The organism is Noviherbaspirillum suwonense, from assembly GCF_900182955.1.
In the GTDB taxonomy this organism is placed as follows: domain Bacteria; phylum Pseudomonadota; class Gammaproteobacteria; order Burkholderiales; family Burkholderiaceae_D; genus Noviherbaspirillum_A; species Noviherbaspirillum_A suwonense.
On the sequence record NZ_FXUL01000016.1, the window covers coordinates 1 to 112,352 of the forward strand.

Sequence of the window (112,352 nt, forward strand, 5' to 3'; positions counted from 1 at the left end):
GCCGGGTCGATGTACTGGTTGTCATTGCCCACGGCCTGGCTTTGCGCGTCGGCCAGGGCTTCCTGGAGTTTCGTGGTGAGTTTGTCGAGTCGCATTCGGAATGCTCCTGAGAGTGTTTTGATTTAAGCGACAAATTGGGCTGGACCGGCGCATTTCAAGCAGGCGGCCCGGGCAGCGCGGCTGCCGGGAGCCGCTGCCGAAGCGCGCTGCGGAAACCCGGGGTTCAGGCTCACTGTATAAGCCGCAGCCGCCCGCCTCCCTTGATCCAGGTCAACCGCGCCCGCATGGCCGGCCGGCCATTTCCGGCGCCACCCGTCCGCTCGCGCCATTGCTCGGTAAAATGCTTGCCGGAATGTCGCGCCGCCGTTCGCCTGGAACGCGGCTGCGCCCGTCCGCTTTCACTCATCCCATAAAAAATCGAGACCATGCCCAAATTCCGTACGTGCGCCATCGCGCTAGCCATCGCCGTCCATTTCTCACCCGCCGCCGCGCAGCAGGCGTCCGCCCGCGACGAATTCTTCTGGCTGGGGGAAATCAACAAGGCGACCGCGGTCATCAACACCGACGAGGGACTGCTGGACCGGGCCATCGCGCCGCGCGCCGCCGCCGGCATCGCCAAGGTGCTGAAGGACGGCAGCCAGCCTGGCGGCAAGCGCCCTTCCACCGTCATCACCTTCGAGCCGCTGCTGATCGAAGCCGCCGGCCCGGAGGTCACGCTGCTGCATGCGGGCCGCTCCAGCCAGGACATGCATGCGACTTACCGCGCCGCCATCCTGCGCGACGACATGCTGAACCTGGCGGACCAGCTCAACAAGACCGCGACCACCCTGGTGAAGATGGCCGAGAAGCATGCCGGCACCGTCGTGCCGAACTACACCAACGGCGTCGCCGCCCAGCCCAACAGCTTCGGCCACTACCTGCTGGGCCATGCCGCCGGCCTCGACCGCGACGCCCAGCGCATCCGCGAAGCCTATGCCCGCATCGACCGCTCGCCGATGGGCACCACGGTGCTCAACGGCACCAGCTGGCCGCTCAACCGCGCCCGCATGGCCAGCTACCTGGGCTTTGCCGCCACCGTCGACAATGCCTATGACGCCGCGCAGATCTCATCGAACGACGAGCCGGTGGAAGCCGCGGCCATCGTGACCAGCATCGCGCTGCATGCCGGCAGCTTCATCGAGGACCTGATGGTGCAGTACTCGCAGTCGCGGCCCTGGATATTGCTGCAGGAAGGCGGCGGCAACACCTATGTGTCCAGCGCGATGCCGCAGAAGCGCAATCCCGGACTGCTGAACGCCACCCGGCGCGACGCGTCGACCGTGATCACGCTGGCGATGGGGCCGGTGATGCAGGCACATAACATCACGCCGGGCATGGGCGACGCCAAGGAAGTCAAGGCCAACAGCGCGATGGTCAACACAACCATCAAGATGCTCAGGGACTGGGACAGGATACTCAACGCGCTGGTCATCAGCCCGGAGCGCGCGCTGGAGGAACTCAACAGCGACTGGACCGCGTCGCAGGAGCTGGCCGACGTGCTGATGCGGAAATACAAGCTGCCGTTCCGCGTCGGCCATCACTTCGCGTCCGAGATCGTCGACTATGCGAAGGCCAAGGACATCAAGCCGCTGGACTTCCCGTATGCCGAGGCGCAGCGCATCTATGCCGACGCCGTCAAGGGCGTGGCCGACAGCAAGCTGCCGATGAGCGAAGCCGAATTCCGCGCGACGCTGAACCCCGTGTCCATCATCAACAACCGCGCATCGGCCGGCGGCCCGCAGCCGGCCGAGATGCAGCGCATGCTGAAGGCGGCCCAGCAGCGGCTGGCGCAGCAGAACGACTGGGTGGCGCAGAGCCGGGGACGGATCAGCAGCGCGCTGGCCGGGCTGGACCGGGACTTCGACAAGCTGCTGACGCCGGCGAAGTAAGACCGGCAACGCTTGCGGGACAAAACTCCGCAAGCGTTGCAACATGGCGCGCCTCGGCCTGCCCCGGTTTGCGCCGGGCCACAACCGCCTTACATCTGCCGCAGCGCCTTGCGCGCGGTCGACGTCACCGGCTCAATCAGGTACTGCAGCGTGGTCTGCGTGCTGCCTTCGATGAACAGTTCCGCCGGCATCCCGGCCTGCAACGCGATGTCGCCCGACGAATGCAGCGATGCCGCATCCACCGCAACGAGCGCGCCGTACCATGACTGGCCGTTGCGGGCGTCGGTCAGCCGGTCGCCCGACACATAGGTCACGGTGCCGTCCACCATCGCGTGGTTGCGGTACTTCAGCGCGGTGAACTTGATCCGCGCATGCTGGCCGAGCCGAACGTTGTTGATGTCTTCGGTCCGCACGCGCGCCTCCACCATCAGCGCGGCGCCGGAAGGCACGATGTCGGCGATCGGGTCGCCGGGCCGGATCACCGCGCCGGGCGACGTGAACTTCAGATCGATCACCTCGCCGTCGGCCGGGGCCACCACCACCTGGCGCGAGGCGGCGTCGGTTGTCTTGCGCACTTCCTGCTCGATCTCGGCCAGCTGCGCGCCGACCGACTTGAGCTGGTCGCTCGCGGTCTGCACGTAGGCATTGCGGCTGCCCTGCATCCGCAGGTCGACGTCGCCGAGGCGCTGCGCGGCGCGCGCCAGTTCGGACGCGCGCTGGTCCAGGCTGGCCGCGTAGTCCACCGTCTCGGCCTCGATCTGCATGATGCGGGTGGGCGAGATGAAACCGTCGTCGAGCAGGTTGCGGTTCAAATCCAGCGTCTTGCGCCGCAGCGCCAGCACCACGTCCATCTGCGCGATCTGCGAGCGCAGCGCCGCGCATTCCCGTTCGATATGCTCGCGCTGCGCCTGCATCAGGCCGACTTCCGAGAGCAGCGTGGCGCGGCGCGCGGCAAACAGGTCCTCCTCCTTTTTCAGCGCATCCCGTACCCGCGGGTCGGCCGCGCCGAGCGCCAGCAGGTCGTCGGCGAACCGCAGCGCCGGCGCGCGCCGCTGCTCGGCTTCCAGCCGGGCCACGCTGGCGCGCAGCACGCTGCTGCGGTAGTCCAGCCGCTCGCGGTCGGCCTGCACGCTGACGTCGCCCAGCACCAGCACCGGGTCGCCGCTCCGCACCCGCTGGCCGTCGCGCACCAGCACGCTCTTGACGATGCCGCCCTCGCGGTGCTGAACCGGGCGGCGGTTCAGGTCGACCTTCACGTAACCGGGCGCGACGACCGACGTGGTGATCGGCGCCAGGCCCAGCCACAGCCCGGCGGGCAGCAACGCGCCCAGCAGCACCCACCAGGCCGCGCGCACCAGCCGCCTGGCTTCCTGCTGGCCGGGCAGCGCCGGCAGGAAGCCAGGCGCGGCGTTGGGCATGGTGGGCATGGCGGGATTGAGCATGGTGTCTGTCTCCGGTCGGTTCAGGCTGCCCGGCTGTCCGCCACGGCCTGCGCCTGGCGCTGCATCGCCTTCATCACGTCGGCCGCGGCGCCGTACTGCGCCACGCGGCCGCTGTCGAGCACCAGGATCTTGTCGACGTGCGCAATCAGCGATGGCCGGTGGGTGACGATGACGGCGGTCACGCCTTCGGCGCGCAACCGCATGATCGCTTGCGCCAGCGCGACCTCGCCGGCGCCGTCGAGGTTGGAATTGGGTTCGTCCAGCACCACCAGCCGCGGATTGCCGTATAGCGCGCGCGCCAGCGCGATGCGTTGCCGCTGCCCAGGGGACAGCAGCATGCCGTGCTCGCCGACCTCGGTCTCGTAGCCTTTGGGCAAGGCCAGGACCAGCTCGTGCACGTTGGCCCGTTTCGCGGCGGCTACCACTCCCAGCGAGTCGGGCGCGGCAAGGCGCGCGATATTGTCCGCGACCGTGCCTTCGAACAGTTCCACGTCCTGCGGCACGTAGCCCATCCAGGCCCCGATTTCCTCGCGCGGCCAGGCAGACAGGTCGGCCCCGTCGAGCCGCAGCGTGCCGGCGACAGGCGCCCAGACCCCGGTCAGCAGCCGCGCCAGGGTCGACTTGCCGGCGCCCGACGGGCCGAGTATCGCAAGCGCCTGGCCGGGTTCCAGCGCAAAGCCGACGCTCAGCAGGACCGGCTGGTTGGTCGGCGAGCGGAAGGCCACGCCTTCGACCAGCAGCCCGCCCCGCGGACAGGGGAGCGCGACCGCGGCTGGCCGGCGGTCGAACTCGACCGACAGCGCGCGCAGGCGCAGGTAGGCGGCGCGGGCGTCGGCCAGCATGCGCCAGCTCGCCACGAGCTGCTCCACCGGCTGCAGCGCGCGACCGAGCAGGATGGTGGTGGCGATCATGATCCCGGCCGACGACTGCTGGGTCAGCACCAGCCATGCGCCCAGCGCCATCATGACGATCTGGATGGACTGGCGCGCGAAACGGGTGGCCGATGTAAAGAACACGGCGCTCTTCTGGCTGCCGGCCTGCAGCACGGCAAGCCGGTCCTGGCGGTCGCGCCAGCGCGCCAGCAGGTTGCCGGTCATGCCCAGCGCCTGCAGCACCTCGGCATTCGCCAGCGAGCTTTCGATGTAGTGGGACACGCGCCGGCCGTCCTGCTGCAAACGTTCCAGCGCGCGCCGCGTGCTGCGGTCGTTGAGCCATGCCAGCACCAGCATGACCATGCTGGATACGGCGGCGCCCATGCCCAGCAGCGGATGGAAGGACCAGATCAGGCAGACGAATATCGGCGCCCATGGCGCATCGAAGATGGCGTTGACGCCGCTGCTGGCGAACAGGTTGCGCAGGCTGGCGACGTCGCGCATGCTTTCCGTGCCGGCGCCCTGCCGCGCCTTTGCCGCCCGCGCGACCACGGCACTGACCACCGCCGGCTGCAGCCGGTCGGCCAGCATGGCGCCGACGACGGACTGCAGCCGGCTGCGCAGCATGTCCAGCGACAGCATCAGCAGCAGCGCAGTTCCCGTGCCGAGCAGCAGCATGACCAGGGTTTCCGGACTGTAGCTGCTGAGGACGCGGTCGAACACCTGCAGCGAGAACATCGCAGGCGCGAGGTAGAGCAGGTTGATCAGCAGCGAGAAGGCCGCAAGGTAGCGGACGTAGGGCCGCAGTTCGTCCCACAGTTCATCCCAGTATGGCTTCATGCGGCTCCTCTAACGTGGCGCTCCAGGCCTCGGCATGACGCGCCGGCCGCACGCCACGAAACGCGTGTGCCGGCACGACGCCTGTAGCTCAAGCAAAAACGAAGTCAAGACTGTTGAGCACTCCCATTGGCACGTCTTGAACGGTAAAACTGTCGGTGAAAGCGGTGCCAGTGACAGTAACCACCGTTGAAAGTCCGGACGCGTCCGCCGTCATGCTGAAGATGAGGCCTTGGCCATAGGCAGTGAGGTCGATCACGTCGAATTCCTGGTTCGCGTCCTCGTTCAGGTTTATCGAGTGGAAGTCCTGGATGACGTCGTTCGAACCGCCGCCTGGGCCAAACATAAATACATCGTTTCCCGCGCCGCCGACAAGGATGTCATTGCCTGCACCACCTTTGATGACATCGTTGCCGCCGTTTCCGTAAAGCCGATTCGGCTCGCTATTTCCAGTAATGATGTCGCCTGCCTCGCCGCCGAGGACGCCTTCAACACTGGTCAGATAATCGATGTATGGCACATCGAACGGATCGCTGGAATTCCTGTTGGTATTGTTCGCCTGTCCGAGAGCGAGGTCGATGTCATACGGAACGCTGCTTCCTGCGTACGAAATGATGTCGAACCCATCCCCACCGTCGAAGTTCGAAAGCTGACCGTGGCCTTTGAGGATATCGTCCCCGCTTCCCCCATTGATGTTGTCCGCGCCCCTCCCCAGCACGGCGTCCAGGTCGCCGACACCAGGGTCGCCGTCCAGAATGTCGTTGCCGTTGCTGCCGGTGATGGTGTTGGCGCGCCCATTGCCAGAACCCGTGAAGTTGCCCATACCGGTATAGTCAAGATTCTCGAGATTTGCAGCAAGCGTATAGCTGACCGGAAGCCCGCTCATGTCGATCGCATCCACAATGCGCACTGTATCGATATTGCCGGGGTCAAGAATATCGACGTTCACGACATCCTGAATCGATTCCGACAATCCGTTGGTATCAATGATGAACAAGTCATTGCCGGCGTTGCCAACGAGCGAGTCGACGCCCGCGCCGCCGACCAGGACATCGCTTCCAAAACCGCCGATCAGCAAGTCGTTGCCACTGCCGCCCATGAGCGTATTGCCAAGATTGCCAGCGCGCAGAGTGTCATCGAATTCGCTGCCTGTCACACGCTCGACGCTGCTTAGCGCGTCGCTGAAAGTGAAGGCCGCGTCGGGGGTCAGCAACTCCGCACTGCCAATCAGCGAGCCAGTGGAAAGAAGCACCGAAACGCCGCGGCCATAGTCGGCATAGCTGACAGCGTCAAAGCCATTGCCGCCGTTGAGCACATTGACGCCACTGCCGCCCACGAGCGTGTCATTGCCATCGCCGCCCAGCAAGGTGTCGTCGCCTGCGCCGCCACTGAGCACGTTGTCGCCTGCGCTGCCCGTAATCTGGTCGTTACCGGCGCCGGTGCTGACGTTTTCGATGCCGATCAGGGTGTCGATGTCGGCGCCGATATGGGCGAGCCCGGTGACCAGATCGACAGTCGCGTCGCTCGATACGGCAAATAGCGCGGTATCGTTGCCGGCGCCGCCGTCAAGGGTGTCGCTGCCCGCGGCGCCGTCGAGAATGTCATCACCGGCGAGCCCCTGCATCAGGTCGACCCCGGCGCCGCCCACCAGGTGATCGTTGCCCGCGGTACCGACAATCGTGGTGATCACATTACGAAAGACCATGTCGTCCCCCGTTATGCTGGCCGCGCTTTCTCCCTGCAGCAGGACGGTGTCGGGAAGCGCGACATGCGTAGTCGGGTCGACAAACCTGATCTGGACATCTGCGCCGATCTGCTGGATATCGAGGTTGGACGCTGCGTACAGGGGATTCAGAATCGACGAGAAGTCGAGCTTTTCGCTGCCGTCTTCAAAATCGGCAATAGTGATGGTGCCGAAATCCGCTTGCACGAACTGGAAACTATCCATTCCGGCGCCACCGGCGACCGTTTTGCTTCCGACCTCGATGACAAATGTATCGTTGCCGGCGCCGCCATCGATACTGTCATTGCCGCTGCCGCCGTTGATCAGGTCGGCGCCGCTGCCGCCGTAGATCGAGTCGACGCCGGCGCCGCCGTTGAGGGTATCGTTACCGTCGCCACCGTCAAGCTGGTTGTCCTGCGCATCGCCGGTGAACAAGTCATCGCCGGCGCTGCCGATCACCGATTCGATACCGGTCAGGATGTCGTCCTCGTTCAAGCCGAAGGCCGTGCCGGCGGCCAGGTTGACAGCGATGGCGCGTCCGTTGTCCAGATAGGCATAGGACACGGTGTCATTGCCGTTGCCGCCATCGATGACGTCGTTACCCTCGTTGCCGCTGAGTGCGTCATCGCCTGCGTCGCCTTTGACCACATCGTCGCCTGCGCCGCCATCGATCGTGTCGTTGCCCGCGCCGCCGTCGATGAGATTGGCGGATGCATTGCCGGAAACGCTATCGGCGAACTGGCTGCCCAGCACCCGCTCAAACCCAGTAAGTACGTCGTTTCCTTCCGCGGACAGCGCCGACCCGCTGGCAAGATCCACTGTCACCGCAGCGCCTGCGTCGCTGTACGACACGGTATCGGTGCCCGCGCCACCGTCAAGAACGTCGGCGCCGGCACCGCCGGCGATGACGTCGTCGCCATCGTTTCCACGCAGCGTATCGTTGCCGGCGCCGCCTGACAGCAGGTCGACGCCGGCGCCGCCTTCGATACTGTTGTCGAGCGCATTGCCGGTTCCGGTGAACGAGCCGGCGGGATAGGTGCCGGTATAGGCCAGGTTTTCGAGGTTCGCACTCAACGTATAGGAAGACAGCTTGGTCAGGACAGTGTCGGTGCCGGCGTTCGCGGCTTCGACTACCGCATCGCCCAGTAGCGAGGTGCCGGCGTCGAAGACCAGATAGCTGTCGTCGCCAAGGCCGCCAGCCAGCGTGTCGTCGCCGCCGCCACCTGCAAGGCTGTCGTTGCCATCGCCGCCTTCGATCCGGTTGTCCTGGGCTTCGCCGCTCAGGCTGTCCGCCCCGGCGCTGCCGATCACATTGCGTATGTTGAACAACGTGTCGATTTCGCCGATGCCCACGGTCGCCGTGTGCGCCGTGAGGTCGACGCTCAGCGGCCCGGCCGAGACCAGGTCGGCATAGGTCACGGTATTGTTGCCAAGCCCGCCGTCGATGAAATCGTCGCCACGTCCGCCGTTGAGCATATCGTCGCCATCGCCGCCCTGCAGCGTGTCATTGCCGTCGCCGCCGAACAGGCCGTCGTTGCCATCGCCACCATCGAGGACGTTCGCCTGCACGTCGCCGGCCAGGCTGTCCGCCGCGGCGCTTCCGGTGACGTTCTGTATGTTGGTCACGGTATCGATTTCGCTGGCGCCCACCGTGGCCGTATGGGACGCGAGGTCGACGCTCAGTGGGCCGGCGCCCACCAGATCAAGGTATGTCACGGTATTGGTGCCGGCGCCGCCGTCGACGGCGTCGTTGCCGGTGCCCGGGGCCAGAATGTCGTCGCCAGCGCCGCCCTGTAGCGTGTCATTGCCACTCCTGCCCAGCAGAATGTCGTTGCCGGCGCCGCCGTCGAGGATGTCATTGCCGGCCCCGGCATCGAGCGTGTTGGCCCCGGCGTTGCCGGTGAGGCGGTCGGCGCCGCCGCCGCTCAGTACATTTTCGATACTGGCAAGCGTGTCGGTCTCGGTGCCGGTCACGGCCGTGCCGGTCGCGAGATTAATGGTCACGGCCGCGGTGGTCAGGTCGTTGTAGTTCACCGTGTCGATGTCGGCGCCGCCGTCGATGCTGTCGTTGCCGGCGTCATGCAGGAACAGGTCGTTGCCGGCGCCGCCGATCAGGACATCGTTCCCGGCCGCACCGCTGATGATGTCGTTGCCGGCCCCGCCGTCGATGCGGTTAACCAGGCTGTCGCCAGTCAGCGCATCGCCGGCCTCCCCGCCGATCAGGTTCTCGATATTGAGCAGCGTGTCGTTGCCCGCGCCGCCGGTGGCCGTCCCGGCCGTGAGATTGACCGTGACCGCGCCCGGCGTGCCGGCATAGGAGGCCGTGTCGATGCCGAGGCCGCCGTCCAGCCGGTCGTTGCCCAGCCCGCCGACAAGCGTGTCGTCATTGCCGTCCCCGCCAAGGATGTCATTCCCATCGCCGCCATCGACCAGGTCCACGCCGGAACCGCCGGACATCGTGTCGACGCCGCCGCCGCCGAGCATCTGGTCGTTGCCGGAGCCGCCATCCATCGAGTCGTCGCCGTCGCCGCCCAGCATGCTGTCGTCACTGGAGCCGCCCGCCACGATGTCGTTGCCCGCGCCGGCGTCGATGACATCGTTCCCCGCCCCGCCATTGATGTTGTCGTTGCCATCACCGCCCGTGACCTTGTCCTCCCCAGCGCCAGCATCAATCGCATCATTCCCGGCGCCGCCGTCGATGGTGTCGTTGCCACCCAGGCCGTTAATGTTGTCCGCTGCACTAGTGCCGATGAGGATGTCATTGCCCAACGTGCCGCTGATCGTAGCCATGGTATTTATCCTTTAATGCTTCCGTTAGGCAGTTGCCCGCACACGTGCGGCGAAGCTTGTCCAGTCAACAACGTGCGCCGCCAACAGCGTTCGTTAATCGATCTTTTGAAACCGGCAGATACCAAAACATTAAACGTTTTAACCAAAAGTCAAAACGTTTGCAAGCACGTCAGGCGACTATATTTTTCTTCGGAAATTGAACTGGCACTGGGTCCAGGACACTGGAAGCAGCGCACGCAAGAAATTAATCGGACGACGAATCCAGCGCTGCATTGCGCATACCGGAACCCGCGCAGCGATAGCCTCCGTTATGCCTAACCCTGATTTAGAAGGCGTCATGAAAAGCCGTAGGGTGCACTAAGCAAAGCGCATTCCACCATTCGTTGCGAACAGGCGATGGTGCTTGAATGGGCAATGCTGCAATGTGCTGCGCTTATTACAGCCCACGAGCCATGTTGAGGAATCGGAACTATCGATCTCATCCGGCACGCCATGACTTCGGTCTGGTATTAGCCCCGCGCAGCGACTGTCGCCGTTGGCCCCGCGCAGCGACCGTTGCCGTTGACGTTGGCCCCGCGCAGCGACCGTTGCCGTTGACGTTAGCCCCGCGCAGCGACCGTTGCAGTTGCTTTTGAAGTGGCCGTTGCAGTGAATCCCCGTTAGATGGCGACGCGTCGCCAGCGCCTGAAACGGATAAAGAAGCGTCCGCTGTCTGAGCGAAGCGAGTTTCGGACGCTTCCCGTTTCAGGTGCTGGCGGCGCGTGCAGTCCGCGCAGCGGACCGCCATCGTAGGGGTCGCCTTTTTTGCCCCACTTTTTTGGCGAAGCAAAAAAGCGGGTCGGCCGCCGGGCCGAACACCCGGCTACTCCCCACGGCAGTGAAGCCTCAACGTTTCACCCGCCAGCAGACGCAGCAGGAGCGCTTTGCGCTGTAGCCCATTGCAAACGTGAAGACGAAAAGCCGGGCAAACGCCCCGCCAATCCTCATCCCCCCAACGCCCGCCAAGCAGCAAACCCCGCAATACAGCAAACAATTGACCCCACCAGATGCAGCCCAATATGCGCCATCGCCCACCCATACTGCCCCCGCTGCAGCAAAATCATCGCCTCGGCAGAAAACGTCGAAAACGTCGTCAGCCCGCCCAGAAACCCCGTCACCGCAAACAACCGCCAAACCTCCGGCACCCCCGGATACCGCTCGAAGAAAGCCACCGCCATCCCGATCATGAACCCACCCGCCAGGTTCGCCGCCAGCGTCCCATACGGCAACACCGCATGCATCGAATTAAGCGCGATCCCCAGCAACCAGCGCAGCCATGCGCCAATGGCCGCCCCGCACCCCACCGCCAGCCAGTTCATCCGGGCGCGCCCTCGCGCCAGCGTTTCAGCGCCGTCTCGTCGCTGCTGCGCGCATCGACCCAGCGCGCCCCCTCCGGCGTCTGTTCCTTCTTCCAGAACGGCGCTTCGCTCTTCAGGTAATCCATGATGAATTCGCAGGCGGCGAATGCCTCGCCACGGTGCGCCGACAGCGTGACCACCAGCACGATCTGCTCCTGCGGCCGCATCGGCCCGACACGATGCACCACCAGCGCGTCGGCCAGGTGGAAACGTGCGCAGGCCCTGGCGACAATGTCTTCCAGCGCCTTTTCGGTCATGCCCGGGTAATGCTCCAACTCCAGCTCGGCAACGCTGGCGCCCTCGTTCATGTCGCGCACCGTGCCGACGAAAGTGACCACGGCGCCGACCTCGGGCCGGCCGGCGCGGAGCAGCCGCACTTCCTCCGACAGGTCGAAATCGGCAGTCTGCACACGTACCGGCATTGCGTTCTCCTACGGGATCAGCCGCCGGTGACCGGCGGGAAAAAGGCGACTTCGCAGCCGTCGGTCAGCGGCGTCGCCTCGTCCGCCATCAGCTGGTTGCAGGCCATGCGCAGCGAGCGGCCAGGCGCCAGCGCCGCGGCCCAGGTCTCGCCGCGCTCGCGCAGCAAGCCGCGCAGCGCACCGACGGTCGTGATGCCCGGGGGCAGCGTGACCGTTTCCTGCGACGCGCCCAGCGCCTCGCGGATGCTGGCGAAAAAGCGGAGCTGTATGTTCATGACGGGTAGAGCAATTGGTTGAACGGGATGAAGCGCACCAGGTCGCCGGGCGCGATGGCCTGGCCGGGCGGATTGTCGATCAGGCCGTCGGCCCAGACGGTGGAAGTTAGCACGCCCGAACCCTGGTTGGGGAACAGGTCCAGCCCGCCGGCGGCATTGATGCGCGCGCGCAGGAATTCATTGCGCCGGTCCGCCTTCGGCCACGCGAAGTCGGCGCGCAGCATGAAGCCGGCCGGCGGCGCATCGGCCATGCCTGCGAGGCGGCGGATGAAGGGCCGCACGAACAGCAGGAAGGTGACGAAGCTCGACACCGGGTTGCCCGGCAGTCCGAGGAAAAACGCGGCGTCGTCGCCTTCCTTGCCGCCTTCCCTGCGAACTTCGCCAAATGCCAGCGGCTTGCCGGGCTTGACCGCGATCTGCCACATGTCGAGCCGGCCTTCGGCTTCCACCGCAGGCTTGATGTGGTCCTCCTCGCCGACCGAGACGCCGCCGGACGTGATGATCAGGTCATGCCCGGCGGCCGCCTTGCGCAAGGTGTCGCGGGTCGCCTGCAGGCTGTCGGGCACGATGCCGTAGTCGGTGATGTCGCAGCCCAGGTTCTGCAGCAGGCCGCGCAGCAGGTAGCGGTTGGAGTTGTAGATCGCGCCGGGCGCCAGCGGCTCGCCCGGCATCGCCAGCTCGTCGCCGGTGAAGAAGACCGCGACCCGCGGACGGCGCAGCACCGGCAGCGTCGCCAGCCCGACCGATGCCGCCAGGCCCAGCTCCTGCGCCCGCAGCAGGCTGCCGGCCGCCAGGATCACGCTGCCGGCGCGGATGTCCTCGCCGGCGCGGCGTATCCATGCGCCGGACGCCGGCGCATGGTTGACCTGCACCGTCTCGCCGTCGGCGGTCTTTTCGGCGACGCACATTTCCTGCATCACCACCGCGTCGGCGCCGGGCGGAATCAGCGCGCCGGTGAAGATGCGGGCCGCGGTGCCCGGCTGCAGCGGCTGGCCGACATGGCCGGCGGGTATGCGCTGCGACACCGGCAGCCGCGCCGCGCCGCTGGCGCAGTCGGCGGCGCGCACCGCGTAGCCGTCCATCTGGGTATTGTCCATCGACGGCACGTCGAGCTGGGAGCGCTGGTCGGCCGCCAGCACGCGGCCGTTGGCGTCCAGCGTGGGCACGGTCTCGGTCGAGGTCACCGGGCGCGCGGCGCCCAGCAGGAAGTCCAGCGCTTCGCGCACGGTCAGCATGGGCCTGGTCGTCATCGTGTCTGCCTTACAGTCCGGTGTGGACCCTGATGTACTGCTTGACCTCGGCGGCGTCGGCCGGCATCACCACGAAGCGCTGCGGCAGCGACTCGATGTTGCCGAAACCGGCCGGGCGCTCGGCTTCATGCCCGAGCGCTTCCTGTATGGTCTCGTTGAACTTGGCCGGCAGCGCGGTCTCCAGCACGATCATGGTCACGCCCGGCTTCACGTGCTCGCGCGCGACCTTGACGCCGTCGGCGGTATGGGTGTCGATGGTCACGCCATGCCGCGCATGCACGTCGCGTATCGTCGCCAGCCGGTCCTGGTGCAGCGACTTGCCCGACACGAAACCGTATTGCGCGACCTTGGCAAACTCGTCGCCGTCGCTGCCGGGGCCGCCGGACAGGTCGAAGCCGCCATGCGTGTCGACCTTGCGGAACAGCGACGCGACGCGCTCGGCATCCCTTCCCAGCAGGTCGAAAACGAAACGCTCGAAATTGGACGCCTTGCTGATGTCCATGCTGGGGCTGGTCGTGTGGTAGGTCTCGGAGGACTTGCGCACGCGGTAGATGCCGGTGCGGAAAAACTCGTCCAGCACATCGTTCTCATTGGTCGCCACCACCAGCTGGTCGATCGGCAGGCCCATCATGCGGGCGATGTGGCCCGCGCAGACATTGCCGAAATTCCCCGAGGGCACGGCGAACGACACCTTCTGCTCGTTGGACGTGGTGGCCAGCAGGTAGCCGCGGAAGTAGTAGACGACCTGGGCGACGACCCGCGCCCAGTTGATCGAGTTGACCGTGCCGATCTTTTGCGTGGCCTTGTACGACAGGTCGTTGGACACCGCCTTGACGATGTCCTGGCAGTCGTCGAACACGCCTTCGACTGCAATATTGAAAATGTTTTCGTCCTGCAGGCTGAACATCTGCGCGGTCTGGAAGCTGCTCATCTTGCGATGCGGCGACAGCATGAAGACGCGGATGCCCTTCTTGCCGCGCATCGCATATTCGGCCGCGCTGCCGGTGTCGCCGGAGGTCGCGCCGAGGATGTTGAGCTCCGCGTGCTGGCGCGACAGCGTGTACTCGAACAGGTTGCCCAGCAACTGCATCGCCATGTCCTTGAAGGCCAGCGTCGGGCCGTTGGACAGCGCCTGCAGCACCAGCTTGCCGCCATCCTTCTCTTCCAGCGTGCGCAGCGGCGTGATCTGTTCCGCCAGTTCGCCGGCGCGGACATTGCAGTAGACCTCGGGCGTGTAGGTCTTGCGGACCAGCATGCGCAGGTCCTCGGCCGGGATGTCCGTCGCAAAGCGCGACAGGATCTCGAACGCCAGGTCGGCATAGGACAGCGAGCGCCAGGCGTCGAGGTCGGCGCTGCTGACCTGCGGATAGGCGTCGGGCAGGTAGAGCCCGCCGTCGGGCGCCAGGCCGGCGAGCAGTATTTCGGAAAATTGCTGGGCGGCGACATGGCCGCGCGTGGAGATGTAATGCATCGGGTATCCGGGTGGCGTGGTGCGTGTTGCGTGGGCTGATGGCGGATTATAAAGCGTTGCCGGCAATCGGCGCGGCCGTGGCCGCGGCCGGCAACGCGGGAATCAGGCCAGCTGTTCGAGCCTGATCCGGGTGACCTTGCCCTGCACCGTCGGCAGCGCCTCGATGCGGGCAATCGCCGCATCCACGTTCTTTTCCTGGGTCTGGTGCGTCAGCAGGATGATGTCGGTGTGGTCCTTGCCCTCGTCCGGCTCCTTCTGCAGCATCGCGTCGATCGAGATGGTGGCGTCGGCCAGCACGCGGGTGATGTCGGCCAGCACGCCCAGCTGGTCGGCGACGCAGACGCGCAGGTAGTAGCTGGTGGTGACTTCGGACATCGGCAGCACCGGGATGTCCGACATCGCGTCCGGCTGGAAGGCCAGGTGCGGCACCCGGTGTTCCGGGTCGGCGGTGGCGAGCCGGGTGATGTCGACCAGGTCGGCAATGACGGCCGACGCGGTCGGCTCGGCGCCGGCGCCCTTGCCGTAGTACAGCGTCGCGCCCACCGCGTCGCCCTGCACCAGCACCGCGTTCATCGCGCCTTCCACGTTGGCGATCAGCCGCCGGGCCGGGATCAGCGTCGGATGCACCCGCAGCTCGATGCCGGCGGCAGTGCGGCGGGCGATGCCCAGCAGCTTGATCCGGTAGCCCAGCTGCTCGGCATAGCGGATGTCGGTGGCGCTGAGCTTGGTGATGCCCTCGACGTGGGCGCGGTCGAACTGGACCGGGATGCCGAAGGCGATGGCCGACATCAGCGTGGCCTTGTGCGCGGCGTCGACGCCCTCGATGTCGAAGGTCGGGTCGGCCTCGGCATAGCCCAGGCGCTGCGCTTCCTTCAGCACCGTGTCGAAGTCCAGGCCCTGGTCGCGCATCTCGGAGAGGATGAAGTTGGTCGTGCCGTTGATGATGCCGGCGACCCATTCGATGCGGTTGGCCGACAGGCCTTCGCGCAGCGCCTTGATGATCGGTATGCCGCCGGCGACCGCCGCCTCGAATGCGACCATCACGCCCTTCTCCTGCGCCGCGCGGAAGATCTCGGTGCCGTGCAGCGCCAGCAGCGCCTTGTTGGCGGTCACCACGTGCTTGCCGTTGGCGATGGCCTTCAGCACCAGCGTCTTGGCGATGCCGTAGCCGCCGATCAGTTCGACGACGATGTCGATGTCCGGGTTGTCGACGACCAGGTTGGCGTCATTCACCACCTCGCACTGGCCGCCGGTCAGTTCGGTTGCGCGGGCGGTGTCGAGGTCGGCCACCATCACGATCTCGATGCCGCGGCCGGCGCGGCGGCGGATTTCTTCCTGGTTGCGCTTGAGGACGTTGAATGTGCCGGCGCCGACGGTGCCGATGCCTAGCAGGCCTACTCTGATGGGTTTCATGGTGATTCCGGATGGATGGTGACGAATATTCTGGATGGAGGGACCCGAATGGGCGGACCGTGCTGCCGGCCCGCCCGCGGAACGCGGCTCAGGCCACGCCGTGCCGGCGCCGGTAGCCGTCGAGAAAACGCGCGATGCGGCCGACCGCCTCGGTCAGGTCGTCGGTGTTGGGCAGGAAAACGACGCGGAAATGGTCGGTGGCCGGGCAGTTGAAGCCGGTTCCCTGGACGATCAGCACCCGCTCCTCGGCCAGCAGGTCGTAGGCGAACTGCTGGTCGTCGTGGATCGGGTACATCTTCGGGTCCAGCCGCGGGAACATGTAGAGCGCCGACTTCGGCTTGACGCAGGTCACGCCGGGGATCTCGGTCAGCAGCTTGTGCGCGAGGTCGCGCTGGCGCAGCAGCCGGCCGCCGGGGCCGACCAGGTCGTCGATGCTCTGGTAGCCGCCGAGCGCGGTCTGGATCGCGAACTGGCCGGGCGCGTTGGCGCACAGCCGCATCGACGCCAGCATGTTGAGGCCCTCGATGTAATCCTTCGCATGCCGCTTCTCGCCCGACACCACCATCCAGCCGGCGCGGTAGCCGCAGGAACGGTAGTTCTTCGACAGGCCGTTAAGGGTGATGAACAGCACGTCGTCGGCCAGCGACGCCATCGAGGTATGCGTATTGCCGTCGTAGAGCACCTTGTCGTAGATCTCGTCGGCGAACACCACCAGCTGGTGCCGGCGCGCGAGTTCGACGATTTCCTTCAGCAGCTCGACGCTGTACAGCGCGCCGGTCGGGTTGTTCGGGTTGATGACGACGATGGCCCGGGTGTTCGGCGTGATCTTCTTCCTGATGTCCTCGATGTCGGGCATCCACTCGGACTGCTCGTCGCAGACGTAATGCACCGGCGTGCCGCCCGACAGGCTGACCGCGGCGGTCCACAGCGGATAGTCCGGCGCCGGCACCAGCACCTCGTCGCCGGTGTTGAGCAGCGCGTTCATGCTCATGACGATCAGTTCCGACGCGCCATTGCCGAGATAGATGTCGTCGATGGTGACGCCGGCGATATTTTTCTGCTGGGTGTAATGCATCACCGCCTTGCGCGGCGCGAACAGGCCCTTGGAGTCGGTGTAGCCTGACGCATTGCCCATGTTGCGTATCATGTCCTGCACGATCTCGTCCGGCGCGTCGAAGCCGAAGGCGGCCAGGTTGCCGATGTTGAGCTTGATGATCTTGTGGCCATCCTCCTCCATCTGGCGCGCCTTCTCCAGCACGGGGCCACGGATGTCATAACAGACGTCTGCCAGTTTCCTGGATTTCTGAATCGGTCGCACGGGACGCTTCCCTTGAAATGATGGGCGGGCAGGACGGAATGCTGCGCCGCGAGAAAAAGGTCCATTCTGCCGAATGCCACCCGTTTTATCAATCAATACCGGGAATCCGCCAGCCGAAAAACGCTACAATGCCGCTTCTTTTACCGGCTAATGCCCTCGTGCGGGAAAACGCGGGGCCCTCCTGTCATGAAGCTACATGCAACCTCCACGCAGCAGTACCAGACCGTCACCGCCTACGATGAGAACAGCGTCGAGATCAATGCGACGACTTACCGCCGAAGCCTGCTGGTGATGCCCGAAATGGCGCCGGCCGACTGGCCGGTCAGCTCCTTCGATGCGCTGCGCGTCGAAGACTTCGCGCAGATCGACGCGATCGACCCGGACGTGGTCATCCTCGGCACCGGCGCGCGCCAGCGTTTCATCCACCCGCGACTGATCGCTGCGCTGACCGCGCGCCGGGTCGGCGTCGAAACCATGGACAACCCGGCGGCATGCCGCACCTACAACATCCTGATGGCCGAGGGCCGCCGGGTCGCGCTGGCGCTGATCCTGGACGCGCCGGCCGAATGAACCAACTGCACCGTTCGCGGCCCCTGGTCATCTTCCTGCTCGTCGCGTTCTGCGCGGTCTGGTTCTACGCATTGAGCGCACGCACGCTGGTGCCGACCGACGAAGGCCGCTACGCCGAAATGGGTCGCGAAATGGTGGTGACCAACGACTGGATCACGCCGCGCCTGAACGGCATCAAGTATTTCGAGAAGCCGCCGCTGCAGACCTGGATGAACGCGGCGACCTTCAAGGCCTTCGGCTTCGGCGAATGGCAGGCGCGGCTCTGGACAGGGCTGTGCGGCCTGCTCGGCATTGCGCTGGTCGCGCTGGCCGGCCGCCGGCTGTATGGCGGCGCGGTTGCCTTCAGCGCCGCCACCGTTCTCGCCTCCAGCTTCCTGTGGGCCGCGCTCGGCCACGTCAACACGCTGGACATGGGACTGGCGGGCATGATGACCGTGTCGCTGTGCAGCCTGCTGATTGCCCAGCGCAATGACGCGGCCCCGGCCGAACGCCGCAACTGGATGCTGGCCTGCTGGGCCGGCATGGCGCTGGCGGTGCTGTCCAAGGGACTGATCGGCATCGTGCTGCCGGGCGCGGTGCTGGTGCTCTACACGGTGCTGGCGCGCGACTGGGCGATCTGGCGCCGGCTGCACCTGCTGGCCGGCCTGCTGCTGTTTTTCGCGATCACCGTGCCCTGGTTCGTGCTGGTCTCGCTGCGCAATCCGGAATTCGCCTGGTTCTTCTTCGTCCACGAGCACCTGCAGCGCTTCACCAGCAATGTGCATCACCGCGCCGGGCCGCTGTTCTACTTCGTTCCCATCCTGGCGCTGGGCCTGATGCCATGGCTGGGAACGCTGCCGCAGGCGATGTGGAATGCGCGCCGCGACAGCGCCGCCGGCTTCCAGCCGAAAATCCTGCTGGGCACCTGGGCCGTGTTCATCTTCGTGTTTTTCAGCGTATCCGGCTCCAAGCTGCCGTCCTACATCCTGCCCATCTTCCCGGCGCTGGCCCTGCTGATCGGCTGCCACCTGCAGCAGGCCGGCAGGCGCAGCGTGATGATCAGCGCCGGCATGCTCGCGCTGTTCGCCGCAGTTGGCCTGGCGCTGCTGCCCAAGGTCGCGGCGATGGCCAGCAATGCGTTCGAGGCGCCGCTGTACCGCGAATACGGCTGGTGGGTCGGCGTCACCGCCGCGCTGACGCTGGTGGGCAGCCTGGCCGCCATGTGGCAGGCGCGCCGCAGCGTCCAGGCCGGCATGCTGCTGCTGGCCATCACCGGTTTCATGTCCGGCCAGATGCTGATGCTGGGCCACGAGCCGATGGGCCGCTACGCCGCCGGCGTCGGCCACCTGCCGGCGCTGGAGGCGGAACTGACGCCGCAGACGCCGCTGTATATCGTCGGCCGCTACGAGCAGTCGCTGCCGTTCTACCTGGGCCGCACCATGACCATGGTGCAGCATGCGGACGAGCTCGAATTCGGCCTGCAGCAGCAGCCGGAACTGTGGCTGCCGACGCGCGAGGCATTCATGCAGGTCTGGCTGCGCAACCATGCCAGCGGCACCGCCACCGTGGCGATCCTGAGCCGCGACGCCTACGACCAGTTCGTCAGGGCCGGCCTGCCGATGCGGGTGATCGGCGACGACCCGCGCCGGGTCATCGTCAGCAGCCTGCTCAAGCCCCCTTCCCGCACATCCACCTGATCCGATGACACTTTCGACCTTTGGCTTCATCTTCACCGGCATCATGCTCAATGCGCTGGCCCAGCTGCTGCTGAAGGCCGGCACCAACGCGGTCGGCGCCATCCACCTCGACAGCGGCCACCTGCTGCCCACCGCCATCAAGCTGGCCACGCAATTGCCCATCCTGGGTGGGCTGGCCTGCTACGTGGTGTCGCTGGTGGTCTGGATCATCGGCCTGTCGCGGGTCGATGTGACCATTGCCTACCCGCTGCTGTCGCTCGGTTACATCGTCAACGCGTTTGGCGCCTGGTATTTCCTCGGCGAGACCATGTCGGCCCAGCGGATGCTGGCGGTCGGCGTGATCATCGTCGGCGTGGCGCTGCTGGCGCGCAGCTGAGGCGCGCCCGCCCGACGCCGGTCCCGGTTTCCCGCATCCACCCGCCCTGCTCCCCAACATCACAATCACCATGACCCAGCCCTTCCTGCCCTTTGCCAAGCCCGTCATCGACGAGGAAACCATCGCCGCGGTCGGCGACGTGCTGCGTTCCGGCTGGATCACGTCCGGCCCGAAAGTGCAGGCCTTCGAAGCCGCGCTGTCCGCTTACTTCGGCGGCCGGCTGGTGCGCACCTTCAACTCCGGCACCTGCACGATGGAAATCGCGCTGCGCATCGCCGGGATCGGCCCCGGCGATGAAGTCATCACCACGCCGATCTCGTGGGTAGCCACCGCCAACGTGATCCTGGAAGTCGGCGCGACGCCGGTGTTCGCCGACATCGACCCGGTCACCCGGAACATCGACCTCGACCGCGTGGAGGCCGCGATCACGCCGCGCACCCGGGCGATCATCCCGGTCTACCTGGCCGGTCTGCCGGTCGACATGGACCGGCTGTACGACATCGCGCAGCGGCACAAGCTGCGGGTAGTGGAGGATGCGGCACAGGCGATAGGCTCGAGCTGGCATGGCAGACGGATAGGCGCGTTCGGCGACCTGGTCTCGTTCAGCTTCCAGGCCAACAAGAACATCACCAGCTCCGAGGGCGGCTGCCTGGTGCTGAACACGCCCGAGGAAGCGCGGCTGGCGGAAAAATACCGGCTGCAGGGCGTGACCCGCAGCGGCCACGACGGCCTGGAAGTCGATGTCCTCGGCGGCAAATTCAACATGACGGACATCGCCGCGGCCATCGGCCTGGGCCAGTTCGCGCATCTCGAGGAAGTCACCGCCCACCGCCGCCTGCTGGCGCGCCGCTATTTCGCGCTGTTCGGCGAGCGTTTCGAGGCGGACTACGGCGCCCAGCTGCCGGTCGCGGATTTCGAGAACAGCAACTGGCACATGTTCCAGCTGGTGCTGCCGGAACGCATCACGCGCGCCGACTTCATGGAACGCATGGCGCAGCAGCAGATCGGCATCGGCTACCATTACCCGCCTATCCACCTGCTGGCGCTGTACCGGGCGCGCGGCTTCGGCGAGGGCATGTTCCCGGTGGCCGAGCGGGTCGGCCGCCGCATCGTTTCGCTGCCGCTGTTCGCCACCATGCAGGAAAGCGATGTCGATCGCGTGGTCGACGCGGTAAAATCCGCATTAACCTAATATTCCGCATCAAATGAAACCGGAAATCTCTGTCGTCATACCCGTCTACAACGAGGAAGCCGGCCTGGCGAAGCTGTTTGGCCGCCTCTATCCCGCCCTCGATGCGCTCGGACTGTCCTACGAAGTGCTGTTCGTCAACGACGGCAGCCGCGACCGCTCGGCCGCCATCCTGGCCGACCAGTTCCGGCTGCGGCCGGATGTCACCCGCGTCGTGCTGTTCAACGGGAATTACGGCCAGCACATGGCGATCCTTGCCGGCTTCGAGGCGACCCGCGGCGACATCGTCATCACGCTCGACGCCGACCTGCAGAACCCGCCGGAGGAAATCGGCAACCTGATCGCCAAGGTCCGCGAAGGCTACGACTACGTCGGCTCGATCCGCCGCGAGCGCCAAGATTCGGCCTGGCGCACCTATGCGTCGCGGCTGATGAACCGGCTGCGGGAGCGGATCACGAAAATCAAGATGACCGACCAGGGCAACATGCTGCGCGCCTACGGCCGCAACATCATCGACCTGATCAACCAGTGCAAGGAAGTCAACACCTTCATCCCGGCGCTGGCCTACACCTTCGCCCGCAACCCGACCGAGATCATCGTCGAACACGAGGAGCGGGCGGCCGGCGAGTCCAAGTATTCTTTCTACAGCCTGGTGCGGCTGAATTTCGACCTGATCACCGGGTTCTCGCTGGTGCCGCTGCAGTTTTTCTCGATGCTGGGCATCCTGCTGTCGCTGGCCTCGGCGCTGCTGTTCGCGCTGCTGCTGCTGCGCCGCTTCCTGCTAGGCGCCGAGGTCGAGGGACTGTTCACGCTGTTCGCGATCAATTTCTTCCTGCTCGGCGTGATCCTGTTCGGCATCGGACTGGTCGGCGAATATGTCGGCCGCATCTACCAGCAGGTGCGCGGCAGGCCGCGCTACGTGGTGCAGACCATCCTGCAGGACGAGCCGGCGCGCCGCACGGTGCGCGACATCGGCGCGCGCCAGCCATGAAGCGCGCGGTCGTATTTGCTTATCACAACGTCGGCGTGCGCTGCCTGAAGGTGCTGGCCGCGCGCGGCATCGACGTCGCGCTGGTCGTCACGCATCACGACAATCCGGCCGAGACCATCTGGTTCGAGTCGGTCGCGGCGCTGTGCGACGAGATGGGCATCCCGTGGATTGCGCCGGACGACCCGTCCACGCCGGAACTGCATGCGCAGGTGGCCGCGGCGCAGCCGGATTTCATCTTCAGCTTCTACTACCGGCACATGCTCCCGACCGCCGTGCTGGCGCTGGCGCCGCGCGGCGCCTACAACCTGCACGGTTCGCTGCTGCCCAGGTACCGCGGCCGCGTGCCGGTCAACTGGGCGGTGCTGCACGGCGAGACGGAAACCGGCGCGACCCTGCATGAAATGACGGCCAAGCCGGACGCCGGCGCCATCATCGGGCAGACCATGGTGCCCATCCTGCCCGACGACACAGCGTTCGAGGTATTCGGCAAGCTGACCGTCGCCTCGGAGCAGACGCTGTGGCTGGCCTTGCCCGGCCTGATCGCCGGCACCGCGCCCAGGCTGCCGAACGACCTGTCGCAGGGCAGCTATTTCGGCGGACGCAAGCCGGAAGACGGCCGCATCGACTGGACGCGCCCGGCGCGCGAGATCTACAACCTGCACCGCGCGGTCGCGCCGCCCTATCCCGGCGCCTGGACCGTGGTCGGCGGCCGCACGCTGGTGCTGGGCCGCGCCCGGATGGCCGCCGGCAGGTTCGACGGCCAGCCCGGCCTCGCGCTCCGCGACGGCCAGCTGCTCGGCATAGGCGGCGACGGCCAGGCGCTGCGCATCATCGAACTGCTGGAAAACGGCAGGCCGCTCGGCCCGGAACAAGTCCGGGGCCTGCCCGGCCTGGCAGGACGGGACGCCTGACGTGCCGCTGCTGACCCTGAAAATCGATGTCGACACCTACCGGGGCACGCGCGAGGGCGTGCCCGGCCTGGTGCGCATGCTGGCCCGGCACGGCGCCGGCGCGACCTTCCTGTTCTCGCTCGGGCCGGACCACACCGGCTGGGCGCTGCGGCGCGCGCTGCGGCCGGGTTTCTTCCAGAAAGTGTCCCGCACCTCGGTGCTCGAGCATTACGGCCTGAAAACCCTGATGTACGGCGTGCTGCTGCCCGCGCCCGACATCGGCCGCGACTGCGCGGCGGAAATGCGGGCGGTGCGCGACGCCGGCTTCGAATGCGGCATCCATACCTGGGACCACGTGGTCTGGCAGGACAATGTCCGGCATCGCGGCAGCGACTGGACCGCACGGCAGATGCAGCAGGCTTTCCAGCGCTTCAGCGAGATCTTCGGCGTCGCGCCGCGCACCCATGGCGCGGCCGGGTGGCAGATGAACGCGCATGCGTTCAGCCAGCTCGACGCGCTCGGCATCGGCTACGCGTCCGACGGCCGCGCCGCGCTCACCGACGACGGCGGCCTGGCCGAGCCGGGCATCGGCCCGCACCGGCTGAGCGTGAACGGCAAGGCGCTGTCCTGCATCCAGATGCCGACCACGCTGCCCACGCTCGACGAACTGCTCGGCCGGACGATCGCCGGGGTCGTCATCACGCCGGCGAATATCGCCGACTTCCTGCTCGGGCTGACCGCGGATGGGCGCGATCATGTCTATACGCTGCATGCCGAACTTGAAGGGCAGAAACTCGCCCCCATCTTCGACCAGTTGCTGGCCGGCTGGAAGGCCCAGGGCTACCGGCTGGGCTCGATGGCGGACTACAACGGCAGCCTGGACCGCGCCAGCCTTCCGGTGCGGCCGATGCAGTGGGGCGTCCTGCCGGGACGGTCCGGCGAACTGATCGTCAGCTGAAATCATCGATCGAGGCGCCGGTTGAACGTTCGGCCGGCCTTCCCGCTCTATGGTTGTGTAGCCAGCAACACCGATCGAACAAACAGGAGAACATTGTGGTAGAAAGCCCACCTGCGCTGCATGACATCGTGCCCGATTTTTCCGCCGCAATGACGAGCGAGCAGACGTTCCGGCTGCAGGACTATCGCGGCAGGAATATCGTGCTGTACTTCTATCCGAAGGACAATACGCCCGGCTGCACCACCGAGGGCATACGCTTTCGCGAGCTTTATCCCGAATTCCAGCAGGCCAATACCGAGATCGTCGGCGTCAGCCGCGACAGCCTGCGCTCGCACGAAAGTTTCCGGGCCAAGCTGGCGATGCCCTTCCAGCTGATCTCCGACCCGGACGAAAGCCTGTGCAATCTGTTCAACGTGATCAGAAGCAAGACCATGTACGGAAAGGCGGTCCGCGGTGTTGATCGCAGCACATTCATCATTGACGCTTCCGGGCGATTAGTGAAAGAATGGCGTGGAGTGAAAGTGCCCGGGCATGTAGACGAAGTGCTCGAATTCGTGAAGGCTATCCATTAATTCGCTCGACACGTTGAATCTTAAAAGAAACCTCAGCCTCAGGCCGTTTGAAGAAAAGGGAAGTTTCCTTTTCCAAACGGCTTTGTGCATTCTGCAGCACCGCTTTTCCATTGTTCCGCCCTGCATTATTCGCCAACCGTCCGCCCAGGCCGCGCGCCGCGGACATATTAGATTGAGGTCCTGATGCCCCTTCCAAAAATGCCGGCAAAACCGGCCACATTACTTGCACCTGGCGATTACCCGAAAGCGGAAAAAGGCAAGACCGTCAAGCCGTCCATCAAATTGCTCGAGCCGGCGCCCGCCCCCGCCGCTGCCCCGGTAGAGGCGGCCGCGCCGCAGCCGTCGCCGCAGGCACGCGGCAAGACCGCCGACACCGTCGCCGAGAAACCGCGCTCGAAAGTGCTCAAAGCGGTCGACACCCGCGTCAAGTCGAGCGCGAGCCGCGCCGCCGACAAGGCCGGCGGCTCCAAGCTGTTCGTCCTCGACACCAACGTGCTGATGCACGACCCGAGTTCGCTGTTCCGCTTCGAGGAACATGACGTCTACCTGCCCATGATGACGCTGGAGGAACTCGACAATCACAAGAAAGGCATGTCGGAAGTCGCGCGCAATGCGCGCCAGGTATCGCGCTCGCTCGATGCGCTGGTGGCTGACATCGATGACAGCGCGATCGACAACGGCATACCGCTGGCCAAGCTCGGCAACAAGGATGCGCGCGGCCGGCTGTTCTTCCAGACCAAACTGCAGAACATCACGCTGCCCGAGGGCCTGCCCATCGGCAAGGCGGACAACCAGATCCTGGGCGTCGTGCGCGCGCTGGAGGATCAGTACCCGGGCCGCGCCATCGTGCTGGTGTCCAAGGACATCAACATGCGCATCAAGGCGCGTGCGATGGGCCTGCCGGCCGAGGAATATTTCAACGACCATGTGCTGGAAGACACCGACCTGCTGTACTCGGGCATCCTGCAGCTCCCGGACGACTTCTGGAACAAGCATGGCAAGGGCATGGAGTCCTGGCAGGAAAGCAAGAACGGCACCGGCTACACCTATTACCGGCTGACCGGTCCGCTGGTACCGAGCATGCTGGTGAACCAGTTCGTCTTCATGGAGCCCAGCAGCGGCGAGTCCTCGTTCTATGGCACCGTCACGCAGATCAACGGCAAGACCGCCGTCATCCGCACGCTGCGCGACTACAGCCATACGAAGAACAGCGTCTGGGGCATCACCGCCCGCAACCGCGAGCAGAACTTCGCGCTGAACCTGCTGATGGACCCGGAATGCGACTTCGTTTCGCTGCTGGGCCAGGCCGGCACCGGCAAGACGCTGCTGGCGCTGGCGGCCGGCCTCACGCAGGTGCTGGAAACCAAGACGTATAACGAGATCATCGTCACCCGCGTGACCGTGCCGGTGGGCGAGGACATCGGCTTCCTGCCGGGCACCGAGGAAGAAAAGATGTCGCCATGGATGGGCGCGTTCGACGACAACCTCGAAGTGCTCAACAAGTCCGACACCGACGCCGGCGAATGGGGCCGCGCGGCGACGCAGGACCTGATCCGTTCGCGCATCAAGATCAAGTCGCTCAACTTCATGCGCGGCCGCACCTTCGTCAACAAGTACCTGATCATCGACGAGGCGCAGAACCTGACGCCCAAGCAGATGAAGACGCTGATGACCCGTGCCGGCCCCGGCACCAAGATCGTCTGCCTCGGCAATATCGCGCAGATCGACACGCCTTACCTGACCGAGGGATCGAGCGGCCTGACCTACGTGGTCGACCGGTTCAAGGGCTGGTCGCACGGCGGTCACGTGACGCTGGCGCGCGGCGAGCGTTCCCGGCTGGCCGACCATGCGAGCGAAGTGCTGTAGCAGGCACTTCAGGCGCACAAGCAAAAGCCCCGCACACGCGGGGCTTTTTTTATGGTGCACGTTTTGAGGACGGCCTCTTGTAATCTTGTAATCATCCCAAGCCATCGCGTACCGGATGAGATCGATGGTCCCGATTCGTCTGCGTGGCTCGTAGGGTGTAACGAGCGCAGCGCATTACAACGCTGGCCGCTCAAACACCATCGTCCGTGCGCAGCGTAGGGTGTAATGCGCTTGCGCTTATTACACCCTACGGATGTTCATCGCGCCCGGTGAACCTGGACGGGTATTACAGGATCTTGGTGCCTATCCACCAGGCGATGGCGGCCATGAAGGCTGAAGCCGGTATCGTGAACACCCAGGCCCAGACGATGTTGCCGGCCACGCCCCAGCGCACCGCCGACATCTTCTTCGACGCGCCGACGCCGACGATGGCGCCGGTGATCGTGTGCGTGGTCGACACCGGCACGCCCAGCGCGGTAGCCAGGAACAGCGTGATCGCGCCGCCGGTCTCGGCGCAGAAGCCGCCCACCGGCTTGAGCTTGGTGATCTTCTGGCCCATGGTCTTGACGATGCGCCAGCCGCCGAACAGCGTGCCCAGGCTGATCGCGGTATAGCAGCTGATCACGACCCACCACGGCAGGTGTTCCTCGCTGGTCGAGTAGCCGGCGGCGATCAGCAGCATCCAGATGATGCCCATGGTTTTCTGCGCGTCGTTGCCGCCATGGCCGAGGCTGTACATCGACGCCGACACCAGCTGCGCGCGGCGAAACCACTTGTCGACCCGGCGCGGCGTCGAGCGCACGAAGACCCAGGACACCAGCACCATCATGATGGAGCCGAAAATGAAGCCGAGCAGCGGCGACAGCACGATGAAGGCGATGGTTTTCAGCAGCCCACCGGCGATCAGCGAGCCGGTGCCTGCCTTCGCCACCGCGGCGCCGACCAGGCCGCCGATCAGCGCATGGGACGATGACGACGGGATGCCGTAATACCAGGTGATCAGGTTCCAGACGATGGCGCCGACCAGCGCGCCGAATACCACGTAATGGTCGACCACCGCCGGGTCTATCGTGCCCTTGCCGACCGTCGTCGCCACCTTCAGCTGGAACACCAGGATGGCCACGAAGTTGAAGGTAGCCGCCATCGCCACCGCGGTCTGCGGCTTGAGCACGCCGGTCGAGACCACGGTGGCGATCGCATTCGCGGCATCGTGGAAGCCGTTCATGAAATCGAATATCAGCGCCAGCGCAACCAGGAAGGCGAGTGCGTAAATGCTGATCTGTAATGTTTGCATGGTTGTTCTTGGAGTCGGTGTGGAAGCGCGGACGCGGCGATGCCGCCGCAGCCGCGATGGGACGGCGGCATTGCGCCGCCATCAGGCGTTGCTCAGGCGTTTTCGACGATGATGCCTTCGAGGATGTTGGCGACATCCTCGCAGCGGTCGGTGACGGTCTCGAGGATCTCGTAGATGGCCTTCAGCTTGATCAGGTTGCGCACGTCGGGCTCGTCACGGAACAGCTTGGACATCGCCGCGCGCATCACATGGTCGGCGTCCGACTCCAGCCGGTCGATTTCTTCGCAGATCGCCAGGATCTCGCGCGAATTGTCCATGTTATGCAGCAGCGACACGCCCGCCTTCACTTTCTCGGTGCAGGCCAGGCACAGTTCGGCCAGCCGCTTGGCTTCCGGCGTGATGGCCTTGATGTCATACAGCGAGATGGTCTGCGCCGCGTCCTCGAGCAGGTCGAGGATGTCGTCCATCCGGGTAATCAGCTGGTGGATGTCGTCGCGGTCCAGCGGCGTGATGAAGGTCTTGTGCAGCATCTCCAGCGTATTGTGCGTGACCTTGTCGGCCTGCTTCTCGATGCCCTCGATCGCATGCACCCGGTTTTCCAGGTCGTCGAAATTGGTCATCAGCGCGACCATCTCGCGCGCCCCCTTCACGCACAGGTCGGCATGCTGGTTGAAGAGTTCAAAAAACTTGCCCTCGGTGGGCATCAGGCGTCCAAACATGATCGGTCTTTCTGGAGTAAGGCGGATATCGAAATGGTCAGGGCGAACGATGGATTATTCGCTGCTGTACATCGGCGCATTGCCGGTGTAATTGTCAAATTTGGTGAACTGTCCGAGGAAGGTCAGGCGCACCGAGCCAATCGGGCCGTTACGCTGCTTGCCGATGATGATCTCGGCGGTGCCCTTGTCCTGCGAATCGGGGTTGTAGACTTCGTCGCGGTAGATGAACAGGATGACGTCGGCATCCTGCTCGATGGCGCCCGACTCGCGCAGGTCGGACATCACCGGCCGCTTGTTGGGACGCTGCTCCAGCGAACGGTTCAGCTGGGACAGCGCGATCACCGGGCAATTCAGTTCCTTGGCCAGGCCCTTCAGGTTACGGGAAATTTCCGAGATTTCGGTCGCGCGGTTTTCGCCCGATGAATTCGCCGACATCAGCTGCAGGTAGTCGACGATGATCAGGCCGAGCTTGCCGCACTGGCGCGACAGCCGGCGCGAACGGGCGCGCAGTTCGATCGAACTCAGCGCCGGCGTCTCGTCGATATACAGCTGCGCGTCATTCATCTTCTGGATCGCATGCGTGAGCCGCGGCCAGTCCTCGTCGGCCAGGCGGCCGGTGCGCAGCCGGTGCTGGTCCAGCCGTCCGACCGAACCCAGCATACGCATGGCCAGCTGCGTGCCGCCCATCTCCATCGAGAACACCGCGACCGGCAGCCCGCTGTCGATGGCGACGTTTTCGCCGATGTTGATCGAAAATGCGGTCTTGCCCATCGAAGGACGGCCTGCCACGATGACCAGGTCGCCCGGCTGCAGGCCCGAGGTCATGCGGTCGAGGTCGGTGAAGCCGGTCGGCACGCCCGTGATGTCGTTCTGGCTGTCGCGGTTGTACAGCTCGTCGATGCGCTCGACCACTTGCGTCAGCAGCGGCTGGATTTCCTGGAAACCCTGCGCGCCGCGCGAGCCTTCCTCGGCAATGGCGAAGATCTTGGATTCCGCCTCGTCCAGCATCTGCTTGACTTCCTTGCCCTGCGGATTGAACGCGTCGCCGGAAATCTCGTCGGCAACGGTAATGAGCTTGCGCAGCACGCCGCGGTCGCGCACGATCTCGGCATAGCGCCGGATGTTGGCAGCTGATGGCGTGTTCTGGGCCAGCGCATTCAGGTAGCTCAGTCCGCCGACTTCCTCGGCCTTGCCCAGCGAACTCAGCGCCTCGTACACGGTGATGACGTCGGCGGGACGGGAGTTGTTGATCAGCTTGACGATGTGCTGAAAGATGATGCGGTGATCGTAGCGGTAGAAATCTTCCTGGCTGACGAAGTCGGCAATCCGGTCCCAGGCAGCATTGTCAAGCAGCAAACCGCCTAGCACGGATTGTTCTGCTTCTATGGAATGCGGCGGGACGCGGAGGGATTCAAGTTGCGGATCGGGACGGCTATTCATGGCGCGCATTATACCTTTTCGAACCTGGCAACTGCCATCCAAGCATGAGTTCGACAATCGCACCAATACCACACCCGGGGATCGTGACTTGATAAATGCATTCTGGCTGGTACCATTGGCTGCTCCATCAGCCTACCGCCTTTTATGAGCGAACCATACCGCCTGGATAACTACACCCCGGATGAAAGCATAGGCTACCTGTTGAAGCGCGCCGGCGGGCAACTGAGCACCACGGTTGACCGGGCGCTCGCGGAATTCGACATGACCCATGCGCAGCTCGGGATTTTCCTGCGCCTGCTGCACGGGCACGCGGACACGGCCGCGGACCTGGCCCGCGAAATGTCCATCGACACCGGCGCAATGACGCGGGCGCTGGACCGGCTGGAGGAAAAAGCGTTCATTCAGCGGCTGCGCAGCCATGCCGACCGGCGGATGGTGCAGGTCAGCCTGACCGACAAGGGACGCGCCCTCGCCGACCAGATGACGCTGGTTGCGATCAATGCGCTGAATCATCACCTGCGGGATTTCACGCCCGAGGAAGTGGCGCAGTTCAAGATGTTCCTGCGGCGGATGATAGGCAATACCTGATAGCTCAAGCCTAGCCAGAGTTACCGGATATCAAAACCAGGCACGCATAAAAAAAGCCGGGGAATCCCCGGCTTTTCAACGACTGGCTGCGTCGATCAGGCGTGCTCGCCCTGGACCGAAACCGTCAGTTCAACCGTAACGTCCGTGTGCAGCGAAACGTTGATCGGATGCTCGCCGGTGGTCTTGATCGGACCGGCCGGCATGCGGACTTGCGACTTCTCGAGCTGGAAGCCCTGCTTGCTCAGCGCTTCTGCAACGTCTGCATTGGTGACCGAACCGAACAGGCGGCCATCGACGCCGGCTTTTTGCGAAATCTGGACGGTCAGGCCGTTCAGCTTCTCGCCTTGCGCCTGGGCAGCAGCCAGTTTCTCGGCAGCTGCTTTTTCCAGGTCGGCGCGCTTGACTTCGAATTCCGCCACGGCGGCCTGGGTTGCACGGCGTGCCATGCGGTTAGGGATCAGGAAGTTACGTGCGTAACCGTCCTTGACGCGAACCACGTCGCCGAGGTTGCCCAGATTGACGACTTTATCCAACAGAATGACTTGCATATTTTTCTCCTATTCCAGTCGTCTTACGCGTTGTGCAGATCGGTGTACGGCAGCAGCGCGAGATAGCGTGCGCGCTTGATCGCAGTATCGACCTGACGCTGGTAGTGGGCACGGGTGCCGGTCAGGCGCGCCGGCATGATCTTGCCGTTTTCCTGGACAAAATCCTTCAGGGTATCGACGTCCTTGTAGTCCACCTGCTCGACCTTGGCGGCGGTGAAACGGCAGAATTTCTTGCGCTTGAACAGCGGGTTCTGCTGTTTGCGCTTTTCCTTGAGCTTGCTCTTGTCGAATTTTTTACCGAATGCCATTTTTGGCTCCTGTATCTGTATCTGAGTGTTGTGTGGTTGTCTCGAAATCGGTCACATGAAATACGAGGCTTTTGCTGTTGCGACTCTTGCGCGACAGGAACCCGGAAAACCGGTAGGTCCCGCCGAGGTCGGCATCGTGGAGTCTTCCTGAAATCTCGCCAGCGGCAATCGCGGCGATTTCAAACTCCACCCTCCTGTCCAGTTTCGCCTCGACCTGCTGTGAAACATGCAGTAGTCGGGCGGAGACGATCGGTATGCCGGCCGGTGTGTAGCGCAGAACTTCGCGCTCGGCAATCGTTGCAACAAATTGAAACTGGTTCACGCTCCCTGAAGCCTGGCTGCCTTAGGCAGCGCTGGCTTCAGCGCGATGGGTCTTTGCAGCGTCTTCTTTCTGCACTGCCTTCATCATTGGCGACGGGCTGGTTTCAGCGCGCTTCATCTTGACGGTCAGGTGACGGAGGACGGCATCGTTGAACTTGAAGCCGGTTTCGATTTCAGCCAGGGTTTCGCTGTCGCACTCGATGTTGAGGCACACGTAATGCGCTTTGGCCAGTTTCTGGATCATGTAGGCCATCTGGCGACGACCCCAGTCTTCCACACGGTGGATGACGCCGCCACGGGTCGTAACGATACCCTTGTAGCGTTCGATCATCGCCGGAACCTGCTCACTTTGGTCCGGATGGACGATAAATACGATTTCATAATGACGCATGCAAACTCCTTTTGGACTGATTGAAGAATCGCCCACCCCGGCGTCAAGACGAGTGTGGGAAGAGGAAAACCCGCAATGATACGGTGAAAACACTTCCCGCTCAATGCCTTTCACCGTTTCCCGCCATTTTTCATAACAAAATCAGTGAATTGCAGGCGTACATGCTTGCTTTTACAACGCCACTGTATAAAAATACAGGCTGTTCTTAAGAACAGCGCGACACATTTCCGCTGCAACGCTTTCCACTACCAGGTGCTTCCATGCTCAAACTTACCGCCCGCCAGGAACAGATCCTCGGGCTGATCCGGGATGCCATTGAAAACACCGGCTTCCCTCCTACCCGCGCCGAAATTGCGCAGTCGCTCGGTTTCCGTTCCGCCAATGCGGCCGAAGAACATTTGCAGGCGCTCGCGCGAAAGGGCGTGATCGAAATTTCCCGCGGCACCTCGCGCGGTATCCGCCTGACAGACAGCGCGCATGACAAGGCCGGCGCACGTCCGGCGGCGCCGCTGGTCCCGGCAGGCATCCTGCAGCTGAACCTGCCGCTGCTCGGTATGGTCGCCGCCGGTTCGCCCATCCTCGCGCAGGAACACGTGACCGCCAATTACACGGTGGACCCGTCGCTGTTCCGCAGCCGCCCCGACTTCCTGCTGAAGGTGCGCGGCATGTCGATGCGCGACGCCGGCATCATGGACGGCGACCTGCTCGCCGTGAAAAAAGCCGATTCGGCCAAGAACGGGCAGATCGTGGTGGCGCGGCTGGGCGACGATGTGACGGTCAAGCGCTATCGCAAGGTCGGCTCGCTGATCGAGCTGCTGCCTGAAAATCCGGACTTCGAACCGATACAGGTACAGCCGGGCCGAGACGAATTCGCGCTGGAAGGCGTGGCCGTCGGCCTGCTGCGGACCTGGAACTAGAGTTGTTCCTGCAAGGCTGGCCGGCCTGACGCAGGCCGGCATGCATCAGGCGCCGCGCTCTCCGCGCGGCGTTTTGCCATCCGCGTCCGCCGTTCCGGCCACTTCGTCCACTTCTTCCGCTCCTGCCGCTTCCACTGTGTCCACTGCCGCGCCGGCCGTTGCCGGCACCTTCTCCAGGATCTGGCGCGCGATGCCACGCAATATATTGACTTCCTCGGTTTCCAGCCCGCTGCGCGCGAACATGCGCTTAATGCGCGGCATCAGTTTTTTCGGGTTGGCCGGGTCCAGGAATCCGAGCGCCACCAGCGCCTGCGCCAGGTGCGCATACATGCCGTCGACCTGTGCGACATCGGCGGAAATGCCGCGAAAGCCGATGCCTGCATCCGGCGGCATGTCGCCGGTCGCCGCCAGCCTGCACTCGTAGGCCAGCACCTGTACGGCCTGCGCCAGGTTGAGCGAGGAATAGGCCGGGTTTGCCGGAATATTGATCAGCACATTGCAGCGCTCGACTATCTCGTTCGGCAGGCCGAAGCGTTCATTGCCGAACACGATCGCCGCGTCCACGTCTTCATGCGCGGCGAGATGCGCGGCCAGCGCGCGCGGGGCCAGCACCGGCGGCGAATATTCGCGCAGGCGGGCGCTGACCGCGGCGGCAAAGTTGCAGCCCCGTAGCGCCTCCTCGATCGACTCGACGATCGCCGCGCCCGCCAGGATGTCCTGGGCGCCGCTGGCAAAGGCCACCGCTTCCTCGTCCGCCAGCGCATGCGCGTGACGCGGCCGCACCAGCACGAGCTCGGAAAAGCCCATGGTTTTCATTGCGCGCGCCGCGGCGCCGATATTGCCTGGACGGCTGGTCTCGACCAGCACAAAACGCACCCGGCGGAAAAGAGACATACTGGATTCCAACTGCATCATTTAAAATAGCGCCATTCCGCGGCACCACGCTGGCAGCCCTGCCGACCTGACCGCATCGCTCATTAATTAATTTCCCTGCGGGTCCATTGCCATTCAACGGATACGCCATTTTAACGGAACCTCTATGCATCCCATGATTAACACGGCGATCAAAGCCGCGCGGCGCGCTTCCGCGATCATCAACCGTGCCTCGTTCGACCTCGACCGCCTCCAGGTAACTGAAAAGAACCACAACGATTTCGTCACCGAGGTCGACCAGGCCGCGGAACAGGCCATCATCGAGGTTCTGCTGAACGCGTACCCGGGCCATGCGATTCTGGCTGAAGAATCCGGCGCATCGGCCAACCTGAATGACGACAACGAGAACGTCTGGATCATCGACCCGCTGGACGGCACCACCAATTTCATCCATGGCTTCCCGCAATATTGCGTATCGATCGCGCTGCAGCACCGCGGCCAGATCACCCAGGCGGTCGTCTACGACCCGAGCCGCAACGACCTGTTCACCGCGTCCAAGGGCGCCGGCGCCTACCTGAATGAAAAGCGCATCCGCGTGACCCGCCGCGACAAGCTCGCCGATGCGCTGGTCGGCACCGGATTCCCGTATTCCAATCTCGAAGCCATCGACGAGTACCTGAAGATGTTCAGGATCATGACCGAGAAGACCGCCGGCCTGCGCCGGCCCGGCGCGGCCGCGCTGGACCTGGCCTATGTCGCCTGCGGCAGGCTCGACGGCTTCTTCGAACGCGGGCTGAAGCCGTGGGACGCCGCTGCGGGCTCGCTGCTGATCACCGAGGCCGGCGGCATCGTGGGCACCTTCGCCGGCGAATCCGACTACCTGTACAAGGGCGACATCATCGCCGGCAACCCGAAAGTATTTGCCCAGATGGTGTCCCACCTGTCCCCGTTCTCCCGCAAATAGTCCTTCCGCTCGACACCCGGCGCGCGCTTGCCCGGCGCGCCTGCTATACTCCGCCCCGCGGCACACAGCCAGTATGCTGCCGCTGTCGATTCCGACCTCCTACTTCCCGATCCGTCTGCCGGCAACTGGCGCTCATGGCGGGCCGATCCATCCAATAGAGCTTTATGTCATTTAATGAACTCGGCTTGTCCGAAGCAATCGTACGCGCTATTACCGACCAGGGTTACACCACCCCGACTCCGATCCAGAAACAGGCAATACCCGCCGTCCTCGCCGGCGGCGACCTGCTGGCCGGTGCGCAGACAGGCACCGGCAAGACCGCGGGCTTCACGCTGCCCATCCTTCACCGTCTGTCGGCCGCCGGCGTGCAGCCGGCGTCGGCGTCGCGCTTTATCCGCACACTGATCCTGACGCCTACCCGCGAACTCGCGGCGCAGGTCGAGGAAAGCGTCCGCACCTATGGCAAATACCTGAAACTGACGTCCGCCGTGATTTTCGGCGGCGTCGGAATCCATCCGCAGATCAAGATCCTCAAGCAGGGCGTCGATATCCTGGTGGCGACGCCTGGACGCCTGCTCGACCACATGCAGCAGGGCACCATCAACCTGTCGCGCGTCGAGATCCTGGTGCTGGACGAAGCCGACCGCATGCTGGACATGGGCTTCATCCGCGACATCCGCAAGGTGCTGGCAGCCCTGCCGCCGAAGCGCCAGAACCTGCTGTTCTCGGCGACGTTCTCCGACGAGATCAAGGCGCTGGCCGATGGCCTGCTGAATTCTCCGGCGATGATCGAAGTGGCCCGCCGCAATTCGACCGTGGAAGTCATCTCGCAGAAAGTGCATCCGGTCGACCGCGATCGCAAGCACCCGCTGCTGGCCCACCTGATCAAGGCCCATGACTGGCGCCAGGTGCTGGTGTTTACCCGCACCAAGCACGGCGCCAACAAGCTCGTGGAGCAACTGGGCAAGGATGGCATCACCGGCATGGCGATCCATGGCAACAAGAGCCAGACCGCCCGCACCCGGGCGCTGGCCGAGTTCAAGGACGGCAGCCTGCAGGTGCTGGTCGCGACCGATATCGCCGCGCGCGGCATCGACATCGACCAGCTGCCGCATGTGGTCAACTATGACCTGCCCAACGTGCCCGAGGATTATGTGCACCGGATCGGCCGCACCGGCCGCGCCGGCGCCACCGGCGAAGCGGTGTCGCTGGTCTGCGTCGACGAGCACATCATGCTGCGCGACATCGAACGCCTGATCAAGCGCGACCTGCCGAAGGAAGTGGTTGCCGGATTCGAGCCGGACCTGAGCGCCAAGCCGCAGCCTATCCAGCTGCGCAGCGGCGGTGGCGGTGGCGGCGGTGGCCGCAACAATCCGCCGCGCGGCAATGCACAGCCGCGTGCCCGCGCCGCAGCCCCGGGACCGCGTCCCGCCGGCAATGGTTCGGGTGGCCGCGGCGCCGGTTCGACTTCCGGCAATGGCGGCAACGGCGCCACACGCAGCGAGCGCAGCCGCAAGTTCGGCTAAACGCCGAAAAGCCGTTGCGGCTTGTCTCGCGCAACGGCTGCCGGTGATCCGGCATCTTCCATTTCCTGCCTTATTCCCTGAGCTTCAGTGTCAGGCGCCTTCGCCGCGCCGCTTGCGCGTGCGCGCCGGCGCGATGGGGCTGTAGACCACGTTCTTGAGCGTCCGGCCTTCGCGCGGCTGCGGTATCGGCAGTCCCAGCATGGTCCGCACCTTGTTGATCGACATGCCGGTGACATCGTGGATGCGCACCAGCAGGCCGGCGGACACCCCTATCTTGTTATTGCGCAGCTTGCTGATGACCGGCGGCGGCACCATCAGCTTGCGCGACAGCGCGGCATCGGTCGTTACCTTCAAACTGATCATCAGCGCGTCGAGCATGGGGCCGTGGTTGCAATTGGCAGCGCCGGTTACAGCATTAAGGTCACTCATTACCTCTTCCTTTTGCTTGGATTCCTGTGTCATAGAACTTTCCTGGCGCATATCGCTTGCTGTATGGCATTGATTTAAAGGTGAAAACCGGGCGCAGAAACAATGCGAACTTAGCAATAAGCACTATCCTTTTTGGAAATCGAATAATAATCCAAAATAGTTGGAAACGCAATAATTTGACAGATTTGGTAAATTTAATCAAAATTGTCGGAATATGAACGGAGGCGATCTTGGCACAGGACGTTTGCACCACACAACAGGCAGCCAGTCTGCTGGGCATGTCTGTGACTTCGGTCCAGCATTTGGTCGAATCAGGCGAAATCGAGGCCTGGAAAACCCGGGGTGGCCACCGCCGCATCCCGATCGCCGCAGTCCATGCCTACATGACCGCGATCGCGAAGACGCCTGCGGGCGGAGGCGACGAAACGTTCACGGTATTGATCGTCGAGGACAATCCGATACAGCGCGGCATCTACGAAGCCCAGTTCGCGTCCTGGGAGCTGCCGGTGCGCGTGCGCATGTGCGAGAACGGCTACAAGGCGCTGATCGACATCGCCGCGATGCGGCCGGACGCGCTGCTGCTCGACATCATGATGCGCGGCATCGATGGCTATGAAGTCATGCAGACCGTGCTCGCCTATCCCGAGCTGGCCGACGTCAATATCGCCATCCTCACCAGCCTGGACCGCGACCAGCTGGAGCAGCGCGGCGGCCTGCCGGCCGGCGTCACCTATTTTTCCAAGCCGGTCGCGCATGACGAACTGCGCGGTTACATCCGGGCCTGCATCGCACAAAAGGCCAGGCGCACGCCCGGCAAATAGAACCCGGCGCGGCGGCCGTGCCCGAGCCGGCGGCGCTTCCCGGCGCCTGCCGCAAGGCATGGCCCGCGGCCGGCATCATCCCGTCGCCGGCATGCTGGCGCTCGCATACAATAGCGTCTTTGCCCTTCCTCACGGCATGTCTGTGGTCCTTCGCCGGCTTTCAAGGCGCTTCCGACGCAATGCCCCGATTCAGCGCAACCTGCATTGCAGCGCCATGACCAGCGCAGCCTGCGCGTGGACGGCGTTCGGACACGACGAACCGGATGGAAAGGGCTGAACGAATGTCCGGAGGTATTTTGGAAAGCAGCAAGTCATTGAAACAAGCGGAAACTGCGCATGCCGAGGCGGGTATCGACAAGCACACGCCGATGATGCAGCAATACCTGCGCCTGAAGGCGGACCATCCGGACACGCTGCTGTTCTACCGGATGGGCGATTTCTATGAACTGTTTTTCGAGGATGCCGAAAAGGTCGTGCGCCTGCTCGGCATCACGCTGACCCATCGCGGCAGCTCCAACGGCGTGCCGATCAAGATGGCCGGCGTGCCCTTCCATTCGCTCGACCAGTACCTGGCGCGGCTGGTGCGCGCAGGCGAGTCGGTGGCCATCTGCGAGCAGATCGGCGACCCGGCGACCAGCAAGGGGCCGGTCGAGCGCAAGGTGGTGCGCATCGTCACGCCCGGCACGCTGACCGATGCCGACCTGCTGCCGGCGAAGGCGGAGCGGCCGCTGCTGGCGCTGTGCCGGCATGCGCAGCGCAAGACGCTGACCGTGGGCCTGGCCTGGCTGTCCATGGCCAGCGGCGCGCTGCGGCTGCTGGAGTTTTCCGGCGAACCGGCGCTGGTGCAGTCGCGCCTGCAGCAGGAACTCGAGCGGATCGCGCCCGCTGAAATTTTGCTGGGCGACGACTGCGAAGCCGATGCCGACTGGCTGGTGCATGCGACCGGCGTGCCTGCCTGGCACTTCGATGTGCCGGCCGGCGAAAAGGCGCTGCTGGCGCAGCTCTCGGCTGCCACCCTGTCGGGCTACGGCGCCGACAGCCTGCATGCGGCCATCGGCGCGGCCGGCGCGCTGCTGCGTTATGCCCAGTCCACCCAGAGCCGCAGCCTGCAGCATGTGCGCGCGCTGACCGTCGAGAAGGAGGATGACTACATCGGCCTGGATGCGGCGACCCGCCGCAATCTCGAACTGTCCGAATCGCTGCGCAGCCAGGACCCCGGCCCTACCCTGTTATCGCTGCTGGACCATTGCCGCACCACGATGGGTTCGCGGATGCTGCGGCATTGGCTGCACCATCCGCTGCGCCGGCGCGAGACCGCGCAGCAGCGGCATGCGGCCATCAATGCGCTGCTGCGCGCCGATGCCTGCGCCGGCCTTTCCGACAGCCTGTGCGACGTGCCCGACATCGAGCGCATCACGACCCGCATCGCGCTGTTCTCGGCCCGGCCGCGCGACCTGGCCGGCATGCGGCGCGGCCTGGAGCAGCTCGGCGCCATCCGCTCCTGCATCGCGTCCTGCGCGCGCGACGCCGAGGCGCCGCTGCTGGCCAGCCTGGCGTCCCGGCTCGCCACGCCCGACGCCTGCCTTGACCTGGTGCAGCGCGCGATCCAGCCCGAGCCGGCGGCGATGGTGCGGGACGGCGGCGTGATCGCGGTCGGCTTCGATGCCGAGCTCGATGACCTGCGCGGCCTGTCGCAGAATGCCGGCCAGTTCCTGCTCGACCTGGAGACCCGCGAACGCGCGCGCACCGGCATCGCCAACCTGCGCGTCGAGTACAACAAGGTGCATGGCTTCTATATCGAAGTCACCAACGGCCAGACCGACAAGGTGCCCGACGACTACCGGCGCCGCCAGACGCTGAAGAACGCGGAGCGCTACATCACGCCGGAACTCAAGGCGTTCGAGGACAAGGCGCTGTCGGCGCAGGAACGGTCGCTGTCGCGCGAGAAGCAGCTGTATGAACAGCTGCTGCGCGATTTGGCGCCCCATATCGACACGCTGCAGGTGATTTCCCGGGCCGTGGCCGAGACCGACGTGCTGATGGCGCTTGCCAGCCATGCGAAGCGGCATGACTGGTGCGCGCCGCAGCTGGTGGAGGACCCGGTGCTGAAGATCGAGCAGGGCCGGCATCCGGTCGTCGAGAACACGATCGAGCGCTTCATCGCCAACGACTGCAGCCTCGACGCCGACCGCCGGCTGCTGCTGATCACCGGCCCCAACATGGGCGGCAAGTCGACCTATATGCGCCAGGTCGCGCTGATCACGCTGCTAGCCCATGTCGGCAGCTTCGTGCCGGCCGCCAGCGCGACGCTCGGACCGGTCGACCGGATCTTCACGCGCATTGGCGCGGCCGACGACCTGGCCGGCGGCCGCTCGACCTTCATGGTCGAGATGACGGAGTCGGCCGCGATCCTGAACGGCGCCACCGCGCAGTCGCTGGTGCTGATGGACGAAGTCGGACGCGGCACCTCGACCTTCGACGGCCTGGCGCTGGCCTGGGCCATCGCCCGCCACCTGATCGAGACCACGCGCAGCTTCACCCTGTTCGCCACCCATTACTTCGAGCTGACCCAGCTGCCGGATACGCATCCGGCCGCGGCCAACGTCCACCTGTCGGCGGTCGAGCACAAGGACAGCATTGTCTTCCTGCACGCGGTGCAGCCCGGCCCGGCCTCGCAGAGCTATGGCCTGCAGGTGGCGCAGCTGGCGGGCGTCCCGCCGTCCGTGCTGCGTGCGGCGCGGCGCCACCTGGCCGACCTGGAAGCGCACTCGGTGCAGTCGTCGGCGCAGTTCGACCTGTTCGCCATGCCGCCGCGCTTCGATGAAGGCGACGAAGGCGACACGCACGAGGCGCCGGCCGACTTGCCCGACACCGACGTGCTGGCGCAGGCGCTGGACGATATCGAGCCGGACACGATGACGCCGCGCGAAGCGCTGGACGCGCTCTACCGGCTCAAGGCGCTGGCCCGGCAGGGCGGCGAATGAAACGGTTGCTGGCCGGCCTGGCCGTGCTGATCGCCGTGCAGGCGCCCACGGCCCGGGCGCAGCCGGACACGCTGAGCTTCGGCGTGATCGGCCACACCTTCCGCAAGTCCGCCGACGACACCCTGCTGCGGCGCGCGCTTGCCGAAAGCGACGCGGACAATCTCGGCTTCGTCGTCGTCAACGGCGTGAAGTCGGCAAGCGAGCCGTGCAGCGACACGCTCTACGAGCAGCGGCTCGGGCTGCTGTCGAAGGCAAAGAACGGCGTCGTGCTGTCGCTGGCCGGCAGCGACTGGTCGGATTGCAAGCGCGAGAACGGCCGGCCTGCCGCGATGGAGCGGCTCACGCGCATGCGCGACGTGTACTTCCAGGACGAGATGAGTTTCGGCGACACCCGGCTGCTGCTGACGCGGCAGTCGACGACGACCAAGTTTCGCAGCTATGCGGAAAATGCCCGGTGGGACATGGGGAACATCGTCTTCGCCACGATCAACCTGCCTGCGCCCAACAACCATTACCTGACCGATGCCGGCCGCAACGGCGAATTCGAAGACAGGCTGATCGCCAACCGATACTGGCTGGAGCGGGTCTTTACGTTTGCCGCACGGGAAAAGCGCTCCGGCATCGTGCTGTTCTGCGACGGCAACCCGGCGCTGCATTCGGGACGGACATCGGTGCGGGGGCCTGACGGCTCGCGGGATGGGTTCTTCGAGATACGGCGCCAGATCATCAAGCATGCCGCGACGTTTCCCGGCAAGGTGCTGGTCGTCCATGGCGGCGGCGCCGGCCCGCGCAAGCCGGCAGCGATTGCCTGGAACGGGAACCTGGGCGACCTCGAAGTCGCCGACGGCTGGGTGAAGGTCAATGCCACGCCGGCATCGCCGACGCTGTTCGGAGTGGGGAATGGATTGAAAGCCGCAGCCCGCTGATCGGGCAGGCCGGGGCCGGTGGAACGGTGAAACGGCGGAACAGTAGAACAGTGAAACGAAAAAACGGCGGGCGGCGCCGCCGGAGCGCGCCGCCCGCTTGGGGCTGTTAATGCACCTGCACGGTCCTGAACGCGTCGCCGTCGCCGTCGTCATCGTCGTCGCCGTGATGGCCGTGGCCATGGGCGCCGTGCACATGGCCGTGGGCGATTTCCTCGTCGGACGCGGCCCGCACCTCGGTGACGTTCAGGTCGAAGCGCAGCGCCATGCCGGCCAGCGGATGGTTACCGTCCAGCACGACCTTGTCGTCGGCAATGTCGGTGACGGTAAAGATCATCGACTCGTCGTCGCTGCCCGAATCCGGCATGCCTTCGAACTGCATGCCGACCTGGGTGTCTTCCGGAAAACGATTGCGCGGCTCGACCTTCACCAGCTCGGCGTCGTACTCGCCGAACGCATCTTCCGGTTCGACCTGGATCTGGCCCTGGTATCCCTGTTCCTTGCCATCCAGCGCGGACTCGATTGCCGGCAGCGTGTTCTCATAATCGCCGTGCAGATAGACCATGGGTTCGTTGCTTTCTTCGATCAGATTGCCCTGGGCATCCGATAATTTGTAGTGAACCGTCACTACGGTATTTTTGGCAATCTTCATGACCCTTCCTTTCAGTTAATGTGACGCCGATTATACGCGGCGCCTGCAGGGCGAATGCGGCGACCCGCCGCTGCTTCTTTCCGGGATAATACCGCCATGAAAAAAATGACTTTACTGGGCGATATCACGCCGGCCGAATTCCTGCGCGACTATTGGCACAAGAAACCCCTTTTGATCCGGCAGGCGCTGCCGGGTTTCCGCGCATTCCTGCCGCCCGACCGATTGTTTGCGCTGGCCGCACAGGACGACGTCGAATCGCGGCTGATTACCCGCAGCGACGGCCAGTGGAAGCTGGATTCCGGCCCGCAGAAGGACCTGCCCCCGCGCACGCAGCCGGACTGGACGCTCCTGGTCCAGGGCGTGAACCTGCACAACGACGATGCCGACGCGCTGCTGCGCCAGTTCCGCTTCATTCCGGACGCGCGGCTGGACGATTTGATGATCAGCTACGCGACCGAAGGCGGCGGCGTCGGTCCGCATTTCGATTCCTACGACGTTTTCCTGCTGCAGGCGCACGGCAAGCGGCGCTGGCAGATCAGCGCGCAGCGGGACCTGACGCTGGTCGACGGCATGCCGCTCAAGATCCTCGCAAATTTCACGGCGGACCAGGAGTTCGTGCTGGAACCGGGCGACATGCTGTACCTGCCGCCGCAGTATGCGCATGACGGCATCGCCATCGGCGAATGCATGACCTGCTCGATCGGCTTCCGCGCGCCGGCCTACCAGGAACTCGGCGAAGCCTTCCTGCAGTTCATGGCAGACAGCATCGACCTGCCGGGACGCTATGCCGACCCCGACCTCGCGCCGGTCAAAAGTCCGGCCGAAATAGGCAAGACGATGCTGGAGCGCGTGGGCAATGAATTGGCCAAGGTGCAGTTCACGAAGGACGACATTGCGATCTTCCTCGGCGAATACCTGTCCGAACCCAAGCTCACGGTCTATTTCGATGCGCCCGAACCTGCGCTGTCCCCTGCCCGCTTTAGGCAGCGCGCCGCGAAAGCCGGCATCCGGCTGTCGCGCAAGACCGGGATGCTCTATACCGGGTCGCACCTGTTCATTAACGGCGAATCGTTTGCCATCGGCCGCGCGGACCGCAAGACGCTGGTCGCGCTGGCGAACGAGCGCATGCTGAGCGGGCCGGATACCGCCGCCGCGTCGGACGATGTGCAGGAGGCGCTTTATACCTGGTACCAGGACGGCTGGCTAAGTCTGAACTAGTTGGTATGGCCTGAATTAGCGATGACCGGTTTCAATTAACGCGCGGCAAAGTTTAGTTACATTAAAAATGTCGAAAAAGCATGCCCGGACCGGCTTGGCATGGGTCTCGCGTGGCCCAATGGCCGAGGAATCCGTTATAATCGCCGCCTTAGGAAACTTGGCTGGTGCGGTGCATCAATTAACCGATAGCATGCAAAGTACCCTATAGAGCGATAATTACCGGTAATTATTCATCGCACAATAAATAACCACTGAAGGAATTTCCATGAAAAATACATTGTTGATCGCTTCCCTGCTGGCCGCTGTTGCGCTGACCGCTTGCAGCAAGAAGGAAGAAGTCGTTGTGCCTGCAGCTACCCCTGCCGCAACCGCACCTGCAGCGCCTGTCGTTGAAGCGCCTGCCGCCGCTCCTGCTGCTGCTCCTGCAGCCGCTGCCGACGCAGCCGCCGCTCAGGCAGCATCCGCTGCATCCGACGCAGCCAGCGCCGCCGCTTCCGCTGCATCCGCAGCTTCTGACGCAGCCAGCGCTGCTGCAGCTGCCAAGTAATTCCCAAGCAGTGTTTGCAATGACCGGCCCATGGGCCGGTTTTTTTTTCGCCCAGCGAAAAGCAGAAGGCGACACCAATCCCGATCCCGATTCACAAGGCGCGATGAAACTCCATCGGGTGTAATAAGCGCAGGCGTATTACACCATTCGTTGCGAACAGGCGGTGGTGGTTGTTTGGCAAGTGGTGTAATGCGCTGCGCTTATTACACCCTACGAGGCACGGCGACGAATCGGCACCATCGATCTTGCCCGGTACGCCAGCACTTGGAATCGGTATGAGACGGGGGGAAGTGAATTCAGGCTGCCATGCCCGGCGTCAGGCGGCGATATCGATCCAGTCGAAGCCCTCGGCCTGGCAGGCAATCATGATTTCCGGACCGGCGCCGCCCAGTGCGCCTTCCAGCGCCTGCCGCGCCAGCGCCGGCGTATTGTTTTGCTGGCTCAGGTGCGCGCCGACGATGCGCTGCAGGCGGCTGCGGTCCAGCAGGGCGAGAATTTCGCCGGCCGTGTCATTGGACAGGTGGCCATAAGCGCCGCCGATACGCTGCTTCAGCGGGTAGGGATAGGACGATGACGCCAGCATCGCGCGGTCGTGATTGCATTCCAGGACCAGCGCGTCGCAGCCGCCGAGCGACTGGACCAGGTGCGGCGTCGACTGGCCAGCATCGGTCAGCACGCCCAGCCGCACCCGGCCGTCGCTGATCACATACTGTATGGGTTCGCGGGCGTCGTGCGGCACCGTGTAGGGCGACAGCTCGAGGTCGCCGATGGCAAGCCGGTCGCCGTCGCGGCACAGCGCGATGTCCACGCCGTGGCAGTCGCGCTGGACCGCCTGCCAGGTGCCGAAGCTTAGCCAGACCGGCACCCGGTGGCGGCGCGCGAACTTGAAGACGCCGCCGACATGGTCCGAGTGCTCGTGCGTGACCACGATGCCGTTCAGGTCGCCGGGCAGCATGCCGAGCCGCGCGAGGCGCCGCTCGGTTTCCTTGATGCCGAAGCCGCAGTCCAGCATGACGGTGGTGCGGGAAGCGCCGGCGCCGCTGGAAATCAACAGCGCATTGCCTTCGCTGCCACTGCCCAGACTGGCAAATCTCACGAGCCTGCCCTTTTTACGTTGCCGCGGTTGCTTACCTGAGCTGCTCGTTGAGCAGGCTCAGGATGCGGTCGGCGGTCTGCGAGGTTTCCGGCTGGCCGTCGCTGTTGAGCACGCTGACCTGGCTGCCCGCGGTCGCGCTCTTCACTGCGATCTGGTAGCGCTGCGCCTTTGCCTTGTCATCCTTGGAACTGGAGAACATCCGGCTGAAGAAGCCCTTCTCGACTGCCTTGCCGTTGGCGTCCTGGTTCTGGTCGACATAGCGCACGTAATAGACGCCCTTGGTCCGGTCGCGGTCCTCGACCGTGAAGCCGACGCGGTCCAGCGCGAGGCCGACCCGGCGCCATGCGCGTTCGAACGGCTCGTCGACTTCGACCACGCCGCCGGTGCTGACGCGGGCCAGCTTGGCGCGCGGCTGCTCGACCGGGGCCGCGCTCGCCACAGCCGCCTTGGCCTTGGTCTTCTCAACGCCCAGCCGCGTCAGCAGGCGGGAAAGGAATTCGGCTTCCAGCTCGGGATCGGCGGGACGCGGGGTCCAGACCGTTCTTTCCTTTTCCAGGCCGGTCAGCACTTCCTGGGCGCCGCGATGGCTGATATAGACTTCGGTCGTGCCGTCCGCGCCGCGCTCGAGCCGGGTGCGGAACTTGTCGCGCTCGCCGGTGGAGTAGAACGAATCGAGCGCCTTGCCCAGCGTATTGCGCAGGAAGCCTTCCGGTATCTTGGCGCGGTTTTCCGCCCAGTCGGTTTCCATCACGCCCGTTTCCTGGTTTTCCGTGGCGATCAGGAAACCCGAATCCTGCCAGAACTCCTTGACCTGCGGCCACAGCACCTCGGGCGCCATCTTCACCACCAGCCAGCGCTGGCTGCCATCGCGTTCGACCCGTGCTTCCCCGGTCGTATTGGCGGCGACCGGGACGGCCGTGCCGGCAGCCGCCGACGGCGACGCGGCCTGCGCGACATTGAAGCCGGATGCGGTGGCGACGCCGCGATTGGCGGGGTCGGGCAACGCGTAACGGCTGTCGCGCTGCAGCTGCGTCAGGTCCGGCGGCACTTCCAGCGACTTGCTCTTGCCCGTCGAGGACGATGCGCTCTTGTAATCGATGCGGCTCGGTTCGAGCAGTGTGCCGAAAGAGGAATTGATGGAGCCGCAGCCAGCGAGGCTGGCCAGGGCGAGCGCGCTGAGGATGCCGCGCTGCACGGTGCTGCGTTCTGCCATATGGGTGGTCTTCCGTAAGTTCATGATGATGCTGAATCAGGAAAGCGGGGCGCTGCTGCCGCCCCCGTCCAAAGCGAGCTATTGTAATACACCGGACTCGCGCAATGCCGCGCGCACCGTCTCGTGCCAATCGTCGCCCAGCGGCGCCAGCGGCAGCCGCAAGCCATGCGCCATCAGTCCCATCTCGGCCATCGCCCACTTCACCGGGACCGGGTTGGGTTCGACGAAAAGCTTGTTATGGAGCGGCAGCATGCGGTTGTTGATGCGCACCGCCTCGGCCACGTTGCCGGCCATGGCCGCCACGCACAGTTCGTGCATCGCGCGCGGCGCGACGTTGGCGGTGACGGAGATATTGCCCTTGCCGCCGCACAGCATCAGCGCGATCGCGGTGGCGTCGTCGCCCGAGTAGACCGCGAACGACGCCGGCGCCAGGCGCATCAGGTCGGTGGCGCGGGCGATATTGCCGGTGGCTTCCTTGACGCCGACGATGCCCGGCACCTGCGCCAGGCGCAGCATGGTCTCGTTGGACATGTCCGCCACGGTGCGGCCGGGGACGTTGTACAGGATGACAGGCAGGTCGATCGATTCGGCGATCTTGCGGAAATGCCGGTACATGCCTTCCTGCGTCGGCCGGTTGTAGTAAGGCACGACCTGCAGCGACGCGTCGGCGCCGGCTTCCTTCGCATAGCGGGTCAGTTCGATCGCCTCGACGGTCGAGTTGCCGCCGGTGCCGGCGATGATGGGAATGCGCCTTGCCGTATGGTCGACCGCGACCTTGATCAGTTCGCAATGCTCGTCCACGGTGACCGTCGGCGATTCGCCGGTGGTGCCGACGATGACGATGCCGTCGGTGCCTTCCGCGATGTGCCAGTCGATGAGCTTGCGCAGGCCAGGCAGGTCGAGACTGCCGTCGGCGTGCATGGGAGTGACGATTGCTACGATGCTGCCCTGGATCATGATGTTGTATGGCGGAAAATTGGTTAAGGGGACGATTGTAGCGGATACCCGGGCCGTTGGCGCTTCGCCGCGCTATCGGACCTGCAGCGGCCAGCCCTGCCCTTCCTGCTCGCCCGGCCCCGGGCGGGCGACGCAGATGCGCTGGACCATCGCCGGCCTGGGCTGGTCGACATAGCCGTCTTCGTAGGCCACGATGCGCATGCTGCTGCCATGCGCGCGGGCTTGCTCCAGCAGTTCGCCGGGGCGCAGCAGGAAGTCGGGACTGGACGGCTTGCCGAACCTGCCGTTGCCGGCCGCGAAGGTTTCGTAGACCAGCAGGCCGCCGGGCGCGAGCGCGTCGAACAAGGCCCTGAACAGCGGTCGATGCAGGTAATTGGTGACCACGATGCCGGCAAACTCGCGGCCGGGATACGGCCACGGCGCGCCGTTTTCAAGGTCATGGCATTCGGTCGACACGCCGGGCGCCGCGCAGGCAGCCAGCGCCTGCGGGTCGCGGTCGATCGCGAGCACCGGATGGCCGAGCGCGGCCAGCAGGCGCACATGCCGGCCGCTGCCGCAGGCCAGGTCGAGCGCTTCGCCGGCGGGCATCAGCGGCGCGAAGCGCAGCACCCACGGCGACGGCGCGGCGAGCGGCGCGTGCGCAGCCATCAGCGGTAGGACAGGCCCATGACCTCGCGCACGTCGCGCATGGTCTCGCTCGCCAGCGCCCGGGCCTTCTCGCAGCCGTCGGCGATGATGGCGCGCACCAGCGTCGGGTCGTCCAGGTATTGCTGGGCGCGTTCCCGCATCGGCTCCTGCTCCTTCAGCACGGCGTCGATCACCGGCTGCTTGCATTCGAGGCAGCCGATGCCGGCGCTGCGGCAGCCGGCAGCGGCCCATTCCCTGGTCGGCTCGTCGGAATACACCTTGTGCAGCTGCCATACCGGGCAGCGTTCCGGCTCGCCCGGGTCGGTGCGGCGCACGCGCGCCGGGTCGGTCGGCATGGTGCGCATTTTCTTCGTGACCGAGTCGCGGTCCTCGCGCAGGCCGATCGAATTGCCATAGCTCTTGGACATCTTCTGGCCGTCCAGGCCGGGCAGCCGGGACGACTCGGTCAGCAGCGCGCGCGGCTCGACCAGGATCATCTTGCGCTTGCCTTCGAGGTAGCCGAACAGGCGCTCGCGGTCGACCGTCGACAGGCTTTGCGATTCGTCGAGCATCGCCTTCGCCTGCGCCAGCGCGTCGGCGCTGCCATCCTGCTGGTAGGCGGTGCGCAGTTCGTCATAGGTGCGGGCGCGCTTGCCGCCCAGCTTCTTCACCGCCTCGCGCGCCTTTTCCTCGAAGTCCTTTTCCTTGCCGTAGATATGGTTGAAGCGGCGCGACAGCTCGCGCATCATTTCCACGTGCGGCACCTGGTCCTCGCCCACCGGCACCATGCTGGCGCGATAGATCAGCACGTCGGCCGCCTGCAGCAGCGGGTAGCCGAGGAAGCCGTAGGTGGCGAGGTCGCGGTCGGCCAGCTTTTCCTGCTGGTCCTTGTAGGTCGGCACCCGCTCCAGCCAGCCCAGCGGCGTCGTCATCGACAGCAGCAGGTGCAGCTCCGCATGCTCCGGCACCTTGGACTGGATGAACAGCGTGGCCTTGGCCGGGTCGATGCCGGCGGCCAGCCAGTCGATGACCATGTCCCAGGTGCTTTTTTCGATGATGCTCGGATCGTCGTAATGCGTGGTCAGCGCATGCCAGTCGGCGACGAAAAACAGGCATTCATGCTCGTTCTGCAACTTCACCCAGTTCTTCAGGGCGCCGTGGAAGTGGCCAAGGTGCATCACGCCGGTCGGGCGCATGCCGGAGACTACGCGGTCAGGGTACATGGTGTTTCAGCTCAATAGATAAGTCAGGGGGGAGATCAGCGCCATCAGCGCGGTGTTGGCGGCCATCATCACCGGCGCCATCCAGTATTTCAGGAAGCCCAGCATGGCCAGGCCCATCACGATGAAGAAGCCGTAGTTTTCCAGCTGCCCATACTTGTACGCGTAGCGCGCCGGCAGCAGGCTGGTCATGATGCGCCCGCCGTCGAGCGGCGGCACCGGGAACAGGTTGAAGGCGAAAATGACGAGGTTGGTCAGGATGCCGGCCTGCGCCATGCGCATGAAGAAGTCGTCCGGCTCCTGGAAACCGCTCATCAGGATCACGCCTATCATCCACATCAGCGCCATGACCAGGTTGGCGGCCGGCCCGGCCAGCGCGACCCAGGCCATGTCCCGCTTCGGATTGCGCAGGTTGCGGAACTCGACCGGCACCGGCTTTGCATAGCCGAACAGGAAGGGGCTGCCGACGAAGAACAGCACGATCGGTATCAGCAGCGTGCCGACCGGGTCGATATGCTTGATCGGGTTCAGGCTCATGCGGCCCAGCATGAATGCGGTGTTGTCGCCGAAGTGCCGCGCCGCATACGCATGCGCGGCCTCGTGCAGCGTGATCGCAAACAGGATGGGCAGCGCATAGACCGCGAAGGTCTGGATCATATTGTTCATCGCCGGGATTCTAACAGAGGGGAATCAGGGGAATCGGGCGTCGGGCAGGCTGCTGTCACAGCCCGAACGGCGCAGTGTCGCCCAGCCCCTGCCTTATCAGCTCGGGCTCGGGGCCGGTCAGGTCGATCACGGTGGTCGGCTCGAGCCGGCAGGCGCCGCCGTCGATCACCAGGTCGATCTGTTTCGCCAGGCCGTCGCGGATCTCTTCCGCGTCGGAAAGCGGGTGTTCCTCGCCGGGCAGGATGAGCGTCGTGCCCAGCAGCGGCTGGCCCAGTTCTTCCAGCAGCGCCTGCGCGATCGCGTTGTCCGGCACCCGCAGGCCGATGGTCTTGCGCGACGGGTGGCTGAGCCGCCGCGGCACTTCCTTGGTCGCCTCGAGGATGAAGGTATAGGCGCCCGGCGTGGCCGACTTCAGCAGCCGGTAGCGCGCATTGTCGACCCGCGAGTACAGCGCGATCTCGCTCAGGTCGCGGCACAGCAGCGTCAGGTGATGTTTCTCGTCGATGCCGCGGATGCGGCGCAGGCGCTCCACCGCCGCCTTGTCGTCGAGCCGGGCGACCAGCGCGTAACAGGCATCGGTCGGCAGCGCGACGATGCCGCCGGACTGGATGATCTGCGCGGCCTGCCTGACCAGCCGCAGCTGCGGATTTTCCGGATGGATCTGAAAGAATTGGGTCATCGAATAAAAAGGGCGGAAGCTTCACGCCGCCGCCCCCTGGCTCCTGATAGAAATTACCGCGATCAACGCATGTCGCGCAGCGCGGCAATGCGCTGCTCGATCGGCGGATGGGTCGAGAACAGGTCGAGGAAACCTGGCTTGTCGTGGATGCCCAGCGTCGCCACCGACTCCGGGAGATGGCTGGGCTCGACGCCGCCGAGGCGGGCCAGCGCCTTCACCATCGGCTGCGGGCTGCCCAGCAGCTGGGCCGAGCCGGCGTCCGCGCGGAACTCGCGATGGCGCGAGAACCAGGCCACGATCATCGAGGCGGCGATGCCGAACACCACCTGGCAGACCATCACGGTCACCATGTAGCCGATGCCGGGGCCGCTGTTGCTGTCGCGCGAGATCGCGCGGTCGACCACGTAGCCGACTATCCGCGACAGGAACACGACGAAGGTGTTGACCACGCCCTGCACCAGCGTCATGGTCACCATGTCGCCATTGGCGATGTGCGCGATCTCGTGGCCAAGCACCGCTTCGACCTCGTCGCGGGTCATGCCCTGCAGCAGGCCGGTCGAAACCGCGACCAGCGCGGAATTCTTGAACGCGCCGGTGGCGAACGCATTCGGCTCGCCTTCATAGACGGCGACCTCGGGCATGCGGATGCCGGCGCGGTCGGCCAGCTTCTGCACCGTGTCGATCAGCCACAGCTCGGTGGAGTTGGATGGCGCATCGATCACGTGCGCGCCGGTCGACCACTTGGCCATCGGCTTGCTGATCAGCAGCGAGACGATGGAACCGGTGAAACCAACGACCGCCGAGAACACCAGCAGCATCGGCAGATTGAGTCCGCTGCCCGTGAGAAAACGGTTGACGCCCAGCAGCGACAGCACGATGGACATGACGGCGAGCACGGCAATGTTCGTCGCCAAAAACAGCAAGATTCTTTTCATGGTTGTGGTTCTCCCGTTGGAACGTGCTGCATATGCGGCCTCACGCCGCGCTATTCAAGAGTTGCTGTCGAGTGTCGCGACGCTTCAGATTGCCCAGTCGTGCCAGACCGGCGTGACGCTCGCCGGCAGCGCCGGCAGCTCGCCGAGGTCGATGCGGGATTCGCCGGGGCCGTGGAAATCCGAGCCGCGCGAGGCGAGGAAGCCGTAGCGCTGCGCGACCTTCGCGTATTCGCCGTACTGGTCGGGCGTATGGCTGCCGGTCACGACTTCGATCGCGACGCCGCCCAGGCGCCTGAATTCCTCGAACAGCGCGTCGTAGGCCATCGCATCGAACTTGTAGCGGCCCGGGTGCGCAATGATGGCGACGCCGCCGGCGCCCGTGATCCAGCCGACCGCCTGCGCCAGCGTCGCCCAGCGATGGGGCACGTAGCCCGGCTTGCCTTCGATCAGGTAGTTGCGGAACACCGCCGGCACGTCATGGCAGACGCCGCGGTCGATGATGTAGCGGGCAAAATGGGTGCGCGAGATCAGGTCGGGATTGCCGGCGTAGCGCAGCGCGCCTTCGAAGGCGTCCGGGATGCCGGCGGCGGCCAGCTGTTCCGCCATTTCGCGCGCGCGCAGTTCGCGGCCGGAACGGGTGCTGGCCAGGCCGCGCAGCAGTTCCTCGTTGCGCTCGTCGATCCGCAGGCCGACGATATGCACGGTCTGCCCGGCCCAGGTGATGGAAATCTCGACGCCGGGAACGAAAGGCAGGTCCAGCGCGGCCGCGGCGGCGCGCGCCTCGGGGATGCCGCTGACTTCGTCATGGTCGGTCAGTGCCCAGACATCGACGCCGCGCGCCTTGGCGCGGGCCGCGACCGTGGCCGGCGCCAGCAGGCCGTCGGAAACGTTGGAATGACAGTGAAGATCAAAGTTGCGCATGCGGGGCCGGTAATTGTTTTAATCGTTCTTGGTCGTGCTTCAATCGGATGCATGATTGTACGCCGGCCCCTCCGCCGCGACCTAGCCCAGGAAGTCCTCGATCATCCTGGCCAGCACTTCCGGCTGGTCATGGTGCAGCATGTGGCCGGCATTTTCCACCATGCGCGTCGTCACGTTGGGTATGGTGGCGATGCGGCGGTCGATTTCAAGCCGGGCGCTGTCCTTTGCGCCCATCCAGCGCCCCATGTCGGTCTCGGTGGCCTCGATATAGAGCGTCGGCGCGGTGATCCGCGCCCAGCAGGCGAGCACCTCGTCGAGCCGGTACAGGTGCGGGCTGATGCCCTTGTGCGCCGGGTCGCCCAGGATTTCCCAGTTGCCGGGCGAGGTCTCGCCGGCCCAGTGCCCGGACAGGAAGGCCGCGCGCGCATCGGTCAGCCGCGGATTGGTTTTCTGCAGCCGCGCCGCCACCTCGGCCTGCGACGCATACGAACGCATGGTCGGCGGCGCGCGCAGTTCGTCCAGCCATTTCTCGATGCGCCGCGGCGCCTGCTCGGACCGGCTGGCCGCCATGCCCACGCCTTCCAGGTTGACCAGCCGCGCAATGCGGTCCGGCCGCACGCCGGCATAGCTGGTGCTGACGTTCGCGCCCATGCTGTGGCCCACCAGCCTGATGGCTTCCCCGGGCGCGTAATGGTCGAGGATGGCGTCGAGGTCGCCGATATAGTCGGCGAACCAGTAGGTGTCGGCATGGGCGCGCTCGGTCAGTCCGAAGCCGCGCCAGTCTGGCGCGATCACGTGCCAGTCCTTCTGCAGGCAGTCGACCACGAACTGGAAGGAAGCGGACACGTCCATCCAGCCATGCAGCATGAACAGTTTGGGCGCATCGGCGTCGCCCCAGTGGCGCACGTGGTAACGCAGGCCGCGGACGGCGAGAAATTCGGAACGGGATGCTTTCATGGAAGTCGCGGTGTGTTGTCGTGTTGTCTGGTAGGGAGGCGGACGCCAAGCGATAATGCAGGCTTTCAACGCATCCGGCCGATGCGCTGAAACGCCTTAAAACGAACGGTCGTTCGATAATTATAATGGAGACAGCATGATATCCACCAGCAATGCAGCCGGCGCGGCCGACGAGTACGACGCGCTCTACCGGGGTTTCCACTGGCATGTGCCGCCCGACTTCAATATCGCCCGGCTGTGCGCCGAACGCTGGGCCGGCGACGCCGGGCGCGTCGCCATCCTGTACGAGGACGATGCCGGCCACACCGCCACCCTCACCTATTCCGACCTGTGGCGCGATGCCCGGCAACTGGCGCAGGCGCTGCGCCGGCACGGCGTGGCGCGCGGCGACCGGGTCGCCATCGTGCTGCCGCAGCGGCCGGAAACCGCTATCGCCCATATCGCCTGCCACCTGCTCGGCGCGGTCGCGATGCCGCTGTCCATCCTGTTCGGGCCGGAAGCGCTGGCCTACCGGCTGCAGGACAGCGCGGCGGTGCTGGCCATCGTCGACCAGGCGGCCGCCGACGCGGTGGCCGCGGTGCGCGCCGACTGCCCGGCGCTGAAACGCGTGCTCGGCGCCGGCTGCGACGGCGAACTGGACTGGGATGCCGAACTGGCGCTGTCGGACGGGCGGCTGGACGATGTCGCCGTCGCCACCGGCGCGGGCGACCCGGCCATCCTGATCTATACCAGCGGCACCACCGGCGCGCCCAAGGGCGCGCTGCTGCCGCAGTCGGCGCTGCTGGGCAACCTGACCGGCTTCGTCGCGTCGCAGAACTGGTTCCCGCAGGATGGCGACGTGTTCTGGTCGCCGGCCGACTGGGCCTGGACCGGCGGGCTGATGGATGCGCTGCTGCCCGCGCTGTATTTCGGCATGCCCATCGTCGGCTACCGCGGCCGGTTCTCGGCGGAGACCGCATTCAGGCTGATGGAAAAGTACGGCGTCACCAATACCTTCCTGTTCCCGACCGCGCTGAAGATGATGATGAAGGCGGTGCCGGCGCCGCGCGAACAGTACCGGCTGAAGCTGCGCGCCATCATGAGCGCCGGCGAGGCGGTGGGCGATGCGGTGTTCGGCTGGGGCCAGGCGGCGCTGGGCGTGACGATCAACGAGATGTTCGGCCAGACCGAGATGAACTACATCGTCGGCAACAGCGCCGGGCGCTGGCCCGCGCGGCCGGGCAGCATGGGCCGCCCCTATCCCGGCCACCGGGTCGCGGTCATCGACGACGCAGGCAATCTGGCCGCGCCCGGCGAGATGGGAGAAGTCGCGCTGCACCGTACCGACATCCATGGGCACCCGGACCCGGTATTTTTCCTGGGCTACTGGAATAACGCCGCGGCGACCGAGGCCAAGTACAGCGGCGACTGGTGCCGCACCGGCGACCTGGCGGTGCAGGATGCCGACGGCTACCTGTGGTACCAGGGCCGGGCGGACGACATGTTCAAGGCCGCCGGCTATCGCATCGGCCCGTCGGAAATCGAGAACTGCCTGGTCAAGCACCCGGCGGTCGTGAATGCCGCCGTCATTCCGAAACCGGACCCGGAGCGCGGCAACGTGGTGAAGGCCTTCATCGTGCTGGCCAGCGGCGTGCGCGGCGACGGCGACGCCGGGCGGCAACTGGTCGCGGAACTGCAGGAGCATGTGCGGGGCAAGCTGGCGCCGTATGAATACCCGAAGGAAATCGAGTTTCTCGACGCGCTGCCGATGACGACCACCGGCAAGGTGCAGCGGCGAGTGCTGCGGGAGATGGAAGCTGGGCGAGGCGCATCGGCCGGCTAGTGCGGCAGGGCCGGTCCGGCGCGGCGATCCGGCCCGTCCGCCCGGAAGCCGCGGCATAGGCGGGCAGCGGGCGGCGCGGGACGCCGCCACTGCCCGCCCATGCCGACCTTACTGCTTCTCGCCGTTCTTGGTCTGCGCGTCCTTGGCCGCGTTCTGCATGCTCTCGCCGGCCTTTTCCATGCCCTTGCCCGCCTTCTCGGCCAGCTTGTTGATGCCCTCGGCCGCCTTCACCGCGGCCTGGTCCAGCTTCTGGCCAACCTGCTCCGCCGGGCCTTCGGTGCGCGCCGTATCGTTGCGCTGGCAGCCGGCAAGCGCCGCCAGCAGCATGCCCAGCGCGAAAGCGGATTTCACGGTCGTTCTCATGTCCTGCTCCTGAAAGCGTGTAATTGGAATGCACAAGTGTAGCGCCCGCTGCCAGACTGGCAACACCGTATCAGCAGCCCAGTTGCGCCAACTCCAATTCGGTAAATCCGGCGGCGCGGCGCGCTTCCAGGTTGAACGGGCCGCGCAATGGCGGCGCCTTGTAGCGCGCGGCCAGATCGGCGTATGCCGCGACCGGCTCCAGCCCGCGCTGGGCGCACAGCCAGCCGAACCAGCGGTTGCCGATCGCGACATGGCCGATCTCGTCGCGCAGGATGATGTCGAGGATGGCCGCCGCCGCCATGTCGCCGGCCTGCGCCAGCTTGGCGCGCACCGGCGGCGACGCATCCAGCCCACGCGCCTCCAGCGTGCGGGGCACCAGCGCCATGCGCGCCAGCACGTCGCCGGAAGTCTTTTCCACCATGTCCCACAGGCTGTTGTGGGCGCTGAAGTCGCCATACGCATAGCCCTGGCCCTGCAGGTGCGCGGCCAGCAGCGTGAAATGATGGGCTTCCTCGGCGGCGACCTTGAGCCAGTCGGCATAGTAGTCGTCGGGCATGCCGGAAAAGCGCCACAGCGCGTCCAGCGCCAGGTTGATCGCATTGAACTCGATGTGCGCGAGCGCATGCAGCAGCGCCGCCCTGCCCTCGACCGTGCGCATCGACCGCCGCTGGACCGACAGCGGGGCGACCAGCGCCGGCCGCTGCGGCCGGCCGGGAATGCCCGCGGGCGCGGCAAGCGCCGCACCGGATGCCAGCGCGACCGCATGCTGGCGCCAGGCCGCATGGAGCGACGTGACGCCGGCCGCCTTGGCCGCCGGGTCGCGTTCCAGCAGCCAGGACAGCGCGCTGCGGCGTAATTCCGTGGAAACTTTTTGGCCGGTCGTCGATGGAGTCATGGAGGCAGCGGTAGAATAAAGCCCGTCAAAAACCCACCATTCTACGAAAAAAACCATGGCCATCTACCAACTGGGCGATCTTGTTCCCGACATACACCCGAGCGCCTATGTCGCCGAAACCGCCACCGTGATAGGTCGCGTGAAGCTGGAAGCCAATACCAGCGTCTGGTCGAATGTCACGATACGCGGCGACAACGATCAGATCACCATCGGCGAAAACAGCAATATCCAGGAGTCGGCGGTGCTGCATACCGATCCCGGCTACCTGCTGACGCTGGGCCGGGGCGTGACGGTCGGCCACCAGGTGATGTTGCATGGCTGCACCATCGGCGACAACAGCCTGATCGGCATCCAGGCCGTGGTCTTGAATAATGCGAAGATCGGCCGCAATTCACTGGTTGGCGCCGGCGCGCTGGTCACGGAAGGCAAAGAATTTCCGGACAATGCGTTGATCATCGGCACGCCAGCCAAAGTGGCCCGCCTGCTGACCGACGACGAGGTGGCCAATCTCCAACGTGCTGCCGCTTCCTATGTGCAACGCGGCCAGGACTTCAAGACTTCCCTGAAACGAATCGACTGATGACAGATACCCTGCAGAAATTCATGTTTGACAACACGCCGGTGCGCGGCGAGCTGGTGGAGATTTCCGACACCTGGCGCGAGATCCTGTCGCACCGCGACTATCCGCGCGCGGTGCGTTCTCTGCTGGGTGAAATGCTGTCGGCGGCGGCGCTGCTGTCGGCCAACCTGAAGTTCAACGGCGCGCTGGTGATGCAGATCCACGGCGACGGGCCGCTGACCCTGCTGGTGGTCGAATGCGACGCCGAACTGAAGATGCGCGCCACCGCCAAGCTGGCGGATGACGCGGTGGTGCCCGACGATGCGACGCTGACCGAACTGGTCAACCGCAACGGCGGCGGCCGCTTCGCCATCACGCTCGATCCCAAGGACAAGATGCCCGGCCAGCAGGCCTACCAGGGCATCGTGCCGCTGGACGGCAGCTCGATCGCGGTGGTCATCGAGAACTACATGATGCGTTCCGAGCAGCTCGACACCCGGATGTGGCTGGCCGCGGACGACCAGGTGTCCCGCGGCCTGCTGCTGCAGAAGCTGCCCGGCGTCGGCGGCTTCCACGCACCGTCGGAAGACACGCTGGAAGCCTGGGAGCGCACCGTGATGCTGGCCTCCACGCTGCGGCAGGACGAGCTGCTCAGCACCGACATCCAGACCGTGATGCGCCGGCTGTTCTGGGAGGAAACGATACGGGTGTTCGACCCGCTGCATCCGCGCTTCCATTGCAGCTGCAACCGGGAGCGGGTCGGCAACATGCTGAAAATGCTGGGCCAGGAGGAAATCGATTCCGCCATCGCCGAGCTTGGGCACCTGGGCATCGACTGCGACTTCTGCGGCCAGCATTACGACTTCGACAAGGTCGATTGCGCGCAGCTGTTTGCCGTGGAGATCCCGGTGGATGCGTTGCAGACGCCGGGGCCGAGCCGGCACTGATCCGGCGCGAAGCCCGCGCCAGGCCCGCATCGAAACGGGCCTGACGGTCTTGCAGCAGTCCTCGCCAGCGCCATGCGCTGGTTTTTTTTATGGCAATACGGGCACATGAAAGGAAATCGGCCCGAAACTGACGGGCCTGAAACTACGGGGTCTTCTTCCGCTGCGGCGGCGCCTTCCCCTTGGGCGGCGGCTTGACCGGCGCCGCCACTTCCTGCAGCGGCGGGCTGGTGTTGGGGTCAAGGATCTGCACGAATATCTCGTTGTCCTTGATCATGCCGAGCTCGTAGCGCGCCCGCTCCTCGACCGCGCCGGTGCCCTCTTTCAGGTCCTGCACTTCCGAGGCGAGCTTGCTGTTGCGGGCGCGCAGTTCATCATTCTTCTTCTGCGCCGCGTAGACCTGCTGGTCCAGGTCCCAGACCTTGAGCCAGCCGCCCTTTCCCAGCCATAGCGGAAATTGAACCAGCAGGAGCAATGCCGTAAGACTAAGCAGGATCAGACGCATGGGATGCTTCGCAATGATGAGCCGGCGGCGAGCGCCGCCGGCGGCGGATTACTTCAGGTTGTAGAACGCGTCGCGGCCCGGGTAGCTGGCGATGTCGCCCAGGTCTTCCTCGATGCGCAGCAACTGGTTGTACTTGGCCATGCGGTCAGAACGCGACATCGAGCCGGTCTTGATCTGCAGCGCGTTCATGCCGACCGCGATGTCGGCGATGGTCGAGTCCTCGGTCTCGCCGGAACGGTGCGAGATGACCGCGGTGTAGCCGGCGCGCTTGGCCATTTCGATCGCGGCGAAGGTCTCGGTCAGCGTGCCGATCTGGTTGATCTTGATCAGGATGGAGTTGGCGATATTCTTCTGGATGCCTTCCTTCAGGATCTTCGTGTTGGTCACGAACAGGTCGTCGCCGACCAGCTGGATGCGCTTGCCCAGCGTCTGCGTCAGCGTGGCCCAGCCTTCCCAGTCGTTTTCCGCCATGCCGTCCTCGATCGAGATGATCGGGTACTTGTCGCACCAGGTCGCCAGCAGGTTGGTGAAGTCGCCCGACGACAGCGCCAGGCCCTCGCCGTCCAGCCGGTACTTGCCGTCCTTGTAGAACTCGGACGCGGCGCAGTCCAGGCCCAGCGCGATCTGCGTGCCCGGCTCGTAGCCGGCCTGCTCGATGGCCTGCAGGATCAGCTTGATCGCCGCTTCGTGGTTCGCCACCGACGGCGCGAAACCGCCTTCGTCGCCGACTGCGGTGGTCAGCTTGTTTTCGTGCAGGATCTTCTTGAGCGTATGGAACACCTCGGCGCCGTAGCGGATCGCCTCGCGGAAGCTGGGCGCGCCGATCGGGATGATCATGAACTCCTGCAGGTCGAGGTTGTTGTCGGCATGCGCGCCGCCGTTGATCACGTTCATCATCGGCACCGGCATCTGCATCGCGCCGGAGCCGCCGAAATAGCGGTACAGCGGCAGGCCGGCTTCCTCGGCGGCGGCCTTGGCGACGGCCATCGACACGGCCAGCGTGGCGTTGGCGCCCAGGCGCGCCTTGTTCTCGGTGCCGTCGAGGTCGATCAGGGTGCGGTCGAGGAAAGCCTGCTCATTGGCGTCCAGGCCCATGATGGCTTCGGAAATCTCGGTGTTGATGTTCTCGCAGGCGCGCAGCACGCCCTTGCCGAAATAACGGCTGCTGTCGCCGTCGCGCAGCTCGATGGCCTCGCGCGAACCGGTCGATGCGCCGGATGGCACCGCGGCGCGGCCCATCACGCCGGATTCCAGCAGCACGTCGCATTCGACGGTCGGGTTGCCGCGGGAATCAATTATTTCGCGGCCGATAATGTCAACAATAGCGCTCATTCAAGTCTCTCCAGAGTGGTCGTAAGGGTTGCGGGCCGCCTCTTCGGGCGCCCGTGGTCTGTCAGGCGATGCCGCCTCAGGCGAAGCCGTTTTCCAGGAAACCGGCGCGCTTGACGACCCGGTCCAGGTCCAGCAGCGTGGCCAGCAGTTCCTTCATCCGGTTCAGAGGCACCGCGTTCGGGCCGTCAGACATCGCTTCGGCCGGGTTCGGATGGGTTTCCATGAACAGGCCGGCGATGCCGACCGCGACCGCGGCCCGCGCCAGCACCGGCACGAATTCGCGCTGGCCGCCGGACGACGTGCCCTGCCCGCCGGGCAGCTGCACCGAATGGGTGGCGTCGAACACGACCGGGCAGCCGGTCTCGCGCATGATGGCCAGCGAACGCATGTCCGAGACCAGGTTGTTATAGCCGAAGGACACGCCGCGCTCGCAGGCCATGAAGTTATCTTCGGCGAGGCCGGCGTCGCGCGCCGCGGCGCGGGCCTTGTCGATCACGTTCTTCATGTCGTGTGGCGCGAGGAACTGGCCCTTCTTGATATTGACCGGCTTGCCGGAACGGCCGCAGGCCTGGATGAAGTCGGTCTGCCGGCACAGGAAGGCCGGCGTCTGCAGCACGTCGACCACCGAGGCGACATGCGGGATTTCCTCGATCGCATGGATGTCGGTCAGCACCGGCACGCCCAGCGTCTTCTTCACGTCGGCCAGGATGTCCAGGCCCTGCTCCATGCCCAGCCCCCGGAACGAGGTGCCGGACGACCGGTTCGCCTTGTCGAACGAGGACTTGTAGATGAACGGGATGCCCAGCGCGGAAGTGATTTCCTTCAGCTGGCCGGCGGTGTCATGCGCCATCTGGCGCGACTCGATCACGCAGGGGCCGGCAATCAGGAAAAAGGGCTGATCCAGCCCGACGTCGAAACCGCAGAGCTTCATGCCGCTTTCCTTTCAGACAAGGCCTGCTTGTGCGCCAGCGCCGCCTTGATGAAGGAGATGAACAGCGGGTGGCCGTCACGCGGCGTGGATTTGAATTCCGGATGGTATTGCACGCCCATGTACCACGGGTGCGCATTGTCGCCGCTGCGCGGCAGCTCCATGATCTCGCACAGCGACTCGGTCGGCGTGCGGGCCGCCACCACCAGCCCGGCGTCCTCGACGCGGCCCAGGTAATGGTTGTTGGCTTCGTAGCGATGCCGATGACGCTCGGTCACGACCGCGCCGTAGATCTCGGCCGCCAGCGTGCCCGGCTTGACCTCGCAGGTCTGCGCGCCCAGGCGCATGGTGCCGCCGAGGTCGGAATTGGCGTCCCGCTTCTCGACCTTGCCGTCATGGTTCTGCCATTCGTTGATCAGCGCCACCACCGGGTGTTCGGTGTTGTCGTCAAACTCGGTCGAATTCGCATGGACCAGGCCCGCCTTGTTGCGCGCGTATTCGATCAGCGCGACCTGCATGCCCAGGCAGATGCCGAGGTAGGGAATCTGGTTCTCGCGCGCATAGCGGGCCGCGGCGATCTTGCCCTCGACGCCGCGCTTGCCGAAGCCGCCCGGCACCAGGATCGCGTCGAACTTGTTCAGCGCGCCGGTGCCATGCAGCTCGATTTCCTCGGAGTCGACATACTCGATGTTGACCCGGCTCTCGGTGTGGATGCCGGCATGGCGAAGCGCCTCGGTCAGCGACTTGTACGACTCGGTCAGGTCGACATACTTGCCGACCATGCCGATAGTCACGTCCGCCTTCGGGTTTTCCAGCGCGTAGACCAGCTTGTTCCAGACGGTCAGGTCGGCCGGCCGCGGCGACAGCGCCAGGCAGTCGCAGACGATGGCGTCCAGGCCCTGGTCGTGCAGCATCTGCGGGATCTTGTAGATGGTGTCGGCGTCCCAGACCGAGATCACGCCCTCTTCGCGCACGTTGGAGAACAGCGAAATCTTCGCGCGCTCGTCGTCCGGGATGCGGCGGTCAGCGCGGCACAGCAGCGCGTCCGGCGAGATGCCGATCTCGCGCAGCTTCTGCACGCTGTGCTGGGTCGGCTTGGTCTTCAGCTCGCCGGCGGATGCCAGGTAAGGCACCAGCGTCAGGTGGACGAAGGCGGTGGAATTGCGGCCGGCGCGCAGCGCGAGCTGGCGCGCGGCTTCCAGGAATGGCAGCGACTCGATGTCGCCGACCGTGCCGCCGATCTCGACGATGGCCACTTCGTAGCCCTCGGCGCCGCGGTGGATGTAGTCCTGGATTTCATTGGTGATGTGCGGGATCACCTGCACCGTCTTGCCGAGGTATTCGCCGCGGCGCTCCTTGCGGATGACGGACTCGTAGATCTGGCCGGTGGTGAAATTGTTCACCTTCTTCATCTTGGGCGTGATGAAACGCTCATAGTGGCCAAGGTCGAGGTCGGTCTCGGCGCCGTCGTCGGTGACGAACACCTCGCCGTGCTGGAACGGGCTCATGGTGCCGGGATCGACGTTGATGTACGGATCCAGCTTCAGCATGGTGACTTTGAGGCCGCGGGATTCGAGGATCGCAGCCAGGGAGGCGGCGGCGATTCCCTTGCCCAGGGAAGACACGACGCCGCCAGTGACGAATACAAACTTGGTCATTACAGAAGGTGCCGAACGGCACGTGCGGGAAATGGAAATTATACCGCAAACCCTTTTTTCTTCCCGCCGAATCGGGCCGCCCGGTTGATTGCGCTAAAGCGCGCCGGCACGGCCAAAGCGGTTCAGGCGTGCAGCAGCGCCTGCGCCATCTGGTGCACCGCGGTGGCCGCCGCGGCCGGATGCTCCAGCGGGAACAGGTGGCTGCCGGGAATCTTGCGGAAATGGCGTCCGACCAGTCGCCGCGTCGCGCGCAGGCCGGCGCGGCGGCATTCGACCGAGTCGGCGCCGCCGATGAAGCCCACCGGCACCGGGAAATTGCCGCGCACCAGCGAACCGAGGTGATCGGGCAGGCTGCGGTAGACCGCGGTTTCCGCTTCCCGCGTGAAGCGCAGCGTCACGCCCTCGCCGTCCGGCACCGTGCCGTGCTCGACATAGTCGCGCAGCACCGCCGGCGGCCAGGCGGCGAATATCGGCTTGGCCGCGTAATGCGCATAGGCGGCGTCGCGGTCCGGCCAGACGTTGCGCCGTTTTTCGGAAAACCGCGCCGGCGACAGCCTGCGGTCTATGCCCACCGCCTTGGCCAGCCGCAACAGCAGCGCGCGCCAGCCGGCCACCACCGGCGCGTCCAGCAGCACCACGCCGCGCACCAGGTCCGGCCGGGCGCGCGCCGCCATCAGGCTCAGCATGCCGCCCATCGAATGCCCGACCAGGATCGCCGGCCGGCGCGCGTCCAGTGTGGCGAGCAGCTCCCCGACCAGCGCCTGCCAGCCGTTGCTGATCGGATAGGCCGGGTCGTGCGCATGCAGCGGCAGCGCGGCGATGTCGTAATGGGCGCGCAGGTGGTTGAGGAAAACGCGGTAGGTGTCTGCCGGATAACTGTTGGCATGGACAAACTGGATCAGCTGCTGGGTCATGGGTGTGCTGCGGGGTGCGGCAAGAAGTGGAACGGGCATTTTACGCCACGATGGAAATGACGGTGCCAGGCTGAACAAACGCGCCGCTGACCGCACAGTCGGGCAGCCTCATTTGCCGGGCTGCGCGGCGAATATGACCAGCGCCAGCCCGCCCAGCAGCGCTGCCGATGCATACACCAGTTGCGGCGTCACCGGCTCGGCCAGCAGCAGGACGCCGCCCAGCGTGGCCAGCACCGGCACGCTCAGCTGGACGCTGGCGGCGGTGGTCGCTGCCAGGCCCTGCAGCGCGCGGTACCAGATCACGTAGCCCAGCCCCGATGTCAGCGCGCCGGACGCCAGCGCGCAGGCGACGCCGCGCCAGCTGGACGCGGACCACGGCAGCAGCGCCAGCCCGGTCGCCGCCGCCATCGCCGCGACCCGCACGAAGTTGCCGGCGGTCGCGGCGGTCGGGTCGCCGGCGCCGCGGGCCCGCAGCGAATACACGCCCCAGGCGACGCCGGCGCTCGCCATCAGCAGACCGTGCAGCGGCGACGGCGCCACCAGGCCCGGCAGCAGCAGGACCAGCAAGCCGGCCCCGGCCAGCGCCAGGCCGAACAGCTGCGGGCGGTTGAACCGCTCGCCGCGCGACAGGCCGTAGCCGATCATCGTGGCCTGCACCGCGCCGAACAGCAGCAGCGCGCCGGTGGCGGCCGACAGGCCAAGGTAGGCGAAGGAAAACCCGGCCGCATAGACAAACAGCGCCGCGGCGGAGCGCCAGCTGCCGGCCGCCAGCGGGCTTGCGCCCCGCATCCCCATCAGCAGCGCCAGCACCGCCGCGCCGGAAACCAGGCGGATCGCGGTGAAGCTGGCCGCGTCGATCTGGCCGTCCTTCAGCGCCAGCCGGCACAGCAGCGAGTTGCCGGCGAATGCCAGCATGGCTACCAGGGTCAGGAAGGCGGTGCGCGGTTTCAAGCGATGGCGTCCTTGGCGGCGCATGTGCCGCGCGGTGTGGATCGGGCGATGCCAGGGATCTTAACCGGATATCCGCGCTTCGATCGATGCCGGTTCCGGCCTGATCCCGCTGCCGCGCCGGCGGAAATGGCCCGGCGGACTAGGGCGGGCTGGCCGAACGCCAGCTTCGCCGCCTTTTCACCTTCCATACCAGTAGCGGCGATGCGCGTCGCGGTAGCGTTCCACCTGCACCGCGCCGTCCGGCCCGCCGGCGAAATCCAGCCGCACCGCGCCATCCAGGTCCGAACGCAGCCTTCGTATGCCGCGCTCCGCGTAGCGCGCCTCGACCTGCGGCTTCGGATGGTGGTAGCGGTTCCGGTACCCGACCTGGAACACCGCGATCTGCGGCGCGACCGCATCGAGGAAATCCGGCGTCGACGAGGTGCCGCTGCCGTGGTGCGGCGCCAGCAGCACGGTGGCCATCAGCTTGTGTGGCATTGCATCGAGCAGCATCGCTTCCTGCGGCGCCTCGATGTCGCCGCCCAGCAGCATCGAGGCGCCGCCGGCGCTGACCCGCAGCGTGCAGCTGCGGGCATTCGGCTTCCACCGTTCGCCGGCATAGATCTGGGGCGTCGGATGCAGCATCTCGAACTGCACGCCGTCCCATTCCCAGCGCTGCCCGGCCAGGCAGCGCCGGTGCTGGCGGGCCGCGCCGACGATCTCGTGGTCGGCGTCGAGCGACGAGGTGAGCCAGCCGACATCGACCGCATCCATCACCGATAGCGCGCCGCCCGAATGATCGGCGTCGCTGTGCGACACCACCATCGCGTCCAGCATCGCGATGCCGCGGCCCTTCAGGTAGGGCACGATCACGCGGCTGCCGCCGTCGGACTCCGGCGTGTAGGCCGGCCCGGTGTCGTACAGCAGCCGGTGATGCGCGGTCTCCAGCAGCAGCGCATTGCCCTGGCCGATGTCGAAGGCGGTCACGCGGAAGCCCTGCTCGGGAAACCGCGGCGCATTGAGCAGCAGCGGCAGCCACAGCGCCAGCCCGAGGCGGCGCGCCGGCCAGCCGCGCGGCAGCAGCAGCCAAAGCGCGCCCAGCAGCGCCAGCACGAACATCCACCAGGACGGCAGCGGCGCGCTCCAGACTGCCAGCGGCAGGCTGCTGAGCCATGCCAGCAGCACGGCCAGCTGCTGCACCAGCCAGTGCGCGACCAGCAGCAGCCAGGCCGACAGCGGCGCCGGCGCCATGCTGCCGGCCAGCGCCAGCGGCGTCACCGCGAAGCTGACCAGCGGGATGGCGACCGCATTGGCCAGCGGGCTGACCAGCGAGACCTGGCCGAACAGCAGCAGGGTCAGCGGCACCAGGCCGACGGTCACCGCGTACTGGGTGCGGCAGGCCGCCGAGAACGCCTGCCGCCAGCGCGCGACGCGGCCGGCCGCGGCCCGTTCGGCGCGGCCGACGGACGCCAGCAGGATCACCGCGACCGCGCCGAACGACAGCCAGAAGCCGGGCCACAACACCGCCCACGGGTCCAGCAGCAGCACCACGCCGAGCGCGGCGCACAGCACATGCGACACGCTTGCGATGCGCCCGCTCCAGAGCGCCGCGCCGACCACCGCGATCATGTACAGCGTGCGCTGCGCCGGCACGCCGAATCCGGCCAGCAGCACATAGGCCAGCGCCACCGCAACCCCGGCCAGCGAGGCGACCTTCTGCGCGGGCAGCAGCAGCGGCAACTGCCGCCCGGTGAACAGCGAATGCCGCCACAGCAGCCGGGCCAGGCCGGCAGCCAGGCCGGCCACCATCGTGATGTGCAGCCCGGAGATCGACACCAGGTGGCCGATGCCGGTGCGCGTGAAGATCTTCCAGTCGCCCTGGTCGATGTCGCGCTGGTCGCCGATCACCAGTGCGATGATGACGCCCGCATACGGCTGGCCGCGCAGCGCCCGCTCGATGCGCTCCCGCAGCCAGCCGCGGCAGCGCTCGACGACGGCGGTGAAGCCGGGCACGAAGGCCGACAGCCGCCGGTTCGCGCTGCCCGGCGCGGCGTCGCCGCGCACGCTGCCGGTGGCCCGCAGCCTCTGCTCCAGCAGCCAGGCCTCGTAGTCGAAGCCGTCCCAGTTCGCGTTGCCATGCGGCTTCTTGAGGCGCAGCGCGAATTGCCAGCGCTCTCCCGGCTGCAGCGCCGGCGGCTGCGGCCCGCGCGGCTCGGCATACCAGGACAGCGCCAGCCGCGGCGGCAGTCGCACCGGCGAGCCGTCCGGCAGCGCGGCCGATTCGAGCGCCAGGTTGAAGCGCAGGCCACGCTCGAAGCGGTAAGGCAGGCTGTCGATGACGCCGGTGGCGACCAGGTCCTGCCCTTCCAGTCCGGCCGGCAGTTCGTCGGCCAGGTAATGCTGCGCGACCAGCGCCGCCCACAGGAATCCGGCGACGGCGCCGCAGGCCAGCCTGGCCGATGCGCGCGCCCACGCGGCCGGCAGCCGGCGGCACGGCAGCGCAATGCATGCCGCCGCCAGCAGCAGCAGGCCGGCCATCCATGGCGACGGCAGCGACGCGCGGGTCTGCAGCAAGCCGACGCCGGACGCGAATCCGAGCAGCAGGCAGCGCACCGCGCGGGTTCAGGCGGGGAGTTGCAGCCGCGGCAGCGCAGCCTGCGCATTCGCGGTCGTGAGCCGGGCGATCTCGTCGACCGGCATGCATCGCAGCTCGGCCATGGCCGCGCCTATGCGCGGCAGTTGTTCGGGACTATTGCGCGCCGGGTGCAGCCAGACCGGGGAAATGTCGGGCGCATCGGTTTCCAGCACCAGCGCGGACGCCGGCACGGTGGCGGCGAGGCGGCGTATCTGCAGCGCCCGCGGGAAGGTCATCGCGCCGCCGAAGCCGAGCCGGAAGCCCAGGCCGATGAAGGTCTCGGCCTGCTGGAAGCTGCCGTTGAACGCGTGCGCGATGCCGCCGGGCAGGCTGATGCGGCGCAGGTGCTTCAGGATGATGTCCTGCGAGCGGCGCACGTGCAGCAGCACCGGCAGCCCGAAGTCGCGCGCGATCTTCAGCTGCGCCTGGTAGAAATGTTCCTGCCTGGCGCGCATCTCCGGCGTGCAGAGATGGGGCAGGAAGTAGTCGAGGCCGATCTCGCCGATCGCCACCAGGTTCGGATCGTCCATTGCCGACGCGACGGTTTCGCGCAGCAGCGCCAGGTCGTCGTCGGACGCGCCCGGCACGCAGATCGGGTGGATGCCCAGCGCGTAGCGGCAGTTGGGCTGGCGCCGCGCCAGGTCGCGCACGGTGGCGAAATTGTGGCGGTCGACCGCCGGGATCACGATGCCGCTCACACCCTGCCCGCCGGCCTGCGCGGCGATGGCGTCGGACGCGCCGCCGAATTCGCCGGCGTCCAGGTGGCAGTGGGTGTCGGTCCACATCGGCGCTAGTCCACGTAGGGTTCCAGGCCGTTGTCGGACAGGCGCAGCACGCGGTCGCAATGGCGCGCCAGTTCGATGTCATGGGTGACGATGACGAAGGAGGTGCCGAAGGTGCGCGACAGTTCCAGCATCAGGTCGAAGGTCTTGTGCGCGGTATGCCGGTCCAGGTTGCCGGTGGGCTCGTCGGCCAGCACGCAGGCCGGCTGCGTGACCAGCGCCCGCGCCAGCGCCACCCGCTGGCGTTCGCCGCCGGACAGCTCGCCCGGCACGTGGGTCACGCGCTGCGACAGGCCGACCCGCGCCAGGATGGCCGCGGCGATCTCGTGCGCCTGCGCGCGCGGCATCCGCCGTATCAGCAGCGGCATCGCGACATTGTCGAGCGCCGAGAATTCGGGCAGCAGGTGATGGAACTGGTAGACGAAGCCCAGCGATTCATTGCGCAGCCGGCCGCGGGTCTTTTCGTCGAGCGACGCGAAGTCGCGGCCCAGCAGCGTCACGCTGCCGGCGCTCGGCGTATCGAGCCCGCCCAGCAGGTGCAGCAGCGTCGACTTGCCCGAGCCGGACGCGCCGACGATGGCGACACGCTCGCCGCGCTGCACGTCGACGGCGATGCCGGAAAGAACGTCGACCGAGTATTTTCCCTGCGTGTAGGTCTTGCCCAGGTTGCGGCAGGACAGCACCGCTTCCCTGGTCTCCGGCTGGTGCATGACAGGCTGCTCTGTGATTGCGCTATTCATCGTGCTCATTCGTATCGCAGCGCTTCGGCCGGGCGCACCCGCGCCGCGCGCCAGCTGGGATAAAGGGTGGCCAGGAAGGCCAGGATCACCGCCACCATGCCGATGGTGCCGACGTCGGGCCAGCGCAGGTCGGACGGCAGCGCGCTGATCAGGTAGATGTCGCGCGGCAGGAATTGCACGCCGAGCAGGCGCTCGATGAAGGGCACGATCACGTCGACGTTCAGCGCCACCAGCACGCCGCCGGCCACGCCGATGGCGGTGCCGATCAGGCCGACCAGCGCGCCCTGGATCATGAAGATCTTCATGATGGAGCCGGGCGACGAGCCCAGCGTGCGCAAAATCGCGATGTCGGCCTGCTTGTCGGTCACGGTCATCACCAGCGTCGACACCAGGTTGAAGGCGGCAACCGCGATGATCAGCGTCAGGATGATGAACATCATCCGCTTCTCGGTCTGCACCGCGGCAAACCAGGTGCGGTTCTGCTGCGACCAGTCGGTGATCAGCACGTCGCCGGTCAGTATCCGCGACAGGTCCTGCGCCACCTGCGGCGCTTCCTGCATGTTGGCGATGCGCAGGCGCAGGCCGGACGGCGCCGACAGCCGGAACATCTTTTCCGCGTCGTCGAGATGCATGAAGGCCAGCGACGAGTCGAACTCGAAATGCCCGGCCTCGAAGATGGCGACCACGGTGAACTGCTTGAGCCGCGGGATCACGCCGGCCGGCGTGACCTGGCCCTGCGGCGCGATCAGCGTGACCTTGTCCCCTACCCGCGCCCGCATGCTGCGCGCCAGCTCCAGGCCCAGCACGATATTGAATTCGCCTGCGCGCAGGTCGTTGAAATTGCCCTGCTTGATCTGGCCGGCCACGTCCGACACCTTGGGCTCTTCTTCAGGCAGCACGCCGCGCACCACCACGCCGCGCACGGTGTCGTCGCGCGTCATCATCGCCTGCCCGGCGACGTAGGGCGCGGCGCCCTTCACATCCTTGTCGAGGAAGGCTTCCTTCGCCGTCTGCTGCCAGTCGGGCAGCGCGCCGTTGGCGTCGGACACCTCGATATGCGCGAGCACGGAAAGCATGCGGTCGCGCACTTCCTTCTGGAAACCGTTCATCACCGACAGCACGACGATCAGCGCGGCCACGCCCAGCGCGATGCCGGCCATCGAAATGAGGGAAATAAAGGAGATGAAACTGTTGCGCGCGCTGCGCTTGCCGGCGCGGGTATAGCGCAGGCCCACCAGCCACTCGAATGGCAAGTTCTTGAATAGACTCAAATGAAATACTCCTGGACTGGGCGGCCGGACATAAGCGCCACGCCGGCGACGTGAGATCGACCACCCGGAATGCGCCCGCAGTTTGCCATAGTCTGGACTTCATTTCAGGACATTGCGCAAAAGAATGACAGGATGACAAGACCGTGGCCCGGCCCATCCGGGTTCGCCACGACCGTCGCCCCTTTGCCCTACAATCCCGCCATGCGTCATCTCGATCTCCTGCTTCCCTTCAGCCTTCCCTCCCCGGACCTTGCCGCCGACCTGCTCCGCGCGCTGCGGCTGCCGTCCTTCGCCCTGCTGGCCGCCCGCGCCAAGGCGGGTCCGCTGCAGGTGAGCGACGGCTTCGCCCGCGCGCTGCCGCATGAAGCCTGGCTCGCGGAGCGCTTTGCGCTGCAGCCGGGCATGGCCCAGGGCGGCAGCCCGCCGGTGGCGCCGGCGGCAATGGCGGCGCATGGGCTGGAAGCGGGCCAGGGCCGCTGGTTCATGCTGCAGCCGGCGCATCTGCACGTGGCCCGCGACCACCTGGTGCTGACCGACCAGCGCCAGCTCGCGCTGGACGAGCCCGAGTCGCGCGCGCTGTTCGACAGCGCCCAGGCGCTGCTGGCCGATGCCGGCATGCCGCTGCTCTACGGCGACGCCCGCACCTGGTTCATGCGCGCCGGCGACTGGCGCGGCCTGCAGACTTCCACCATGGACGCCGCCTGCGGCCACAACATCGACATCTGGATGCCCAAGGGTCCGGACGAGCGCGCGTGGCGCAAGCTGCAGAACGAGATCCAGATGGAATGGCATGCGCACCCGGTCAACGAAGCCCGCGCCGAACGCAACATGAAGCCGGTCAATTCGGTCTGGCTCTGGGGCGGCGGGGAATCCGGCAGCGACAGGCCGGCGTCCGGCTACAGCCATGCCTGGGGCCTGACCGGATGGACCGGCGCGCTCGCCGCCACCGTGCCGGCATCGGGCGGGATCGACGCGGCCGGCGTCATTGCCGCTGCGCCCGCGCGCGGCCTGCTGATGGCGGACACGTTCGCCGCGCCCGCGCTTGCCGGCGACTGGGCGCTCTGGATCGACGCCTGGCATGCGATCGAAACCGACTGGCTGGCGCCCTTGCTGGCGGCGCTGCAGGCTGGCAAACTCGACTCGCTCGCCCTGGTGCTCGGCGACGGCACGCGGCTGCGGGAACTGACCGCCAGCCGCTCCTCGCTGCGCAAGTTCTGGGTGCAGCCTTCCCTCTCCAGGCTCGTCCCATGACCCGCATCGCCACCCGCCCCTATTCGTTCCGCCACGCGGAGATGCTGCGCCAGAGCGGCGTGCACCCGGTGCTGGCGCGGCTGTTCGCCGCCCGCGGCCTGGTCGACGCCAGCGAACTGTCGTCCGAGTTTTCATCGCTGATCGCGCCGTCCGGCCTGCTGCACGTGGACGCGGCGGCGGTGTTCCTCGCCGACGCGATCGACGCGCAAAAGAAGATGACCATCGTCGCCGACTATGACTGCGACGGCGCGACCGCCTGCGCGGTGGCGCTGCGCGGCCTGAAGGCGATGGGCGCGAAGATCGACTACATCGTGCCCAACCGCTTCGAATACGGCTATGGCCTGACGCCGGAGATCGTCGCGCTGGCGGTCCGGGAAAAGGCGCCGGACATCATCGTCACCGTCGACAACGGCATTGCCAGCATCGACGGCGTGGCCGAGGCCAACCGGCTCGGCATCGAGGTCGTGGTGACCGACCACCACCTGCCGGCCGACAAGCTGCCGGCCGCGCGCGTGATCGTCAATCCCAACCAGCCCGCCTGCGGCTTCCCCAGCAAGAACCTGGCCGGCGTCGGCGTGATGTTCTATGTGCTGCTGGCGCTGCGCGCCGAACTGCGGCGGCGCGGCGTCTTCACCGCCGAGAACCAGCCGCGGCTCGATGCGCTGCTGGACCTGGTCGCGCTGGGCACGGTGGCCGACGTCGTCAAGCTCGACGCCAACAACCGCGTGCTGGTCGCGCAGGGCCTGAAGCGCATGCGCGCCGGCCGCATGCATGCCGGCATCGCGGCGCTGTTCCGGGTCGCCGGCCGCGAGGCGCGCAAGGCCAGCCCGTTCGACCTCGGCTTCGCGGTCGGCCCGCGGCTCAATGCCGCCGGCCGCCTGGCCGACATGTCGCTCGGCATCGAATGCCTGACGACGGACGACGCCGGCCGCGCCTGGGACATCGCGCAGCAGCTCGACGGCATCAACCGCGAACGGCGCGTGATCGAGGCGCAGATGCAGGACAGCGCGCTGGCCTCGCTCGACCATATCGACCCGCGCGACAACACCACGCTGACCATCTTCGACGAAAGCTGGCACCAGGGCGTGATCGGCATCGTGGCCTCGCGGCTGAAGGACAAGTTCTACCGCCCGACGATCACCTTCGCGCCCGCCGGCGACGGGCTGATCAAGGGCTCGGGCCGCTCGATCGCCGGCTTCCACCTGCGCGACGGGCTGGACCTGGTGTCCAAGCATGCGCCGACGCTGATCGAGAAATTCGGCGGCCACTCGATGGCTGCCGGCCTGACCATACGCGCCGACAACCTCGAAGGCTTCACCGAGGCATTCGAAGCGGTCGGGAAAGCCTCGCTGACCAAGTCGCAGCTGGAGCGCGTGCTGGAAACCGACGGCCCGCTGGAAGACGCCTACTTCTCGACCGCCTTCATCGAGCTGGTGGACGGCCACGTCTGGGGCCAGGGCTTCGCGCCGCCGGTGTTCTGCGACACCTTCCGCGTCATCAGCCAGCGCGTGCTGAAAGACCGCCACCTGAAGCTGCAGCTGGAAAAGAATGGCCAGCGCTACGACGCGATCTGGTTCGGCCACACCGACGCGCTGCCGGACCGGGCGAACGTGGCGTTCCGTCTGGACGCCAACGAGTTCAACGGCCGCACCAGCGTGCAGCTGCTGGTCGAGCATGCGGAGCCGGCCTGAGCTTTAAGCAGCGGGCAGCGCGGGCGCAAGAGTCGCTGCGTTCCGCCTAATGCGTCATCCTGCCGCCGCCATCATGGCGGCGCACCCGGGCGATGTCATAGGCAAGCTGGATGTACAGCAAGTGCTCGAGCCTGGGGCCGAATATCTTTTCGATGCGCAGCGCCATTTCCGGCGACAGGCCGGCTTCCTCGTTGAGGAGTTCGCATAGCGCGGCGCGGCGCACGCCCAGCATGGCCGCGGCCTGCGTGACCGACAGGCCCAGCGCCTCGATGATCTGTGTGCGGATCAGGTCCCCTGGATGCGGCGGTTGTTTGATTCGCATGCTGTTCCTTTCAAGGGTTGTCTACCGGATTGCGCAGGATTTGCCATATTGCTGAACATCCATGCCTTTCTGCCCGTCATTTCCCGCAAAACCAGGGTGCGGCTTTGCCGGAAGCCGCCTTGGTAACGGCAATCCCGATTGCATCCCATCCATGCCGCCACCCTGCCGCTGCACCCGCTTCCCGCCCTGCCCCATCAGTTATAATCGTCGGTTTCACCGCACAAGAATTCATCATGGAAGCAGAACGCCTCAATGCCCTGTCGGCATCGCTCGCCGACCTCACCACCCGGGAAGCCGAACTGCGGAGGTATCTTTGACTTCGATAACAAGTCAGAGAAACTAGAGCAGGTCAACCAGGAACTCGAAGACCCCACCGTCTGGAACGACCAGAAGCGCGCGCTGGCGCTGGGCCAGGAAAAGAAGGCGCTGGAAGGCGTGGTCAACACGCTGACCGAGATCGACGCCGGCCTGCGCGACGCGCGCGACCTGTTCGACATGGCGCGCGAGGAACAGGACGACGACACGCTGGAAGCGGTCGAAGCCGACGCCGCGGAACTGGGCAAGAAAGTGGAGGCGATGGAATTTCGCCGCATGTTCTCCAACCCGATGGACCCCAACAATTGCTTCATCGATATCCAGGCCGGCGCCGGCGGCACCGAGGCGCAGGACTGGGCGTCGATGCTGCTGCGCCAGTACCTGCGCTATTGCGAGCGCAAGGGCTTCAAGGTCGAGATCCTCGAGCAGTCCGACGGCGAGGTCGCCGGCATCAAGACCGCGACGCTGAAGGTCGAGGGCGACCACGCGTACGGCTTCCTGCGCACCGAGACCGGCGTGCACCGGCTGGTGCGCAAGTCGCCGTTCGACTCCGCCAACGGCCGCCATACCTCGTTCTGCAGCCTGTTCGTCTACCCGGAAGTGGACGAGTCGATCGACATCGACATCAATCCGGCCGACGTCCGGGTCGACACCTACCGCGCATCCGGCGCCGGCGGCCAGCACATCAACAAGACCGACTCCGCGGTGCGCCTGACCCATGGCCCATCCGGCATCGTCGTCCAGTGCCAGAACGACCGCAGCCAGCACCGCAACCGCGCCGAGGCGTGGGAGATGCTGAAGTCGCGGCTGTATGAGCTGGAACTGCGCAAGCGCATGAGCGAGCAGCAGAAGCTGGAAGACTCCAAGACCGACGTCGGCTGGGGCCACCAGATCCGTTCCTACGTGCTGGACCAGTCCCGCATCAAGGACCTGCGCACGAACTTCGAGACCGGCAACACCAAGGCGGTGCTCGACGGCGACCTCGACGGCTTCATTGCCGCCTCCCTGAAACAAGGCGTTTAAGCATGATGACTGACAAATACACCGCGCTGACGGAAGAAAAAGACGAAAACTCCATCATCGCGGAGCGCCGCGGCAAGCTGGCGGCGCTGCGTGAAGAGGGCATCGCCTTTCCCAACGATTTCCGCCCGCAGCACCAGGCGGCGGCGCTGGCGGTGGAGTACGGCGATACCGAGCGCGAATTGCTGGAGTCGCAGCCGGTGCAGGTGGTGGTGGCCGGCCGCATGATGTTGAAGCGGGTGATGGGCAAGGCGTCGTTCGCCACCATCCAGGACGCGTCGGGTCCGCGCGCGGATGGCCGCATCCAGCTCTATATCAGCAACGAGCTGACCGGCGAAGCGTCGCACGAGGCGTTCAAGCATTACGACCTGGGCGACATCCTCGGCGCCGAGGGCACGCTGTTCAAGACCAAGACCGGCGAGCTGTCGGTCAAGGTCAGCAAGCTGCGCCTGATCACCAAGTCGCTGCGCCCGCTGCCCGACAAGTTCCACGGCCTGGCCGACCAGGAGACCAAGTACCGCCAGCGCTATGTCGACCTGATCATGAACGAGGAAACCCGCCGCACCTTCAAGGCGCGCACCGCGGCGATGTCGTCGATCCGGCGTTTCATGAGCGACAACGGCTTCATGGAAGTCGAGACGCCGATGCTGCACGCGATTCCCGGCGGCGCGGCGGCCAAGCCCTTCATCACCCATCACAATGCGCTGGACATGGAAATGTTCCTGCGCATCGCGCCCGAGCTTTACCTGAAGCGGCTGGTGGTCGGCGGCTTCGACCGCGTCTATGAAGTCAACCGCAACTTCCGCAACGAGGGCGTGTCGCCGCGCCACAATCCGGAATTCACGATGATGGAGTTCTACGCGGCCTACACCGACTACAAGTGGCTGATGGACTTCACCGAGGCAGTGATCCGCCAGGCCGCGGTCGACGCGCATGGCACCGCGCAGCTGACCTACCAGGGACGCGAGCTGGACCTGTCGAAGCCTTTCCACCGGATGACGATCGTCGAGGCGATCAACAAGTTCGCGCCGCATTACACGGCCGAACAGTTGCAGGACGCGGAATTCCTGAAGGCCGAGCTGAAGAAGTTCGGCGTGAAGCCACATGCGATCTCCGGGCTGGGCGCGCTGCAGCTGTCGCTGTTCGAGGAAACCGCCGAGGCGCAGCTGTGGGAGCCGACCTACATCATCGACTACCCGGTCGAGGTGTCGCCGCTGGCTCGTGCGTCCGACACGGTGCCCGGCATCACCGAGCGTTTCGAGTTGTTCATCACCGGGCGCGAGATTGCAAACGGCTTTTCCGAGCTGAACGATGCGGAAGACCAGGCCGCGCGCTTCCAGGCGCAGGTGGCGGCCAAGAATGCCGGCGACGAGGAAGCGATGTACTACGACGCCGACTACATCCGCGCGCTCGAGTACGGCATGCCGCCAGCCGGCGGCTGCGGCATTGGCATCGACCGGCTGATGATGCTGATCACCGACTCGCCGAACATCCGTGACGTGATTTTGTTTCCGCATCTGCGCCGGGAAGACCTGAGCTGAGCGTGCCCCGCCTACGCCGGAAGTTTCGGCAGGCGGGGCCGGTCCGGGCAGCCTGGGCATGATGCAGTAACACCCAGGCTGCCTGCGCCGCGCTTCCGGCGCGCGGCCAGCAATCCGGCGTCGCATTCGATTAGCGCTAACTTCTCCCACAAATTCCCTGCCCACCTGTTTGCTGCAGTCCATCCATAGATTGCACGTGCCGAACTGCAACACTTCCGCGCCGTGCGGCGACCGTGCTCGCTCATCTGTTGATCCATTCGACATGGACCCGGGATTTGTTACATCCATTTACAGGTGACACATCATTTGGTCTGTTAATCGCCCAACTGTTGCCGGATACTAAGTAAATCAAGCACAGAACAGGAGCCAACCATGGACACAAACAATAATTCCAAGCGCATGCATCCGCTGATCGCAGGCGCAGCGGTATCCGTGATGGTCGCCAGCCTGACGGGCGTGGCCGCGATGACTGGCCTGCTGCCGAACTCGCATGGCGAGGGCAAGGCCGCCGCGGAAACGGCCCAGGCTACACCTGCGAAGGTCGTGGAAAGCAAGCCGGCCGCGGTCGCCAAGGTGGCGAAGCCGGCCCCGGCCCAGCAGCTCGCGTCGTATGACGAAGAGCGCCGTCCGGCCCCGGCCCCGGCCCGTGAAAACTATCGCAGCGATGCGCTGTACCGGTCGTCTGAATATGGACAGAGCATGACCCAGGTCGCCCAGCCGGCGCGGGTCTGCAACAGCTGCGGCCGCGTCGAATCGGTCCATCCGGTGCAATCCCAGGCCAGCCCGAGCGGCGTGGGCGTGGTCGGCGGCGCGGTGGTTGGCGGCTTGCTGGGCAACCAGGTCGGCGGCGGCAACGGCCGCACGCTGGCGACCATTGCCGGCGCGGTGGGCGGCGGTTATGCCGGCAACGAGGTCGAAAAACGCACCCGCACCACGACTTCCTACCAGGTGAGGGTCAGGATGGAAAACGGCCAGGTCCGTAATTTCCCCTACAACAGCCAGCCGAACTGGCGCCAGGGCGACCGGGTGCGCGTGGTCGACGGCTACCTGCAGCCGAACTGATGCCTGGATAAATGCCGCCTGACGGCGTAATGCAAAAGGCGCGTTAAAAAGCCCCTGCCGCCAGTAATAGGCGCCAGGGGCTTTTCTTCGAACGCGGCCGGTTTCAGTCGGCCTCGTCTATCCATGCCATCTGTATGGCTTCGAGTATCTTTTCATTCGATCGCGACGGCTCGTCGTCGAAGCCGTCCAGCTCGCAGACCCAGCGGTGCAGGTCGGTGAAGCGCACCGTCAGCGGGTCGACATCCGGGTGCCTGTCGATCAACTCCTCGGCGATGCGTAAGGTGTCGGTCCATTTCATGATCGTCCCTCCGTGTCAGTGCTCTTCCCGCGCATGGTTGATCGTGTACTTCGGTAACTCGATCACCAGGTCCTGGTCGTCGACCAGCGCCTGGCAGGACAGCCGCGAATTGGCTTCCAGGCCCCATGCCATGTCGAGCAGGTCCTCTTCCTTTTCCGCCGGTTCGCCCAGCGAATCGAAACCCTCGCGGACGATCACGTGGCAGGTGGTGCAGGCGCAAGACTTCTCGCACGCATGCTCGATCTCGATATCGTTTTCCAGCAGCGCGTCGCAGACCGACATGCCCTTGGGCGCTTCGAACACGGACCCTTGCGGGCACAGGGTGGGATGGGGTAACACCACGATTTGGGGCACGTCGGCTTCCTTCAAAAATACGGTTTGATAATGGCGGATGACACGCCGGGTCAGGCGATCTCGTCCAGCTTCCTGCCCGCCAGCGCGGAACGCACGCTGCGGTCCATCCGGCGGGCGGCGAATTCCTCGGTGCCCTGGGCCAGCGCCTCGACCGCTTCCTTGATCGCCTGGTGGTCGCCGCCCTGCGCGGTCGTGCGCAGCGCATCCAGCAGCGCGGCGATGTCGGCGCGTTCCTGGTCCGACAGCAGCGCGCCGTCCGCGTCCAGCGCCGACTGCGTCGCCAGCAGGATGCGCTCGGCCTCGACCTGCTCTTCCCGCAGCGCCCGCTGCTGCATGTCGACGTCCGCCGATGAAAACGATTCCTGCAGCATGCGGGCGATGTCGTCGTCGGCCAGTCCGTAGGACGGCTTCACCGTGATCGACGCCTCGACGCCCGAGCGCAGTTCACGCGCCGACACCGACAGCAGGCCGTCCGCGTCGACCTGGTAGGTGATGCGGATGCGGGCCGCGCCGGCCGCCATCGGCGGTATACCGCGCAGCTCGAAGCGCGCCAGCGAGCGGCAGTCCGACACCAGCTCGCGCTCGCCCTGCAGCACGTGCACCGCCATCGCCGTCTGGCCATCCTTGAAGGTCGTGAATTCCTGCGCCCTGGCGCACGGGATCGTCGAATTGCGGGGAATGACCTTCTCGGCCAACCCGCCCATCGTTTCCACGCCCAGCGACAGCGGGATCACGTCCAGCAGCAGCCAGTCGTCGCCGGGCGCGCGGTTGCCCGCCAGCAGGTTGGCCTGCACCGCGGCGCCCAGCGCCACGACCTTGTCGGGGTCGATGTTGGCCAGCGGCAGCGTCTGGAAAAAATCGCCGACGGCGCGGCGGATATGCGGCATCCGGGTCGCGCCGCCCACCAGCACCACGCCGTCGACATCGTCGACCGCCAGGCCGGCGTCGCGCAGCGCCTTGCGCGACGCATTGATGGTCTTGGCGACCAGGTGCTGCGTCAGCTCGAAAAACTTCGCCGCGGTCAGCGTCAGGTGCACTTCCTCGCCCGAGGACAGCACCGCGTCGATATGGGTCTCGGAATTGGCCGACAGCAGCTCCTTGGCCTCGCGCGCCTTGACCATCAGCACCCGGGTGTCCTCGTCCGACAGCGGCGACAGGTGCGACTGCTCGATGATCCAGCAGAACAGGCGGTGGTCGAAATCGTCGCCGCCCAACGCCGAGTCGCCGCCGGTGGACAGCACTTCGAACACGCCCTTGGACAGGCGCAGCAGCGAGATGTCGAAGGTGCCGCCGCCGAGGTCGTACACCGCGTACACGCCTTCGGAGCCATGGTCGAGGCCGTAGGCGATCGCCGCAGCGGTCGGCTCGTTGAGCAGGCGCAGCACATTCAGGCCGGCCAGCTTGGCGGCGTCCTTGGTCGCCTGGCGCTGCGCGTCGTCGAAATACGCCGGTACCGTGATGACCGCGCCGACCAGGTCGTCGCCGAGCGCATCCTCGGCGCGCTGGCGCAGCGTCGCCAGGATCTGCGCCGAGATCTCGACCGGGCTCTTGACGCCGGCCACCGTGCGCAGCTGCACCATGCCGGGCTGGTCGACGAAATCGTAGGGCATGTTCTCGGCATGCGCGATGTCCTTCAGCCCGCGACCCATGAAGCGCTTGACCGACAGCACCGTGTTGCGCGGGTCCGTGGTCTGCGCCGACTGCGCCTTGAAGCCGATGTGCGCATGCCCGTTAGGCAGGTAGCGCACGACCGACGGCAGCAGCGCATGGCCGTCCTCGTCATCCAGCACCTCGGGGATGCTGTTGCGCACGGTGGCGACCAGCGAATTGGTGGTGCCCAGGTCGATGCCGACGGCCAGCCTGTGCTGGTGCGGCGCGGTGGACATGCCGGGTTCTGAAATCTGCAGTAATGCCATGGTGTGGTCTTAATCCGTCATGCGGTCGAAAGCGGCAGCAACTTCGTCGCCAAATTTTTCAAGGAACATCAGCTGGCGCACGCCGAGCGCGGCCTTGTCGTACTGCTGGGCGTCGAGCGCGCCGCCGATGTCGTCGAGCTGCGCGCGGCGGGTGTCGGCCAGTTCGGCGTCGAGCGCGGCAAGCGCATTGACATCCTTCGCCGCGCGGGCGTCGTCCAGCGCCTCGCGCCATTCCATCTGCTGCATCAGGAAGGCGGGCGCCATCGCGGTGTTGGATTCGGTCTCGAGGTCGACGCCGTTCAGCTCGCACAGGTAGGTCGCCCGCCGCATCGGGCTGCGCAGCGTCTGGTAGGCCTCGTTGGCGCGGGTCGCCCACTGCATCGCGACGCGCTTCTCGGCGTCGGGGCTGCGCGCGAACTTGTCAGGGTGGACCTGGTTCTGCACCTCACGATAAGCCTGGTCCAGCGCCTTCAGGTCGACCGCGTATTGCTGCGGCAGGTGGAACAGCTCAAAGTGATTTTGCATGGTCGCTTAAAACAAAAGCCTGTCCGACTTCAACAGGCTGAATCATGACAGGCCATCGGCCTGATCGAGGACACGGTCAGATGCGGAAGCTTTCGCCGCAGCCGCATTCGTCCTTCACGTTCGGGTTGTGGAACTTGAAGCCCTCGTTCAGCCCTTCGCGCGCGAAGTCGAGCTCGGTGCCGTCGATATACGGCAGGCTCTTCGGATCGACAAACACCTTCACGCCATGCGACTCGAAGACGCTGTCTTCCACCGCCGCCTCGTCCACATACTCCAGCTTGTAGGCCAGGCCGGAACAGCCGGTGGTGCGCACGCCGAAGCGCAGGCCCACGCCCTTGCCGCGCCGGTCGATATAGCGGGTGATGTGCTTCGCCGCTTTTTCAGTCAGTGTAATTGCCATCGTGCTTACTCTCCTTCAGGCGGGGCGCCCGCCATCGGCCGGCGCCCGTTCCCGTTGCAATGCTCAGGCTGCGTCGTGACTGACCGCGCCATGCTTGGCCTTGTAATCCTGCACAGCCGCCTTGATCGCGTCTTCCGCCAGGATCGAGCAATGGATCTTCACCGGCGGCAGCGCCAGCTCTTCGGCGATCTGCGTGTTCTTGATCGACATCGCCTGGTCCAGCGTCTTGCCCTTGACCCACTCGGTGATCAGCGACGACGACGCAATGGCCGAACCGCAGCCATAGGTCTTGAACTTCGCGTCCTCGATCACGCCGTCGGCGCCTACCTTGATCTGCAGCTTCATCACGTCGCCGCAGGCCGGCGCGCCGACCATGCCGGTGCCTACCGTGTCGTCGCCCTTTTCGAAGCCGCCGACGTTGCGCGGGTTTTCATAGTGGTCCAGTACCTTGTCCGAATATGCCATGGTGATGCTCCTTGAATGCGTTGGTTAGTGTGCGGCCCACTGGATCGAATTGATGTCGATCCCTTCCTTGTACATGTCCCACAGCGGCGACAGTTCGCGCAGCTTGGCCACCTTGTCCTTGATCAGCTGGATCGTGAAGTCGATGTCTTCCTCGGTCGTGAAGCGGCCGAAGGTAAAGCGGATCGAGCTGTGCGCCAGTTCGTCGCTGCGGCCCAGCGCCCTCAATACATAAGATGGTTCCAGGCTGGCCGAAGTACAAGCCGAACCTGACGACACCGCGATATCCTTGATCGCCATGATCAGCGACTCGCCCTCGACGTAGTTGAAGCTGACGTTCAGGTTATGCGGCACACGATGGTCCATGTCGCCGTTCACATAGACTTCTTCCATTTCCTGCAGTCCGGCCGCCAGGCGGTCGCGCAGCGCCCTGATGCGGACGAGTTCGCTATCCATCTCCTCGCGGGCGATGCGGAACGCTTCGCCCATGCCGACGATCTGGTGCACCGGCAGCGTGCCGGAGCGCAGGCCGCGCTCGTGTCCGCCGCCGTGCATCTGCGGCTCGATGCGGATGCGCGGCTTGCGACGCACGAACAGTGCGCCGATGCCCTTCGGGCCGTAGGTCTTGTGCGCGGTGAAGGTCATCAGGTCGACCTTGGACTTCTGCAGGTCGATGTGCATCTTGCCGGTCGCCTGCGCGGCGTCGCAATGGAAGATGATGCCCTTGCTGCGGCACAGCTCGCCGATCTCGTCGATCGGCTGGATCACGCCGATCTCGTTATTGACCAGCATCACCGAGACCAGGATGGTGTCCGGGCGGATCGCTTCCTCGAGTTGCGCGATCGTGATCAGGCCATTGTCCTGCGGCTGCAGGTAGGTCGCCTCGAAGCCCTGGCGCTCCAGTTCGCGCACGGTGTCCAGCACGGCCTTGTGCTCGGTCTTGACGGTGATGATGTGCTTGCCGCGGGTCTTGTAGAACTGGGCGGCGCCCTTCAGCGCGAGGTTGTTGCCCTCGGTCGCGCCGGAGGTCCAGATGATCTCGCGCGGGTCGGCGTTGACCAGCGCGGCGACCTGGCCGCGGGCTTCTTCCACCGCCTGCTCCGCGGTCCAGCCGTACATGTGGCTGCGCGACGCCGGGTTGCCGAACTGCTCGCGCAGGTAGGGGATCATCTTGTCGGCCACGCGCGGGTCGATCGGGGTCGTCGCCGAATAGTCGAGGTAGATCGGGAAATGCGGCGCTTTCAGCGTATCGATCAGGCTTTTGGTCAGGGGTGCATTCATAATGTTCAGCTCCGTTCGGGTCAGGCGGCCGCTTGGGGACGGTGTACAACGACCACGTTCTGTTCGTTCAATTTCTGCTTCTGCTGGTCGACCAGGTCCTTCAGCGAGACCGAGTCGAGGTAGTCGACCATCTTCGCGTTCAGCGTCGCCCACAAATCGTGCGTCATGCAGCGGGTGCCGCTTTCAGGCGTGTGGCCATGGCAATTTTCCTTGCCGCCGCACTGCGTCGCGTCCAGCGGTTCGTCGACAGCAATGATGATGTCGGCAACGGTCACGTCCTCGGCCTTGCGCGCCAGGTGGTATCCGCCGCCCGGCCCGCGCACCGATTCCACGATCTCGTGGCGGCGAAGCTTGCCGAACAATTGTTCAAGGTAGGACAGGGAAATTTCCTGGCGCTGGCTGATACCTGACAGCGTCACCGGACCTTTGTCCTCGCGCAGTGCCAGGTCTATCATCGCGGTGACCGCAAAACGGCCTTTGGTCGTCAAACGCATGCATCGGCTCCTGGTACGTGGAAGGGACAATCCCGAACAACGGAGTCAAGTATAACAAACTTGAGTAAATTTGTCAGGTATAGCCTGCGTATGGAACCTAGTGCCCTTCCAGGGCGGCACGCATTATTTCACAGGCAGGGATTCCGCGTCGGCGCGTTGCAATAAGTGCATCGGGCCGAACAGCGCCTGCATGCCGGGATGATCGATGAAGGACAGGTTGTACGGATGTTCGGAGACGACCCGCGGGAACAGCGCATTCGCCGGCAAGCCGCTCAGCAGTTCCGCCGCCTTGCCCCAGAGGACCAGCACCGGGAGTCCGGCATCGCGCGCGGCCGCGTTTTCCGCCAGCGCGGCCAGCACCGCCTGCAGCAGCGGCTGCCAGGCCCGCGCCTCCTTGAGCGGCGGCACATGCGGACGGAACACCAGCGCGGCATTCAGCAGCAGGAAACCGTGCTCCAGCAGCTTGTCCTGCAATTCGGCGCGGGTTTGTATCCATGGCGAACCGGACGCATTGGCCTGTTCGGCAACCGGCTCCATCGCGGCGCCGCTGGTCTGGCCCTTTTTCAGGTGGCCGTCGGCGACCAGCAGCATTTTCATGAAATTGCGCAGCGAGGTGGCGCGGTTGACCGGCCTGGACAAGCCCTTGTCGGACCAGAGCGCGTCGACGGCGCCGTCCATGAAGCAATAGCCGGTCGCGCTTTCGACGCGCGGGTACGGCCCCTCGCCGACCAGCACGAAGCGCACGCTTTCCAGCGGCTGCGAGAAAGCGGCGAATATCCGGCCCCCGGTGGGCAGGAAGGTGTCGGCGGCAAGTTCGCGGAGATAGGCAGGGCTGGCTTCGGCCACGGCGGCAAGGCCGGCCCGCAGCACGGGCCGCCAGGAGGCATGCGCCAGCTTCAGCGCATCGGTAAAGAGAGCAGGAATCGCGTCGGACATCGGACTCACCCGGTTGAAAGACGCGATTTTACGTGGTCCGGCAATCAGGTGCCGGCGATGGGAATGACGTTATCGCTGCCGCCGGCGCCAAATAGCTGCTCTTTCAATATCCGCAGCTGGTCGCGCACCTGGGCTGCCTTCTCGAACTCCAGGTTTTTCGCATGGTCGATCATCGCCTTTTCAAGCCGCTTGATCTCCTTGCTCACCTGCTTTTCGCTCATCGCCTCGTACTTGGCCTGCTCCTGCGCCACGTGCAGTTCGGCACGCGCCTCGGTGGGGCTGTAGACGCCATCGATCAGGTCGCGGATTTCCTTGCGGATGCCGACCGGCGTGATGTTGTTCGCCGTATTGAACGCGATCTGCTTGTTGCGGCGTCGCTCGGTTTCGCCGATCGCCCGCTGCATCGAATCCGTCACCCGGTCGCCATACAGGATCGCCATGCCGTTCAGGTTACGGGCGGCGCGGCCTATGGTCTGGATCAGGCTGCGCTCGGAGCGCAGGAAGCCCTCCTTGTCGGCATCCAGGATCGCGACCAGCGACACTTCGGGAATATCCAGGCCCTCGCGCAGCAGGTTGATGCCGATCAGCACGTCGAAGGTGCCGATGCGCAGGTCGCGGATGATCTCCACGCGCTCGACGGTTTCGATATCGCTGTGCAGGTAACGCACCTTGACGCCGTTGTCGCTGAGGAATTCGGTCAACTGCTCGGCCATCCGCTTGGTCAGCGTGGTGACCAGGACCCGTTCGTTCTTCGCTACCCGATCAGTGATCTCGGACATCAGGTCATCGACCTGGGTGCTGGCCGGTCGTACGCTGATGGTCGGATCGACCAGGCCGGTCGGCCGCACCACCTGCTCGACCACCTGGTCCGCATGCTGGTTTTCATAGTCCGATGGCGTGGCAGACACGAACACGGTCTGCCGCATCTTGGTTTCGAACTCATCGAACCGCAATGGCCGGTTGTCGAGCGCCGATGGCAGGCGGAAACCGTAGTCGACCAGGTTGGTCTTGCGCGCCCGGTCGCCGTTGTACATGCCGCTCAACTGGCCGACCAGCACATGGGATTCGTCGAGGAACATCAGCGCATCGGGCGGCAGGTAATCGACCAGGGTCGGCGGCGGCTCGCCGGCCTTGGCGCCGCTCAGGTGGCGCGAATAGTTCTCGATGCCCTTGGTGAAGCCGATCTCCTGCATCATTTCCAGGTCGAAGCGGGTGCGCTGCTCCAGCCGCTGCTCCTCGATCAGCTTGTTTTCCTTGCGGAAGAAATCCAGCCGCTCGCGCAACTCTTCCTTGATCGATTCGATCGCCCGCAGCACGGTGCCGCGCGGCGTCACGTAATGCGAACCGGGATAGACGGTAAAGCGCGGGATTTTTTGCCGGATGCGCCCGGTCAGCGGATCGAACAGCTGCAGGCTTTCAATTTCATCATCGAAGGTCTCGACCCGGATCGCCAGTTCCGCATGCTCCGCCGGGAAGATGTCCACGGTGTCGCCGCGCACGCGGAAGGTGCCGCGGCTGAAATCGACCTCGTTGCGGGTGTACTGCATCTGGATCAGCCGGGCGATCAGGTCGCGCTGGCTGACCTTGTCCTTCGCGCGCAGCGTCAGGATCATCTGGTGGTATTCGTTCGGATTACCGATACCGTAGATCGCCGACACGGTCGCGACGATCACCACATCCCGGCGCTCCATCAACGACTTCGTGCAGGAAAGCCGCATCTGCTCGATGTGTTCGTTGATCGAGGAATCTTTCTCGATGAACAGGTCGCGCTGCGGCACGTACGCTTCCGGCTGGTAATAATCGTAATAACTGACGAAATACTCCACCGCGTTCTGCGGGAAGAATTCCCTGAACTCACTATACAACTGTGCGGCCAGCGTCTTGTTCGGTGCGAAAACGATTGCCGGCCGGCCCATGCGGGCGATCACATTGGCCATCGTATAGGTCTTGCCCGAGCCCGTGACGCCGAGCAGCGTCTGGTAGAACAGGCCGTCGTCGATGCCTTCGACCAGCTTGTCGATCGCTTCCGGCTGGTCGCCGGCGGGTGCGAAGGGCTGGTAGAGCTTGTAGGCGGAGTTGGGGAAAGTGACGATTTTGGATTCGTCGATCGTACTGGAAACCTCGGATAATTCAGCCATTTACATTCGACCTTTGGTAAAATTGCAGGTTGCATTTGTACGCATGGCAACATCCTCCGCGCTGTATCCAACCCGACTGTAAATCGATTTGCGGTCCACTTTTCGATCAAACACGATGAACGCACCTCTTCCTGCATCCCTCTTTGCCGCCATTGAGATGGCGCCTCGCGACCCTATTCTCGGCATCACCGAAGCCTTCGTTGCGGACAAGAATCCCAACAAGATCAACCTCGGCGTCGGCGTATATTACGACGACAATGGCAAGGTGCCTTTGCTCCAATGCGTACGCAAGGCCGAAGCTTTGATGATGGAAAAAGCCGCTCCGCGCACTTACCTGCCGATAGACGGATTGGCGATCTACGACAAAGCTGTGCAAGAGTTAGTATTTGGGGCTGAAAGTCCGGTAATTCAAGAAAAACGTGCGATCACCGTTCAAGCTTTGGGCGGAACAGGCGGGCTGAAATTGGGCGCCGATTTCCTGAAGCGCTTTTCGCCGGATGCGCAGGTCTGGATCAGCGATCCGAGCTGGGAAAACCACCGTGCGCTGTTCGAATCGGCTGGTTTCCAGGTCAACAATTACCCGTATTACGACCCGGCAACGCGCGGCGTGAATTTCGCCGGCATGCTTGACGAGCTGAACGCTATGCCGTCCGGCTCCGTCGTCGTGCTGCATGCCTGCTGCCACAACCCGACCGGCGCCGACCTGACCAGCGAACAGTGGGACCAGGTCATCGACGTGGTCAGCAAGCGCGGCCTCGTGCCCTTCCTCGACATGGCCTACCAGGGTTTCGGCGACGGCATCGCGGAAGATGGCGACGTGGTGCACCGCTTCGCCGCCACCGGCGGCTCGCTCTTCGTGTCGAATTCGTTTTCCAAGTCGTTCTCGCTGTACGGCGAACGCGTCGGCGCGCTGAGCATCGTCGCAACCAGCGCGGAAGAAGCGTCGCGGGTGCTGTCGCAGTTGAAGCGCGTCATCCGCACCAATTATTCGAACCCGCCGGTGCATGGCGGCCAGGTCGTCGCAACGGTTCTGGCAACGCCGGAACTGCGCCAGATGTGGGAAGACGAACTGGCGGGCATGCGGCTGCGCATCCGTGAAATGCGCCGCCTGCTGGTCGACAAGCTCGCAGCCAACTCGGCAGCGCAGGATTTCGACTTCGTGGTGCGCCAGCGCGGCATGTTCTCGTACTCCGGCCTGACCAAGCCCCAGGTGGACCGCCTGCGCAACGAGTATTCGATCTACGCGATCGACACCGGCCGCATCTGCGTGGCCGCGCTGAACAGCCACAATGTGGACCAGGTCGCGAAGGCAATCGCCAGCGTGATCTGATTTGATCCGGGAGCGAAGGCCGGCAGCATCCGGCCTTCACGCGGTTTTGACAAGCGGCTAGCCGAGCGCCTATAATGCCGCTTCCTTTCCCTGATAGCTCAGTCGGTAGAGCGACGGACTGTTAATCCGCAGGTCCCTGGTTCGAGTCCAGGTCGGGGAGCCAGAATGCGAAGGGCCTGATCAGTGATCAGGCCCTTTTCGTTTGCCGCACCACTTTGCAGCATCGCTATAAAAAACATTGGATCTTTTTTAACAGATCCTACTTGGTGAATTGCAATACCTCGCCTATAATAGCGCCTCTTTTCCCTGATAGCTCAGTTGGTAGAGCGACGGACTGTTAATCCGCAGGTCCCTGGTTCGAGTCCAGGTCGGGGAGCCAGAATTGAAAGGCCACGTGAAAACGTGGCCTTTTTTGTTTTCCGGACAGGTTGTCCAGCCAACCTTGAAAACTTTTCCCTGTATTTTTGACATGGTTGCCAATTTTTCAATTTCTGGCGCCCGGTTTTGCAATCGACTACCGCCCCCAAGTTTCACCAGGACATTTGCATCATTGGATGAATGACTGATGAGCGGATTTTTCAGCTTATTCAGAAATATGTCCTGATCAATTCCAGGCGGACGCTGACTGGCATACCAATTGCATTGCAACTTGGTCATCACCTACAGGCGATCAACGCTTCCAGGAAAGTCCGACCATGAAACGATCCGATGAAATGATAGACATGCTGGTCTCCTCCGTGCGGGACGATACCAGCGAGCGCGACAAGGCCGTGCTGCGAAGGGTGTTGTGCGAACTGGTCCGGGTCGCCCAGAGCGAGTCGGTGCAATCGATCGAAGCGGACCTGCGCGCAGTGGATATGGCCATCAGCAGCAAGTATCGCCAGTAACCGGCCGACCTGCTTTAATAGGCAGCCTTGTAAGGCTTGCCCTGGTCGAACCGGTCCTGCCAGTGCTTCAGGTAAGTCAGGGCGAGGTCTGGGTTATTCCAGATAACGACGACGTTCTCGCTATTCGACTTGGCCGCAGCCTTGCTGTAGTTGAATGAGCCGGTCTGCACGGTGATCTTATCGATCACCATGTATTTGTCATGATGGATCGCATACCGCGAAATGGTACGGGTAGGAATGCCGGCTTCGGCAAGCAGGTTCAGCGCGGCCAGGCTGGCCTTGGAGCGGTTGCCGTTCTCATCGACCACCACCCGCACATCGACCCCGCGCTTCCTTGCATTGAGCAAGGCTTTCGCCACCACGGGCGACGTGAATGAATAGGCCGCCACCCCGATGCTGCTGCGCGCCGAGCCGATGGCCTTGACGACCAGGTCCTCGCTGCCTTCGTTCGGGGAAAACGCGACATCGATGACCTGGCCCGCTGGAACGCCGGTGCTGCCGCCCGCCTTGCCGCCCGCGCCACGCAGCAATTCCCCCGTGCGGTCCAGCACCTGGTCGACCAGGCGGTCGACCGTATCGCCGGTTTTTGCCGACGCGCCGAAGTAAGCGACGGCGAGTATCAGGGGAAGCAGTATCGTTTTCATCGGTCGCGTTATCGTCTCCGCCAAAGCGCCTGGCGGATGCGGTCGCAATTGTACTGGGGATTTATACAGCAATGTACCCGATAATCGAACTTTTTGCCGAAAGTGCCAAATCGTGGAGCGGAATGATGACTTTTGCGCAGCAAAGATCGGATTTGCGCAAACTCTGAGCGAATAGTGCGGGGTTTTACCCGTCCAAGCCTCATTGTCGTGAAACTGCGCGGCATGAAACGAGTCACTACCTTTACATCGCTGCTTGAAACAAGGTTCGCTTCGGCTGCCTTTATTTCCTCACGCCCACAAAAAATTCTGCGAAAAAATCGCAGGACTTCATCTTTTCCTACAACGCAACAAGTGCCTGTCCTATACCGGCGCCTTTTTCATTTCGACATACTTCGTCCTGAGACTGCCGCACAGAAATGCTGATTAGCAAGAAGGCCGCGGCGCCAAGAGATTCTATTTAACCCTCTTTCAGGAGATCACCATGTCGGTTGCGCAAACCTTGGACAGCAACACTGCTACGCCCACACCACCGGCACGGTCTGCGGGATCGGGCAGCCGTACGCATAAAATTTGGTCGAATATGCATGACGTCTGCAATCTCCTCCGCATTCCGTCTGGCACATTCGTCGGTGACGACGACCAGCACTTCCAGCATGTTCAGTTCAAGGCAGGCCAACGCATCCATACCGCGGGCCAGCCCTTTGACATGCTCTACATCGTGAATTGCGGCTTCCTGAAGTCGGTGATGATCGATGAATTCGGCAATGAACAGATTCTGAGCTTCCCGATGAAGGGCGACCTGTTCGGCATCGATGGAATCCACACGAAGAAATACACGTCGGAAGCAGTCGCGCTGTCGAGCTGCGACATCATCCTGATCCCGTTCGCAAAGTTCGCCGCGCTGGGCCGCACCAACCCGGTGCTGGAAACCGCGCTGTATGGCCTGATGAGCCGTGAACTGATCCGCGAGCAAGGCATGATCACGATGCTTGGTTCGCTGACCGTCGAGGCACGTGTCGCACGTTTCCTGGTTTCCCTGTCCGAGCGCTTCTCGGCGATCGGCTACTCCGGCAAGGCATTCAACCTGCCGATGACCCGCCGCGAGATCGGCAATTACCTGGGCGTCACGCTCGAGACCGCCAGCCGTACCCTGTCGGCCTTCAATGAACTGGGCCTGATCTCGGTCGACCAGCGTTCGATCTACATCCACGACATCAATGCGCTGAAAACCCTGCGCCGCCTGCCTCCTTCGCGTGCACGCATCGAGCAGCAGGAAAAGAAGGCCGCTGCAGCTGCTGCCTCGTCGTCGGAATTCATCCAGGTAGCGCCTTCGGCTGCGATGCGCGAACAGCTGGCAGTCGTCTAACGAACCATCTTGGGCATTCAGGAGAGACGCGGGCCGCTGGCCCGGCATTTTCCTGGACCTGCATTGACGCCGGATCCGCAGCAATGGTCGCCTTCATGGCAGCCAGCGCCGCCGATTCGGCGTTTTCATGCCTGCCTTTTCAACGGGATATACGGCACACTGCCGGACAAGCAGGCTTGCCCGGTGAACGCCCCGATTCTTAACAATTATTCATCATGAGCGTACATACATGAAAGCAATGATACTCGCCGCTGGCAAGGGCACACGCGTCCGGCCATTGACCTACGATCTCCCCAAGCCGATGATTCCGGTGCTGGGCAAGCCGGTGATGGCTTACCTGATCGAACACCTGGCCCGCTGCGGCGTCGACGAGATCATGGTGAACGTCAGTCACCTGCACGAAAAGATCGAGGAGTACTTCGGCGAGGGACAGCAGTTTGGCGTGCGTATCGGCTATTCGTTCGAAGGCTATACCGATGACAACGGCGAAGTCGTCCCCGTGCCGCTGGGTTCGGCCGGCGGCATGAAGAAGATCCAGGAATTCGGCGGATTCTTCGACCAGACCACCATCGTCCTCTGCGGCGACGCGCTGATCGACCTCGATATCGCGGCCGCAGTTGCGGAGCACAAGAGCAAGGGTGCGCTGGCAACCGTCATTACCAAGGAAGTGCCCTGGGACAAGGTGTCCAGCTACGGCGTGGTGGTGACCGATGCGGACGGCCGCATCCAGCGCTTCCAGGAAAAGCCTTCGCAAGAGGAAGCGGTATCGAATTTCGCCAGCACCGGCATCTACATCTTCGAGCCCGAAGTGATCAACATGATCCCGGCGAACACCGAATTCGACATCGGCTCCGACCTGTTCCCGCTGCTGGCGGAAAAAGGCCTGCCCTTCTATGCGCAGGGCCGTCCGTTCGAATGGATAGACATCGGCAGCATCACCGACTTCTGGACCGTGCTGCAGGACGTGATGCAGGGCGGGGTCGAGTCCCTGAAGCTGCCGGGCACCCAGGTGGCCGACGGCGTCTGGGTCGGGCTCAATGCGCGGATCGACTGGGAAGGCACGTCCATCGAAGGGCCGGTCTATATCGGCTCCGGGACCCACGTGGAAGCCGGCACCCGTATCGTCGGACCTACCTGGATCGGCCACGGCAGCCATATCGTCAGCGGCGCCGAGGTGGTTCGCAGCATGATTTTCGAATACACCCGGATCGGGCATGACGTGCTGCTGGAAGACATGATCGTCTTCAAGGATTACTGCATCAGCCGCGACGGCGAGAGCCGCCACATCAAGGATTGCGCCGAGACGATCTGGGGCAATTCCCGCGACAGGCGCCTAGCCCGCCGCGCCTAACCTGCCGGCCGCGCCACTGCTGAGCGATCAGCGGCCGGCGCGGCGGCCGTAATGCACCATGCGCCTGAGGCCCAGCCATTGCTGGCGCCAGAAGCCGGCGCCATAATCCCTGCCCTTGCCCTGCGGTGGCGGCAACTGGTCGCGGATGCCGGTCCGCGCGAATTCCGTGCCGAAACGCGCCGTCCTGAAGACCAGATCCCATACCGGAAACAGCACGGCGAAGTTATGCCCGCCTATGCTGTCGCGTCCGCGGCTTTCATGGCCCACGCCGATCGCGTGATGCAGCCGGTGGAAGCGCGGCGACACCAGCAGCCGCTCCCCCAGCCAGCCGAAATGGATGCGCACGTTCGCATGCTGCAGGCTTTGCAGGATGCGCGACAGCGCAACCAGCAGCACATATTGTCCGGGTTGGACGCCGATCAGCAGTGCGATCACCGCCAGATAGATATCCCGCAGCAAATCGTCGAGCAGATGGTTGCGGTCATCGCTCCACAGGTTCATGTTCTGTTGACTGTGATGCAGGCTGTGCAGGCCCCACCACCAGCGCACATTGTGCTGCGCACGGTGATACCAGTAATCGAAGAAGTCCAGCACCACCAGGTAGAGCGCGAACGACAGCAGCGGCTGGTCGCTGACGCCGGGCCAGAGCTTGTCGAGGTCCAGCTGGTGTATGCCATGGAGATGCAGGAAAGCGGTGAACTGGTCCACCAGCGGGTCGAGCAGGAAGAATATGACCAGCGTGAACGCGCCCAGCCGGTGGATGACGGTATAGACGAAGTCATTCCAGCGCGCGCGCCGGTCGGTGAACTCGTGCACCGGTATCCATGCTTCCAGCGGCCGCAGCACCACCCAGATCAGCAGCAGCTCGCAGATACCGATCAGGAACCACTCGGTGCCTTCGAACGCATTCTCGGTGAATTCACCCAGGCCCGCCCAGAACATGAAAGGCTGGACCACGGTCTCGAACAGCCACGCCTGCGCCATCGCAAAATAATCGGCCAGCATTGCGGTCACTGACGGTTCTCCTTGTTTGCGGCGCCGGTAGGCGCAGCTTTCGTGCGGTAAGCGGGATGATCACGCAAGGTTGCGAAACAAAAGCCCTTCTGCTCCAGCCCGCTCAGCAGCGGTTCCAGCACGGCCGGCGCCCACGGGTCCTTGCGCGACCAGATGCCGAGATGCGCCACAAAAATGTCGCCGTCGCGCAGGCCGTCCAGCGACTTCTTCAGCAGCGCCGCATTCGACACCCTGTCGCTGGACAATTCGTCGCCCGAAAAACCGGCAGGCGCCCAACCGACATGCGCATAGCCGCAGGCCTGGCCCGCCGCAAGCGCGGCGGGAGTGAGCTTGCCGCCGGGCGCGCGCCAGAACGGGTCCAGGCCGGCCCCGGTCAGCTCGCGAAAGCGCTGGTCGACGCGGCGCAGTTCGGTGCAGTAGTCGGCCGCGGTCCATGCCTGCGTCTTGCCGGCGTGTGGACCGAACTGCGGGCGCACTTCCAGCCTGCCGCCGGCCAGGTCGCGCAGCGCATAGACATGGTCGAAGGTATGGCTGCCGAACGCATGGCCCTCGGCCCGCAGCGCCTTCCAGTAAGGCGCCCAGGCCGGGTCCAGCGAATAATCGCCGCGCACGGTTTTCTCGTTCGCCAGGAAGAAGGTCGCTTTCGCATGATGCCGGCGCAGCGTGTCTGCAACCAGCGCGGCCTGCGACTGGCTGCCGGTGTCGAAGGTCAGGTAGATGGTGCCGCTGCAGGCAGGCGCAGACAATGCGGCCGGTGACAGCACAAGGGCCAGCAATCCTGCGCAGCTTCGGCGCAGCAGGCTAGCGCGGCGCGTGATTGATGAAGTAAACACCATGGGGCGAGCGGCCGACGGGTATCAGCTTGATGACTTTGCGGCTTGGAACGTCGATCACCGCCACTTTCTTGATCCAGCGCAGCGTGACCCACAAGGTCTTGCCATCCTCGGTCAGTTCCATGCAATCCGGGCCGCCCGGAACGTCGATGGTGCCGACGTTTTCCAGCTTTTCCTGGTCGATGATGTTGATGGTGTTGGATACCCGGTTCGAGACGAAGATGAAGCGCTTGTCGCCGGTAAGCCGGAAGTTATGCGCACCGGCGCCCGCCTTGATCCGCTTGACGGTCTTCTGTGCACGCCAGTCGATGACCTCGACATAATCGCTGCCCATGATGCCGACCAGCAGGTATTTCTGGTCCGGGGTCATCGCAATGCCGGCTGGAAGCTTGCCGACCGGCATCGTCCATTTGACGGTCTGCGTCGCCAGGTCGATCGCGCTGATCTGGTCGCTCCCCTGCTGGGTGATGAAGACCATCTTGCTGTCCTGCGTGAATGCCATGTGGCTGGGCATCTTGGCCAGCGGCACCCGCTTGTGCAGCTTGAGTTCGCGGCCGTCGTACGAGTACAGGTCGACCCGGTCCAGTCGCAGCGCGTTCGACACGAACCACTTGTTGTCGGGCGAAAATCCGATCTGGTACGGGTCGATGATGTCCGGCACGCGGCGCTGTATCTGGCCGCTGCGGGGGTCGAGGAAGATCAGTTCATTGCTCACCGCACTGGCGACGATCAGTGACTTGTTGTCCGGCGTCGCCATCAGGTGATGCGGTTCCTTGCCGACCGCGAACGAAGCGGTTTCCTGGTAGGTTTCCTGGTCCAGCAGGCTGACGGTCGCATCCCGCGAATTGAGCACGACGACCACACTGGCCTGCGCCGCGGCGGCAGCGCCCAGGGCCAGGAACAAACAGACGCCGCGTCGAAGATGTTGAAGCATGGTAAGCACTCGTGCAAAGGATAAAAGGCGGTGAATACGCTGCGGGACAGGAAGGCCAAACGAGCGTAACTATAACTGAATCGACTTGTGTCCCCGGAATAATTTCAGAATCGACCACACACAATTTATCCCCACCGTTTCATCTCTCCTACAGCCCCGTTCCCGGCGTCGACGCAGCCTATTTCGTTGCATAAATTCCCAAGGGAAATACAACTATTACCTTCAGGAATGCTTTTTCTGATACATTTGTGTCGCTCCGGAAATTTCCCAAAGGATATAAATGTTTTCCGCCTCCCGCACCGTGCTGCGCACCGCCGGCTGCCTGCTGCTGGCGCTTTCAGCGCTCGCCTGCCGCGCCGAAACCGGCGTGACCGGCAACCGCATCCTGCTCGGGCAATCCGCGCCGTTCACCGGCCCGGCAGCGCAGCTCGGTATCGACCTGCATGCGGGCGCAAAACTGTATTTCGACAGCATCAACCACCAGGGCGGCATCCATGGAAGGAAGATTGAGATCGTCACCGCGGATGACAAGTACGAGCCCGAACTCGCAGCGGACAACACCCGCCGCCTGATCCAGGCCGACCAGGTGTTCGCGCTGTTCGGCTATGTCGGCACGCCGACGAGCAATGCCGCATTGCCGATCTTTACCGCGGCCAAAGTGCCATTCTTCGCACCGTTTACCGGTGCGCGCTCTTTGCGCGAGCCGTTCAACCGGCAGATCTTCCATATCCGCGCCGGTTATATCGAGGAAACCGAACACCTGGTCGACCAGCTGGTGCGCGTTGGCGTTCGCAACATCGCCGCGTTCTACCAGAACGACGCCTACGGCCAGGCCGGACTGGACGGCGTGCAGCGGGCGCTGACCAAGCGCGGCCTGACGCTGGCAGACAGCGCGCCGGTCGAGCGCAATAGCCGCAATGTCGGGCCGGCGGCGCAGAAGCTGCTGGCAAAACGGCCGGACGCCATCATCCAGGTCAGCACCTACGCGGCCTCGGCGGCGCTGGTCAGGCAGATGCGGGCCGCCGGCTACACCGGGCAGTTCCACAACGTGTCCTTCGTCGGCAGCCAGCCGCTCGCCAGCGCGCTGGGCGCGGACGGCCCGGGCGTCGGCATTTCGCAGGTCGTGCCGTTTCCTTGGAAACCGTCGAACCCGGTGGTCGCCGAGTACACCCGCGAGCTGAAGAAGGCCGGCAAGGACGAGCCGAATTTCTCCAGCCTCGAAGGGTATATCGCCGCCAAGGTGTTTGCCGAGGGCGTGCGCCGCGCCGGGCCGGACCTGAGCCGCGAAAAACTGATCGCCGCACTGGAAACCATCACGCTGAAAAACTACGACATCGGCTTCCCGATCGAATTTTCGCCGACCCGGCATACCGGTTCCGCATTCGTCGACATGACGGTGATTACCCGGAACGAGAAATTCCTCAATTAAGCGACATCCCGCGCCAGCCAACCTGACCAGCCTGCCACGCCATGCCTAATCACTGCACCCTGCTCTATGCGGAATCCGACGCCGAATTGGCGCGCCAGTTTCAGCGCCGCATGGCGGCCCACCAGATGGATGCGATCTTCGCCGCCAGCGACATGGCGGGCATCAGCGCGCTGTCGCAGCATCGGCTCGACCTGATCGTCGCCAACTACCGTCTCTCCGGGGGCGGCGGGCTGGTGGTGCTGCGCGCGGCCCGCAAGTCCCATCCGGACATCGCTGCCCTGCTGCTGGTCGAACCCGCGGACCTGAAGCAGGCGGCCGCGGCGCTGCGCGACGAGCGCATCGACTACCTGGTCAAGGATGCCGACGGCGTCTATCTCGACATGCTGCCGCTGATGGCGCCGCGCCTGATCGGCCAGCACCGGCAGCAGGCGACCATAGACCGGCTGGGCCAGGCGCTGGAACGCGAGCATGCGCTGGCGCTGCAGGCCGCCGAAAGCAATGAACAGGGGCTGGCGATCTTCAACGCCGACCTCCGCCTGCAGCTCTGGAATGCGCGTTTCCTGCAGCTGCTCGGACACGCGGAAGCAGCGCACCTGCCCGGCACGGCGCTGGCCGAACTGCTGGACTTCGCCGGCCAGCCGGGCCAGGCAGGCAAGCTGGCGGAACAGCATTCATTCCAGTTCGAGCACCGCGGCCCGGCCGGACTGCCGGTGCAGATTGCCGGCAGCCGCGGCGCCGACGGCAGCCTGGTGCTGACCTGCACCGGCGACGCCGAAAGCGACGATGCCGGCAGCCGCCGGCAGCCAGGGCCGGCCGACTGGCAGCAGACCAATATCGATGCGCTGACCGGCCTCCCCGGACGGGGGCTGTTCACCGAGTTGCTGAAGCACCAGGTGCATCGCGGCAGCCGCAGCGGCTATAACGGCGCGGCGCTGATGCTGCTGGACATCGACGGCTTCAAGTCGCTGAACCAGTCCCATGGCAATGCGGTCTGCGACCTGGTCCTGGTGGAGGTGGCCCGCCGCATGTCGGCCGCCGTGCGCGAGTCGGATGTGGTCGGACGGCTGGAGGGCGACCAGTTCGGCGTGCTGGCGGTGGATGTGCATTCCGCTGAAAACGTCGAGATCGTCGCGGGCAAGCTGCTGGCCGCCGTCGCCAGGCCTTTCCTCGTTAACGATGCCGATATCCGGCTGACCGCCAGCATCGGCATCGCCTTCCATCCAGCGGAGCCGCTGGACGTGCCGACGCTGGTGCAGAAGGTCGAGGACGCGGTGTCGCATGCCAAAGCGGCCGGGAAAAACCGCTATAAGTTTGCGTGAGATCAGCGAAGACGCGCAGGGAAGTGAAAGCTGATATATCATGCCGACTCCGGCGAACTTCCGACAAATATCAAAGAATTAACGAATATTTGCAGGAAGTTAAGTAAACGCGGCTTTTTCGCACAGTTTCTTTGCCGACCCTTCCTCACCGCTCATCCTGGGTTAGATTTACTTGGGGAAACTATTTTTTCGCGCGATAATAGAATAATTCCTTATCGCAACTTCCTCGCTAACAAGGCGTTCCATGAACAAGCAAACGAAGTCAAACAAATCCCGCTTACTGTCCGCAGTTTCCAAGAATTATTCCGGTCCCCTGACCCATGTCGCGCTGTCCGCCCTGAGCGCCTGGATGATGGTGCAAGGCCTCAAGGGGCTGGTTGGCTTCACCGTCAACGCCCAAAGCGCCATGGCCGACCTGGTCGGCATCATCGTCATCGTCGCCATCGCCCGCTGGATGCGCATCAAACCAGACGTAAAATAGTCGGCTTGTCCTTGTGCGTGCGGGTGAACCCGTACAGCTGCTCCACCGGCATCGGTTTGCTGAAATAAAAGCCCTGTATCTCGTCGCAGCCATGGTGCTGCAGGAACGCGAGCTGTTCGGCGTTTTCGACGCCTTCGGCGATGATCTTCAGCTTCAGCGCATGTCCCATCGCAATGATGGCCTTGATGATGGCCGTGTCGTTGGCGTCATGCGGTATGTCCTGCACGAACGAACGGTCGATCTTCACGCTGTCCAGCGGGAATCGCTTCAACTGCGCCAGCGACGAGTAACCGGTGCCGAAGTCGTCCATCGAGATGCGCAGTCCGATGCGCCGCATCGCCGCGAGCAGTTCGGCCGCATGGAGCGGGTCCTTCATCACGAGGCTCTCGGTGATTTCCAGTTCGAGCAGGTTGCCAGGCAGGCCGTGACGTTGCAGCGTGCCGTCGATCTCGTTGGCCAGGTTGCGGTCGGCGAACTGGAGCGCGGAAAGGTTGATGGCAATCGGCAGCGCCGGCTGGCCGGCGGCGCGCCAGGCAGCCAGCTGGTGGCATGCCGCATGCAGGACCCAGCGGCCGATTTCCACGATGTCGCCCGACGCCTCGGCAAGTGAAATGAAACTCGCCGGCGGCAGCAGGCCAAGCCGCGGATGCTGCCAGCGCACCAGCGCTTCCACCCCGGTCATCCGTCCGGTGGCCAGGTCGAGCTTGGGCTGGTACATCAGCTTGAATTCATCGCGGCCGGCCGCGCCGCGCAGATCGGCCTGCAGTTCCAGGCGGTTGACCGAGGCGGCCACCATCTCGGCGGCATAGTGGCAGACCGCGTTGCCTCCCTGGGCCTTGGCCTGGCGCATCGCCAGGTCGGCGCTGCGCATCAGCGCATGCGCCTCGGTGCCATCGTCCGGAAACCGGCACAGTCCGATGCTGACCGTGGAACGAAAGTCGCGGTGTCCCAGCTTCACCGCCTGCGCCAGCGAGTCCAGCAGGTGCCTGGCCAGGCACTCCAGGCTTTCGAGCGAGGCGGAATTCCGCACCAGCACCGCGAATTCATCCGCCCCGAGCCGGGCGATGTCGTCCGCCTTGCCGACGGCCTGCCGCAGGCGGTGCGCGGTCTGCCGCAGCACGGTATCGCCGGCCTGCTGTCCCAGCCGGTCGTTGGCGATCTTGAAACGGTCCAGGTTAATGCAGAGCAGGCCGGCAAACTGGCCGCGCCGTCCGGCCTGCTGGAGTTCCGCCTGCAGCAACTGCTGAAAACGGCTGCGGTTCGGCAAGCCGGTGAGCGCATCGTATTCCGACAGGTTGCGGATCTTAGCCTTGGCTTCCTGGCTAGTGATTGCCACCGCGGCAAGGTCACCGATTGCCGGCATGATCATCAGTTCTGTGTCGCCGGGAGCGCGCGAGGTGCTGAAGTAGAGCGCAATGGTGCCAAGCACCCTTCCCGACTGGCCGAAAATCGGCCAGGAAAAACAGGAAGCCAGCTTGTTGGCCGACGCCAGTTCCCGGAAATTCCGCCATAGCGGATGGCTGGCGACATCGCCGGTAAATACCGGGCTGCGGCGGCTCACCGCGGCGCCGCAGGTGCCGCTTTCGGGCTCGACCGTCAGCTGCATCATTGCCCGGTGGAAGGCCGGCGGCATCGACGGCGCGGCGACGCGGACGAAATGCTCGCCGTTCTCGTCGAGCAGCAGGATCGAGCAGGATGCGCCATCCACGCAGTCTTCGGCCATGTGGGCGATGTCTTCCAGGATCGACTGCAGCGCGTCTCCCTGCAACACGACCTTCATCACCCGCCCATGCCAGTCGAGGAAGGTGGGCATCACCGCGTCGCGGCCGGACGCCACGGCGCGCGGCATGTTGGCATAGAGGCCAGGCACGGCCGCGTTGAACCGCTCGGGGAGATCATGCGTATGCAGCAGCCGGATGCGCTCGCGGTCCTTGATTTCCGTCAGCATCGCCACGATGCGCGTAATCCGCCCGTCTTCATCGAACGCGATCGCGCGAAAGCGCGCGTGGACAGGCAGCCAGCCTGCCGGCATCCGTATCCGGAAGTCGACATGGACCTTGGCGCTGGCGTCGGCCTTGCATTCCTGCATCGCATCATCGAGCCGGGCGTGATCGTTCGGATGGATCAGCGCCCGCACCTCCATGCTGTCGAGGTAGGTAAGCTGCTCGATGCCATGCGCGCGCTGCGACCAGCGGCTGCTGAAGCAGACCAGGTCGTCGTCCAGTTGCCATACGACGACAATCAGGTCCAGCGCATCGGCCGCCAGTTCGAGCAGCGCGAGCGACATGTCATGCGCGGCCTCTTGCGCCGGCAGGTCATCGTTGCCCGATTTGTAGCCATCCATCGTTTTACTCCTGCATGCCGGGGCGGCTCTGGCGGCCTGTCCCACTGCCCGGAAGTCGGGACTACATGGTCGCACCGAACTCTTCATGGCCGAATGCGCACAATCATCCTTTTATCAAACATTAAATCAAGATAGCGTTCATCGGCACACCACTTACTATCCTGAAAGCAATATTTTCCTTGCCTGTCCGGCCGCGATTTCACCTTTGACCAGTGCAAGAGTTAGTATTGCTGATCGCACAACTGACCGAAATCAACCTAATGGTATTGATGGAATCATGGATTGGGCTGGCACATCGCCTTCAACCTGTAATTGTGTATAAATAAATACATATTTAGCCACGGCCGAGTCTCCCCATGACCATCCTGGATTTCCAGCAGCGCGACCAACCCGCCGCACCGGCCGAATTCGGCGAGGCCAATCTGACGCATCTGCCGGCGGGCGCCGACCATGCATGGCTTGCGGCGCTCCTGCGCGCCGCGATGGATGCGGTCATCATCAGCGACAGCAATATGCGCATGGTCCTGCTCAATGGTGAGGCACAACGCCTGTTCGGCTATCGCTCGACGCAGCTGGTCGGTCATGGCCTGGGCCTGCTGCTCGCGGCCGACGCCTGCGAGCGCATGCAGCAGGCCGCCGCCGGCGCGGCATGCGCCGCCAGGTTCCGGGCCGAAGGCAAGCGCGCCGATGCCTCGCGCTTCGAGATGGAGCTTTCCCTGTCGTCCGTGGCCTGCGGCGATCAGGCATTCCTGGTGGCCAGCATGCGCGAATACGGCCCGGCGACCGTGGCGGGACGGCGCCGGGCGCTGTCCTTCCACCATGCGCACGAACTGGAGAAGCGCCGCTTTTCGCACGAACTCTACAACGAACTGGGCCAGTGCCTGTCCGTTCTCAAGCTGGACCTGGACTGGCTCGAACAGAGCCTGCATGCCGGTGACCAGGTCAGTCCGGGCATCGAACGCATTTCAAACATGCAATCCCTGCTCGACAACGCGATCATGCGCACCAGGACAATTGCGTCCGATCTCCGCCCGCCCCTGCTGGACGATTTCGGCTTGCTGGCCGCGGTGCGCTGGATTGCGCAGGCATTCGAAAAGCGGACCGGGGTCCGCTGCGAGATCGACTGCGACACGGATGCGATCGGCGGCGGCGACGCGGTCGATTCCGTCGTCTACCGCGTGGTGCAGGAATGCCTGCTCAACGTCGAGCGGCATGCGCATGCCAGCCATGTGCAGGTATCGATGCGCACGGACGGCAAGCGGCTGGAAGTGCTGATCCAGGACGACGGCGCGGGCATGCCTTGCGGCGCGGAACGCAAGCCGGGCTGCTTCGGGCTGGTCGCGATGCAGGATCGTATCTATACTTTGGGTGGCAATATGGACATCTGTTCAAGCGCCAAACGGGGAAGCGCGATCCACGTCAGCCTTCCCATCGAGCCACCTGTCGTACAAATAAGCTCACCATGATCCGTATCGTTATAGCCGATGACCACACCATCATGCGCGAAGGCCTCAAGCGCATCCTCGACGGCGCAGACGACATTGAAGTCGTCGGCGAGGCGGTGGACGGATTCGAAGTGCTCACCCAGGTAAGGAAAGGCGGTTTCGACCTGCTGATGCTGGACCTGTCGATGCCGGGCCGCAGCGGCGTCGAGCTGATACGGCAGATCAAGGACGAAGTGCCCAAGCTGCCCATCCTGATCCTGACCATGCACGAGGAGGAGCAATATGCGGTGCGGGCCATCCGCGCCGGCGCACGCGGCTACCTGACCAAGGAGAGCGCCGGCACCCAGCTGGTCAGCGCGATCCGGCGGGTCGCATCCGGCCGGCCCTACATCAGCATCGAGGTCGCCGAGCAGCTGGCGATGGACGCGATGCCATCGATGGAGGAATTGCCGCACAAACACCTGTCGGACCGCGAGTTTGAGGTATTCAGCCTGCTGGTCATCGGCAAGTCGATCACCGAGATCGCCGAAATGCTGCACCTGAGCGTCAAGACCGTCAGCACCCACAAGACGCGCATCCTGCACAAGATGGGCATGCCGTCGCTGGCCGAACTGGTCCAGTACGCGGTGGCGCACCGGCTGCTGATGCCGATGCGCTTGTAAGCGCCGGCTTGTAACCGCCGCGTCGTTTCCGCTGCAGACCGTTCGCCGCCTGTCTGACAGCGCAGATCCCCATCCCGCTGTAGGAAAATCCCTACACTCGCATTCAGCGCATCCCGATAGCCAGTAACCACTGGTATTGGGATACTGACCAGGTGTTTCGCCACACTGCATTTACTGATTAACAGTTGAGCGATCTGCCTGATGACGAACGAATCATGCATCCCGCACAAAAAGAGTCAGCTTGGCGAGATAACAGACCGAGCGTAACAGCGGGTCCCGGACGCCACTTTTGCCTTGCATCCCGGACCGGCTCGCTTCAATGCACTGAATGGGAGATCGTCATGGGATCCATGCAAACACAAGACTTACGTTCCGAACCCGTATCGCCAGCGGCGCTGCGCCTCCCCCACCTGGAGGCAGGCTGGCAGCGGCAGGGGAAGCTGTGGTCTACCCTGAAGGAACTGTGCGCGCTGCTGCGGATCCCGGTGACGTCCACCATGACGGACGACGACTTGCTGTTCCAGCATGTGCAGTTCAAGACCGGGCAACGCATCCATACGATAGGCCAGCCGTTCGACACCCTGTACATCGTCCATTCCGGCTTCCTGAAAACCGTGCTGATCGACGAATACGGCAATGAGCAGGTGCTGAGCTTCCCGATGAAAGGCGACCTGTTCGGCGTCGACGGCATCCATACCCGGCGCTATCCGTCCGAGGCGGTGGCCCTGTCGAATTGCGACCTGGTGCTGCTGCCGTTCAAGAAATTCGTCGCCCTCGGCCGCTCCTACCTCGAACTGGAACACGCGATGTACAGCGTGATGAGCCGCGAGCTGGTGCGCGAACAGGCGATGGTGAGCATGCTGGGCGCGCTGAGCGCCGAGGCCCGCGTGGCCCGCTTCCTGGTGTCCCTGTCGGAACGCTTCGCCGACATGGGCTACTCGAGCAAGCTGTTCAACCTCCGCATGACCCGGCACGAGATCGGCAGCTACCTCGGCCTCACGCTGGAAACGGTGAGCCGGACGCTGTCGGCATTCAACGAGATCGGCCTGATCACCGTCGACCAGCGCTCGATCGGCATCTGCGACGTCGAGGCGCTGCGCACCCTGCGCCGCCTGCCGCCGTCCACCACCCGCAACCGCCAGGCGGCTGGACGCAAGGCGCGCCAGTTGCCGCAGCCGCTGGTCGACGCGGCGCCGGCCGCGCCCGGCGACCCGGCCACCTGGGACCAGCTGATGAGCGCCTGAACCTGGGCGCCGCCCGTCCCGGCGAAATCCCGGCCGTGGCCGGCGCGATGGCGCGCCGTATCCTGGTCGCCGACGACAGCCCGGTCAATTGCCTGGTCGCGCAGCGCCTGCTGCGCGAGCTGGGCTACGAGGCCGGCACCGCGGCCACCGCCGCCCAGGCAGCGGAGCGGCACCGCGGGCGGCCGTTCGACCTGATCCTGGTGGACAGCGAGATGGCGCTGGACGGCGGCGCCGGCCTCACCGGCCGCCTGCGCGCGACCGCCCATGCCGCACCGGCTCCCATCATCGCCTGCATCACCGCGTCTTCCGAAGAACAGCGCAGCGCCTGCCTGAACGCGGGCGTGGACGACGTCTGCGTGAAACCGCTGCACCAGGCGCAACTGCGCACGCTGCTGCTGGTCTGGCTGCCGCCGCGCACCGTCGAGGAAGCGAGCCGGCGCGCCGCCCGCACCAGGGCCGAGCTGCACCTGCTCGCCGAGCTATTCGACAACGGCAGCGGCAATGGTTTCGGCGAAGTCGTCGCGATGTTCGCGGCGGACACCGAGTCGCGGCTGCAGGCGCTGCACGACGCCGCCGGCGCGGGCGACGCCGCGCAGCTGCGTCGCACCGCCCATGCGCTCAGCGGCAGCTGCGCATCGATGGGCGGCTGGCGCATGGCCGGGCTGTGCCGGGTGCTCGACCTGAAATACCAGGCGGCGCTACCGGCCAGCTGCGCCCGCCTGCTTGACGACATCAGCCGCGAATACCGCCATTTCAGGCTGCAGCTGGACCATGTGCTGCGCTGCCAGCAGCTGGCAGCGACAAGCGAGCGCACGGTTGCGCGCCGCTACTAGGCCGCATCCCACGGCGCCGGGGCCGGGGCCGGCGCCATCCATTCCACGTTGTTGATCCATCATTGCGAGGCCGCCCATGGAAGAAGCGCATCCGCATGCCGGGCCGCCGCCTCTGGGCGAGGTGCTGGTCGTCGACGACAGCCCGGTGGAACGCATGCTGGCGACCGCCGTGCTGCGAAAGCTGGGGTTTTCGGTGACCTGCGCGGCCAGCGCCGAACAGGCGCTGGCCCGCATGGCAAGCCACCGGTTCGCGCTGGCGATCTGCGACATCTCCTTGCCCGGCATGGACGGTCTCGCGCTGCTGGCGGCGATGAGGCAGCGGCCGCCGGCGCCGCCCTGCATCGTGCTGAGCGCGCATGACGATGCGCTGCATGCGGACGCGGCGCTGCGGGCCGGCGCGAGCGCCTACCTGGTCAAGCCGCTGCGGCTGGAGTCGCTGCGCGCCGCGCTCGGCCGCCTGTTCCCGTAGGCGCGCCGGATGAGACCGATGGTTACGATTCGCAGGGTGTGATAAGCGCAGCGCATTACACCACCGGCTAATCGACTACCACCGCCTGTTCGCAACCAATACGCGCTTATTACACCCTACGGAGGTTCATGCCGCCTTGTGGATCGGGGTTGGTATCTGCGCCGGAATGTGCGCGCAGCCTAGCCGCCGCCGCGCCGCGTGTACTGGTCGAAGTAGTCGAGGAACGCCTTGCGCGCCGATGCATCGATGCCCGTGAACCGGAAGCGCACGTCGAGCACCGGCAGCGCAATGCTGCCGATCCGGCGCGGCGGCATTTCGGCGATGCGGATCTCGACCGGCCCGTGCTCCGACAATATCCGGTAGACGTCGCCGTTCGCCATGACAGGCGCATGCCGGGATGCGCCCGGCAGCCAGCGCAGGAACTCGTCCCGCGTGCAGCCCATCTCGCGCCGCAGTTCGTCCTCCGGCAGGCCGCCCGTCATCCGCCGGCGACAGGCGGCCAGATCGCCAGCGCGTCGCCCGGCGCCAGCGTGCGCGCCATGCGCTGCTCGGGCGCGACATAGACGCCGTTGACCAGCACCAGGTGCACCAGGCGGGCCGGCAGGTGAAAGCGCTCGACCAGGTCGGCGATCGTCGTGGCCGGCTCCACGTCGAGTTCCACCGCATTGTGGCGCTGCCCGGCGGGCAGGTAGTCGGACAGCGTGGCATACAGCTTGAACGTGATCTTCATCGGCGACGCTTCAGTGCGCATGCTGCCAGGCGTCCTGCCGCTGGGCGCAGGCGATATAGGCTTCGGTCAGCCGCGTCGGGTCGGCCATCAGCCTGTCCTTCCAGGAGCCCAGCCTGACCTTCTGCATGATCAGCCCGCGCAGCACGCCGGCATGCTGGATATGGCCGACCGCGTTCGAGCCGACCAGCCGGTCGCCATCGAACTCCAGCCGCAGGTAGCGAAAGCCCGGCGCGTCGAGCAGTTCCGCATGGTCGCCGCCGGCAACGCCGTCCCAGCGCCCGAAGGACGTCGAGATCAGCCCCAGCGTGTCGAGCACGTTAATCTGCGGCACGTCGACCATGCGCACCGGCCGCCCGCTCATGTTCATGCCGGCGCAGCGGCCCTGCTGGACCGCATTGGGCTGGATCGCCGACACCACGGTGCGGCCGCTGGCATCGTCCCAGGCCTCGGCGCAGTCGCCGGCGGCGTAAATGTTGGGCACGCTGGTCTGCATGGTGGAGTCGACCAGCACGCCCTGCTTGCAATGGATGCCGCTGTCCCTGGCGAACCCGATGTTCGGCTGGACGCCGGTGGCCGTGATCACCAGGTCGGCCTCGATGGTGTCGCCGGTCGACAGCTTCACAACCAGCGGCGCGCCCGGCGTGATCGCGTCGACCCGGGTTGACGTATGCACGGCGATGCCTTTTTTCTCGCACCATGCCTTGATCATGCTGCCGGCGCCCGGCCCCATCATCCGCGGCACCATGCGGTCGCCCATCTCGACGACCGTCAGCGTGACGCCGCGCGAGGCCAGCGCTTCCATGATGATGCAGCCGATGAAGCCGGCGCCCATCTGCAGCACGCGCGCGCCGGGACGCGCCAGCTGCATGATGCGGCGCGCATCCTCCATGGTCCAGCATGCATGCACGCCGGCGCTGTCGATGCCGGGCACCGGCGGCGTGACCGGCGACGAGCCGCTGGCGATCAGCAGCCTGTCGTACGACAGGCTGCGGCCATCGGCCAGGTGGACCAGGCTGCTCAGCGTGTCGATGCGCTGCGCCCGCCCGGCCTCGTGCCGTATGCCGAGCGCGCCGAAGTGCTGCGGGTCCTTGCGCAGCCAGGTGCCGCGTTCGTCGATGTTGCCCATCAGCAGATAGGGTATCGCCATGCGCGAATAGCATGGCTCGGGCTCGTCGCCCAGCAGCACGACCTGGTCCTGCGGCGCATTGCCGACGATGGTCTCGGCCGCGATCACGCCGGTCGGGCCATTGCCGATGATCAGATGTTTCATGATGTTCTCCCCTTCCCGGCCGGCGGCGGGCGCGCCGGCCCGATGCCGGCATGCGCCCTGGCCCTGCCGGGTGCCGCGTTACAGGCTGAGCCTGGCCCTTGTCGCCTCCAGCAGCTGGCCTTCCGCATTCCAGCCGCGCACCTGGTAATACTCGGGCAGCATCTTGTCCAGCCCGTTCACCAGCCCCTTGGCCGGGCCGGTTTGCGCCGGCTCGGTCAGCAGCCGCTTCGGCAGCGTGTCGTCCAGGTGAGTGAAGCCGGCGCGGTTGTTGAAGTCGCGCTCCATGTTCCAGATCCGCTCGCCGATCACGGCCAGGCTCTCCATGGTGTACGACTCGTCGCAGGCCGCATGCAGCTGCGGCTGCAGGTCCGACAGGGTCCAGGCGAAGGTGGTGAAGACGCAGACGCCGGCCGAGTCGAACACCGCGGTGGCGTCCTGGAAAGCCTTGACCAGCTCGGCCTTGCCGTCGGTGACCAGCGGGTCGGTCTTGATCGGGATGCCCAGCACCTCGGACGCCACCGTGTAGCCGCGCAGGTGGCAGGCGCCGCGGTTCGAGGTCGCGTAGGCCAGGCCCATGCCCTGGATGCCGCGCGAGTCGTAGGCGGGGAATTCCTGGCCCTTGACCGACATCGACAGGTCCGGGTGGCCGTACTTCGCGGTCAGCCGCTTCGACCCCATGCCGATCTCGCGGCCGAAGCCCTCGCCGCGCGCGGTGATCTCGACGAAATGCGTCAGCGCCTCGGCGCTGCCGAACTTCGCGTCGATGCCCAGCTGCTCCTTCGTCAGCACGCCCATGTCGTACAGCTCCATCACCGCGCCGACCGTGGCGCCGAACGAGATCGGGTCCATGCCCTGCTCGTTGCAGATGAAGTTCGCATAGGTCAGCGCCTCGAGGTCGTTGACGCCGTTGGCCGAGCCGAGCGCCCAGGCCGCCTCGTATTCCAGGCCGCCGGACGCGCCCCAGTACTGCGGCTTGTTCTGGACCGTGAAATGGCCTTCGTCGATCTTCGAGATCCGGCCGCAGGCAATGGTGCAGCCGAAGCAGGCCTGGTTGGTGACGAGGTTTTTCTTGCCGTCGGTCTTGCGCGGCTCGTGCATCGCCTCGCCCGAGATGTCCTTCGCGCCCTCGAACTGCACGTCGCGGTGGTTCCGGGTCGGCATCGCGCCCATCTCGTTGATCACGTTCATCAGCACCTGGGTGCCGTAGGTGGGCAGGCCCTGCCCGGTCACCGCATTATCGGCCAGCACCTTCTTGGCCGCGACGGTGGCTTTCATGAACGCGCGCGGATCGCGGATGTTGCCGACGCCGACCTTGCCGCGCACCGCGATCGCCTTCAGGTTCTTGGAGCCCATCACGGTGCCGACGCCGGAGCGGCCGGCGGCGCGGTGCAGGTCGTTGACAACGGCCGCGTACAGGCAGCCGGTCTCGCCGGCGCGGCCTATGGTGGACACGCGGATCAGCGGGTCCTGGTGGCGGGCCTTGATCGCCGGCTCGGTTTCCCAGACCGACTTGCCCCACAGCCAGGACGCGTCCAGCAGCTCCGCATCGCCGTCGTTGATGCTGAGGTAGACCGGGCTGGCGGCCCGGCCCTCGAAGATGATCATGTCCCAACCGGCCATCTTCAGCTCGGCGCCGAAATAGCCGCCCGAGTTGGAGCAGGCGATTGCGCCGGTCAGCGCGCCCTTGGTGATGACGGAGTAGCGGCCGCCGGTAGACGCCATGGTCCCGGTCAGCGGGCCGGTGGCCCAGATGATCTTGTTTTCAGCCGACAGCGGGTCGACTTTCGGGTCCACTTCCTCGACATAGTATTTGGTGGCCAGGCCGCGCTGGCCGATGTAGTCCCTCGCCCATTCCATGTTCAGCGGTTCGGCGCGGCAGGTGCCGGCGGTGAGGTCGACACGCAGGATTTTTCCAGTCCAAGACATGATGCCAGTCTCCTTGATCGGGTCAGGCCGCGGGCGCGGCATTGGTATTGCCCACCTTGCCGGCCCATTGCCGCATGCGGTCGAGGCCGGTCCAGTCGGCGTCGACATAGGTGATCGCGCCGGTCGGGCAGGCGTCGGCGCAGGCCGGGTCGCCGCCGCACAAGTCGCACTTGTGGACTTTGCCGGTGTCCTGCACGTAATTGACGGTGCCGAACGGACACGCGATCGTGCAGACCTTGCAGCCCACGCAGATGTCCTGAAACACCAGCTTGGCGCCGGTCGCCGCATCGAGGCGGATCGCGTCCACCGGGCACGCATGCAGGCACCATGCCTCGGCGCACTGGGTGCAGGTGTAGGGCACCTTCTTGCCGGTGTCATGGAACTCGAACACCTTGATGACGGATTTGGATGGGTTGAACATGCCGTAATGCTCGTAGCTGCATGCCATTTCGCATTGCAGGCAGCCTGTGCATTTCTCGGCGTCGATGTGTAGCGACTTCTGCATTTGGGGTCTCCTCCTTCGGGTACGTGCCGTTGAAGCCGGACTGGCCGCGACGGGAATCGCCGTTCCCTCGATGCCGGCGTTGCCGGCACTGCCTGCGGTCCTCCGGGCGTCTTGTTCCAGTGCTCCGGTGTTCCAGTGTTAACGTTATGCAAAAAACAAGCCAGTCGCGGCCCGGCCAGGCCCGCTCCCGGGAATGCCGCCCGGCGCCTGACAAATCCGGCAAATGCCGTTCGTCCACGCCGATTGCAGGCCCCGGCCGACTGTTCCAAAACGGAACAACCGTCTCAACCCTTGCCGGCACAATGGCACAACCGCTGCGCCGGTCGTCGGGAATCCGGCGCCGCTAGCGCATGCCCGGGCACAGCTGCATCGCACGCAACGCATCGGCGCATGCCGGGGCCGGACTCGGCGGCGGCGTGGACGCAGCAGGTGCGATGGCCGCCGCGGGTGGCGCGGGCGCCGCGACCGGCTCCTCCAGCGACAGCTTGGGCGCGGCGGCCAGCCGCGTTACCGGCCGCGCCGCCGGCTCGCTTGCCGCCGGGACAGGCTGCGCCGGCAGCGGCTCATCGAACGGATCGCGCTCGCCGGCGGCGGCGGCAAGCGCCGCGCGGCGCATCGCTTCGGCGTCGTCGCTCGTCAGCGGGCGCGCTGCCGGCGGCGGCGTCGGCGTCGGCGTCATTGCGCTGCGGTCCAGCATGCTCAAGCCGGTGGCGATGGCGGCAAGCATCACGAGCAGCCACAGGCCGAGCAGGATCGCCCGTTCCATGCGACGCGGCGGCGCGGCCTGCCGCCAGTCCCCGGCGCCCGCCGGTCCCGGGTAGAAATGCTGGATGCCGGACGGGGCGCGCGACTGTGGCGACGGTGGCGACTGCGGCGTGGGCAGCTGCCATTGCCGCGGCAGCGGCGACGCCTGGTTGGGCAACGCGTAGCCGCGCGCGGATGCGCTGCCTGCGGGCTGCTCCTGCTTTGGATGACTGTCTGCCATGTGCTGCACGGATGGTGATCGTTCTGCGCCCGAACCCCTGCCGTGGCGGGGCGACGCGCCACGTCCTATTTGAAGGCCCCGCCTTCCTGCCGGCCTTGAGACTGCGCAAACCGGGTTCCGGTGCGCGTGATATCAAACTGTCACGACCCGAGCCGATACCCTGCAGCCACCCGATGACCCCGACCAGCGCGCTGACCCGACTGCTGCCTGCCCTGCTGCTCTGCGCGCTGCCCGGCGTCGTCCAGGCGCCGCCGGCCATCCCGCCGCAGTCCGCGTTGCGACAGGCCCAGCAAGGCCAGCAGCAGGCGGCGATCGTCTATGCCGGCTCGGACCGGGCATTCCACAACCCGGAGCGCGGTTTCTACCAGCAGGTCGACTGCAGCAGCGGGCCGCTCGATGCGGGCCGGCTGCGCCAATACCGCCGCGAGCGGCACCAGAGCCTGGTGATGTGCGCCTTCATCCTCGGCGACGCGCTGGAGCAGGCCATTCCGCCGGCGACGCTGCTGCTGTTCCAGCGCCAGATGGACGCGGTGCGGCAGGCGGGCATGAAAGTGGTGCTGCGCTTTGCCTACAACTACAGCGACAACGCGCAGGATGCGCGGCCCGACCTGCTGGCGGAGCACCTGGACCAGCTGCGCCCTTACCTGGAACGCAACAGCGACGTGATCGCCGTCGTCCAGGCCGGCTTCATCGGCAGCTGGGGCGAATGGGCCAACAGCCGCCATTACGGCAGCGGCACGCTGAGCGAGGAAAACTGGCGGGACCGCAAGCGGGTGTTCGACAAGCTGCTGGAAGTGGTGCCCGCCAACCGGAGCGTGCAGCTGCGCACGCCGGACTTCAAGCACCGGCTGGCCGGCGCCGGCGCGCTGACCATGGAGGATGCATTCCAGCGTACGGCAAGCGCCCGCACCGGCCATCACAACGACTGCTTCCTCGCATCCGAAAACGACTGGGGCACCTACCGGCGGCTCTCGCCCGCCGGCCCGGATTACCTGGCGGCCGACACTGCCTACGTGCCGATGGGCGGCGAGACCTGCCATTACAACCCGCCGCGCAGCGACTGCCCGACCGCGCTGCGCGAGATGGCCCGTTTCCACTGGTCCTACCTGAACGGCGCATTCCACGAGGAAGTGCTGAATGCGTGGCGGCTCCAGGGCTGCGACAGCGATATCGAACGCCGCCTCGGATACCGCATCGGCCTGCGCCACGGCATCTTCGACCGCACGGCGACGCCCGGCGGTCGCCTGCGCCTGCTGCTGACCCTGCAGAACGACGGCTGGGCCGCGCCCTTCAATCCGCGCGCGGTCGACCTGATCCTGCGCAGCCGCGAGGATGGCGCGGTGCACCGCTTCCCGCTCGACGCCGAACCGCGCCTGTGGCTGCCGGGCCGCGCCATCGTGCTGCGCCAGGCCGTGGCGCTGCCGCCGTCCCTGCCGCCGGGCGACTACGAGCTGCTGCTCCACCTGCCCGACCCCGCGCCGTCCCTGCGCGACCGCAGCGACTATGCGATCCGCCTGGCCAATGACGGACTATGGGAAGCCGGGACCGGTTATCACCGGCTCAACGCCGGCGTCACTGTCAGCGCCAGCGCCGGGATGGCGCCGGAATGACGGCATCGGCGCTGCCGGACGGTCGTTCCAGGCCCGCGCCGCCGCGCCCGTAAAAAAAGCGCTGCAGCCATCGCGGCTGCAGCGCTTATCGGACCGGCGTTGCGAAATTACTTCGCGCGGCTGCGGTATTCGCCGGTGCGGGTGTCGATCTCGATCTTGTCGCCCTGGCCGACGAACAGCGGCACATTGACGTTGAAACCGGTTGCGATCTTCGCAGGCTTCAGCACCTTGCCCGAGGTGTCGCCCTTGACGGCCGGCTCGGTGTAGGTCACTTCGCGCACGACCGTGGTCGGCAGTTCGACGGAAATGGCTTTCTCGTTGTAGAACACCATTTCGCAGGGCATGCCGTCTTCGAGGTAGTTGATGGCGTCGCCGAGGTTCTCGCCTTCGACTTCGTACTGGTTGTATTCGGTGTCCATGAATACATACAGCGGGTCGGCGAAGTAGGAATAGGTGGCTTCCTTGCGGTCCAGCGTGACGACGTCGAACTTGTCGTCGGCGCGGTATACGGATTCCAGGCCGGCGTCGGTCAGGAGGTTCTTCATCTTCATCTTGCAGACGGAAGAGTTGCGGCCAGACTTGGTGTATTCGGTCTTCAACACCACCATCGGCTCGCCCGATACCATGACGACGTTGCCGACGCGGATTTCTTGTGCGGTTTTCATAGCTGAATTTAAAAATGGAAAAACGTTGGGGAAATTACGCGGCGTGCTGCCCGGCAGTGCCGCGCGCGGCTTTTATGAAGTGCCGCTCGCGAAAATTAAAGCCTGCCATTCTAACCGATTTCCCGCGCGAACTGCCAATTCCACGTGGCCTGTCCGCGCCGCGCGCCCGGCGCAGGGCCGGATCCTGCAGGCAACGGCTGACCGGCCCGCGGCGCCGGCGCATCCGCACGGCCCGGCCAACGCCCCGCCTGCCGGCGGCAATCCCGTCCTTCAGAAGATGTGCCGCATGCCCACCGTGAAACCGCTCGACGTCGCGCCCGGCGCCTGGTTGCTTGAGCCGCCGCTGGACGCGTCGCCGACGGTGAAGGCCGCGGCCGAGCTGTTCCTGATGCGGCCGTAGGAGGTGTACAGGTTGCTCCGCTTCGACATTGCATAGATATAGCCGATCGCATACTGCTTGGCGTTGCGGTCGCCGGCGGCCGACTTGTCGCGCTTGTCGACGAAGGACGCCAGCACATTGCCGCCCGCGCCCGCAGCCGCGGACAGGCCGACCATGACGTCGCGGAAATCGGTGCCGGCGTCGTCCTTTTCCCGCTCGTAGGCCAGGTGCAGCGTGGCCGGGCCGAACTTGTAGGTGCCGCCGACCAGCGACAGCTTGGTGGTGTTGGTCAGCGGAGTGGTGGCCGACCCGTTGTTGGCATTGTCGTAGGCGGCCGCCAGCGTCAGCGGGCCGTAGGTATAGCCCAGCGAGACGCCATAGGTGCGCGCCCGGGACGGGTCGCCGGTGACTTCGCCCAGGCCATACAGGAAATTCGCGCCGAAGCCGCCTATC

General features: G+C 65.2%; 107 protein-coding genes and 2 tRNA genes (1 of these 109 running past the window's edge). 42 read left to right on the top strand and 67 right to left on the bottom strand.

Annotation, left to right across the window (positions count from 1 at the left end; all coding sequences use genetic code 11):
- Window positions 1-425: 425 nt before the first annotated feature.
- Complete coding sequence (locus QOL82_RS18475; protein ID WP_283443775.1) at window positions 426-1,928, top strand: argininosuccinate lyase; 1,503 nt, start codon at window positions 426-428, stop codon at window positions 1,926-1,928.
- A gap of 89 nt (window positions 1,929-2,017) precedes the next feature.
- Here the strand turns inward: QOL82_RS18475 and QOL82_RS18480 are convergent, their stop codons facing one another.
- From QOL82_RS18480 to QOL82_RS18525, 10 genes are all read right to left on the bottom strand, one after another.
- Window positions 2,018-3,370 (bottom strand): HlyD family type I secretion periplasmic adaptor subunit, encoded by a 1,353-nt coding sequence (locus QOL82_RS18480; RefSeq protein WP_283443776.1) that lies wholly within the window; start codon window positions 3,368-3,370, stop codon window positions 2,018-2,020.
- A 20-nt stretch (window positions 3,371-3,390) separates the two neighbouring features.
- Window positions 3,391-5,082 (bottom strand): type I secretion system permease/ATPase, encoded by a 1,692-nt coding sequence (locus QOL82_RS18485; protein WP_283443777.1) that lies wholly within the window; start codon window positions 5,080-5,082, stop codon window positions 3,391-3,393.
- A gap of 88 nt (window positions 5,083-5,170) precedes the next feature.
- The gene (locus tag QOL82_RS18490; protein ID WP_283443778.1) at window positions 5,171-9,592 is read right to left on the bottom strand and encodes a beta strand repeat-containing protein; all 4,422 of its coding nucleotides are present in this window, start codon (window positions 9,590-9,592) and stop codon (window positions 5,171-5,173) included.
- A gap of 983 nt (window positions 9,593-10,575) precedes the next feature.
- Window positions 10,576-10,950, bottom strand: coding sequence for a fluoride efflux transporter CrcB (gene crcB, locus QOL82_RS18495; RefSeq protein ID WP_283443779.1), 375 nt, complete (start codon window positions 10,948-10,950; stop codon window positions 10,576-10,578).
- On the bottom strand, window positions 10,947-11,411 hold the full coding sequence (gene moaE / locus QOL82_RS18500; protein ID WP_283443780.1) for a molybdopterin synthase catalytic subunit MoaE: 465 nt from the start codon (window positions 11,409-11,411) through the stop codon (window positions 10,947-10,949). The genes crcB and moaE overlap by 4 nt, the downstream gene beginning before the upstream one ends.
- Before the next feature lie 17 nt (window positions 11,412-11,428).
- Entirely contained in the window at window positions 11,429-11,686 is a 258-nt protein-coding gene (gene moaD / locus QOL82_RS18505; RefSeq protein ID WP_283443781.1) for a molybdopterin converting factor subunit 1, read from the bottom strand.
- Entirely contained in the window at window positions 11,683-12,936 is a 1,254-nt protein-coding gene (locus QOL82_RS18510) for a molybdopterin molybdotransferase MoeA (RefSeq protein ID WP_283443782.1), read from the bottom strand. The genes moaD and QOL82_RS18510 overlap by 4 nt, the downstream gene beginning before the upstream one ends.
- A gap of 10 nt (window positions 12,937-12,946) precedes the next feature.
- Window positions 12,947-14,407 carry a threonine synthase gene (gene thrC / locus QOL82_RS18515; protein ID WP_283443783.1) on the bottom strand — a complete coding sequence of 487 codons (1,461 nt, stop codon included), beginning with the start codon at window positions 14,405-14,407 and terminating at the stop codon, window positions 12,947-12,949.
- Between the two features lie 102 nt (window positions 14,408-14,509).
- On the bottom strand, window positions 14,510-15,820 hold the full coding sequence (locus tag QOL82_RS18520) for a homoserine dehydrogenase (RefSeq protein WP_283443784.1): 1,311 nt from the start codon (window positions 15,818-15,820) through the stop codon (window positions 14,510-14,512).
- Between the two features lie 88 nt (window positions 15,821-15,908).
- Window positions 15,909-17,138 carry a pyridoxal phosphate-dependent aminotransferase gene (locus QOL82_RS18525; protein ID WP_283443785.1) on the bottom strand — a complete coding sequence of 410 codons (1,230 nt, stop codon included), beginning with the start codon at window positions 17,136-17,138 and terminating at the stop codon, window positions 15,909-15,911.
- A gap of 186 nt (window positions 17,139-17,324) precedes the next feature.
- On the opposite strand from QOL82_RS18525, the gene QOL82_RS18530 reads away from it, so the two are divergent.
- The 9 genes from QOL82_RS18530 (at window position 17,325) to QOL82_RS18570 (ending at window position 26,226) form a co-directional block, all read left to right on the top strand.
- Window positions 17,325-17,708, top strand: a complete 384-nt coding sequence (locus QOL82_RS18530; RefSeq protein WP_283443786.1) for an Mth938-like domain-containing protein — start codon at window positions 17,325-17,327, stop codon at window positions 17,706-17,708.
- Window positions 17,705-19,384 (top strand): glycosyltransferase family 39 protein, encoded by a 1,680-nt coding sequence (locus QOL82_RS18535; protein WP_283443787.1) that lies wholly within the window; start codon window positions 17,705-17,707, stop codon window positions 19,382-19,384. The genes QOL82_RS18530 and QOL82_RS18535 overlap by 4 nt, the downstream gene beginning before the upstream one ends.
- Window positions 19,385-19,388: 4 nt before the next feature.
- Entirely contained in the window at window positions 19,389-19,760 is a 372-nt protein-coding gene (locus tag QOL82_RS18540) for an EamA family transporter (protein WP_283443788.1), read from the top strand.
- A 70-nt stretch (window positions 19,761-19,830) separates the two neighbouring features.
- Entirely contained in the window at window positions 19,831-20,952 is a 1,122-nt protein-coding gene (locus tag QOL82_RS18545) for a DegT/DnrJ/EryC1/StrS family aminotransferase (protein WP_283443789.1), read from the top strand.
- 13 nt (window positions 20,953-20,965) lie between these two features.
- A complete protein-coding gene (locus QOL82_RS18550; protein WP_283443790.1) occupies window positions 20,966-21,940 on the top strand; it encodes a glycosyltransferase in 975 nt (324 codons plus the stop codon).
- On the top strand, window positions 21,937-22,851 hold the full coding sequence (locus QOL82_RS18555; RefSeq protein ID WP_283443791.1) for a formyltransferase: 915 nt from the start codon (window positions 21,937-21,939) through the stop codon (window positions 22,849-22,851). The genes QOL82_RS18550 and QOL82_RS18555 overlap by 4 nt, the downstream gene beginning before the upstream one ends.
- Before the next feature lies 1 nt (window position 22,852).
- Window positions 22,853-23,788 carry a polysaccharide deacetylase family protein gene (locus tag QOL82_RS18560; protein ID WP_283443792.1) on the top strand — a complete coding sequence of 312 codons (936 nt, stop codon included), beginning with the start codon at window positions 22,853-22,855 and terminating at the stop codon, window positions 23,786-23,788.
- A 95-nt stretch (window positions 23,789-23,883) separates the two neighbouring features.
- Window positions 23,884-24,360, top strand: coding sequence for a peroxiredoxin (locus tag QOL82_RS18565; RefSeq protein ID WP_283443793.1), 477 nt, complete (start codon window positions 23,884-23,886; stop codon window positions 24,358-24,360).
- Window positions 24,361-24,543: 183 nt separating this feature from the next.
- Window positions 24,544-26,226 carry a PhoH family protein gene (locus QOL82_RS18570; protein WP_283443794.1) on the top strand — a complete coding sequence of 561 codons (1,683 nt, stop codon included), beginning with the start codon at window positions 24,544-24,546 and terminating at the stop codon, window positions 26,224-26,226.
- 286 nt (window positions 26,227-26,512) lie between these two features.
- On the opposite strand, the gene QOL82_RS18575 is transcribed toward QOL82_RS18570, so the two are convergent.
- The 3 genes from QOL82_RS18575 to QOL82_RS18585 all read right to left on the bottom strand — a co-directional run bounded on the left by QOL82_RS18575 (window position 26,513) and on the right by QOL82_RS18585 (window position 29,688).
- Window positions 26,513-27,520, bottom strand: coding sequence for an inorganic phosphate transporter (locus tag QOL82_RS18575; protein ID WP_283443795.1), 1,008 nt, complete (start codon window positions 27,518-27,520; stop codon window positions 26,513-26,515).
- A 92-nt stretch (window positions 27,521-27,612) separates the two neighbouring features.
- A complete protein-coding gene (locus QOL82_RS18580; protein ID WP_283443796.1) occupies window positions 27,613-28,239 on the bottom strand; it encodes a DUF47 domain-containing protein in 627 nt (208 codons plus the stop codon).
- Between the two features lie 54 nt (window positions 28,240-28,293).
- Entirely contained in the window at window positions 28,294-29,688 is a 1,395-nt protein-coding gene (locus tag QOL82_RS18585; RefSeq protein ID WP_283443797.1) for a replicative DNA helicase, read from the bottom strand.
- A gap of 135 nt (window positions 29,689-29,823) precedes the next feature.
- On the opposite strand from QOL82_RS18585, the gene QOL82_RS18590 reads away from it, so the two are divergent.
- Complete coding sequence (locus QOL82_RS18590) at window positions 29,824-30,267, top strand: MarR family winged helix-turn-helix transcriptional regulator (protein WP_283443798.1); 444 nt, start codon at window positions 29,824-29,826, stop codon at window positions 30,265-30,267.
- Window positions 30,268-30,362: 95 nt separating this feature from the next.
- On the opposite strand, the gene rplI is transcribed toward QOL82_RS18590, so the two are convergent.
- Genes rplI through rpsF form a run of 4 tightly spaced genes read right to left on the bottom strand, consistent with a single transcriptional unit; the run spans window position 30,363 to window position 31,835 of the window.
- The gene (rplI, locus tag QOL82_RS18595; protein WP_283443799.1) at window positions 30,363-30,815 is read right to left on the bottom strand and encodes a 50S ribosomal protein L9; all 453 of its coding nucleotides are present in this window, start codon (window positions 30,813-30,815) and stop codon (window positions 30,363-30,365) included.
- A 23-nt stretch (window positions 30,816-30,838) separates the two neighbouring features.
- Window positions 30,839-31,123 (bottom strand): 30S ribosomal protein S18, encoded by a 285-nt coding sequence (gene rpsR, locus QOL82_RS18600; protein WP_194713504.1) that lies wholly within the window; start codon window positions 31,121-31,123, stop codon window positions 30,839-30,841.
- A complete protein-coding gene (gene priB / locus QOL82_RS18605) occupies window positions 31,110-31,445 on the bottom strand; it encodes a primosomal replication protein N (RefSeq protein ID WP_283443800.1) in 336 nt (111 codons plus the stop codon). Before priB ends, rpsR begins: the two co-directional genes overlap by 14 nt.
- A 21-nt stretch (window positions 31,446-31,466) precedes the next feature.
- A complete protein-coding gene (gene rpsF / locus QOL82_RS18610; RefSeq protein ID WP_283443801.1) occupies window positions 31,467-31,835 on the bottom strand; it encodes a 30S ribosomal protein S6 in 369 nt (122 codons plus the stop codon).
- Window positions 31,836-32,095: 260 nt separating this feature from the next.
- Here rpsF and lexA point away from each other — a divergent pair, with 260 nt between their 5' ends.
- Window positions 32,096-32,752 carry a transcriptional repressor LexA gene (gene lexA / locus QOL82_RS18615; RefSeq protein WP_283443802.1) on the top strand — a complete coding sequence of 219 codons (657 nt, stop codon included), beginning with the start codon at window positions 32,096-32,098 and terminating at the stop codon, window positions 32,750-32,752.
- A gap of 45 nt (window positions 32,753-32,797) precedes the next feature.
- Here the strand turns inward: lexA and QOL82_RS18620 are convergent, their stop codons facing one another.
- Entirely contained in the window at window positions 32,798-33,646 is an 849-nt protein-coding gene (locus QOL82_RS18620; protein WP_430438512.1) for an RNA methyltransferase, read from the bottom strand.
- 145 nt (window positions 33,647-33,791) lie between these two features.
- Between QOL82_RS18620 and QOL82_RS18625 the strand changes: the two genes are divergently transcribed.
- Both QOL82_RS18625 and QOL82_RS18630 read left to right on the top strand, forming a co-directional pair.
- Complete coding sequence (locus QOL82_RS18625) at window positions 33,792-34,589, top strand: inositol monophosphatase family protein (RefSeq protein WP_283443804.1); 798 nt, start codon at window positions 33,792-33,794, stop codon at window positions 34,587-34,589.
- A 164-nt stretch (window positions 34,590-34,753) separates the two neighbouring features.
- The gene (locus tag QOL82_RS18630) at window positions 34,754-36,115 is read left to right on the top strand and encodes a DEAD/DEAH box helicase (RefSeq protein ID WP_283443805.1); all 1,362 of its coding nucleotides are present in this window, start codon (window positions 34,754-34,756) and stop codon (window positions 36,113-36,115) included.
- Window positions 36,116-36,205: 90 nt separating this feature from the next.
- Here QOL82_RS18630 and QOL82_RS18635 read toward each other — a convergent pair whose 3' ends face one another.
- The gene (locus QOL82_RS18635) at window positions 36,206-36,544 is read right to left on the bottom strand and encodes a hypothetical protein (protein ID WP_283443806.1); all 339 of its coding nucleotides are present in this window, start codon (window positions 36,542-36,544) and stop codon (window positions 36,206-36,208) included.
- Window positions 36,537-36,824: a hypothetical protein gene (locus tag QOL82_RS18640; RefSeq protein WP_283443807.1), complete on the bottom strand. Its 288-nt coding sequence runs from the start codon at window positions 36,822-36,824 to the stop codon at window positions 36,537-36,539. The genes QOL82_RS18635 and QOL82_RS18640 overlap by 8 nt, the downstream gene beginning before the upstream one ends.
- On the opposite strand from QOL82_RS18640, the gene QOL82_RS18645 reads away from it, so the two are divergent.
- The 3 genes from QOL82_RS18645 to QOL82_RS18655 all read left to right on the top strand — a co-directional run bounded on the left by QOL82_RS18645 (window position 36,823) and on the right by QOL82_RS18655 (window position 41,275).
- Window positions 36,823-37,365: a response regulator gene (locus tag QOL82_RS18645; RefSeq protein ID WP_283443808.1), complete on the top strand. Its 543-nt coding sequence runs from the start codon at window positions 36,823-36,825 to the stop codon at window positions 37,363-37,365. The genes QOL82_RS18640 and QOL82_RS18645 overlap by 2 nt on opposite strands.
- Window positions 37,366-37,733: 368 nt before the next feature.
- Entirely contained in the window at window positions 37,734-40,349 is a 2,616-nt protein-coding gene (gene mutS, locus QOL82_RS18650) for a DNA mismatch repair protein MutS (protein ID WP_283443902.1), read from the top strand.
- On the top strand, window positions 40,346-41,275 hold the full coding sequence (locus tag QOL82_RS18655; protein WP_283443809.1) for a hypothetical protein: 930 nt from the start codon (window positions 40,346-40,348) through the stop codon (window positions 41,273-41,275). Before mutS ends, QOL82_RS18655 begins: the two co-directional genes overlap by 4 nt.
- Window positions 41,276-41,381: 106 nt before the next feature.
- Here the strand turns inward: QOL82_RS18655 and QOL82_RS18660 are convergent, their stop codons facing one another.
- Window positions 41,382-41,924, bottom strand: a complete 543-nt coding sequence (locus tag QOL82_RS18660) for an FKBP-type peptidyl-prolyl cis-trans isomerase (RefSeq protein WP_283443810.1) — start codon at window positions 41,922-41,924, stop codon at window positions 41,382-41,384.
- Window positions 41,925-42,020: 96 nt separating this feature from the next.
- On the opposite strand from QOL82_RS18660, the gene QOL82_RS18665 reads away from it, so the two are divergent.
- Together QOL82_RS18665 and QOL82_RS18670 are read left to right on the top strand one after the other, a co-directional pair.
- Window positions 42,021-43,142 (top strand): cupin domain-containing protein, encoded by a 1,122-nt coding sequence (locus tag QOL82_RS18665; RefSeq protein WP_283443811.1) that lies wholly within the window; start codon window positions 42,021-42,023, stop codon window positions 43,140-43,142.
- A 265-nt stretch (window positions 43,143-43,407) separates the two neighbouring features.
- Window positions 43,408-43,689, top strand: a complete 282-nt coding sequence (locus tag QOL82_RS18670; RefSeq protein WP_283443812.1) for a hypothetical protein — start codon at window positions 43,408-43,410, stop codon at window positions 43,687-43,689.
- A gap of 316 nt (window positions 43,690-44,005) precedes the next feature.
- Here QOL82_RS18670 and QOL82_RS18675 read toward each other — a convergent pair whose 3' ends face one another.
- The 10 genes from QOL82_RS18675 to QOL82_RS18720 form a co-directional block, all read right to left on the bottom strand.
- Window positions 44,006-44,785, bottom strand: coding sequence for an MBL fold metallo-hydrolase (locus QOL82_RS18675; protein ID WP_283443813.1), 780 nt, complete (start codon window positions 44,783-44,785; stop codon window positions 44,006-44,008).
- 31 nt (window positions 44,786-44,816) lie between these two features.
- Window positions 44,817-46,022 (bottom strand): NlpB/DapX family lipoprotein, encoded by a 1,206-nt coding sequence (bamC, locus tag QOL82_RS18680; RefSeq protein ID WP_283443814.1) that lies wholly within the window; start codon window positions 46,020-46,022, stop codon window positions 44,817-44,819.
- A 54-nt stretch (window positions 46,023-46,076) separates the two neighbouring features.
- Entirely contained in the window at window positions 46,077-46,955 is an 879-nt protein-coding gene (dapA, locus tag QOL82_RS18685) for a 4-hydroxy-tetrahydrodipicolinate synthase (RefSeq protein ID WP_283443815.1), read from the bottom strand.
- A 72-nt stretch (window positions 46,956-47,027) separates the two neighbouring features.
- Complete coding sequence (locus tag QOL82_RS18690) at window positions 47,028-47,603, bottom strand: class I SAM-dependent methyltransferase (protein ID WP_283443816.1); 576 nt, start codon at window positions 47,601-47,603, stop codon at window positions 47,028-47,030.
- A complete protein-coding gene (locus QOL82_RS18695) occupies window positions 47,603-48,805 on the bottom strand; it encodes a tryptophan--tRNA ligase (RefSeq protein WP_283443817.1) in 1,203 nt (400 codons plus the stop codon). Before QOL82_RS18695 ends, QOL82_RS18690 begins: the two co-directional genes overlap by 1 nt.
- A 6-nt stretch (window positions 48,806-48,811) precedes the next feature.
- Window positions 48,812-49,468 (bottom strand): site-2 protease family protein, encoded by a 657-nt coding sequence (locus tag QOL82_RS18700; protein ID WP_283443818.1) that lies wholly within the window; start codon window positions 49,466-49,468, stop codon window positions 48,812-48,814.
- A 55-nt stretch (window positions 49,469-49,523) separates the two neighbouring features.
- Window positions 49,524-50,147 (bottom strand): L-threonylcarbamoyladenylate synthase, encoded by a 624-nt coding sequence (locus tag QOL82_RS18705; RefSeq protein WP_283443819.1) that lies wholly within the window; start codon window positions 50,145-50,147, stop codon window positions 49,524-49,526.
- Between the two features lie 62 nt (window positions 50,148-50,209).
- Entirely contained in the window at window positions 50,210-51,082 is an 873-nt protein-coding gene (htpX, locus tag QOL82_RS18710; RefSeq protein WP_283443820.1) for a protease HtpX, read from the bottom strand.
- 84 nt (window positions 51,083-51,166) lie between these two features.
- Window positions 51,167-52,003, bottom strand: coding sequence for a 3',5'-nucleoside bisphosphate phosphatase (locus QOL82_RS18715; RefSeq protein WP_283443821.1), 837 nt, complete (start codon window positions 52,001-52,003; stop codon window positions 51,167-51,169).
- A gap of 81 nt (window positions 52,004-52,084) precedes the next feature.
- Window positions 52,085-52,960: an alpha/beta fold hydrolase gene (locus tag QOL82_RS18720; RefSeq protein ID WP_283443822.1), complete on the bottom strand. Its 876-nt coding sequence runs from the start codon at window positions 52,958-52,960 to the stop codon at window positions 52,085-52,087.
- Window positions 52,961-53,096: 136 nt separating this feature from the next.
- Between QOL82_RS18720 and QOL82_RS18725 the strand changes: the two genes are divergently transcribed.
- Entirely contained in the window at window positions 53,097-54,782 is a 1,686-nt protein-coding gene (locus QOL82_RS18725) for an acetate--CoA ligase (protein ID WP_283443823.1), read from the top strand.
- A gap of 108 nt (window positions 54,783-54,890) precedes the next feature.
- Here QOL82_RS18725 and QOL82_RS18730 read toward each other — a convergent pair whose 3' ends face one another.
- Together QOL82_RS18730 and QOL82_RS18735 are read right to left on the bottom strand one after the other, a co-directional pair.
- The gene (locus tag QOL82_RS18730) at window positions 54,891-55,145 is read right to left on the bottom strand and encodes a hypothetical protein (RefSeq protein ID WP_283443824.1); all 255 of its coding nucleotides are present in this window, start codon (window positions 55,143-55,145) and stop codon (window positions 54,891-54,893) included.
- A 70-nt stretch (window positions 55,146-55,215) separates the two neighbouring features.
- Window positions 55,216-56,040, bottom strand: a complete 825-nt coding sequence (locus QOL82_RS18735; protein WP_283443825.1) for a ferritin-like domain-containing protein — start codon at window positions 56,038-56,040, stop codon at window positions 55,216-55,218.
- Window positions 56,041-56,095: 55 nt separating this feature from the next.
- Between QOL82_RS18735 and QOL82_RS18740 the strand changes: the two genes are divergently transcribed.
- Together QOL82_RS18740 and hslO are read left to right on the top strand one after the other, a co-directional pair.
- Window positions 56,096-56,620 (top strand): gamma carbonic anhydrase family protein, encoded by a 525-nt coding sequence (locus QOL82_RS18740; protein ID WP_283443826.1) that lies wholly within the window; start codon window positions 56,096-56,098, stop codon window positions 56,618-56,620.
- Window positions 56,620-57,546: an Hsp33 family molecular chaperone HslO gene (gene hslO / locus QOL82_RS18745; RefSeq protein ID WP_283443827.1), complete on the top strand. Its 927-nt coding sequence runs from the start codon at window positions 56,620-56,622 to the stop codon at window positions 57,544-57,546. Before QOL82_RS18740 ends, hslO begins: the two co-directional genes overlap by 1 nt.
- 142 nt (window positions 57,547-57,688) lie before the next feature.
- On the opposite strand, the gene ftsB is transcribed toward hslO, so the two are convergent.
- From ftsB to QOL82_RS18795, 10 genes are all read right to left on the bottom strand, one after another.
- Window positions 57,689-58,048 carry a cell division protein FtsB gene (gene ftsB / locus QOL82_RS18750; RefSeq protein ID WP_283443828.1) on the bottom strand — a complete coding sequence of 120 codons (360 nt, stop codon included), beginning with the start codon at window positions 58,046-58,048 and terminating at the stop codon, window positions 57,689-57,691.
- A gap of 48 nt (window positions 58,049-58,096) precedes the next feature.
- Window positions 58,097-59,380: a phosphopyruvate hydratase gene (gene eno, locus QOL82_RS18755; protein ID WP_283443829.1), complete on the bottom strand. Its 1,284-nt coding sequence runs from the start codon at window positions 59,378-59,380 to the stop codon at window positions 58,097-58,099.
- A gap of 76 nt (window positions 59,381-59,456) precedes the next feature.
- Window positions 59,457-60,311, bottom strand: a complete 855-nt coding sequence (kdsA, locus tag QOL82_RS18760; protein ID WP_283443830.1) for a 3-deoxy-8-phosphooctulonate synthase — start codon at window positions 60,309-60,311, stop codon at window positions 59,457-59,459.
- On the bottom strand, window positions 60,308-61,966 hold the full coding sequence (gene pyrG, locus QOL82_RS18765) for a CTP synthase (protein ID WP_283443831.1): 1,659 nt from the start codon (window positions 61,964-61,966) through the stop codon (window positions 60,308-60,310). The genes kdsA and pyrG overlap by 4 nt, the downstream gene beginning before the upstream one ends.
- Window positions 61,967-62,088: 122 nt before the next feature.
- Window positions 62,089-62,880, bottom strand: coding sequence for an alpha/beta fold hydrolase (locus QOL82_RS18770; RefSeq protein WP_283443832.1), 792 nt, complete (start codon window positions 62,878-62,880; stop codon window positions 62,089-62,091).
- Between the two features lie 108 nt (window positions 62,881-62,988).
- Entirely contained in the window at window positions 62,989-63,855 is an 867-nt protein-coding gene (locus QOL82_RS18775) for a DMT family transporter (RefSeq protein ID WP_283443833.1), read from the bottom strand.
- Between the two features lie 153 nt (window positions 63,856-64,008).
- Complete coding sequence (locus tag QOL82_RS18780; protein WP_283443834.1) at window positions 64,009-66,423, bottom strand: DNA internalization-related competence protein ComEC/Rec2; 2,415 nt, start codon at window positions 66,421-66,423, stop codon at window positions 64,009-64,011.
- Between the two features lie 9 nt (window positions 66,424-66,432).
- Window positions 66,433-67,230: a TatD family hydrolase gene (locus QOL82_RS18785; protein ID WP_283443835.1), complete on the bottom strand. Its 798-nt coding sequence runs from the start codon at window positions 67,228-67,230 to the stop codon at window positions 66,433-66,435.
- A gap of 5 nt (window positions 67,231-67,235) precedes the next feature.
- Window positions 67,236-67,967: a lipoprotein-releasing ABC transporter ATP-binding protein LolD gene (gene lolD / locus QOL82_RS18790; RefSeq protein WP_283443903.1), complete on the bottom strand. Its 732-nt coding sequence runs from the start codon at window positions 67,965-67,967 to the stop codon at window positions 67,236-67,238.
- 5 nt (window positions 67,968-67,972) lie between these two features.
- Complete coding sequence (locus QOL82_RS18795) at window positions 67,973-69,238, bottom strand: lipoprotein-releasing ABC transporter permease subunit (RefSeq protein ID WP_283443836.1); 1,266 nt, start codon at window positions 69,236-69,238, stop codon at window positions 67,973-67,975.
- Between the two features lie 201 nt (window positions 69,239-69,439).
- On the opposite strand from QOL82_RS18795, the gene QOL82_RS18800 reads away from it, so the two are divergent.
- Together QOL82_RS18800 and recJ are read left to right on the top strand one after the other, a co-directional pair.
- Window positions 69,440-70,489 (top strand): hypothetical protein, encoded by a 1,050-nt coding sequence (locus QOL82_RS18800; protein ID WP_283443837.1) that lies wholly within the window; start codon window positions 69,440-69,442, stop codon window positions 70,487-70,489.
- Complete coding sequence (recJ, locus tag QOL82_RS18805) at window positions 70,486-72,180, top strand: single-stranded-DNA-specific exonuclease RecJ (RefSeq protein WP_283443838.1); 1,695 nt, start codon at window positions 70,486-70,488, stop codon at window positions 72,178-72,180. Before QOL82_RS18800 ends, recJ begins: the two co-directional genes overlap by 4 nt.
- Window positions 72,181-72,226: 46 nt before the next feature.
- Here recJ and QOL82_RS18810 read toward each other — a convergent pair whose 3' ends face one another.
- Window positions 72,227-72,502: a HigA family addiction module antitoxin gene (locus tag QOL82_RS18810; RefSeq protein ID WP_283443839.1), complete on the bottom strand. Its 276-nt coding sequence runs from the start codon at window positions 72,500-72,502 to the stop codon at window positions 72,227-72,229.
- 233 nt (window positions 72,503-72,735) lie between these two features.
- Between QOL82_RS18810 and prfB the strand changes: the two genes are divergently transcribed.
- From prfB to QOL82_RS18825, 3 genes are all read left to right on the top strand, one after another.
- A protein-coding gene (prfB, locus tag QOL82_RS18815; RefSeq protein ID WP_283443840.1) for a peptide chain release factor 2 occupies window positions 72,736-73,840 on the top strand; the annotation gives its coding sequence in 2 pieces (ribosomal slippage) (window positions 72,736-72,816 and window positions 72,818-73,840; 1,104 coding nt in all).
- Window positions 73,841-73,842: 2 nt separating this feature from the next.
- The gene (gene lysS, locus QOL82_RS18820) at window positions 73,843-75,378 is read left to right on the top strand and encodes a lysine--tRNA ligase (protein ID WP_283443841.1); all 1,536 of its coding nucleotides are present in this window, start codon (window positions 73,843-73,845) and stop codon (window positions 75,376-75,378) included.
- A gap of 372 nt (window positions 75,379-75,750) precedes the next feature.
- A complete protein-coding gene (locus QOL82_RS18825; protein ID WP_283443842.1) occupies window positions 75,751-76,440 on the top strand; it encodes a glycine zipper 2TM domain-containing protein in 690 nt (229 codons plus the stop codon).
- A 103-nt stretch (window positions 76,441-76,543) separates the two neighbouring features.
- Here QOL82_RS18825 and iscX read toward each other — a convergent pair whose 3' ends face one another.
- The 10 genes from iscX to uvrB all read right to left on the bottom strand — a co-directional run bounded on the left by iscX (window position 76,544) and on the right by uvrB (window position 85,244).
- A complete protein-coding gene (iscX, locus tag QOL82_RS18830) occupies window positions 76,544-76,738 on the bottom strand; it encodes a Fe-S cluster assembly protein IscX (protein WP_283443843.1) in 195 nt (64 codons plus the stop codon).
- A 15-nt stretch (window positions 76,739-76,753) separates the two neighbouring features.
- Window positions 76,754-77,092 carry an ISC system 2Fe-2S type ferredoxin gene (gene fdx / locus QOL82_RS18835; RefSeq protein ID WP_283443844.1) on the bottom strand — a complete coding sequence of 113 codons (339 nt, stop codon included), beginning with the start codon at window positions 77,090-77,092 and terminating at the stop codon, window positions 76,754-76,756.
- A 50-nt stretch (window positions 77,093-77,142) separates the two neighbouring features.
- Window positions 77,143-79,008, bottom strand: coding sequence for a Fe-S protein assembly chaperone HscA (hscA, locus tag QOL82_RS18840; RefSeq protein ID WP_283443845.1), 1,866 nt, complete (start codon window positions 79,006-79,008; stop codon window positions 77,143-77,145).
- A gap of 9 nt (window positions 79,009-79,017) precedes the next feature.
- The gene (hscB, locus tag QOL82_RS18845) at window positions 79,018-79,533 is read right to left on the bottom strand and encodes a Fe-S protein assembly co-chaperone HscB (RefSeq protein ID WP_283443846.1); all 516 of its coding nucleotides are present in this window, start codon (window positions 79,531-79,533) and stop codon (window positions 79,018-79,020) included.
- 76 nt (window positions 79,534-79,609) lie between these two features.
- Window positions 79,610-79,933: an iron-sulfur cluster assembly protein IscA gene (iscA, locus tag QOL82_RS18850; protein WP_283443847.1), complete on the bottom strand. Its 324-nt coding sequence runs from the start codon at window positions 79,931-79,933 to the stop codon at window positions 79,610-79,612.
- Window positions 79,934-79,996: 63 nt separating this feature from the next.
- A complete protein-coding gene (iscU, locus tag QOL82_RS18855) occupies window positions 79,997-80,398 on the bottom strand; it encodes a Fe-S cluster assembly scaffold IscU (protein ID WP_283443848.1) in 402 nt (133 codons plus the stop codon).
- A 24-nt stretch (window positions 80,399-80,422) separates the two neighbouring features.
- Window positions 80,423-81,676 (bottom strand): IscS subfamily cysteine desulfurase, encoded by a 1,254-nt coding sequence (locus QOL82_RS18860; protein WP_283443849.1) that lies wholly within the window; start codon window positions 81,674-81,676, stop codon window positions 80,423-80,425.
- Between the two features lie 20 nt (window positions 81,677-81,696).
- Entirely contained in the window at window positions 81,697-82,170 is a 474-nt protein-coding gene (gene iscR, locus QOL82_RS18865) for a Fe-S cluster assembly transcriptional regulator IscR (RefSeq protein ID WP_283443850.1), read from the bottom strand.
- A 123-nt stretch (window positions 82,171-82,293) separates the two neighbouring features.
- On the bottom strand, window positions 82,294-83,106 hold the full coding sequence (locus QOL82_RS18870) for a uracil-DNA glycosylase family protein (RefSeq protein ID WP_283443851.1): 813 nt from the start codon (window positions 83,104-83,106) through the stop codon (window positions 82,294-82,296).
- A gap of 44 nt (window positions 83,107-83,150) precedes the next feature.
- Window positions 83,151-85,244, bottom strand: coding sequence for an excinuclease ABC subunit UvrB (gene uvrB, locus QOL82_RS18875; protein WP_283443852.1), 2,094 nt, complete (start codon window positions 85,242-85,244; stop codon window positions 83,151-83,153).
- A 115-nt stretch (window positions 85,245-85,359) separates the two neighbouring features.
- On the opposite strand from uvrB, the gene QOL82_RS18880 reads away from it, so the two are divergent.
- The 4 genes from QOL82_RS18880 (at window position 85,360) to QOL82_RS18895 (ending at window position 87,461) form a co-directional block, all read left to right on the top strand.
- The gene (locus tag QOL82_RS18880) at window positions 85,360-86,574 is read left to right on the top strand and encodes an amino acid aminotransferase (protein ID WP_283443853.1); all 1,215 of its coding nucleotides are present in this window, start codon (window positions 85,360-85,362) and stop codon (window positions 86,572-86,574) included.
- Between the two features lie 87 nt (window positions 86,575-86,661).
- Window positions 86,662-86,737 (top strand) — tRNA-Asn (locus QOL82_RS18885).
- A gap of 140 nt (window positions 86,738-86,877) precedes the next feature.
- Window positions 86,878-86,953 (top strand) — tRNA-Asn (locus QOL82_RS18890).
- A gap of 316 nt (window positions 86,954-87,269) precedes the next feature.
- On the top strand, window positions 87,270-87,461 hold the full coding sequence (locus tag QOL82_RS18895) for a hypothetical protein (protein ID WP_283443854.1): 192 nt from the start codon (window positions 87,270-87,272) through the stop codon (window positions 87,459-87,461).
- Window positions 87,462-87,475: 14 nt separating this feature from the next.
- Here QOL82_RS18895 and QOL82_RS18900 read toward each other — a convergent pair whose 3' ends face one another.
- A complete protein-coding gene (locus QOL82_RS18900; protein ID WP_283443855.1) occupies window positions 87,476-88,105 on the bottom strand; it encodes a phospholipase D family nuclease in 630 nt (209 codons plus the stop codon).
- 580 nt (window positions 88,106-88,685) lie between these two features.
- On the opposite strand from QOL82_RS18900, the gene QOL82_RS18905 reads away from it, so the two are divergent.
- Both QOL82_RS18905 and QOL82_RS18910 read left to right on the top strand, forming a co-directional pair.
- A complete protein-coding gene (locus QOL82_RS18905) occupies window positions 88,686-89,471 on the top strand; it encodes a Crp/Fnr family transcriptional regulator (protein ID WP_283443856.1) in 786 nt (261 codons plus the stop codon).
- Window positions 89,472-89,700: 229 nt separating this feature from the next.
- Window positions 89,701-90,822, top strand: a complete 1,122-nt coding sequence (locus tag QOL82_RS18910; RefSeq protein ID WP_283443857.1) for a nucleotidyltransferase family protein — start codon at window positions 89,701-89,703, stop codon at window positions 90,820-90,822.
- A gap of 27 nt (window positions 90,823-90,849) precedes the next feature.
- On the opposite strand, the gene QOL82_RS18915 is transcribed toward QOL82_RS18910, so the two are convergent.
- From QOL82_RS18915 to QOL82_RS18925, 3 genes are read right to left on the bottom strand one after another with little or no spacing between them, the layout of a single operon-like run.
- On the bottom strand, window positions 90,850-91,836 hold the full coding sequence (locus QOL82_RS18915) for a sterol desaturase family protein (RefSeq protein ID WP_283443858.1): 987 nt from the start codon (window positions 91,834-91,836) through the stop codon (window positions 90,850-90,852).
- The gene (locus QOL82_RS18920; protein WP_283443859.1) at window positions 91,833-92,672 is read right to left on the bottom strand and encodes a polysaccharide deacetylase family protein; all 840 of its coding nucleotides are present in this window, start codon (window positions 92,670-92,672) and stop codon (window positions 91,833-91,835) included. Before QOL82_RS18920 ends, QOL82_RS18915 begins: the two co-directional genes overlap by 4 nt.
- A complete protein-coding gene (locus QOL82_RS18925; protein ID WP_283443860.1) occupies window positions 92,638-93,603 on the bottom strand; it encodes a YVTN family beta-propeller repeat protein in 966 nt (321 codons plus the stop codon). The genes QOL82_RS18920 and QOL82_RS18925 overlap by 35 nt, the downstream gene beginning before the upstream one ends.
- A gap of 280 nt (window positions 93,604-93,883) precedes the next feature.
- Here QOL82_RS18925 and QOL82_RS18930 point away from each other — a divergent pair, with 280 nt between their 5' ends.
- From QOL82_RS18930 to QOL82_RS18940, 3 genes are all read left to right on the top strand, one after another.
- Window positions 93,884-95,032, top strand: a complete 1,149-nt coding sequence (locus tag QOL82_RS18930; protein WP_283443861.1) for an ABC transporter substrate-binding protein — start codon at window positions 93,884-93,886, stop codon at window positions 95,030-95,032.
- 41 nt (window positions 95,033-95,073) lie between these two features.
- On the top strand, window positions 95,074-96,351 hold the full coding sequence (locus QOL82_RS18935) for a diguanylate cyclase domain-containing protein (protein WP_283443862.1): 1,278 nt from the start codon (window positions 95,074-95,076) through the stop codon (window positions 96,349-96,351).
- Between the two features lie 244 nt (window positions 96,352-96,595).
- Window positions 96,596-96,832 (top strand): hypothetical protein, encoded by a 237-nt coding sequence (locus QOL82_RS18940; RefSeq protein WP_283443863.1) that lies wholly within the window; start codon window positions 96,596-96,598, stop codon window positions 96,830-96,832.
- Here QOL82_RS18940 and QOL82_RS18945 read toward each other — a convergent pair.
- A complete protein-coding gene (locus tag QOL82_RS18945) occupies window positions 96,813-99,176 on the bottom strand; it encodes a putative bifunctional diguanylate cyclase/phosphodiesterase (protein ID WP_283443864.1) in 2,364 nt (787 codons plus the stop codon). The two genes, QOL82_RS18940 and QOL82_RS18945, sit on opposite strands and share 20 nt — an antisense overlap.
- A gap of 356 nt (window positions 99,177-99,532) precedes the next feature.
- Here QOL82_RS18945 and QOL82_RS18950 point away from each other — a divergent pair, with 356 nt between their 5' ends.
- From QOL82_RS18950 to QOL82_RS18970, 5 genes are all read left to right on the top strand, one after another.
- Entirely contained in the window at window positions 99,533-100,642 is a 1,110-nt protein-coding gene (locus QOL82_RS18950) for a sensor histidine kinase (RefSeq protein WP_283443865.1), read from the top strand.
- On the top strand, window positions 100,639-101,283 hold the full coding sequence (locus QOL82_RS18955) for a response regulator (RefSeq protein WP_283443866.1): 645 nt from the start codon (window positions 100,639-100,641) through the stop codon (window positions 101,281-101,283). The genes QOL82_RS18950 and QOL82_RS18955 overlap by 4 nt, the downstream gene beginning before the upstream one ends.
- A gap of 350 nt (window positions 101,284-101,633) precedes the next feature.
- Window positions 101,634-102,527 carry a Crp/Fnr family transcriptional regulator gene (locus QOL82_RS18960; RefSeq protein WP_283443867.1) on the top strand — a complete coding sequence of 298 codons (894 nt, stop codon included), beginning with the start codon at window positions 101,634-101,636 and terminating at the stop codon, window positions 102,525-102,527.
- Window positions 102,528-102,574: 47 nt separating this feature from the next.
- Window positions 102,575-103,360: a response regulator gene (locus QOL82_RS18965; RefSeq protein WP_283443868.1), complete on the top strand. Its 786-nt coding sequence runs from the start codon at window positions 102,575-102,577 to the stop codon at window positions 103,358-103,360.
- 76 nt (window positions 103,361-103,436) lie between these two features.
- On the top strand, window positions 103,437-103,829 hold the full coding sequence (locus QOL82_RS18970; protein WP_283443869.1) for a response regulator: 393 nt from the start codon (window positions 103,437-103,439) through the stop codon (window positions 103,827-103,829).
- A gap of 179 nt (window positions 103,830-104,008) precedes the next feature.
- On the opposite strand, the gene QOL82_RS18975 is transcribed toward QOL82_RS18970, so the two are convergent.
- From QOL82_RS18975 to QOL82_RS19000, 6 genes are all read right to left on the bottom strand, one after another.
- Window positions 104,009-104,311, bottom strand: a complete 303-nt coding sequence (locus QOL82_RS18975) for a hypothetical protein (RefSeq protein ID WP_283443870.1) — start codon at window positions 104,309-104,311, stop codon at window positions 104,009-104,011.
- Window positions 104,308-104,559 carry a MoaD/ThiS family protein gene (locus QOL82_RS18980; RefSeq protein ID WP_283443904.1) on the bottom strand — a complete coding sequence of 84 codons (252 nt, stop codon included), beginning with the start codon at window positions 104,557-104,559 and terminating at the stop codon, window positions 104,308-104,310. Before QOL82_RS18980 ends, QOL82_RS18975 begins: the two co-directional genes overlap by 4 nt.
- A 10-nt stretch (window positions 104,560-104,569) precedes the next feature.
- Window positions 104,570-105,829 (bottom strand): NAD(P)/FAD-dependent oxidoreductase, encoded by a 1,260-nt coding sequence (locus QOL82_RS18985; protein WP_283443871.1) that lies wholly within the window; start codon window positions 105,827-105,829, stop codon window positions 104,570-104,572.
- A 78-nt stretch (window positions 105,830-105,907) separates the two neighbouring features.
- On the bottom strand, window positions 105,908-107,755 hold the full coding sequence (locus QOL82_RS18990) for an aldehyde ferredoxin oxidoreductase family protein (protein WP_283443872.1): 1,848 nt from the start codon (window positions 107,753-107,755) through the stop codon (window positions 105,908-105,910).
- A 22-nt stretch (window positions 107,756-107,777) separates the two neighbouring features.
- Window positions 107,778-108,260, bottom strand: coding sequence for a 4Fe-4S dicluster domain-containing protein (locus QOL82_RS18995; protein ID WP_283443873.1), 483 nt, complete (start codon window positions 108,258-108,260; stop codon window positions 107,778-107,780).
- A gap of 343 nt (window positions 108,261-108,603) precedes the next feature.
- The gene (locus QOL82_RS19000) at window positions 108,604-109,245 is read right to left on the bottom strand and encodes a hypothetical protein (protein WP_283443874.1); all 642 of its coding nucleotides are present in this window, start codon (window positions 109,243-109,245) and stop codon (window positions 108,604-108,606) included.
- Between the two features lie 173 nt (window positions 109,246-109,418).
- Between QOL82_RS19000 and QOL82_RS19005 the strand changes: the two genes are divergently transcribed.
- Window positions 109,419-110,855 (top strand): DUF4832 domain-containing protein, encoded by a 1,437-nt coding sequence (locus QOL82_RS19005; protein ID WP_283443875.1) that lies wholly within the window; start codon window positions 109,419-109,421, stop codon window positions 110,853-110,855.
- Between the two features lie 107 nt (window positions 110,856-110,962).
- Here the strand turns inward: QOL82_RS19005 and efp are convergent, their stop codons facing one another.
- Together efp and QOL82_RS19015 are read right to left on the bottom strand one after the other, a co-directional pair.
- Entirely contained in the window at window positions 110,963-111,520 is a 558-nt protein-coding gene (efp, locus tag QOL82_RS19010) for an elongation factor P (RefSeq protein ID WP_283443876.1), read from the bottom strand.
- A gap of 270 nt (window positions 111,521-111,790) precedes the next feature.
- Window positions 111,791-112,352, bottom strand: the 3' portion of a protein-coding gene (locus tag QOL82_RS19015; RefSeq protein WP_283443877.1) for a porin. 470 nt of this gene lie beyond the right edge of the window; 562 of the gene's 1,032 nt are visible here — the last part of the coding sequence; its start codon lies off the right edge, out of view; its stop codon occupies window positions 111,791-111,793.

Coding starts and splice junctions, on each gene's coding strand:
- bamC (WP_283443814.1), bottom strand. CDS start 46,022: ATGAACTTACGGAAGACCACCCATATGGCAGAACGCAGCACCGTGCAG.
- QOL82_RS18665 (WP_283443811.1), top strand. CDS start 42,021: ATGAAAAAAATGACTTTACTGGGCGATATCACGCCGGCCGAATTCCTG.
- QOL82_RS18935 (WP_283443862.1), top strand. CDS start 95,074: ATGCCTAATCACTGCACCCTGCTCTATGCGGAATCCGACGCCGAATTG.
- QOL82_RS19000 (WP_283443874.1), bottom strand. CDS start 109,245: ATGGCAGACAGTCATCCAAAGCAGGAGCAGCCCGCAGGCAGCGCATCC.
- QOL82_RS18735 (WP_283443825.1), bottom strand. CDS start 56,040: ATGACTCCATCGACGACCGGCCAAAAAGTTTCCACGGAATTACGCCGC.
- QOL82_RS18725 (WP_283443823.1), top strand. CDS start 53,097: ATGATATCCACCAGCAATGCAGCCGGCGCGGCCGACGAGTACGACGCG.
- QOL82_RS18810 (WP_283443839.1), bottom strand. CDS start 72,502: ATGCGAATCAAACAACCGCCGCATCCAGGGGACCTGATCCGCACACAG.
- QOL82_RS18920 (WP_283443859.1), bottom strand. CDS start 92,672: ATGGTGTTTACTTCATCAATCACGCGCCGCGCTAGCCTGCTGCGCCGA.
- uvrB (WP_283443852.1), bottom strand. CDS start 85,244: ATGGCTGAATTATCCGAGGTTTCCAGTACGATCGACGAATCCAAAATC.
- mutS (WP_283443902.1), top strand. CDS start 37,734: ATGATGCAGCAATACCTGCGCCTGAAGGCGGACCATCCGGACACGCTG.
- QOL82_RS18945 (WP_283443864.1), bottom strand. CDS start 99,176: ATGGATGGCTACAAATCGGGCAACGATGACCTGCCGGCGCAAGAGGCC.
- QOL82_RS18955 (WP_283443866.1), top strand. CDS start 100,639: ATGATCCGTATCGTTATAGCCGATGACCACACCATCATGCGCGAAGGC.
- QOL82_RS18950 (WP_283443865.1), top strand. CDS start 99,533: ATGACCATCCTGGATTTCCAGCAGCGCGACCAACCCGCCGCACCGGCC.
- recJ (WP_283443838.1), top strand. CDS start 70,486: ATGACCCGCATCGCCACCCGCCCCTATTCGTTCCGCCACGCGGAGATG.
- QOL82_RS18870 (WP_283443851.1), bottom strand. CDS start 83,106: ATGTCCGACGCGATTCCTGCTCTCTTTACCGATGCGCTGAAGCTGGCG.
- QOL82_RS18585 (WP_283443797.1), bottom strand. CDS start 29,688: ATGCGCGCCATGAATAGCCGTCCCGATCCGCAACTTGAATCCCTCCGC.
- htpX (WP_283443820.1), bottom strand. CDS start 51,082: ATGAAAAGAATCTTGCTGTTTTTGGCGACGAACATTGCCGTGCTCGCC.
- QOL82_RS19005 (WP_283443875.1), top strand. CDS start 109,419: ATGACCCCGACCAGCGCGCTGACCCGACTGCTGCCTGCCCTGCTGCTC.
- QOL82_RS18630 (WP_283443805.1), top strand. CDS start 34,754: ATGTCATTTAATGAACTCGGCTTGTCCGAAGCAATCGTACGCGCTATT.
- QOL82_RS18730 (WP_283443824.1), bottom strand. CDS start 55,145: ATGAGAACGACCGTGAAATCCGCTTTCGCGCTGGGCATGCTGCTGGCG.
- ftsB (WP_283443828.1), bottom strand. CDS start 58,048: ATGCGTCTGATCCTGCTTAGTCTTACGGCATTGCTCCTGCTGGTTCAA.
- QOL82_RS18635 (WP_283443806.1), bottom strand. CDS start 36,544: ATGAGTGACCTTAATGCTGTAACCGGCGCTGCCAATTGCAACCACGGC.
- QOL82_RS18570 (WP_283443794.1), top strand. CDS start 24,544: ATGCCCCTTCCAAAAATGCCGGCAAAACCGGCCACATTACTTGCACCT.
- kdsA (WP_283443830.1), bottom strand. CDS start 60,311: ATGAAGCTCTGCGGTTTCGACGTCGGGCTGGATCAGCCCTTTTTCCTG.
- QOL82_RS18775 (WP_283443833.1), bottom strand. CDS start 63,855: ATGCGCCGCCAAGGACGCCATCGCTTGAAACCGCGCACCGCCTTCCTG.
- QOL82_RS18695 (WP_283443817.1), bottom strand. CDS start 48,805: ATGTACCCTGACCGCGTAGTCTCCGGCATGCGCCCGACCGGCGTGATG.
- QOL82_RS18940 (WP_283443863.1), top strand. CDS start 96,596: ATGAACAAGCAAACGAAGTCAAACAAATCCCGCTTACTGTCCGCAGTT.
- QOL82_RS18825 (WP_283443842.1), top strand. CDS start 75,751: ATGGACACAAACAATAATTCCAAGCGCATGCATCCGCTGATCGCAGGC.
- QOL82_RS18580 (WP_283443796.1), bottom strand. CDS start 28,239: ATGTTTGGACGCCTGATGCCCACCGAGGGCAAGTTTTTTGAACTCTTC.
- iscX (WP_283443843.1), bottom strand. CDS start 76,738: ATGAAATGGACCGACACCTTACGCATCGCCGAGGAGTTGATCGACAGG.
- QOL82_RS18965 (WP_283443868.1), top strand. CDS start 102,575: ATGGCGCGCCGTATCCTGGTCGCCGACGACAGCCCGGTCAATTGCCTG.
- iscU (WP_283443848.1), bottom strand. CDS start 80,398: ATGGCATATTCGGACAAGGTACTGGACCACTATGAAAACCCGCGCAAC.
- QOL82_RS18625 (WP_283443804.1), top strand. CDS start 33,792: ATGCATCCCATGATTAACACGGCGATCAAAGCCGCGCGGCGCGCTTCC.
- QOL82_RS18535 (WP_283443787.1), top strand. CDS start 17,705: ATGAACCAACTGCACCGTTCGCGGCCCCTGGTCATCTTCCTGCTCGTC.
- QOL82_RS18550 (WP_283443790.1), top strand. CDS start 20,966: ATGAAACCGGAAATCTCTGTCGTCATACCCGTCTACAACGAGGAAGCC.
- QOL82_RS18590 (WP_283443798.1), top strand. CDS start 29,824: ATGAGCGAACCATACCGCCTGGATAACTACACCCCGGATGAAAGCATA.
- QOL82_RS18575 (WP_283443795.1), bottom strand. CDS start 27,520: ATGCAAACATTACAGATCAGCATTTACGCACTCGCCTTCCTGGTTGCG.
- rpsF (WP_283443801.1), bottom strand. CDS start 31,835: ATGCGTCATTATGAAATCGTATTTATCGTCCATCCGGACCAAAGTGAG.
- rplI (WP_283443799.1), bottom strand. CDS start 30,815: ATGCAAGTCATTCTGTTGGATAAAGTCGTCAATCTGGGCAACCTCGGC.
- QOL82_RS18995 (WP_283443873.1), bottom strand. CDS start 108,260: ATGCAGAAGTCGCTACACATCGACGCCGAGAAATGCACAGGCTGCCTG.
- QOL82_RS18720 (WP_283443822.1), bottom strand. CDS start 52,960: ATGAAAGCATCCCGTTCCGAATTTCTCGCCGTCCGCGGCCTGCGTTAC.
- QOL82_RS18905 (WP_283443856.1), top strand. CDS start 88,686: ATGCATGACGTCTGCAATCTCCTCCGCATTCCGTCTGGCACATTCGTC.
- QOL82_RS18980 (WP_283443904.1), bottom strand. CDS start 104,559: ATGAAGATCACGTTCAAGCTGTATGCCACGCTGTCCGACTACCTGCCC.
- QOL82_RS18800 (WP_283443837.1), top strand. CDS start 69,440: ATGCGTCATCTCGATCTCCTGCTTCCCTTCAGCCTTCCCTCCCCGGAC.
- QOL82_RS18640 (WP_283443807.1), bottom strand. CDS start 36,824: ATGCCCAGCAGACTGGCTGCCTGTTGTGTGGTGCAAACGTCCTGTGCC.
- QOL82_RS18960 (WP_283443867.1), top strand. CDS start 101,634: ATGCAAACACAAGACTTACGTTCCGAACCCGTATCGCCAGCGGCGCTG.
- QOL82_RS18880 (WP_283443853.1), top strand. CDS start 85,360: ATGAACGCACCTCTTCCTGCATCCCTCTTTGCCGCCATTGAGATGGCG.
- QOL82_RS18475 (WP_283443775.1), top strand. CDS start 426: ATGCCCAAATTCCGTACGTGCGCCATCGCGCTAGCCATCGCCGTCCAT.
- iscA (WP_283443847.1), bottom strand. CDS start 79,933: ATGGCAATTACACTGACTGAAAAAGCGGCGAAGCACATCACCCGCTAT.
- lolD (WP_283443903.1), bottom strand. CDS start 67,967: ATGAATAGCGCAATCACAGAGCAGCCTGTCATGCACCAGCCGGAGACC.
- QOL82_RS18700 (WP_283443818.1), bottom strand. CDS start 49,468: ATGAACAATATGATCCAGACCTTCGCGGTCTATGCGCTGCCCATCCTG.
- QOL82_RS18540 (WP_283443788.1), top strand. CDS start 19,389: ATGACACTTTCGACCTTTGGCTTCATCTTCACCGGCATCATGCTCAAT.
- QOL82_RS18985 (WP_283443871.1), bottom strand. CDS start 105,829: ATGAAACATCTGATCATCGGCAATGGCCCGACCGGCGTGATCGCGGCC.
- QOL82_RS18990 (WP_283443872.1), bottom strand. CDS start 107,755: ATGTCTTGGACTGGAAAAATCCTGCGTGTCGACCTCACCGCCGGCACC.
- QOL82_RS18655 (WP_283443809.1), top strand. CDS start 40,346: ATGAAACGGTTGCTGGCCGGCCTGGCCGTGCTGATCGCCGTGCAGGCG.
- crcB (WP_283443779.1), bottom strand. CDS start 10,950: ATGAACTGGCTGGCGGTGGGGTGCGGGGCGGCCATTGGCGCATGGCTG.
- eno (WP_283443829.1), bottom strand. CDS start 59,380: ATGAGCGCTATTGTTGACATTATCGGCCGCGAAATAATTGATTCCCGC.
- QOL82_RS18785 (WP_283443835.1), bottom strand. CDS start 67,230: ATGTGGACCGACACCCACTGCCACCTGGACGCCGGCGAATTCGGCGGC.
- lysS (WP_283443841.1), top strand. CDS start 73,843: ATGATGACTGACAAATACACCGCGCTGACGGAAGAAAAAGACGAAAAC.
- rpsR (WP_194713504.1), bottom strand. CDS start 31,123: ATGGCATTCGGTAAAAAATTCGACAAGAGCAAGCTCAAGGAAAAGCGC.
- QOL82_RS18480 (WP_283443776.1), bottom strand. CDS start 3,370: ATGCTCAATCCCGCCATGCCCACCATGCCCAACGCCGCGCCTGGCTTC.
- QOL82_RS18620 (WP_430438512.1), bottom strand. CDS start 33,646: ATGTCTCTTTTCCGCCGGGTGCGTTTTGTGCTGGTCGAGACCAGCCGT.
- QOL82_RS18715 (WP_283443821.1), bottom strand. CDS start 52,003: ATGCGCAACTTTGATCTTCACTGTCATTCCAACGTTTCCGACGGCCTG.
- QOL82_RS18910 (WP_283443857.1), top strand. CDS start 89,701: ATGAAAGCAATGATACTCGCCGCTGGCAAGGGCACACGCGTCCGGCCA.
- lexA (WP_283443802.1), top strand. CDS start 32,096: ATGCTCAAACTTACCGCCCGCCAGGAACAGATCCTCGGGCTGATCCGG.
- moaD (WP_283443781.1), bottom strand. CDS start 11,686: ATGAACATACAGCTCCGCTTTTTCGCCAGCATCCGCGAGGCGCTGGGC.
- QOL82_RS18975 (WP_283443870.1), bottom strand. CDS start 104,311: ATGACGGGCGGCCTGCCGGAGGACGAACTGCGGCGCGAGATGGGCTGC.
- thrC (WP_283443783.1), bottom strand. CDS start 14,407: ATGCATTACATCTCCACGCGCGGCCATGTCGCCGCCCAGCAATTTTCC.
- QOL82_RS18645 (WP_283443808.1), top strand. CDS start 36,823: ATGTCTGTGACTTCGGTCCAGCATTTGGTCGAATCAGGCGAAATCGAG.
- dapA (WP_283443815.1), bottom strand. CDS start 46,955: ATGATCCAGGGCAGCATCGTAGCAATCGTCACTCCCATGCACGCCGAC.
- hscB (WP_283443846.1), bottom strand. CDS start 79,533: ATGCAAAATCACTTTGAGCTGTTCCACCTGCCGCAGCAATACGCGGTC.
- QOL82_RS18660 (WP_283443810.1), bottom strand. CDS start 41,924: ATGAAGATTGCCAAAAATACCGTAGTGACGGTTCACTACAAATTATCG.
- moaE (WP_283443780.1), bottom strand. CDS start 11,411: ATGCCGGTACGTGTGCAGACTGCCGATTTCGACCTGTCGGAGGAAGTG.
- iscR (WP_283443850.1), bottom strand. CDS start 82,170: ATGCGTTTGACGACCAAAGGCCGTTTTGCGGTCACCGCGATGATAGAC.
- hslO (WP_283443827.1), top strand. CDS start 56,620: ATGACAGATACCCTGCAGAAATTCATGTTTGACAACACGCCGGTGCGC.
- QOL82_RS18510 (WP_283443782.1), bottom strand. CDS start 12,936: ATGACGACCAGGCCCATGCTGACCGTGCGCGAAGCGCTGGACTTCCTG.
- QOL82_RS18485 (WP_283443777.1), bottom strand. CDS start 5,082: ATGAAGCCATACTGGGATGAACTGTGGGACGAACTGCGGCCCTACGTC.
- QOL82_RS18555 (WP_283443791.1), top strand. CDS start 21,937: ATGAAGCGCGCGGTCGTATTTGCTTATCACAACGTCGGCGTGCGCTGC.
- QOL82_RS18970 (WP_283443869.1), top strand. CDS start 103,437: ATGGAAGAAGCGCATCCGCATGCCGGGCCGCCGCCTCTGGGCGAGGTG.
- QOL82_RS18545 (WP_283443789.1), top strand. CDS start 19,831: ATGACCCAGCCCTTCCTGCCCTTTGCCAAGCCCGTCATCGACGAGGAA.
- QOL82_RS18860 (WP_283443849.1), bottom strand. CDS start 81,676: ATGAATGCACCCCTGACCAAAAGCCTGATCGATACGCTGAAAGCGCCG.
- QOL82_RS18925 (WP_283443860.1), bottom strand. CDS start 93,603: ATGCTTCAACATCTTCGACGCGGCGTCTGTTTGTTCCTGGCCCTGGGC.
- QOL82_RS18705 (WP_283443819.1), bottom strand. CDS start 50,147: ATGACCCAATTCTTTCAGATCCATCCGGAAAATCCGCAGCTGCGGCTG.
- QOL82_RS18900 (WP_283443855.1), bottom strand. CDS start 88,105: ATGAAAACGATACTGCTTCCCCTGATACTCGCCGTCGCTTACTTCGGC.
- QOL82_RS18690 (WP_283443816.1), bottom strand. CDS start 47,603: ATGGCTGCGCACGCGCCGCTCGCCGCGCCGTCGCCGTGGGTGCTGCGC.
- QOL82_RS18520 (WP_283443784.1), bottom strand. CDS start 15,820: ATGAAACCCATCAGAGTAGGCCTGCTAGGCATCGGCACCGTCGGCGCC.
- QOL82_RS18930 (WP_283443861.1), top strand. CDS start 93,884: ATGTTTTCCGCCTCCCGCACCGTGCTGCGCACCGCCGGCTGCCTGCTG.
- pyrG (WP_283443831.1), bottom strand. CDS start 61,966: ATGACCAAGTTTGTATTCGTCACTGGCGGCGTCGTGTCTTCCCTGGGC.
- QOL82_RS18670 (WP_283443812.1), top strand. CDS start 43,408: ATGAAAAATACATTGTTGATCGCTTCCCTGCTGGCCGCTGTTGCGCTG.
- hscA (WP_283443845.1), bottom strand. CDS start 79,008: ATGGCATTACTGCAGATTTCAGAACCCGGCATGTCCACCGCGCCGCAC.
- QOL82_RS18490 (WP_283443778.1), bottom strand. CDS start 9,592: ATGGCTACGATCAGCGGCACGTTGGGCAATGACATCCTCATCGGCACT.
- QOL82_RS18530 (WP_283443786.1), top strand. CDS start 17,325: ATGAAGCTACATGCAACCTCCACGCAGCAGTACCAGACCGTCACCGCC.
- efp (WP_283443876.1), bottom strand. CDS start 111,520: ATGAAAACCGCACAAGAAATCCGCGTCGGCAACGTCGTCATGGTATCG.
- QOL82_RS18895 (WP_283443854.1), top strand. CDS start 87,270: ATGAAACGATCCGATGAAATGATAGACATGCTGGTCTCCTCCGTGCGG.
- QOL82_RS18770 (WP_283443832.1), bottom strand. CDS start 62,880: ATGACCCAGCAGCTGATCCAGTTTGTCCATGCCAACAGTTATCCGGCA.
- QOL82_RS18740 (WP_283443826.1), top strand. CDS start 56,096: ATGGCCATCTACCAACTGGGCGATCTTGTTCCCGACATACACCCGAGC.